Raw genomic sequence first — 112,389 nt, 5'->3', positions numbered from 1 at the left:
TCATGCGAACGTTTGTTCTATTGTGGTCCCAGCGCTACCGAGGAGGCCTGATGCGCTGGGAGAACCTCACAGCCGAGTCCGAGCACGGCCGGGCCGACACCGCACTGTTCGACGCCGACGCCGTGACCACGAGGACCTTCGACACGCCGGAATTCGCCGGGATCACCTTCCACGAGGTGAGGGCCCGCTCGATCCTGAACCGGGTGCCGGGCGCCTCGCGCATGCCCTTCGAGTGGACCGTCAACCCGTACCGCGGCTGCACGCACGCGTGCGTGTACTGCTTCGCCCGCAAGACGCACAGCTACCTGGACCTCGACACCGGCATCGGCTTCGACACGCAGATCGTGGTCAAGGTGAACGCGCCCGAGCTGCTGCGCCGCCAGCTCGCCTCGCCCCGCTGGCAGGGCGAGCACATCGCCATGGGCACCAACGTCGACTGCTACCAGCGCGCCGAGGGCCGCTACCGGCTGATGCCGGGCATCATCTCCGCCCTCACCGAGCGCGCGAACCCCTTCTCGATCCTGACCAAGGGCACGCTGATCATGCGCGACCTCGACCTGCTCACCCGGGCCGCCGAGGTCACGGACGTCGGCATCTCGGTGTCCGTGGGCTTCACCGACCACGACCTGTGGCGGACCGTGGAACCGGGTACACCCGCGCCCGAGCGCCGACTGGACGTCGTACGGACGCTCGGCGAGCACGGCATCGGCTGCGGGGTGCTGATGGCGCCGGTGATCCCGTTCCTCGGCGACCACCCCGACCAGCTGCGGGCCACCGTACGGGCGATCGCGGCCGCCGGGGCCACCTCCGTGACCCCGCTGGTGCTGCATCTGCGGCCCGGGGCCCGCGAGTGGTTCACGGCCTGGCTGACCGACCACCATCCGCATCTGGTGCGCCGTTACGAGCGGCTGTACACGGAGGGCGCCTACGCGCCGAAGTGGTACCAGCGCATGGTGACCCGTCAGGTGCACGAGCTGGCCCGGGAGTTCGGCATCGGCCCCACCCGCGCGGGCACGCACCGCCGGCCGGCTTCGCCGCAGGCGGCAACGGAGACGTCGGAGCCGGAGACGTCGGAGCCGGAGACGTCCGGGCCGGTCCAACTCAGTCTGCTGTGAGAGCGTTCGGGGGATCCCGCGGCCCGATCGGGTCAAGTATCGCGGCGGGACGTTCCCCGGGGCCCGCATCCCGGGACGATGCGGCAAGGACCGTGAGCCTCGCGGTCACCGCCGCCCTCCGTCCCGGGAGGACCCATGAGAACACGCGCAGCCCTGCTGTGCGCTGCCGCCGCAGTCCTGGCCGGGTCGGTCACGGCCGCGCCCGCCGACGCGGGTACGTCCTCGGCCGCGTCCGCCGCCGGACTCACCTGGAAGAAGTGCGGCACCACCGCCTACCCGACACTGCAGTGCGCGACCCTGGGCGTGCCGCTCGACCACGCGAACCCGGCCGGACGGCAGATCACGCTCGCCCTGTCCCGCGTCCCGCACACCGCGGCGACCTACCAGGGCCCGCTGCTGGTCAACCCCGGCGGCCCCGGCGGCAGCGGTCTGGCGCTGGCCGGCTTCGTCGCGTCCGCGTTGCCCGGGTCGGTGGCCGCCCAGTACGACGTGATCGGCTTCGATCCGCGCGGTGTCGGCAGGAGCACGCCCGCGCTGAACTGCGACCCCGGCTACTTCGCCCCCGTGCGCCCCGACACGGTCCCCGCCACCCCCGCGCTGGAGAAGGCGGGCCTGGCCCGTGTGCGGGCCTTCGCCGCGGCCTGCGGCAAGAAGTACGCGAGCGTGCTGCCCTACCTCGACACGGTCAGCGCCGCCCAGGACATGGACACCGTCCGCAGAGCCCTGGGCGCCGAGCGGATCAGCTACCTCGGCTACTCCTACGGCACCTACCTCGGGGCGGTCTACGCCAAGCTCCATCCGCTGCGGGTTCGCCGCCTGGTCCTGGACTCGGTCGTCGACCCGGACGGCGTCTGGTACGAGGCGAACATCGCCCAGGACTACGCCTTCGACGACCGCCACCGCGCCCTGATGGCGTGGATCGCCCGGCACGACTCGAGGTACCGGCTCGGCACCGATCCGCGGCAGGTCGAGGCCAAGTGGTACGCGATGCGCGCGGCACTGGCCCGCAAGCCCGCGGGCGGCAAGGTGGGCGCCTCCGAACTGGAGGACACCTACATCCCCGGCGGCTACTACAACGGTTACTGGCCCCATCTCGCCGAGGCCCTCGCCGCCTACGTCAACCGCGACGACTCCGGCCCACTGCTCGACGCGTACCGGGACATCGGTGCCGTCAGCGCCGCGGACGAGAACGGTTACGGCGTGTACTCCGCGGTGCAGTGCCGGGACGCCTCGTGGCCCCGTGACTGGCGGCAGTGGAGCAAGGACAACTGGGCGGTGTACGCACGGGCGCCGTTCATGGCCTGGAGCAACGCCTGGTACAACGCGCCCTGCGCGTTCTGGCCGACGGCCTCCCTGCGCCGCACGAGCGTCGCCAACGACCGTCTGCCGCCGGCGCTGCTGTTCCAGGCGACGAACGACGCGGCCACCCCGTACCAGGGCGGCCTGACGGTCCATCGCCTGCTCGCCGGCTCCAGCCTGGTGGTCGAGCAGGGCGGCGGCAACCACGGCATCACGCTGAGCGGGAACCGCTGCCTGGACACCTACCTGGCCGCCTACCTGGCGGACGGCACGGTGCCGCGCGGCTCCGGCGCCGCCGACGCGGTGTGCCCGGCCCTGCCGGACCCGGAACCGCGGGCGACCAGGACGGCGCCCTCCTCGTCCCCCGGCTGGAACCTGCACCAGTTGCTGGGATCCCGGCGCTGACCGCGGCCTGACGATCCGTCGGGAGCGGCGCCGGTCCCATGATCCATCATGGCAGCATGACCGGACCGACCAGGATCACCGCCCCCGACGGCGTCGCCCCCGCCGCCCAGTACAGCCATGTCGTCATCGGCACGGGCCGTTTCGTCGCCGTCTCCGGCCAGCTGGCCCTCGACGAGGACGGCAGGCTCGTCGGCGAGGGCGACCCGGAGGCCCAGGCCCGCCAGGTGTTCGAGAACCTCAGTCGCTGCCTGGCCGCCGCCGGAGCGACGTTCGAGGACGTCGTCAAGCTCACCTACTTCGTCACGGACATGGCGTACCTGCCCGCGATCCGGGCGGCGCGCGCCGCGCGCATACCCGACGACCGGCTGCCGGCCGCCTCGGCCGTGCAGGTGGCCGCGCTGGTCTCGCCCGCGTTCCTGATGGAGATCGAGGCGTTCGCGGTGGTGGCCCGGTGAGCGGGACGCTGGTCCGGAAGATGACCCTCGCCGACTGCGACCGTGTCGCCGAGATCCGTATCGGGGGGTGGCAGACCGCCTACCGGGGACTGATGCCGCAGTCGTACCTCGACGCGCTCAGCGTCGCCCGGGACGCTGAGCGGCTGCGCGCCCGGTTCCGGCAGAGGGACGGGAGGCTGGTGAACCTGGTCGCCGAGCGGGACGGCGAGGTCCTCGGGTGGGCCGCCCTCGGCCCGTACCGGGAGGGGGAGACGTACACCGACGACGGTGAACTGTATGCGATCTACGTCGACAGTCGGCACTGCGGCACCGGCATCGGCCGGGCGCTCCTCCAGGAGTCGCTGCGGCGGTGCGCCGCCGCCGGGCGCCCGCGGATGTTCCTCTGGGTCCTGAAGGAGAACGCTCCCGCCCGGCGTTTCTACGAGCGGGCGGGGTTCCGCGCGGACGGCGCCGAGGAGCCCTTCGAGGTGGACGGGGTGGAGGTGCCCGAGGTGCGGTACGTGCGGCAGGCGGCCGGCTGACCCGGGCTCACCGCTGCTGCGGGATCCGCGCCAGCGCGTGCACCGCCGCCTCGGCGAGCGCGGGATGCGCCAGGGACTCGTTCAGCACGCGTCTGGCCCGGGCGTCCTCGAGCACGCCGAGCCCCTCCACACAGGCGAGGGCCACCCGGCGGTAGGGGTCGTGCGGGCGCAGCCGCCGCTCCAGGGTGGTGATCAGCGCGGGTACGGACTCGGGGGCGCGCAGTTCGACCAGGAGCCGCACGGGATGCAGGGCGTAGGCGACGCGCAGTTCGTTGGTGGCCAGCGCGGCGGCGGCGCGTGCGGTGCGCGGGTCGCCCAGGCGGGCCAGGGCGTGGGCGGCGGAGGCGCAGCGCGGCGGGTCGCGGTGGTTGAGGAGCAGCACGAGGGACTCGAAGGCCCGCCGGTCGCCGGCCAACCCCAGCCGGAACGCGGCCAACTCCCTGGCCCACAACGGCTGCCCGGCCGCGGTGAGCACCTCGGCCAGTTCGTCGAGGTCGTCCGTGGCCACCAGGCGCTCGTACGCCGCCGAGCCCCCGGACTCCTGTCGTAGACGCTCCGTGAGCGATCGCAACTCTTCGTCCACGAAGCCCAGGGTAGGGGTGTGAGCGGACGAGAGGGAGCTACATCACAAACTCAGGGGGCTGGCGCGCTCGTTACCCGCCGGTTAAGCTCAGACGAGCGAGTTACCCACTCGCACATCCGCTTGCGACGGTTTGGTGACGCGGCCGTCGTGAGCGCTGGTCGGTTCGGTACATCGTGTACCGCAGTACGACCCGGCTTCGGGACAGAGCCGGTCGGATCCGCCGTTTCCCCGGGCGCTCGCGCCCGCCGCGACGGCACCGGGCGTGTGCGCTCAGCAGCCCGGTCGGCACCCGCACTCACGCAGCTCTGCACGCCCCGGTGTGCGCCCCTCGGCGCACCCGGCGCGCTTTCGTCGTCACCCTCATTCCTGGAGTCCGCGATGGCCACTCCCCTGTCCGACACCCCTCTGTCCCCGCTCAAGACCATTGCCGTCGTCGGTCTCGGCACCATGGGCACCGGCATCGCCGAGGTCCTCGCCAAGGCCGGCCGCGAGGTGATCGGCATCGACATCAGCGAGACCCAGGCCGCCGGGGCCCTCGCCGCGCTGGAGTCCTCCACCGCCCGCGCCGTGCGGCGCGGCAAGCTCACCGAGCAGGAGCGCGCGGACCTCCTCGGCCGGGTGCGCACCGGCACCGACCTCACGGCCGCCGCGGACGCCGACCTGGTCATCGAGGTGGCCCCCGAGTCGTACGAGGTCAAGCACCAGATCTTCCGGGCGCTCGACGGCATAGTGCGGCCGGAGGCGATCCTTGCGACCGGCACCAACGCCCTGTCCGTGACCCGTCTGGCCGCCGACTCCGCCCGCCCCGAGCGCGTGCTGGGCCTGCACTTCTTCAACCCGGCCCCGGCGATGCGGCTGGTCGAGGTCGTCTCCTCCGTGCTGACCGCGCCGGCGGCCGTCACCGCGGTCACCGACCTCGCCCTCGACCTCGGCAAGGAGCCCGTCGCGGTCGGCGACCGCCCCGGTTTCGTCGCGGACGGCCTGCTGTTCGGCTACCTCAACCAGGCCGCCGCGATGTACGAGGCGAAGTACGCCTCCCGTGAGGACATCGACGCGGCGATGCGGCTCGGCTGCGGCCTGCCGATGGGCCCCCTCGCCCTGCTCGACCTGATCGGCATCGACACCGCGCGCACCGTCCTGGACGCCATGTACGCCGAGTCCCGTGACCGGCTGCACGCCCCCGCCCCGATCCTGAAGCAGCTCGCCGAGGCGGGCCTGACCGGCCGGAAGTCGGGGCGCGGTTTCTACACGTACGAGGCGCCGGGCAGCGCGACCGTCGTGCCGGACGCGCTGACGCCCGGCTCCGCCGGCTCCGGGACTCCCGGCCGGCCGGTCCGCTCCGTCGGCGTGGCGGGCTCCGGCACCATGGCGTCCGGTATCGCCGAGGTCTTCGCCAAGGCCGGGTACGACGTCGTGCTGGCCGCCCGCAGCGAGGAGAAGGCCGAGGCCGCGAAGGCCCGTATCGGCAAGTCCCTGGCCCGCTCGGTCGACAAGGGCAGGCTGACCGCCGAGGCGGCCGCCGGGACCCTGGACCGGATCACCGCGGCGGGCTCCTACGACGCCTTCGCGGACGTGGACCTGGCCGTCGAGGCGGTCGCCGAGGACCTGGAGGTCAAGCGCCAGCTGTTCGCGACGCTTGACAAGGTGTGCAAGCCGGGCGCGGTCCTGGCGACCACGACCTCCTCACTGCCGGTCGTCGCCTGCGCCCGGGCCACCTCGCGTCCGCAGGACGTGATCGGCATGCACTTCTTCAACCCGGCGCCGGCGATGAAGCTGGTGGAGGTCGTCCGTACGGTACTGACGGCCGAGGACGTGCACGCCACGGTCCGCGAGGTCTGCGCGAAGATCAGGAAGCACGCGGTGGACTGCGGCGACCGTGCGGGCTTCATCGTGAACGCGCTGCTGTTCCCGTACCTCAACAACGCGGTGAAGATGGTGCAGGAGCACTACGCGTCGCTGGACGACATCGACGCGGCGATGAAGCTGGGCGGCGGCTACCCCATGGGGCCCTTCGAGCTCCTGGACGTGGTCGGGCTCGACGTCTCCCTGGCGATCGAGAAGGTGCTCCACCGGGAGTTCCGCGACCCGGGACTGGCCCCGGCGCCCCTCCTTGAGCACCTGGTGGCCGCGGGCTGCCTCGGCCGCAAGACCGGCCGGGGCTTCCGCGAACATGCCCGCCGCTGACCGTCCCGGCGACTGGGGCGGACTGCTCGACTCGGCCGCGTCTCCCCCGCCCGCCCGGCCTGCGTCTCCCCCGCCCGCCCGGCCCACGTCTCCCCCTCCCCTCCAGGGCGGGGGAAACCCGGGATCCACGCATCGAGCTGCGCACATGCAGTACGTTCGGGGCATGTCCCAGCCCGCCAAGTCCTCCCGTACACCAGCTACGCCCGACGCGCCGGAAAGTGCCGCAGGCGGCCGTGCCGCCGCCCAGCGGCTCAAGATGCGCCGAGAACTGGCGGCAGCCGCGATGGAGTTGTTCGCGACCAAGGGGTACGAGGCGACCACCGTCGACGAGATCGCCGCCGCGGCCGGGGTCGCGCGCCGCACCTTCTTCCGCCACTTCCGCTCCAAGGAAGAGGCGATCTTCCCCGATCACGACGACACGCTGATCCGTGCCGAGGCGGTCCTCAACGCCGCCCCCGCGCACGAGCACCCGCTCGACACCGTGTGCCGCGGCATCAAGGAAGTCATGAAGATGTACGCGGCCCGGCCGGACATCTCGGTCGCCCGCTACAAGCTCACCCGCGAGGTGCCCACCCTGCGCGAGGCGGAGATCGCGTCGGTGGCCCGCTACGAGCGCCTCTTCACCCGCTACCTCCTCGGCCATTTCGACGAGCACGCGCACGACGACGACGCCAACGACGACCCGCTGCTCGCGGAGGTCGCCGCGTCGGCCGTGGTGACCGCCCACAACCATGTGCTGCGCCGCTGGCTCAGGGCCGGCGGCCAGGGCGATGTCGAGGCCCAGCTCGACCACGCCTTCGCGATCGTGCGGAAGACCTTCGGCACCGGCATCGGGGCCGGGCGCGGCGCCGCCCCGCAGCCGGCGGCGGTCCCCGCCACGGTGTCCCCGCACGGCGAGGTGCTGGTGACGGTCGCCCGGACCGACGCCCCGCTGGACGAGGTCATGCGGACCATCGAGGAGGCCCTCAAGGAGCGCTGAGCGCCCTCCGGGCTCTCCCCCGTCCTGTGATGACGGCCACCCCCAAGGGTGGCCGTTTTGGCATGTCAGGGCATGTTTTCGCGTGCATTTCAGGGGCCGTTCGATCGATCATCGCTCATTTGTTACGTAAAGATTTCAGGTGAGAGCAAGTTCTGGCACTCAGTGCCTTGCGACCTGACACGGGGTGTCATACGTTGAAGGAAGTCCGGGCGGCCGGCGCGCAGCGACCTTTCGCGCGTGGGCTGTCCCCGCAAGCCGGACGGCCTGCGCGCCCGGACGCCTGCGTCACAGGCAACCTCCCGCGCCACAAAGCGCTGCCGAAACACCACCGCCGAACCGACGGCACCCCTCACCCACCCCTCAGCAGCACTCATCGCAGCACCGACGAACCCTCAGCGCCCCTCCCTCAGGGCGCTCACCGCCGGAGGCAACACCGTGACCGTGAAGGACATCCTGGACGCGATCCAGTCGAAGGACGCCACGTCCGCCGACTTCGCCGCTCTGCCGCTCCCCGAGTCGTACCGCGCGATCACCGTGCACAAGGACGAGACGGAGATGTTCGCGGGCCTCGCGACCCGTGACAAGGACCCGCGCAAGTCGATCCACCTCGACGAGGTGCCACTGCCCGAGCTCGGCCCGGGCGAGGCCCTGGTGGCCGTCATGGCCTCCTCGGTCAACTACAACTCGGTGTGGACCTCGATCTTCGAGCCGCTGTCGACCTTCGGCTTCCTGGAGCGCTACGGCCGCACCAACGAGCTCGCCAAGCGCCACGACCTGCCGTACCACATCATCGGCTCCGACCTCGCGGGCGTCGTCCTGCGCACCGGCCCCGGCGTCAACGCCTGGAAGCCCGGTGACGAGGTCGTCGCGCACTGCCTGAGCGTGGAGCTGGAGTCGAGCGACGGCCACAACGACACCATGCTCGACCCCGAGCAGCGCATCTGGGGCTTCGAGACCAACTTCGGCGGTCTCGCGGAGATCGCGCTGGTGAAGTCCAACCAGCTGATGCCCAAGCCCGACCACCTCAGCTGGGAGGAGGCCGCCGCCCCGGGCCTGGTGAACTCCACCGCCTACCGCCAGCTGGTCTCCCGCAACGGCGCCGGCATGAAGCAGGGCGACAACGTGCTCATCTGGGGTGCGAGCGGCGGCCTCGGCAGCTACGCCACCCAGTTCGCGCTGGCCGGCGGCGCCAACCCGATCTGTGTCGTCTCCAGTCCGCAGAAGGCGGAGATCTGCCGCTCGATGGGCGCGGAGGCGATCATCGACCGCAACGCCGAGGGCTACAAGTTCTGGAAGGACGAGAACACCCAGGACCCGAAGGAGTGGAAGCGCTTCGGCAAGCGCATCCGCGAACTCACCGGCGGCGAGGACATCGACATCGTCTTCGAGCACCCCGGCCGCGAGACCTTCGGCGCCTCTGTGTACGTCACCCGCAAGGGCGGCACCATCACCACCTGCGCCTCGACCTCGGGCTACATGCACGAGTACGACAACCGCTACCTGTGGATGTCGCTGAAGCGGATCATCGGCTCCCACTTCGCCAACTACCGCGAGGCCTGGGAGGCCAACCGCCTCATCGCCAAGGGCAAGATCCACCCCACGCTGTCGAAGGTCTACTCCCTGGAGGAGACCGGTCAGGCGGCCTACGACGTGCATCGCAACCTCCACCAGGGCAAGGTCGGCGTCCTGTGCATGGCGCCCGAGGAGGGCCTGGGCGTGCGCGACGCGGAGAAGCGCGCGCAGCACGTCGACGCCATCAACCGCTTCCGGAACATCTGAGTACCGCGGAGGCATAGATGACTGAGCGTCAGAAGGACCGGCCGTGGCTCATGCGCACGTACGCCGGTCACTCCACCGCCGAGGCGTCCAACGAGCTGTACCGGCGCAACCTCGCCAAGGGGCAGACCGGCCTGTCGGTCGCGTTCGACCTGCCCACGCAGACCGGCTACGACTCCGACCACATCCTCGCCCGCGGCGAGGTCGGCCGGGTCGGTGTGCCGGTCGCGCACCTCGGTGACATGCGCCGTCTGTTCCAGGACATCCCCCTGGAACAGATGAACACCTCGATGACGATCAACGCCACGGCCATGTGGCTCCTGGCGCTCTACCAGGTCGTCGCCGAGGAGCAGGGCGCGGACATCACCAAGCTCCAGGGCACGACCCAGAACGACATCGTCAAGGAGTACCTGTCCCGGGGCACCCATGTGTTCCCGCCGGGGCCGTCGCTCCGCCTGACGACCGACATGATCGCGTACACGGTCTCCCACATACCGAAGTGGAACCCGATCAACATCTGCAGCTATCACCTGCAGGAGGCGGGCGCCACGCCGGTCCAGGAGATCGCGTACGCGATGTCGACGGCGATCGCGGTGCTGGACGCCGTGCGCGACTCCGGGCAGGTGCCGCAGGAGCGCATGGGCGACGTCGTCGGCCGTATCTCCTTCTTCGTGAACGCGGGCGTCCGCTTCGTCGAGGAGATGTGCAAGATGCGGGCCTTCGGACGCATCTGGGACCGGATCACCCGGGAGCGGTACGGCATCGAGAACCCCAAGCACCGCCGCTTCCGCTACGGCGTCCAGGTGAACTCCCTCGGGCTGACCGAGGCGCAGCCCGAGAACAACGTCCAGCGGATCGTCCTGGAGATGCTGGCCGTGACCCTCTCCAAGGACGCACGCGCGCGTGCCGTCCAGCTGCCCGCCTGGAACGAGGCGCTGGGTCTTCCCCGGCCCTGGGACCAGCAGTGGAGCCTGCGCATCCAGCAGGTGCTCGCCCACGAGAGCGACCTGCTGGAGTACGAGGACATCTTCGAGGGCTCGAAGGTCATCGAGGCGAAGGTGGGCGAGCTCGTCGAGGAGTCCCTCGCGGAGATCGAGCGCATCCAGGAGATGGGCGGTGCGATGGCCGCCGTGGAGTCCGGCTACCTCAAGTCGCAGCTGGTCGCCTCGCACGCCGAGCGCCGGGCCCGGATCGAGTCCGGGCAGGAGAAGATCGTCGGCGTCAACGTCTTCGAGACGACCGAGCCGAACCCGCTGACGGCCGACCTGGACACCGCGATCCAGACCGTCGACCCGGCGGTCGAGGCCCGGGTCATCGCCTCGCTCCAGCAGTGGCGCGACACGCGGTACCAGCCGCCCTTCAACCATCCGCGTCCCTGCAAGGCGCTGGAGAAGCTGAAGGAGGCCGCCAAGGGCACCGACAACCTGATGGAGGCCACCCTGGAGTGCGCCCGCGCCGGGGTCACCACCGGCGAGTGGGCGGGGGCGCTGCGCGAGGTGTTCGGGGAGTTCCGGGCACCGACCGGGGTCTCCTCCGCGCCGGTGGCCGTCACCGCCGAGGCCGGCTCGGCCCTCGCCGACGTCCGCGCCCGGGTGGACGCCACCGCCCGCGACCTGGGTGTGGGCAAGCTGCGCTTCCTGGTCGGCAAGCCCGGCCTGGACGGGCACTCCAACGGCGCCGAGCAGATCGCCGTACGGGCCCGTGACGCCGGCTTCGAGGTGGTCTACCAGGGCATCCGGCTGACGCCTGAGGAGATCGTGGACGCGGCCCTCGCCGAGGACGTGCACGCGGTCGGCCTGTCGATCCTGTCCGGTTCGCACGCCCAGCTGGTGCCGGACGTGCTGGAGCGGCTCCGTGTGGCCGGTGCCACAGATATACCGGTGATCGCAGGTGGCATCATCCCAGGCGGTGACGCCGAACAGCTGAGGGCCGCGGGCGTGGCCGCCGTGTTCACCCCGAAGGACTTCGACATCACCGGAATCATCGGCCGCATCGTCGACGAGATCCGGAAAGCGAACCAGCTCGACCCCCTGGAGGTCCCCGCATGACAGTCAACCGTCTGCGTCCCCGCCGCTCGTGTCTCGCGGTACCGGGAAGCAACCCGCGCTTCCTGGAGAAGGCGCAGGGCCTCCCGGCGGACCAGGTCTTCCTCGACCTGGAGGACGCGTGCGCGCCGCTCGCCAAGCCGGAGGCGCGGCACACCATCGTCAAGTTCCTCAACGAGGGCGACTGGACGGGCAAGACGCGGGTCGTGCGGGTCAACGACTGGACGACCGAGTGGACCTACCGCGACGTCGTCACGGTGGTCGAGGGCGCCGGCCAGAACCTCGACTGCATCATGCTGCCGAAGGTGCAGTCGGCCCAGCAGGTCGTCGCGCTGGACCTGCTGCTGACCCAGATCGAGAAGACGATGGGCTTCGAGGTCGGCCGGATCGGCATCGAGGCGCAGATCGAGAACGCGCAGGGCCTGAACAACGTCAACGAGATCGCGCAGGCCTCCCCGCGCGTGGAGACGATCATCTTCGGCCCGGCCGACTTCATGGCCTCCATCAACATGAAGTCCCTCGTCGTGGGCGAGCAGCCGCCCGGTTACCCGGCGGACGCCTACCACTACATCCTGATGAAGATCCTGATGGCCGCCCGCGCCAACAACCTCCAGGCGATCGACGGCCCCTACCTGCAGATCCGCAACGTCGACGGCTACCGCGAGGTCGCCCAGCGCGCCGCCGCCCTCGGCTTCGACGGCAAGTGGGTGCTGCACCCGGGCCAGGTCGAGGCGTCGAACGAGATCTTCTCTCCGTCGCAGGAGGACTACGACCACGCCGAGCTGATCCTGGACGCGTACGACTACTACACGTCCGAGGCCGGCGGCAAGAAGGGGTCCGCGATGCTCGGCGACGAGATGATCGACGAGGCCAGCCGCAAGATGGCGCTGGTCATCGCGGGCAAGGGCCGGGCGGCGGGTATGCAGCGCACCGGCAAGTTCGAGATCCCGGAGGCGTGACGGCCATGCAGTTCGGACGCACCTACGAGGAGTTCGAGGTCGGGGCGACGTACAAGCACTGGCCGGGCAAGACGGTCACGGAGTACGACGACCACCTGTTCTGTCTCCTCACCATGAACCACCACCCCCTCCACATGGACACGAACTATGCGGAGAAGACGACGGACTTCGGCAAGAACGTCGTCGTCGGGAACTACATCTACTCCCTCCTGCTCGGCATGTCCGTCCCGGACGTCTCCGGCAAGGCGATCGCCAACCTGGAGATCGAGTCGCTCAAGCACGTGGCGCCGACCTTCCACGGCGACACCATCTACGGCGAGACCACCGTGCTCGACAAGTGGCCGTCGAAGTCCAAGAACGACCGCGGCATCGTCCACGTCGAGACCAAGGGCTACAAGCAGGACGGCACCCTCGTGTGCGTCTTCCGCCGCAAGGTGATGGTGCCGACCGAGACGTACATCAAGGAGCGCGGCGGCGAGCAGCCGGGCCGCCCGGAACCCGAGCAGCAGGAGAAGTAGGCATGGCCCGTCTCGCCCAGACCGCCGGTCTGACCGACATCCAGCAGGAGATCCTCTCCACCGTACGGGACTTTGTCGACAAGGAGATCATTCCTGTCGCGACCGAGCTGGAGCACCGCGACGAGTACCCGCAAGCGATCGTCGACGGGCTGAAGGAACTCGGCCTGTTCGGTCTGATGATCCCCGAGGAGTACGGGGGCCTGGGCGAGTCGCTGCTGACCTACGCCCTGTGCGTGGAGGAGATCGCCCGCGGCTGGATGTCGGTCTCCGGCATCATCAACACGCACTTCATCGTGGCGTACATGCTCAAGCAGCACGGCACGCAGGAGCAGAAGGACCACTTCCTCCCCCGGATGGCGGCCGGCGACATCCGGGGCGCGTTCTCGATGTCCGAGCCGGGACTCGGCTCCGATGTGTCGGCGATCACGTCGAAGGCGGTGAAGGACGGCGACGAGTACGTCCTGAACGGCCAGAAGATGTGGCTGACGAACGGCGGTACGTCGTCCCTGGTCGCCGTCCTGGTCCGAAGTGACGAAGGACACCCCGAGGGTACGGCGCCCCACAAGTCGATGACGACCTTCCTGGTGGAGAAGGAGCCCGGCTTCGGCGAGGTCCGGCCCGGCCTCACCATCCCGGGCAAGATCGACAAGATGGGCTACAAGGGCGTCGACACGACCGAGCTCATCATGGACGGTCTGCGGATTCCGGCCGACCGGGTGCTCGGCGGCGTCACCGGCCGAGGTTTTTACCAAATGATGGACGGCGTGGAGGTCGGGCGCGTCAATGTGGCGGCGCGTGGCTGCGGTGTCGCCCAGCGCGCCTTCGAGCTGGGCGTTCGGTACGCCCAGCAGCGGCACACCTTCGGCAAGCCCATCGCGCAGCACCAGGCCATCCAGTTCAAGCTCGCGGAGATGGCTACCAAGGTCGAGGCCGCGCATGCGATGATGGTCAACGCGGCACGCAAAAAGGACTCCGGTGAGCGTAACGACCTCGAGGCTGGGATGGCGAAGTACCTCGCCTCCGAGTACTGCAAGGAGGTCGTGGAGGACGCCTTCCGGATCCACGGCGGCTACGGCTTCTCCAAGGAGTACGAGATCGAGCGCCTCTACCGCGAGGCCCCGATGCTGCTGATCGGTGAAGGTACCGCCGAGATCCAAAAAATGATCATCGGTCGCAGGCTGCTCGAGGAGTATCGGTTCCAAGGCTGATTGTCCGGGTGCGGGGTGTTTTCTTCGAGAAGAAGATCACACCCCGTAAACGCTGTTCTGCCGCCGACTCGGCTTCCTGGCTTGCCCAGTTGTGGCCCGCGACCGGTACGATCCCGGGAAAGCCGCCGTCCCCCGTTCCAGCGCGGCATCATCCGCTACGAAGGTCATCCATGCCCCACAGCCAAACCTCTGCACCTCGCGACAGCCGAGCCGGCGTACGCCTTGCGCGCGGAGCATCGCCGTGGCTTCTCCCGACCGTCGCCACCGCAGCCCTCAGCCTGGCCCGCGCGCGCCGCTCCGGCGCCGCCAAGGCCGTCGCCGTGCCCGCCACCGCGCTCGCGGCGGGCATGCTGTGGTTCTTCCGCGACCCCGAGCGCGAGATCACCCAGGGCCGGGTCATCTCGCCGGCCGACGGTGTGGTGCAGAGCATCATGCCGTGGAAGGACGGGCGCACCCGCGTCGCGATCTTCATGAGCCCGCTCAATGTTCACGTCAACCGCGCGCCCCTTTCGGGCACGGTGACGTCGGTCGAACACATCCCCGGTGGCTTCGTTCCCGCCTTCAACAAGGAGAGCGAGAACAACGAGCGCGTAGTCTGGCATTTCGACACCGAACTCGGCGACATCGAGATGATCCAGATCGCCGGCGCGGTGGCCCGCCGTATCGTGCCGTACATCCCGCAGGGGACGAAGGTCGAGCAGGGCGACCGCATCGGTCTGATCCGCTTCGGCTCGCGTGTCGACCTCTACCTGCCCGAGGGCGTGGAGGTCGCGGTCGAGGTCGGCCAGAAGACCGTGGCTGGGGTGACTCGCATTGACCGTGATTGATCCGGAGACGCAGGCCGGCTGGGTGCCGGGCCCCGACGAGGTGGACGACGAGGAGGAGATGCCCCTCTCTCTCCGCCTCTCGATAGCGGACACCCTCACCCTCGGCAACGCCACATGCGGGTTCATGGCGGTGTACTTCACCACCACCGGCATCCTGATCCCGCACCTCACGGGTGACCAGGAGACGGGCATGGCCCGCCACAGCGCGGCCACGGCGGTCATCCTGATGCTGTGCGCGGCGGTGTTCGACCTGTTCGACGGCCTGGTGGCGCGCAAGCTGCGGTCGTCGCCGATGGGTGCGGAGCTGGACAACCTCTCCGACCTGATCAGCTTCGGGCTGGCGCCGGCGTACTTCGTCCTCGTCTACGGCATGGTCGCGGACGACGCCCACCAGAGAGTCGCGGCGGTCGGGGCGATCGTGGTGCTGCTGGCCGTGGTGCTACGGCTGGCGCGCTTCTCGTGCGTGACGGTACCGAACGGCATGTTCCAGGGCATGCCCTCCCCGTTCGGTGCGCTGACCGTGGTCTCGATCGTGCTCCTCGAGCTGCCCTTCGTGGCGACGCTCCTGGCGATCCTGGGCACGGCCTGGCTGATGGTGAGCCGGGTCGAGTACCCGAAGCCGCGGGGTCGCCTCGCGGTGGCGATGCTGTCCTGGATCGTCGTGTCGATGGGCCTGCTGGCGGCCTGGGCCTTCGACGCCCCCAGCGGCCAGCTCCTCCTCCAGACCGGCTGCGCGCTGCAGCTCGTCACGGGCGCGGTGATCCCGCTGTTCGCCACGGCTCGCCGGGTGAACAACTTCCGCGACAACCGGCGGGAGGCGCGGGCGGCGCAGCTGCCGTAGCGCTCGCGCTGGCGTGGGCCCCGGATCGTTTTCTGGTCCGGGGCCTTTTGCGTGCCGGCGTACACGTGCCCCCTGCTGGGGGCTCCGCCCCCAGACCCCCGGGCCTGTGCCCACCCACCACCCGTCTCGGCCGACTGAGAGGTCACCCGGCCCCTAACCAGCCCCGGCGTACCCCCTTGACCGGAGCCTGCGGGACGCGGGCCTTGCCGGGGTGCAGGGGCGGAGGCCCGCCGGGGTGCAGGGGAGGCCCTACCGGGGGCGCAGGGGACGCAGCCCCCGCCGGGGTGCAGCGGTCAGGTCAAGTGGTCGTGTGCGATCGTCTCCGCCACCCGCTCCAGGATGGGCCCCGCTTCGGCGATGCACTTCGCCACGTCCGGTTCGACCCCGGTCAGCGGGTACGCCCGGCGGATCCCGGCCCGCTGCAGGGCGTCCGGCGTCAGGGCCAGCCGCCCGCACACCGCGACGACGTCCTTGCCCGCGGCACGCGCCGCCGCGGCGACGCCCGCGGGGGCCTTGCCGTGCAGGGTCTGCTCGTCCAGGGAGCCCTCGCCGGTGATCACCAGGTCGGCGCGCGCGAGCGCGGGGCCGAAGCCGAGGACGTCGAGCATCACCTCGATGCCGGGGCGGAACGCGGCCCCGAGGAGCAGGGCGCCGTATCCGATGCCGCCGGCCGCGCCCGCGCCCGGGGCAGCCGCGTACTCCGCCGCCCGCGGCCCCACCGTCGCCTCCAGCACCTGCGCGTAGTGCGCCAGCACCGCGTCCAGGGCCTCCACGTCGTCCGGAGAGGCCCCCTTCTGCGGCCCGTACACCGCGGGCGCCCCCTTCGGCCCGGTCAGCGGATTGTCCACATCACTGGCCAGCACCAGTTCGACCGAGGACAGCCGGGGGTCCAGACCGGTGAGGTCCGCGCTCGCGAGACCGGCCAGCCCGCCCCCGCCCGGCGGCACCGGCTCCCCGTCCGCGTCCAGGAACCGCGCCCCCAGCGCCGTCAGCATGCCCGCCCCGCCGTCCGTGGTGGCACTGCCGCCGACACCGAACACGATGGTCCGCGCCCCGGCGTCCAGCGCGGCCCGCAGCAGTTCCCCGGAGCCGTAGGTGGAGGCCGTGAGCGGGGCGAAGACACCGGCCGGCAGCCGCTGCAGCCCGCTGGCCTCGGCCATCTCCACGACCGCCGTACCGCCGCGCAGCGCGAACGCGGCGGTCACCTCCTGCCCGAGCGGCCCCGCGACCCGGACCTCCCGCCGTTCGAACCCGGCGGCGACCGCCGCGTCCACGGTCCCGTCACCGCCGTCGGCCACGGGCAGCGCCTCCACGCGCAGGCCCGGCACGACCCGGCGCAGGCCGGCCGTCACCCGCGCGGCGACCTGCACGGCCGTCAGCGAGCCCTTGAACTTGTCCGCGGCGACGAGCACCCCTCGGGTCCCGCCCACTGCAGCGTCCGCCACCTTGCATTCCCCTTGCTTTCCGGGCCCGTTGCACGTCGGGCCAGCCGCGCCGCTGCGACCATAACCGCAGGACGGCCCCGCCGTCATGCACCGCCCGAAGCCTGGGGATCCCCTGACGGTCTGCTGTGTCCGCGGCGGAAACCGGGTACATCTGAAGCCATGACCGCTGTGCGCACCGAGCCGGAACTCGCCGACCGCATCCTCGGCGGCTGGGTGGGCCGGATCGCCGGCAACATGCTGGGCAAGCCCGTCGAGCAGGGTGAGGTGTGGACGCGCGAGCGCATCGACCGCTACCTGCGGCGGGCCGCCGCCCTGCCGCTCACCGACTATCTGCCCGAACCCGCCGACGAGAGCGACGGCCTCGCGCTGCGCCCCGAGTGGCGCCAGTGCGTGCGCGGCCGCATCGACGGCAGCTGCCGCGACGACGACGTCGACTACGCGATCCTCGGACTGCACCTGCTGGAGACCCACGGCTTCGACTTCAGCACCGAGCAGGTGGGCGACCTGTGGCTGCTGCGGCTGCCGTACCTGCAGACGTTCACGGCGGAGCGGGCGGCCTACCGCAACCTCGCCGACGGGCTGAAACCCCCGCTGACGGCCACGCACCACAACCCGTACCAGGAGTGGATCGGCGCCCTGATCCGCGCCGACGTCTACGGCTGGACCAGTCCGGGCGCGCCCCGCCGCGCCGCCGCGCTGGCCCGCCGGGACGCGGTGCTGTCCCACACCGGCAACGGCGTGTACGGGGCGATGTTCGCGGCGGCGCTGATCTCGGCCGCGTTCACCGCCCCGACCGTACGGCACGCCCTGGACACCGCGCTCACCGTCGTCCCGGCGAGCTGCCGCCTGGCCCGTACCGTCCGCCGGGTCGCCACCCTGCACGAGACCGGGCTGGCGTGGGAGGACACCCTCGCCACGTTGGGCGAGGAGACCGGCGGGCTGGGCTGGATCCACACCGTCCCGAACGCGGCCGTCCTCACCGCGGGCCTGCTCTACGGCGACGGCGACTTCACCCGCACCATCGCCCTCACCGTCCGCGGCGGCCTGGACACCGACTCCAACGGCGCCACCGCGGGCTCGGTGGCCGGGGTCCTGAACGGTGCGGCGGCCATCCCGGCGCAGTGGAAGGACCCGCTGCGGGACACGGTCCGCAGTGCGGTGTTCGGCTTCGACGGTGTGCGGATCAGTGCGCTGGCGGAACGCACCCTGCGCCTGGCGACGGCGGGGTTCGAGGCACCGGCAGCCGGTTACCCTGCCTGAATGACCAGCACCGAAGACTTCGCCGCGTACATCGCCGGACTGCCGCGTGTCCTCTCCGGCGCCGCCGCCCTCTTCCGGGACGCCGAGGGCCGGGTACTGCTCGTCGAGCCGAACTACCGCGAGGGCTGGGCCCTGCCGGGCGGGACCGTCGAGTCGGACGACGGGGAGACACCGCGCCAGGGCGCACGCCGCGAGACGCTGGAGGAGATCGGGCTCGACGTGGAACCGGGCCGGTTGCTGGCGGTGGACTGGGTGCACGGGACGGCGGAACGCCCGCCGCTGGTGGCGTACCTCTACGACGGCGGTGTCCTCGCCGAGGAGGACTTCAAGGCGATCCGCCTGCAGGAGGAGGAGCTCCTGTCCTGGCGTCTCGTCCCCCGCGAGGAACTCACCGCCCACCTGCCCGGCGCCCTGGGGCGCCGCGTCCTCGCCGCCCTGGACGTCCTGGTGTCGGGGTCCGGCACGGCGGAGCTGGAGAACGGCCGTCGCGTCGGCTGACCGGCCAGGTGATATATCCCATTTGTCGACCCAACCCGGTTTGAAGGGCATGCTGGGCAGGGACTCGGGCCGCCAGGCGCGCACACCCGCGAGCGCCATGAAGTGGAGGAGGCCGATCCCATGAGCACACCGCACCCCGACGACCACGCACCGGTCGACGCGACCGCCGCGGCCGAGGACACCCAGGCCGCGCTGATCGATCTCGCGAACAGTATCGCCCTCGTGCCGCAGGCGGTGCCGCCCGAGGGCGAGCAGCCGCCCGAGGGCGCGCTCGCCCTGCCCGTGATCGAGCAGGACGGCAATCGGTACGTCCCCGTCTTCACGTCGGACGACGCGCTGGCCGCGGCCGGGGCCGACCCGGACACGGCGATCCGGGTCCCGGTCGTCGAGCTGGCCGTGAGCTGGCCCCAGGACGATCTGTGGCTGGCGGTCGACCCGTCCACCGAGGACGGCATCGCCCTCCCCTCGGACCTGGTACGGGCGCTGCCCCAGTACGCCGGGATCGGCACGTTGGGGCGGCCGAAGGGACCGGAGGAGGCGTGACCGTCCACCGCGGCCGGGCGATATGCGCTCGCCTCCCGGCGGGCGGGCGTCCTACCCTCGGCCCATGAACGGCCCTCTCGTAGCCATACTCAGCGGCGCAGGCATCTCCACCGATTCCGGAATCCCCGACTACCGCGGTCCGAACGGGCTGTGGCGGCGGGATCCCGAGGCCGAGAAGCTGGTGACGTACGAGTACTACATGGGCGATCCGGAGATCCGGCGGCGCTCCTGGCAGATGCGGCGGCAGAACCGGACCCTGAAGGCCGAACCGAACGCCGCGCACCGGGCCGTCGCCGAGCTGGAGAAGTCCGGCGTCCCGGTCCGCGTGATCACCCAGAACGTGGACGGGCTGCACCAGCTCGCCGGAATGCCCGCCCGCAAGGTCCTCGAACTGCACGGAACCGCCCGGAGCGTGGTCTGCACGCGGTGCCACGCCCGCGGCCCCATGGAGGAGGCCCTGGCCCGGGTCGAGGCGGGCGAGGACGATCCCCCGTGCCTCGAATGCGGCGGCATCCTCAAGTCCGCCACCGTGATGTTCGGTGAACGCCTCGATCCGGTGGTGCTCGGCGAGGCCGTGTCCATCACCAAGGCCTGCCAGGTGTTCATCGCCGTCGGCACCAGCCTCCAGGTCCAGCCCGCCGCCGGCCTCGCGGGCCTAGCCGCCGACCACGGCGCACGGCTGATCATCGTCAACGCCGAACCCACCCCCTACGACAGCCGGGCGGACGAGGTCGTACGCCGGCCGATCGGTGTCGCGCTGCCCGGGCTGCTGCAGGAACTCGGCACGCCGCGCGGCCACTCGGCACCGAGCTGAAACCGGCCCTCAGGAACCGCTCGCGCGGACGCCGTTCGTGACCCGCAGGAACTCCAGTTTCTCGGCGTCGAGGGAACCCGCGGCCACCGTGTAGACGACGAGGCGGATGTCGCTGCCCGGGACGGTGAGCACGTCGCAGTCGCACGTCACCTCGCCGACCTGGGGGTGCACGACGGTCTTGCGGGCCGAAACGTGCGGGCCGACCGCGCCCTCGTCCCACAGCCGGGCGAACTCCGCGCTGGTGGAACGCATTTCCGCGACGAGGTCGATCAGTCCCTGGTCGCGGGGGTGGTCGACGAGGGCGGTGCGCAGATCGGCGACGAGGGCGGGGCTCAGGGTGTCGCCGTCCTTGAGCACGGGCCAGGCCGCGAGTCCTGAGGGCCCCGTGGCGAAGACCGCCCGCACCAGGTTCCGCTCGACGGGCGTCCGGGCGCTGGGGTCGCCCAGCAGCGCCGCCCACGCGGGGGTCCAGGACAGCAGGGTCCAGTCGGCGCTGAACACGCCCACGGGGAACTCCCCGAGGCGGGCGAGCATCCGCTGGACCCCCGTCGGCACGTGCGTGGAGATCGTCCCCGCCTGTGGCGGGAGGAGGCCGGCCAGCCGGTAGGCGTGATCGCGCTCCACGGGCTCCAGCTGCAGCGCCCTGGCCAGGCTCGCGACGACCTGCGCGGAAGGGCTCGTGGCCCGCCCCTGCTCAAGGCGCACCACATAGTCGACCGACAGCCCCGCGAGCTCGGCGAGTTCCTCGCGCCGCAACCCCACCGCACGTCGTCCCGGCCGCGGGGTCCGCCCGACGTCCACAGGAGAAAGCCGGTCGCGCCAGCGGCGCAACGCCGTGCCCAGGGTCTCGTCCACCCGACCATTGTGTCCGCCGGACGGCGCCCGTGCCTGGTACTGGCCGTCCTACCGTCGCGGAGGGCACTGGTTCCGCTCTCGCCACCGGCCGAAGGTGGACCCATGACGACAACATTCATCACAGGAGCCAACAAGTCCCTCGGGTACGAGACCGCCCGCCGGTTGATCGAGGCCGGTCACACCGTCCTCGTCGGCGCTCGCGATCCGGAGCGTGGCCAGGCGGCCGCCGACGCCCTCGGTGCCCGGTTCGTCCAGATCGATGTGACCGACGACGTGTCGGTGGCCGCGGCCGCCGCCGACGTCGCCGCGCGCGAGGGTGCCGTCGACGTCCTGGTCAACAACGCGGGCGTGCTCGGGACGCACAGCCCCGCCGACCAGATCACGGCCGCCGACGCCCAGGCGGTGTTCGAGGTCAATGTCGTGGGGATCGTCCGGGTGACCCACGCGTTCCTGCCTCTGCTGCGGGGGTCCGCGAACCCGGTCATCGTCAACGTGTCGAGCGGCATGGGGTCGTTCGCGGCGACCCACGATCCCGAGCGCGTCGAGTCCCGGCCCGTCGCGCCGCTCTACACGGCGTCGAAGGCCGCCGTGACCATGCTGACCACGCAGTACGCGAAGGCCTGGCCGGACATGAAGGTGAACGCGGCCGACCCGGGCTACACGGCGACCGACTTCAACGGGCACAGCGGCCCGCAGACGGTGACCGAGGGGACCGACGCGATCGTCGAACTCGCCACCGTCGGGGCCGACGGACCGACCGGGACCTTCCGCGACCGTCACGGTGAGGTGGCCTGGTGAACCCGCCGCGAGAGCGGGCCAGGCCCCCGGGGTGTAGGACCCCCTAGAACAACGCCGTGCCGCGCTCGAAGTCCAGCAGGCGCTGTTTGCGGTCAAGGCCGCCGCCGTAGCCGGTGAGGGCGCCGCCGGAACCGATCACCCGGTGGCAGGGGACGATGATGCCGACCGGGTTCCGGCCGTTGGCCAGTCCGACGGCCCGGGAGGCGGCGGGGTTGCCGAGGGCGGCGGCGAGTTCGCCGTAGGAGCGGGTCTCGCCGTAGGGGATGCGGCGCAGCTGGTCCCAGACGCTGCGCTGGAACGCGGTGCCGTGCAGGCGCAGTTCGAGGGTGAACTCCTTCAGTTCCCCGGCGAAGTAGGCCGCGAGCTGGTCCTGCGCCTCGGCGAAGGGGGTGGCGTCGCGGTCGCCGAAGGTCTCCTCGGGTGGACGGTGGCGCTGGTCGGTCATGTAGAGGCCGCACAGGACGCCGTCCTCGTCGGCGACGAGGGTGAGGGGGCCGTAGGGGCTGTCGATGACGGTGTGCTGCTTCAACTGCTTCAACTGCTTCAACTGCTTCACGGGATCGTCCTCGGCTGTTCTCATACGGTCTACGATCTACGGTCTACGTCATACGGGCAGGAAGTTGATCGGGTGGCTGTCGGTCGCCCACAGGTACTGGACGGCGTACGCCCGCCAGGGGCGCCAGGCCGCCGCGCGGGCGGTGAGCGCCGCCGGGGTGGAGGGCAGGCCCAGCTCCTGGGCCGCGCGCCGGATGCCGAGGTCGGTGGGCAGGAACGCGTCGGGGTCGCCGAGGGCGCGCATCGCGATGACGTCGACCGTCCACGGGCCGAAGCCGGGAAGGTCGAGGAGCCGGGCGCGGGTCTCGGCCCAGTCGCTCTCCACGCCCAGGTGGAGTGAGCCGTCGGCCAGTTGACGCACCAGGGTGGTGAACGTGGTGCGCCGGGTGCGGGGCATCGCCAGTGTCTCCGGGTCGAGGGCGGCGAGCTCCTCGGGTGAGGGGAACAGGTGGGTGAGGCCGCCCTCGGGGTCGTCGACGGGCCTGCCGTGCGCGGTGACCAGACGGGCGGCGTGGGTGCGGGCGGCGGCCGTGGAGACCTGCTGGCCGAGGACGGCGCGGACGGCGAACTCCGCCTCGTCGACGGTGCGAGGCACACGTCGGCCGGGGGCCTTGTCCACCAGGGGCGCGAGGAGCGGATCCGCGCGCAACTGGTCGTCGACGGCGACCGGGTCGGCATCCAGGTCGAGCAGACGGCGGCAGCGGCTGATGGCGACGGTCAGGTCGCGCAGGTCGCTGAGGGTGAGCCGGCAGGCGATGTGGTCCGGCCGGGGAGCCAGTGCCACGATGCCGTGCCCGTACGGCAGCCGGAGCGTGCGCCGGTAGGCGCCGTCCCGCCACTCCTCCACTCCGGGCACGGCGGTCGCCGCGAGGTGGCCGAAGAGATTGTCGGGGTTGAGCGGGGCGCGGAACGGCAGGCGCAGCGACAGGGCGCCCGGAGTGGCGGCGGCGCTGTTCTTCTTCGGCACCCGGGCCCGCAGTTCGCTCGGCGGGAGGGCGAAGACCTCGCGGACGGTGTCGTTGAAGGTGCGGATCGAGGAGAACCCGGCCGCGAAGGCGATCTCCGCCATGGGCAGCGGGGTGGTCTCGATGAGCAGGCGGGCCGTCTGGGCGCGCTGGGCGCGGGCGAGCGCGAGCGGGCCGGCGCCCAGCTCGGCGAGGAGCTGGCGTTCGACCTGGCGGGTGCTGTAGCCGAGGCGGGCGGCGAGGCCGGGTACGCCGTCGCGGTCCACGACCCCGTCGGCGATCAGCCGCATGGCGCGGGCCACCAGATCGGCGCGCTGGTTCCACTCCGGGGAACCGGGGCTGGTGTCGGGGCGGCAGCGCTTGCAGGCCCGGAAGCCGGCCTGCTGGCAGGCGGCCGCGCTCGGGTAGAAGGTCATGTTCCCGGGCTTGGGCGGCACCACCGGGCAGCTGGGCCGGCAGTAGATACGGGTGGTGGTCACGGCGGTGAAGAACCAGCCGTCGAAACGGGCGTCCTTCGACTGCACGGCGCGTACACAGCGCTCCCGGTCGGCGTGCATCCCTGTCTGCATGGATCCAGGATCCCCTACCCACACGGGCCGGGCTGGCGGAAATCCGACATGGACCTCGTCTGCCCTGCGCCTGCCCGGATCGCCTGTTCGGGTGGGGCGGTCGGTACGCTGCTCGCCATGGACCGAGGTCGGGTGTGGCCACTGTACGCCGCCGGTTTCACCACCGCGTTCGGCGCGCACGGTGTCGCAGCGAGTCTGGGTGCGCGCTCCGCCGACGCGGTCACCTCCCTGTGGGTCCTGGGCGGCCTGCTGGCCCTGTACGACGGCGCCGAGGTGCTGCTGAAGCCGGTGTTCGGCACCCTGGCCGACCGGGTCGGGGCGCGCCCCGTGCTGGTGGGCGGGCTCGCCGCCTTCGCCGCCGCGTCCGCGTTGTACGCCGTCGCGGGCTCTGCCGGCTGGCTGTGGGCGGCTCGGCTGGGCCAGGGCGCTGCGGCCTCCGCCTTCTCCCCGGCGGCCTCGGCGCTGGTGGCCCGGCTGCACAGGGACGCCGGCCGGGGGCGGGCGTTCGGGAGCTATGGCTTCTTCAAGTCCGTGGGATACACGCTGGGGCCGCTGCTCGGCGGCGTGCTGGTGTGGGCGGGCGGGCTGCGGCTGCTGTTCGGGGTGCTGGCGGTGCTCGCCGCGGTGGTGGCGGTGTGGGCGCTGGCCGCCGTGCCCCACGTGCCGCCGCTCCCCCGGGCCCGGCAGACGCTGCTCGATCTCGGGCGGCGGCTGTCCGATCCGGTGTTCTGGGTGCCGACGGCGGCCCTCGCCGGGGCGACGGCGGCGTTGTCGGCCGGGGTGGGTTTCCTGCCCGTTTCGGGCAGGGTGGCGGGGTTCGGCACGGTGGCGACCGGCGCGGCGGTGTCGCTGCTGGCGGCCTGCGCGGCCCTCGTGCAGCCCCGCGCCGGACGGGCGCTGGACGCGGGACGGTTGCGGGCCGGCACCGGTCTCACGTGCGGGCTGCTGCTCGCGGCGGCGGGGCTGGCCGCGGCGATGCTGCCCGGGCCGGCCGGTGTCCTCCTCGCCGCCGCCCTCATCGGCGTCGGCACGGGTCTGATCACCCCGCTGGGCTTCGCCGCTCTCGCCTCGGCCACGCCCCCGGAACGCCTGGGCCAGACCATGGGGGCGGCGGAGCTGGGCCGCGAACTCGGCGACGCGGGCGGCCCGTTGCTGGTGGCGGCGGTGGCGTCGGCGGCGACGCTGACGTACGGCTACGGGGCGCTGGCGGCGGTACTGGCGCTGGGGCCGGTGATGGCCCTCGTCCGGCGGCGCCGGGAGTCCGTGACGGCCGGGGAGCAGGGCGGCGACCAGACCGGCTCGCCGCGGTGAAGCGGCAGGCCGGCGTTCAGTCGAGCTGTGCGGCGAAGGCCTCGTACGCCCGCTCGTCGAACAGGACGAACCTGACCTCTTCCACCTCGGTCTCCGCCTCCCTGACCGCCGCCACGGCGATGCGGGCGGCGTCCGTCATCGGCCACCCGTAGACGCCGGTCGAGATGGCGGGGAACGCGACGGTCCGCGCCCCCAGCTCGTCCGCGACCCTGAGCGACTCCCGGTAACAGGAGGTCAGGAGCGACGGCTCGCTGCCGGAAGCCCGGTACACCGGGCCGACGGTGTGGATCACCCAGCGGGCGTCCAGCTGGCCTGCCGTGGTGGCGACCGCGCGGCCGGTGGGCAGCCCCTTGCCGAGGTGGGAGGCGCGGAGCCTGCGGCACTCCGCGAGGATCGCGGGGCCGCCGCGGCGGTGGATCGCGCCGTCCACGCCCCCGCCGCCGAGGAGGGAGGAGTTGGCCGCGTTGACGATCGCGTCGACGCTCTGCCGGGTGATGTCACCGCGCACGAGGATGATGGCGGTCATCGCTGCCGCAGCCTCCGCCACACGGCCTTGGCCGCGTTGTGCCCCGACATGCCGTGCACGCCGGGCCCCGGCGGGGTGGCGGAGGAGCAGATGAACACGGCCGGGTGGGGGGTGCGGTACGGGAACAGGGACAGCTTGGGGCGCATCAGGAGCTGCAGTCCGGAGGCCGCGCCGGTGGCGATGTCGCCGCCGACGTAGTTGGCGTTGCGGGCGGCCAGTTCGGGCGGGCCGGCGGTGGCGCGGGCCAGGATCCGGTCGCGGAAGCCGGGGGCGAAGCGCTCCAGCTGGCGCTCTATGGCGTCCGTGAGGTCGCCGGTCCAGCCGTTCGGCACATGGCCGTACGCCCAGAAGACCTGTTTGCCCTCGGGGGCCCGGGTGGGGTCGGCGACGCCGGGCTGCACGGTGATGAGGAAGGGCGGGTCGGGCGCGCGGCCCTGCCGGTACACCGTGTTCAGGGCGGCACCGATCTCGGCGCTGTCCGCGCCGATCTGGACGGTGCCGGCGCGGCGGGCCTCGGGCGCGGTCCACGGCACCGGGCCGTCCAGCGCGTAGTCGATCTTGAACACGCCGGGGCCGTAGCGGTAGCCGTCGTACGTGCGGCCGAAGCCGGCGATGCGGGCCAGCGCGGTGGGCGAGGTGTCGAAGACGTACGCGCGCGCGGGCGGCAGGTCGTCGAGGCGCTTGACCTCGTAGTCGGTGTGCACGATGCCGCCGAGGTCCTCCAGGTAGGCGGCGAGGGCGTCGGAGACGGACTGGGAGCCACCGCGGGCCACGGGCCAGCCCCGGGCGTGCGCGGACAGGGCGAAGACCAGGCCGATGGCACCGGTGGCGAAGCCGTCGAGGGGCGCGATGACGTGGGCGACGAGACCGGAGAAGAGTGCCTTGGCGCGCTCGTCGTGGAAGCGGCGCATCAGCCAGGTGGAGGGCGGCAGCCCGGCCAGGCCGAACCGGGCCAGGGTCAGGGGGTCGCGCGGGAGCGCGGTGAGCGGCAGGGACATGAAGTCCCGGACCAGGGTGTCCCACCGGGTGAGGAACGGGGCGACCAGTCTGCGGTAGGCCCCCGCGTCGCGCGGCCCGAAGGAGGCCGCCGTCTCGGCGACGGACCGGGCCAGCACGGCGGCCGTGCCGTCCGGGAAGGGGTGGGCCATGGGCAGGTCGGCGTGCAGCCACTGCAGGCCGTACCGTTCCAGGGGCATCGCGCGGAAGGCCGGCGAGTTGATGCCGAGGGGATGAGCCGCGGAACAGGGGTCGTGGCGGAAGCCGGGCAGGGTGAGCTCTTCGGTGCGGGCTCCCCCGCCGACGGTGTCGCGGGCCTCGAAGAGGGCGACGGAGAAGCCGCGGCGGGCCAGCTCCACGGCGGCCGTCAGGCCGTTCGGTCCCGCACCCACCACGACCGCATCGAGCATCGACGGCACCTTCGGACCCCTTCGTCAGCCGATGGCCACTCGGCTTCAGCATATGCCGGGAAACCGGCCGTCCCCGGCGCGGGTGGGTTCCCCCGGGTGGCGCGGACGGCCGGTCAGGCCGCGGGCCGCAGCAGTTCCACCACGCGGCGGGCCGTGGCCGCGTCCCGGGCCGCCGTGAAGGGCAGGGCGTTGCCGCCGGTGATCCGGAACGGCTCGCCCGCGAGCGTGAGGTGGGCGCCGCCCGCCTCCTCGACCAGCAGCAGCCCGGCCGTGTGGTCCCAGGCCGCCTCCCAGGAGAAGGCGGTCGCGTCCAACTCGCCGCGGGCGACGGCCAGGTACTCGAGCCCCGCGGACCCGCAGGGGCGGGGCTCGACACCCTGCGTCCACAAGCCGAGCAGGGCCTGCTTCTGCTCGTCGGTGGTGAAGTCCGGGTGGGAGGTGGCGACGCGCAGGTCCCGGCCGGGGTCGGGGGTACCGGCGTGCAGCGGTGCGCCGTCCAGGAAGGCGCCCTTGTCCCGTACGGCGGTGGCCAGTTGGTCGTGGGCGGGCGCGTAGGTCCAGGAGGCGAGCGTGACACCGCGGTGGGCGAGGGCCACCAGCGTGCAGAAGCCCTCGTCGCCGCGGACGAACTGCCGTGTGCCGTCCACGGGGTCGATGATCCACACGAGCGCGTCGCGCTGGATCGCCTCGTACGTCGCCGGGTTGGCGTGCACCGCCTCCTCGCCGACGACCAGGGAGCCGGGCAGCAGGGCGGCCAGCTTGTCGGTGAGGTACAGCTCCGCCAGGCGGTCGGCGTCGGTGACCAGGTCGTGCGGTCCGCTCTTCTGCTCGACGTCGTGCGCGGCGAGCCGGCGGAAGCGGGGCAGGATCTCGGTGGCGGCCGCCTTGCGGATCGCTTCCTCCACGTCGGCCGCGTGGCGGGTGAGGAACGTGTCGAGAAACTCGTCGATGGTTTCCTTGTGTCCGATCATGCCTCCATGAGAGCACGTGGCACTGGCAATCCCCGCCGGGCCGGTGGACACCGGATGGAATCGGGTTGAAGAAGCGGGGTCACCGTCCCACCGCATACCCCTGCATACCGCGCGGATTGGCCGCCGCCGACAGTATTCCGGTCTCCGGATCCCGGGCCACCGCGCACAGGCGCCCCTCCGACCAGGCGGGACCGACCGTGACGTCGTGGCCGCGGCGCCGCAGTCCGTCGACGGTCCGGGGGGCGAGGCGGGACTCGACGGTCAGGCTGCCGGGGCGGCTGCCGCGCGGGTAGAAGGAGCTCGGAAAACTGTCGCTGTGCCAGTTCGGCGCGTCGATGGCGCCTTGGAGGTCGAGGCCGCCGCGAACGGGGGCGTGCAGGGCGACGGCCAGGAAGAAATGCAGCTGCCACTGGTCCTGCTGGTCGCCGCCGGGGGTGCCGAAGGCCATGACGGGCACGCCGTCGCGCAGCGCCAGGGACGGGGTGAGGGTGGTGCGGGGACGGCGGCCGGGGGTCAGGGTGTTGGGCAGGCCCTCCTCCAGCCACGCCATCTGCAGCCGGGTACCGAGGGGGAAGCCGAGTTCGGGGACGACCGGGTTGGACTGGAGCCAGCCGCCGCTGGGCGTGGTGGCGATCATGTTGCCCCAGCGGTCGACGACGTCGAGGTGACAGGTGTCGCCGCGGGTGCCGCCGCGGGCGGAGACCTCGGGCTCGCCCGGGATCTTCATCACGGTGGGCTCGCCGACGCCCACCGGGGCGGAGCCGGGTTCCTCGTAGGTCCCCACGCGCGCGTGGACGGGCAGCCGGGGCTCCCGCCCGCCGGGGCTGCCGGGCCGCAGCTCGTACGAGGCCTCCGCGCCGACGAGCCGCCGCCGCCCGGCGTTGTAGCGTTCCGACAGCAGCTCATCGAGCGGCACCTCGGCCGCGTCCCCGTACCAGGCCTCCCGGTCGGCCATGGCGAGCTTGCAGCCCTCGACGAGCAGGTGGACGTAGTCGGCCGAGCCGTAGGCGGGCAGCTCTCGTGGGAGCAGGGCGAGCTGCTGGAGCAGGGCGGGACCCTGGCTCCAGGGACCGGCCTTGCACACGGTCCAGCCGTTCCAGTCGTACGTCACCGGTGCCTCGTAGGTCGCGGACCACCCGGCGAGGTCGTCGGCGGTGAGTGTCCCGCTGTGCCGCTCGCCGCTGGTGTCGAGGGTGGGCCGGGCGGCCTGCCGGACGAGCGCCTCGGCGATGAAGCCCGTGCGCCAGACCTCGCGGGCGGCCTCGATGCGTGCCTCGCGGTCCCCCGCCCCGGCGGTCTCGGCGAGCAGCCGCTTCCAGGTGGCGGCGAGGGCGGGGTTGCGCAGCAGCTCGCCGGTGCGGGGCGCACGGCCGCCGGGGAGGTACACCGCCGCCGAGGAGGTCCACTCCGTCTCGAACAGCTCCCGTACCGTCTCCACGGTGGCGCCGACGTTCTCCACGGGCGCGTGCCCGTGCTCGGCGTATCCGACGGCGTACTTCAGGACGTCGTCGAGGGACTTGGTGCCGTGGTCGCGCAGCAGCAGCATCCAGGCGTCGAAGGCTCCGGGCACGGCCGCCGCGAGCGGTCCGGTGCCGGGTACGAGATCCAGCCCGAGCCCCCTGTGGTGCGCGGCCGTCGCCCCCGTCGGCGCCACGCCCTGCCCGCAGAGCACGCGCACCTCGCCGCCGGCCGGGGCCAGCAGCATCGGCACCTCACCGGCGGGCCCGTTGAGGTGCGGCTCGACGACATGCAGTACGAACGCGCCCGCGACGGCCGCGTCATAGGCGTTGCCACCGTCCTCCAGCACGGCCATCGCCGACTGGGAGGCCAGCCAGTGGGTCGACGACACCATGCCGAAGGTGCCCTGCAGGGTGGGCCGGGTGGTGAACATAGAGCCTCTCACCTCGCTGTTTACCTGTGCCGTTCCGGACGATGGGCACTGAGGACGGGCGCTGGGAGAACTGGGGAGTCTGCGCCGGGGACCTCCTCCTCCCGCTCCCCGGAAGGTTATCGATCGTCCTGCGCCGGCAACGCCCCGGCGCCGGGTCGGGCGGCGTTGACGAGTGTCGTCGGCGTGTGTGTATGCCGCCGAGGTGAACGTCCGGACGGCTGATGTGCCGTCGACGACGGTCGTGTACAACGGACTTCGCCGGGCCCCACCGACCGGCGGCCTTGTGACCCGCCAGGAACATGCTGCAGTCGTCGCCTTCGCGGCCGAGGACGACGCTGGCGGGCAGTTGGGCCGCCATGACGAAGCCCGCGCTGTGCGGGGCGAGGGCCTGGTGAGTGGACTGCACGACGAGCGCGGGTGGTGCGCCGTGAACGGGGTCCCGGCCGCCACGGGGTGGGCGGGGCGGGCCGGCCGAGGCAGCCGGTGAGAGCGGTCCCAAAGCGCACGGCGCCGCTCAGGTGCGGGGAGATGCGGGCCAGGCCGTCGCGCAGGCGGGTGAGCTGGGCGAAGGTGGTCACCAGGCTGGGAGTGTGCGCGCCGCGACAGGCGCAGAGGCGATGCGGGGGCGGCCCGTCGGGTGGCAGAAGACGACCGTCGGGAATGCGTGGGGCGGGCTTCCGCGTGCTGTGTCAGGGGTGCAGGACGACCTTTCCGGCGACGGTGCCGGACTCCGCCAGTCGCATCGCCTCGGCGGCCTCGGTGAGGGGCAGTCGGGCGGCGATCCGGGCGGTGATCTCACCTCGACGCAGAGCTTCGAAGACCTCGGCGAGGTCGGCGCGCAGCCGGTCCTGGAAGCGACCGCGGTTCAGGGCGCGACCGGCCCAGACGTTGAAGAAGTGGGCACGGCGGCGGTTGGGCAGGGTGTTCCACAGCCACACCCGGCCGAGCAGCTTGAGTACGGGCCACTGCTTGGAGCCCTCGTCGTCCCGGGTGGAGGCGCTGCCGTAGGCGACGAGCGTGCCGCCGGGCGCGAGCAGGCTCCAGGAGTCGACGACGCTGCGGCCGCCGACGTGGTCGAAGACGGCGTCCACGCCGCCCGGGGCGATTTCGCGGACACGGGCGGGGATGTCCTCGGTGCGGTAGTCGATCGGGGTCACTTCCTGTTCCCGCAGGGCTGCGTGATGGCGTGCGGAAGCGGTGCCGATCACGTTCGCTCCGGCGGCTCGGGCGAGCTGGACCAGGACCGAGCCGACTCCCCCGTTGGCGCCGTGCACCAGCACGGTCTGCCCGGCGCGGACGCGGGCCTTGCGGTGCAGCATCTGCCAGGCCGTGATGCCGTTGATCACCACGGTCTCCGCCTCCGCCGCGCCGATCCCGTCCGGGACAGGCACCAGGTCGGCGGCGTCGACGACCACATGGCTGGCCCAGCCGCCGACCTTCAACAGCACTGCCACCCGGGTACCGGCCAGCCCCGCATCGACGCCCTCGCCGGTCGCCGCCACGGTGCCGACCAGGTCGTAGCCGGGGACGAAGGGGAAGGGCGGCTGGTCGTAGTAGCGGCCGCGGCGCATCTGCTGCTCCGCGAAGGAGACACCGGTGGCTTCCATGCGGACGACGACCTGCCCCGGCCCGGCGCTCGGGACGGCACCGTGCCGCACCTGAAGCCCCTCCGGCTCGACCTTGCCCGGCAGCACGACCTCGACCATGCCTGTGGCGTTCATGACGACCTCCCTCGACTCCAGCAGCTCCGTTAGCAGCTGACGCTTTCGTTAGAAGTTATAACTGGAGCTCGGAGTGACAGTCAAGTATGTTCGTAATAGGGTCTAACACGCGGCGGTCCACCAGCCGCTTCGCCGGTTTCCGAAGCCGAGGGACATGACAGGGAAGGGATGAGCCCATGGCCATCGCGGGCAAGGAGACCCCACGCGAGCGCTACCGCGCCCAACTGCGCGCCGAGATCAAGGAGCGCGCCTGGGAGCAGATCGCCGTGGCCGGGGCGCCGGGACTGTCCCTCAACGCCATCGCCAAAGAGATGGGGATGAGCGGTCCCGCGCTCTACCGGTACTTCGCCGGCCGGGACGAACTGATCACCGAGCTGATCCGCGACGCCTACCGCGGTCTCGCCGACACCATCCGCACCGCCGCCGCATCAGGCGCGGATCTCGCCGGACTCGGGCGCACGCTGCGCACCTGGGCACTGGACGACCCCCAGCGCTACTTCCTCGTCTACGGCACACCGGTCCCCGGCTACCACGCCCCCGACAACATCACCCTGATCGCCTCAGAGATCATGGACGCCCTCCTGGACGCCGCCCAGTCAGCCGTCGGCCCTGCCGCGACCGCGGCGCAGGACACTCCGCTCGAATCCCACCTTGCCGAAAACCGGCAGTGGGCAGGCGCCCACCCCGCCTCCCCGACGGCCCTGCGCCTCGCCCTCCACTTCTGGACCCGCCTGCACGGCGCCCTCTCCCTGGAACTGGCGGGTCACTTCACCGGCATGGGTTTCGACCCGGCGGAGCTGTACGAGAACGAACTGCGGCACCTGACACAGTGAGGGGACGGCCACGGCGGTCAGCCAGGGCGACACACGGCGTGTGGCGACCAAGGCGGCTGCGCGACCGAGCCACCCCACCCCGTCGCCGCTCACGCCCCCCTGGGCGACCTGCGAACACACCCGGGCAGCCTGCCGGCCGTCCCGTCGACTGCCCCGAAGTGATCACACAGGCACGGAGCGAGTTCGCACTTCCAACCCACAGGGAGTCGTGTGACACTGTCGTCCCCCCGACGGTGCGGACCCCTCCGCCCCGCACACCGCTCCCCCACGAGAAGTGCGCCGTGCCCTCACTTCCCCTGCCGCTCGCCCTGACCGCGCGTCTGTCGCCGGTGGCCGTCCTGGCCACGGCCGGCTGGGCGCTGACGTCCGGTCCGTTCGCCCCGGCGCCGGCCGCCGGGCACCAGCCGTCCGTGGCCGAGACGGCCACCGGGTCGCCCTCGGCGCCCTCCGCGACGGCGGCGTCCAGGACGTACACCGCCGCGCCCGCGCCCTGCGGCAGCATCACGCGCAAGACCGTCACAGCGCTGGTGCCCGGGGCGAAGACGACCGGCAAGGAGATCCCCTCCACCGACACCAAGCTGCGCCGCACCTGCTCCTGGAACGCCCTCAAGGGGTTCGACTACCGCTGGCTCGACGTGTCCTTCGAGCTCATGGAGTCGAACCAGGCGGCCGAGAAGGAGTACCAGCAGCGCGTCACCGAGAAGAGCGGCGGAGGGGACGTCCCGGGCGTCGGTGACTCCGGGTACTCGGTGGTGAACCTGACCACCGAGGACAAGCAGCAGACCCGCGAGGGCGTGGTGCTGGTGCGGGTGTCCAACGCGCTGGTGGTGGTGACGTACAACGGCAGCGACTTCGAGACGAAGAAGGCGCCGAGCACGGATGTGATCAACAAGGGCGCCATCAAGGCGGCCAAGGACGCGGTGACGGCCCTGGAGGGCAGCAGGAGCGGCTGACGCCCTCCGGGGCCGGCGGAACGTCAGATCGCGGTGTCCTTCCGTCCGGTCAGCAGCGTCAGCGCCAGGTACAGCACCAGGGACGTGCCGAGGCCCACCGCCCAGCCGTAGTCGGCGAGCGAGGACAGCGCCGGGATGGGCCGGCCGTCGATCAGGGGTTTGAAACTGGCGCCGCCGACGGCCAGCACACCGCCGGCCAGGAAGGCGACGACCGCCCGCCAGTTCCAGCCGCCCTCGTACCAGTACCGGCCGCCCGTGCGGTAGAGGTCGGTGAGGTCGAGGCGGGTGCGGCGCAGGATCCAGTAGTCGGCGATGAGGATGCCGGCGACCGTGCCGAGCAGGCCGCCGACCAGGCCGAGCCAGGTGAAGATGTAGCCCTGCGGGTCGGAGTACAGCTTCCAGGGGAGGATCAGTACGCCGAGCACGCAGGTGGCGAGGGCGCCGGTACGGAAACTGATCCGGCGGGGCGCGATGTTGGAGAAGTCGAACGCCGGTGAGACCAGGTTGGCCGCGATGTTGACGGACAGGGTCGCCACCAGGACCGTCACCAGCGCGTACAGCAGACCCACCACGCTGTCGGTCTGCGCGGCCAGTTGGACCGGGTCCCAGATCGGCTTGCCGTACACCGCCTGCGAACCGGAGGTCACCAGCACGGAGAGGAAGGCGAAGAGGGTCATCGTGGTCGGCAGGCCGAGCGCCTGGCCGCGGGTCTGCGCCTTCTGGCTCCTGCCGTACCGGGTGAAGTCCGGGATGTTCAGCGACAGCGTGGACCAGAAGCCGATCATGCCCATGAGGGAGGGCCAGAACAGCTTCCAGAAGTCACCGCCCCAGCCCAGCCTCGAGGGCTGGTCGAACAGCGGGCCGAGGCCGCCGGCCTTGCTGCTCATCCACCACAGCATCACGAAGGCGCCGACGAGGACGAAGGGCGCCGCCCAGTTCTCGAAGCGGCGGATGGTCTCCATGCCCCGGTAGATGATCGCGACCTGGATCGCCCAGAAGAGCGCGAACGACAGCCACATGGTCCAGGCGTACCCGCCGATGTGCGAGGCGTTCGACCAGCTGTCGCCGATCAGCTTCCCGGCGAGGAAGTAGATGGCCTCGCCGCCGATCCAGGTCTGGATGCCGAACCAGCCGCAGGCCACCAACGCCCGGACCACGGCGGGGAGGTTGGCGCCGCGCACCCCGAAGGAGGCGCGGGCGAAGACCGGGAAGGGGATGCCGTACTTCGGTCCCGCGTGCCCGGTGAGCAGCATCGGCACGAGCACGATCAGGTTGGCCAGGGCGATGGTGAACACCGCCTGTTTCCAGTCCATCCCCACGGCGATGAGCCCGGAGGCGAGGGTCCAGGAGGCCGTGTTGTGGGCCATGCCGACCCACAGCGCGGAGAAGTTGTAGGTGGTCCAGGTGCGTCCGGCCACCGGGACGGGGAGCAGGTCCTCGTTGGCGTAGGGGCCGCTGGGCTGCGGCGCCCCGGGGGCGATCTCCACTCGGCCGTCGGCGAGGGTGACCTGGGCGGTCGGCGGTATGGCGGTGGGAGCGGTGTCGGTCATGGGCAGGCCAATCGAACGAGGTGGGACGGGAGAGGCCGTGCGGGCACTCGCCCCTCCCCGGGGAGGTGGGGAGGGGTGACCTGGAGTGGGGGGTGGGGCGGGGCGGCGGTGGCGCGGGTCAGGAGTTGACGGCGGGGATCACCTGCGATCCGTAGACGTCGATGACCTTTTCCTGCGCGTCGTGCATGTCGTACACCGCGAACTGGTCGACGCCCAGCTCGCGCAGCGCGTTCAGTTTCTCGATGTGCTTGCCGACCGGGCCGATCAGGCAGAACCGGTCGACGATCTCGTCCGGCACGAACTGGGTGTCGGGGTTGCCGCTGCGCCCGTGGTGGGCGTAGTCGTAGCTCTGGCGGGCCTTGATGTAGTCGGTGAGTTCGTCGGGTACGGCCGCGGAGTGCTCGCCGTACTTGGCGACCAGGTCGGCGACGTGGTTGCCGACCATCCCGCCGAACCAGCGGCACTGTTCGCGGGCGTGGGCGAGTGCCTCGGGCGAGTCGTCGTCGGTGACGTACGCGGGGGCGGCCACGCAGATCCGCACCTCGGACGGGTCGCGGCCGGCGGCGCGAGCCGCGTCCTTCACGGCCTTGACCATGTACTCGGTCAGATACAGGTCGGCGAGCTGGAGGATGAACCCGTCGGCCTCCTCGCCGGTCATCTTCAGCGCCTTGGGGCCGTACGCCGCCATCCACACGGGCACTTCGGCGCCCGGCTTGATCCACGGGAACCTGACCACCGTGCCGCCGAGATCGGCCTCCTCGCCCCGGCCGAGGGCCCGGATGACCTTCATGGCCTCGCTGATGCGGGCGAGGGTGTTGGGCTTGCGGCCCGCGACCCTCATGGCGGAGTCGCCGCGGCCGATGCCGCAGACGGTGCGGTTGCCGAACATGTCGTTGAGGGTGGCGAAGGTGGAGGCGGTGACCTCCCAGGTGCGGGTGCCCGGGTTGGTGACCATGGGGCCGACCTTCAGACGCTCCGTGCTCGACAGGATCTGACTGTAGATCACAAAGGGTTCCTGCCAGAGCACGGCGGAGTCGAACGTCCAGCCGTGGGTGAAGCCGTTGCGTTCGGCGCGCTGCATCAGGCTGACGACGCGGGAGGCCGGCGGGTCGGTCTGCAGGACGAGTCCGAAGTCCATGAGCGCCACTCCTAGGTGAGGTACTGACAGGTGGAGCGCGGGGTGTAGACACCGTGGCCGGCGCGTCCGGTGTACTCCCGCTCGATGATGACGGGTTCGCCGCGCGAGAGCACGGTCTCGACCCGGCCGGTGGTGCGCCTGCCCTCGTACGCCGAGTAGTCGACGTTCATGTGGTGGTTCTCGGCGGACATGACCTGCTCGGCGTGCGGGTCGTAGATGACGACGTCGGCGTCGGCGCCCGGGGCGATGGTGCCCTTCTTCGGGTACATGCCGAACATCCGGGCCGGGGTGGCACAGGCGATCTCGATCCAGCGGCGGCGGCCGATGTGCCCGTCGACGACGGCCTGGTGGAGCAGGTCCATACGGTTCTCCACGCCCGGCAGACCGTTGGGGATCTTGGAGAAGTCGCCGCGGCCGAGCTCCTTCTGGCCCGTGAAGCAGAAGGGGCAGTGGTCGGTGGAGACGACCTGGAGGTCGTTGGTCCTGAGTCCCCGCCACAGCTTGGCCTGGTGCTCCTTCGGGCGAAGCGGCGTGCTGCACACGTACTTCGCGCCCTCGAAGCCGGGCTCGGCGAGGTTGTCGGTGGACAGGAACAGGTACTGCGGGCAGGTCTCGCCGAACACGTGGAGACCCTCGTCGCGGGCCCGGGCCAGCTCGGCGACCGCCTCCATCGCCGAGACGTGGACGACGTACAGCGGGGCGCCCGCGACCTGGGCGAGCCTGATGGCGCGGTGGGTGGCCTCGGCCTCCAGCAGGGCCTTGCGGACCTCGCCGTGGTACCTGGGGTCCGTCTCGCCGCGAGCCAGTGCCTGCTCCACCAGCACGTCGATGGCGATGCCGTTCTCGGCGTGCATCATGATCAGGCCGCCGTTCTCGGCGGAGCGCTGCATGGCGCGCAGGATCTGGCCGTCGTCGCTGTAGAAGACGCCCGGATAGGCCATGAACTGCTTGAAGGAGGTCACGCCCTCCTCCACCAGCAGGTCCATCTCCTTCAGCGTCTCCTGGTTGACGTCGGAGACGATCATGTGGAAGCCGTAGTCGACGGCGCAGTTGCCCTCGGCCTTGGCGTGCCAGGCGTCCAGGCCCTCGCGCAGGGAGCGGCCGACGCTCTGCACCGCGAAGTCGACGATCGTGGTGGTGCCGCCCCAGGCGGCGGCCCGGGTGCCGGTCTCGAAGGTGTCGGAGGCGAAGGTGCCGCCGAAGGGCAGCTCCATGTGGGTGTGGACGTCGACGCCGCCCGGGATGACGTACTTCCCGGTGGCGTCGATGACCGTTTCGGCCGTGAAGGCCTCGGCTGCCGGGGTGCCGGAGGCGGCGAGGGCGGCGATGCGGCCGTCCTCGATCAGGACGTCGGCGTGGATCTCGTCGGATGCGGTGATGACGAGGCCGCCACGGATGACGGTACGGCTGCTCATGATCCCTCTCCTGCCGGAGTCGACGGTTCGGTCAGGGCGCGGTCAGCGGGGGGTAGGCGTCGGGGCGGCGGTCCCGGTAGAACTGCCAGCGGTCGCGGACCTCGCGCAGTTTGGCCATGTCCAGGTCGCGGACGACGAGTTCGGTCTGCTTGTCGGATGCCACCTCTCCCACGAACTGGGCCTCCGGGTCGACGAAGTACGTCGTCCCGTAGAAGTCGTTGTCGCCCAGCTCCTCGACCCCGACCCGGTTGATCGCGCCGACGAAGTACTCGTTGGCGACGGCCGCGGCCGGCTGCTCCAGCTGCCACAGGTAGGCGGACAGGCCGCGCGAGGTGGCCGACGGGTTGAAGACGATCTCGGCACCGGCCAGGCCGAGGGCCCGCCAGCCCTCCGGGAAGTGCCGGTCGTAGCAGATGTAGACCCCGATCCGCCCGACCTTGGTGTCGAAGACCGGCCAGCCGAGGTTGCCGGGACGGAAGTAGAACTTCTCCCAGAAGCCGGGCACCTGGGGAATGTGGTGCTTGCGGTACTTGCCGAGGTACGAGCCGTCCGCGTCGATCACGGCCGCCGTGTTGTACAGGACGCCGGGCTGCTCCTCCTCGTACATCGGCAGGACCAGGACGATGCCCAGCTCCTTGGCGAGTGCCTGGAAGCGCTTGACGATCGGACCGTCCGGGATGGCCTCCGCGTACTCGTAGAACGCCTTGTCCTGGACCTGGCAGAAGTAGGGGCCGTAGAACAGTTCCTGGAAGCACAGCACCTGGGCACCCTGCGCGGCCGCGTCGCGGGCCGCCTGCTCGTGCACCCGGATCATCGACTCCTTGTCGCCGGTCCACGCGGTCTGGAAGAGGGCGGCGCGGATCACTCTGCTCATCGGGACCTCCGGTCGCTCGGTGTGCGAGAAGAGCTCGGTGTGCGAGAACAGTAGGAAGTCCGAAAACCGGCTTTGAGTGGCACGGTGTCACGTCTGCGGGCGTGCGGCGTGCCACGGTGTCACTCTTGCGCGAGCCCATGTTTCACCGCCGTTTTCGCAGGTCGTCGTAGGTTTCAGCCCTGTTGCGCGTCGTGCGCGAGGAGTGCGATGTGCACGGATGCGGCCTGCTCGAAGTCGTCGAGGTCGACACCGAGCCGGCCCTGTATCGCTTCCAGCCGGCGGTAGAGCGCGGGCCGGGAGACGTGGTGGAGCTGGGCGGTGCGGGACTTGTTGCGCCCGGTGGCCAGATAGGTGCGCAGTACGGACAGCAGGTCGTCGTCGGACGGGCACAGCAGCCCGTCCAGCTCCCGCTCCGCGAACGACTGCACATGCGGGTCGTCCCGGAGCAGCCGGACCAGGCCGCGCAGATGGACGTCCCTGAGGCGGACCACGGCCGGGAGGTCGAGGGCGGCCGAGGAGTCGGCCACGGCGTCGGCGACGTGCCGGGCCTCGCGCAGCCCCGCGGGCACGTCGTCCCAGGCGGTGCGCGGATCGGCGGCGGCGACCACCGTGCGGGCCCGACCGGACTCGGTGCGCAGCCGGGCCGCGAAGTGCGCCGCGAGGGCCTCGGCGTCCTGGTCCCGGGGGAGGCTGAGGAGCACGGCGGTGGCGTCGTCGGCGAGCTCGGCGACGATCCCCGGCAGACCCAGCAGCCGCAGCATGCGGTCGAGTCCCGCGGGTTCCGCGGCCCGCACGACGAGCGGCACGAACGTGCGCCGGTTGACCGGCAGCCCGGCGGCGCGTGCCCGGGGCAGCAGCTGGCGGGCCGGTACGACGCCGGAGACCAGGTCGGTGAGCAGGCTCTGCGCGGACTGCTCCTCCCAGGTGTGGGCCGAGCCGCCGCCGAGCATGCGGTGCAGGACGAGCGCCTCCGCGGCGCGGTCGGCGAGCAGCCGTCCGGTGGCGGTGTCGCCGCGGTGGCCGCACAGCACGATCCACCCCCACCGCTCGCCCCGCCCGCCGAGGTCGGCGCGGATCCAGCCGTCGCCCGCGGCGCCGCCGGCCTGCCGGGCGATGCGTTCCCAGTCGCGCAGTACGTCGTCCACGGCGGACCGCTCCCCCGCCGTGGCCAGGACGCGGTGGGCGAGGTTGGTGACGACGACGGGGCAGCCGCTGTGCTGGGCCACCTCGTCCAGGAGCCGTTGCAGCGGGGCGCCCGCGGTGATGAGCCCGGTGAGGGCCGTGCGTACCGCCTCCGACAGGCTCACGGCGGCGAACTTCCGGCGCACCAGCCGGGACTGCACCTCCTCGGTCAGTTCGGCGAACGGGAACGGGCGGTGCAGCACGACCAGGGGCAGCCCGCACCGTTCGGCGGCCCGGCGCATCACCTCCGGAGGGGCGGGGAAGGCCCGGCCGAGCCCGAGGACGACGGCCGCGGCCTCCGCGCGGTGCAGCGACTGGATGTACTCGGCCTGCTTGCCCTCGTCGCCGGCGAGCAGCACTCCGGTGGTGAGCACCATCTCGCCGCCGCTGAGCATCACGCCGACGTCGGGCGCCTCGGCGACGTGCACCCAGCGCACGGGCCGGTCGAGCCGGTCGGCGCCGGCCACCACCTCCGGTTCCCCGGCGAGCACCCGTTCCAGGCCGAGGACCTGCCGTACCGACAGGGCGGGTTCCAGGCTCTGCAGGGTCTCGAAGGTGGTGGTGGCCATGGCCGTCTTTCCCTTGCTCGAGTGCCGCCGGGCGCGGCCCAGCCGGTGCTACCAGATGCTCCGCAGAGCGTTTTCGAGGATCGCGGCGCCCTCCTCGGCCTCCGCGACGGTCAGGGACAGCGGGGGTGCGATGCGCAGGGCGCTGGTGTTGTGGCCGCCGCCCTTGCCGATGAGCAGCCCGTCGGCGCGGGCCGCCTCCAGCACCGCGGCGGCCGCCTGCGGGTCGGCCCGGTCGGTCCCGGGTTTCACCAGTTCGACGCCGATCATCAGTCCGCGTCCGCGTACCTCCCGTACGCCGGGAAGCTGGGCGGCGACGGCCCGCAGCCGCTCGATCAGCAGGCCGCCGACCCGCCGGGCGTTGCCCTGCAGGTCGTGTTCCAGCAGGTACGTCAGGTTGGCCAGGCCCGCCGCCATGGTGATCTGGGTGCCGCCGAAGGTGGCGATGCTGTTGGCGTCCAGGCAGTTCATGATCTCGGCACGGGCGACGACCCCGCCGATGGACATGCCGTTGCCGATGCCCTTGGCGAAGGTGAGGAGGTCCGGCGGTCCGCTGCGGCCGTGCGCCTGCCAGCCCCAGAAGTGGTCGCCGGTGCGGCCCCAGCCGGTCTGCACCTCGTCGGCGATCCACAGGATGCCCTGCTCGCGCAGGACCTCGCGGAAGGCGGCGTACAGGCCGTCGGGCGGGGAGGTGAAGCCGCCGACACCCTGGACGGGCTCGGCGATCAGGGCGGCGGGCGGGCGGGTGTGCCCGAGGAGGTCCCGCAGGTCCTCGACGCAGGCTGCGGTGAACTCCTCGTCGCTCAGCGCGGCGTACGGGCCTCGGGTGCGGACGCCGCCGTGGACGTACAGGGTCTGCAGCGGGGACAGGGAGGTCGGGGACCAGCCGCGGTTGCCGGTGATGCCGACCGCGCTGAAGGAGCGGCCGTGGTAGCTGTTGCGCATCGCCAGGATGGTGTTGCTGCGCCGGTAGGTGGTGGCGAGCAGCAGGGCCGTGTCGTTGGCCTCGGTGCCGGAGGTGGTGAAGAACACCCGGGCGTCCGGGATGCCGGACAACTGGGCGATGCGCTCGGCGAGTTCGACCATCGGCCGGTTGAGGTAGAGGGTCGAGGAGTGGATGATCCGTCCGGCCTGCTCGCTGACCGCCTTCGTCACCTCGGGCAGCGCGTGCGCGGTCATGGTGGTCAGGATGCCGCCGAAGAAGTCGAGGTAGCGCTTGCCGGAGGTGTCCCAGACGTACCGGCCCTCGCCGTGGGTGAGCTCGATCGGCTCCTCGTAGTAGAGGGCGAGCCAGTCGGGCAGGACGGCCCGGTGGCGGCCCAGCAGGTCCTTGGTCACGGCTGCACCAGCCCTTCGTAGGCGTCGGGGCGGCGGTCGCGGTAGAACGCCCACGTCTGCCGCACCTCTTCGATGAGGTCGAAGTCGAGGTCCCGGACGACGAGTTCCTCCTTGCTGTCGCTCGCGGGTTCCCCCACGAACTGTCCGCGGGGGTCGACGAAGTAGCTGGTGCCGTAGAAGTCGTTGTCGCCGTATTCCTCCATGCCGACCCGGTTGATCGCGGCGACGAAGTACTCGTTGGCGACGGCCGCGGCCGGCTGCTCCAGCCGCCACAGGTGGGAGGACAGCCCGCGGTGGGTGGCGGACGGGTTGTACACGAGCTGGGCGCCGTTCAGACCGAGCTGCCGCCAGCCCTCCGGGAAGTGCCGGTCGTAGCAGATGTACACGCCGACCTTGCCGACGGCGGTGTCGAAGACGGGCCAGCCGAGGTTGCCCGGCTTGAAGTAGTACTTCTCCCAGAAGCCCTTGACCTGCGGGATGTGGTGTTTGCGGTACTTGCCGAGGTAGCTGCCGTCGGCGTCGATCACCGCCGCGGTGTTGTAGTAGAAGCCCGACTGCTCGATCTCGAACACCGGGACGACGATCACCATGCCGGTCTCGCGGGCCAGCTCCCGCATCCGGCCGACCGTCGGCCCGTCGGGCACCGGCTCGGCCCAGCGGTAGTGCTCCGGCTCCTGGACCTGGCAGAAGTAGGGTGCGTTGAACACTTCCTGGAACCCGATGACCTTGGTGCCCTGCCGGGCGGCCTCGCGGGCGTGCTCCTCGTGTTTGGCCACCATGGACGCGGTGTCACCGGTCCAGGTGGCCTGGACCAGTGCGGCGCGGACGACGTTCGTCATGAGCTGCTCCTTGGACGGGACGTTCATCCCTCTACGCCCGTAGAGGCGGGGCCGTAGAGGGACGAACGTAAGCCTCCCCGACGGCCTTGCCAAGACCATCGTCGTCAACCCGCTGGGTCGATCGTGTTTCACACTCCAGTGGACGATCTGCGGGCGGCGGGCGCCATGGCACTCAGGCGGCGAATCCGGCGACCCGGACGGCGTGCAGCACGTCCCAGTGCCGCTCCTGCGAGACGTCCCGCGCGGCCTGGAGCAGCAGCGGCACCAGACGCCGCGGGTCGACCGCGACGCCGCGGGCGGCCTCCTCGGGGGTGCGGACCCGGACGTAGGCGTCCAGCAGGACGCGCACCTCGCGCTCGCGGCCCTCGGCGTCCAGCGCCAGCAGCGCCTCGCCGATCTCGGCGGCGGGCCGGGCGACACCCTGCCGCAGGATGTGCTGCCCGTCGGCGGAGCGGCCCGCCGCCGCCAGCGCGTCGGCCGCGGCCACCAGCCGGTCGGCGGGCAGCGAGGCGGCCTCCCACAGCAGGGTCGCCCAGTCCGCGCCGAGCCCGGCGCGCTCGAGTTCCGCCGCGAGCAGCGGGAAGCGGGCGGCGGGCCAGTACGCGGCCTCGGCCAGCAGGGCGTGCGCCTCGCCGCTGCGGCCCTCGGCCCGGAGCCGTACGAGGCTCTCCACGGCCCCGCCGACGGCCTGCTCGGCCTGCGGGTCGGGGCCGGCCCCGCTCCGCGGCTGCGGCCGCCGCACCTCCTCCGCGGCCGCTCCGGCGAACCGGGCGCCGCGCGGGGTACGCCGGGGCGCGGGAACCGGGTCGGCGGCGAGTGGCGGCACCGGCGCCTGCGGTACGACGACCGGCGCGACCTCGGCCTCGGCCATCCCGGCGAACCGCGCACCGCCTCGGCGGCGCTTGCGCTGTCGGGCAGGGGCGGGCTCGGGGGCGGGGGCCGGTTCCGGTTCGGGTGCGCGGGCGGGCCCGGACGGAGCGGGGTGATCCTGGTCGGGTACCGGCGCGCGGGCGGGGCGGCGGAAGGCGTGGAAGGCGGTGTCGGGGGCGTTGGCCTGCTGGAGGTCGCCTGCCGGGTCGTGCGAAGGGCGGGGGGCACCCGCTCCCGCTCCCGCAGCGCCCCTGGCCGGGTCCGGGTCCGGGTCCGGGGCGTGGTGGGCGTGGGACGGGTCGGCCTGGGAGCGGGGCGTCCGGTGGCGGATGCGGTACTCGCGGAGGAAGCCCTCCGTCGTGGTGTGCTGCGGAAGGCCGTCCGAGGGGCGGCGGCCCGGAGCGCGGTCGTCGAGGCCGCCGACCGTGCCGTGTGCCGGATACCGGTCCGTCGGGGCGCCCGTCGAAGGATCGCCGGAGCCGCCCGGCGGGAGGCCGCCCGATGCCGCCCACGCCGGCGGCACTCGATGGCCTGCCGGCCCGGCCGGGGCCACCCGTACCGCCCGCCGGTCCAGGTCCGCCATCCGGTCCAGGTCCGCCATCCGGGCGCGCAGTTCCGCGCACCGCGCGGTGGCGCGTTCATGGTCGTCGCGGGCCCAGGCGAGGTCGAGGCGGAGCGCGTCGGCCTCCTCCGGGACGGCGGCCGCGGCCAGCAGTCGGCCCAGTTCGGCCTGCCGTTCGGCGGCGTACCGCTGCTCGCGCAGCATCACGTCGAGCCGGTCGCCCAGTTCGTCCCGGGCTCCCGGCCGGGCGTCGTGGGCGGCGAGGGCGGCCACGTGCAGAACCCGGGCCCGTTCGCGCTCCGCGTCCGCCGCCGCGGTGCCGTACGCCCCCGCGAGATCGTGCAGAAGTGCCTCCACGACGTCCCACGGCGGCACCTCACGCCCGGCGAGACAGGCCCGCATACCGTCGGGGTCACGCTGCCAGAACACCCCGCACCAGCCGCCGCCCTGGTCCAGGCGTGCCAGCAGATCGTCCAGGTAGTTCATGAACTCCCGCACCCGCTCGGGGAGTTGATCCACAGCCATCGCCCAACTCCCACCAGACCGGAGCACTCGGGTCGGTAGGCAACACCAGGCGTGTTACGGGCAGGCTACGGGCGGTTTTCCACGGGTGTTCCGAAGGCGCACTTAACGGGATCTTGACCCGTCGGCGGTGTCCCGGGCGCCGCGCGTCACACCACGACCGGCGTGCACCGGTCCGCCACCTCGTCCATCGACAGCCCGAGCACCCGGGCCAGCGCGGCCACCGTGAAGAACGCCGGGGTCGGAGCGCGGCCCGTCTCGATCTTGCGGAGGGTCTCGGCCGAGATGCCCGCCTCGGCCGCGACGTCCGTCATGCTCCGGGCGCCGCGCGCGTCACGGAGCAACCGGCCGAGCCGCTCGCCGCGTTCACGCTCTTCGGGGGTGAGGGGGTTACGCACCATGCGACCATTCTAATACCGGTATAACAATTGGCGCCGGTGGAAATGAAAGCGGAAGTGAGGAGGTACGAGACCCCGTCGGCCAGAACATGCCGCCCCAAACAGAACATGCCATCGTGGCATGAGCGCCCCCCTATCCGGTTACCCGGCGGGAGCCAGACGTCAGCGAAGGAACGGAAAGCGATGACCAGCGGTTTCATCGGCCCGGAGGGCGATCCCTTCGGTGAATTCCTCGCCCGCTTCTTCGGCGGAGCCGGCCCGAACCCGGGCCCACGCCAGATCGACATCGGCCGTCTGCTGAGCCAGCCGGCGCGGGAACTGGTGCGAGGCGCGGCCCAGTACGCCGCCGAGCACGGCAGCCGGGATCTGGACACGCAGCACCTGCTGCGCGCGGCGCTCACCGCGGAGCCCACCCGCAGCCTGCTCAGCCGGGCCGGCGCGGACCCGGACTCGCTCGCGACGGAGATCGACGCACGGTCGGGTCCGGCCCAGCACCCGCCGGGCGAGACGCCTCCCCCGACGACGATGTCCCTGACCCCGGCCGCCAAGCGCGCCCTGCTGGACGCGCACGACCTGGCCCGGTCCCGCGGCGCGGGATACATCGGCCCCGAGCACGTGCTGAGCGCGCTGGCCGCCAACCCCGACTCGGCCGCGGGGCACATCCTGCACGCGGCCCGGTTCGGATCCTCGGCGATGCCCCCGGAGACGCCCGAGAGCGACCGGACGCGGACCGCCGAACGGCAGCGGCCCACCTCGACGCCGACGCTGGACAAGTACAGCCGCGATCTGACCGACCTGGCCCGGCAGGGGGGCATCGACCCCGTGATCGGGCGGGAGGACGAGATCGAGCAGACCATCGAGGTGCTCTCCCGCCGCGGCAAGAACAACCCGGTGCTGATCGGTGACGCGGGTGTCGGCAAGACCGCCATCGTGGAGGGGCTGGCCCAGCGCATCGCCGACGGGGAGGTCCCCGACGTGCTGAGCGGGCGTCGGCTGGTCGCCCTGGACCTGACCGGGGTGGTCGCGGGCACCCGTTACCGAGGCGACTTCGAGGAGCGGCTGAACAACATCGTCGGCGAGATCCGCGCCCACTCCGACCAGCTGATCGTCTTCATCGACGAGCTGCACACCGTCGTCGGCGCCGGCGGCGGCGGTGAGGGCGGGCAGATGGACGCGGCCAACATCCTCAAGCCCGCGCTGGCCCGCGGCGAGCTGCACATCGTCGGCGCGACCACGCTGGAGGAGTTCCGGCGGATCGAGAAGGACGCGGCGCTCGCCCGCCGGTTCCAGCCGATCCTGGTGCCCGAGCCGACGGTCGCCGACGCGATCGAGATCCTGCGCGGACTGCGCGACCGGTACGAGGCCCACCACCAGGTCCGTTACACCGACGAGGCGCTGGTGGCCGCCGTGGAGCTGTCCGACCGCTACCTCGCCGACCGCCGTCTGCCGGACAAGGCGATCGACCTGATCGACCAGGCGGGCGCCCGGGTGCGGCTGGGCGCCCGGACCAAGGGCACGGACGTACGCGCCCTGGAGCGTGAGCTGGAGCAGCTCACCCGGGACAAGGACCAGGCGGTCGCGGACGAGCGATATGAGCAGGCCACGCAGTTGCGTGACCGGATCGCCGAGCTGAAGCAGCGGATCGCGGAGACCTCCGGCGAGGACCGGGCCGACGAGGGCCAGGACCTCCAGGTGACGGCCGAGGCCATCGCCGAGGTGGTGTCCCGGCAGACCGGCGTCCCGGTCAGCCGCCTCACCCAGGAGGAGAAGGAACGGCTGCTCGGCCTGGAGGAGCACCTGCACCAGCGGGTGGTCGGCCAGGACGAGGCGGTCGGCGTGGTCGCGGAGGCGGTGCTGCGCTCGCGCGCCGGGCTGGCGAGCCCCGACCGGCCGATCGGCAGCTTCATGTTCCTGGGCCCGACCGGCGTCGGCAAGACCGAGCTGGCCCGGGCGCTGGCGGAGGCGCTGTTCGGCAGCGAGGACCGGATGGTCCGCCTCGACATGAGCGAGTACCAGGAGCGGCACACCGTCTCCCGGCTGGTCGGCGCCCCGCCCGGGTACGTCGGCCACGAGGAGGCCGGCCAGCTCACCGAGGTGGTGCGCAGGCACCCGTACTCGCTGCTGCTGCTGGACGAGGTGGAGAAGGCGCACCCGGACGTCTTCAACATCCTGCTGCAGGTGTTGGACGACGGTCGACTGACCGACTCGCAGGGCCGCACGGTGGACTTCAGCAACACCGTCATCGTGATGACCAGCAACCTCGGTTCGGAGGCGATCACCCGGCGCGGTGCCGGGATCGGGTTCGGGCCGTCGGGTGCGGAGGCGGACGAGGAGGCGCGGCGGGAGCAGATCCTCAGGCCGCTGCGCGAGCACTTCAGGCCGGAGTTCCTCAACCGCGTCGACGAGATCGTCGTCTTCCGCCAGCTGACCGCCGAGCAGCTGCGCCAGATCACCGACCTGCTGCTGGGGCGGACCCGCCGGCTGCTGACCGCGCAGGGCGTGGCGGTGGACTTCACCGACGCGGCCGTGGGCTGGCTCGCCGAGCGCGGCTACCAGCCGGAGTACGGCGCCCGGCCACTGCGCCGCACCATCCAGCGGGAGGTCGACAACCAGCTCTCACGGCTGCTGCTCGACGGCCGAGTCGAGGAGGGCAGCCGGGTGACGGTGGACGTCGAGGACGGGCGGCTGGTGTTCCGCGTCGCGGACCTCGCCGAACAGCCACCCGTTCCCGAGCTGTAGGGATCCCGTGGCCCCGGTTACGGCGCCGGGTCCACCACCATGGCCGAGCCGCCGCCACGCCGTACCTTCTCGGCGGCGGCCAGCCACTTCCCTTCGCCCAGCCGCTGTACGCCGGTCGCCGCGCCGATCTCCGGGTTGAGTTTGAAACTGTGGCCGATGGCCTCCAGCTTCGCCCTGAGGTCACTGTCGTAGAGCCCGGGTTCGAGTTCCGTCTGGGCCGCGTTGCGCTGGCTGGCGCGCGGTGCGGCGATGGCGTCCACCAGGGGCAGATGCCGGTCGAGGAACCCGGTCAGGGTCTGCAGCACGGTGGTGATGATGGTCGCGCCGCCGGGCGAACCCACCGCCACCACGGGCTTGTTGTGCCCGTCCAGCACGATGGTCGGCGAGATCGACGACCGCGGCCGCTTGCCGGGCCCGGGCAGGTTCGGGTCGTGCACGGCCGGGTTGGCCGGGGCGAAGGAGAAGTCGGTCAGCTCGTTGTTCAGCAGGAACCCGCGGCCGGGCACCGTGATGGCGCTGCCGCCGGTCTGCTCGATGGTGAGCGTGTAGGAGACGACGTCGCCCCACTTGTCGGCGACGGTCAGATGGGTGGTGTTCTCGCCCTCGTACGTCGTCGGGGCCGCCTTGCCACCGGTGCCGCAGGCCGCGGGGTGGCGCGGGTCGCCGGGGGCGACCGGGCTGGTGAGGACGGCGTGGTCCTTGATCAGGCAGGCGCGTGAGTCGGCGAAGCGCTGCGAGAGCAGTTCCTTCGTGGGCACGTCCTCGAAGGCGGGGTCGCCCACCCAGCGTCCCCGGTCGGCGAAGGCGATGCGGCTCGCCTCGATGAAGTGGTGCAGGTACTGCACCTCGCTCGCCTTGGAGAGGTCGGTGTGCTCCAGGATGTTGAGGGCCTCGCCGACCGTGGTGCCGCCCGAGGAGGAGGGGGCGATGGAGTACACCTGCAGGCCGCGGTACGAGGTCCTGGTCGGCGCCTGGAGCTTGGCCCGGTAGACGGCGAGGTCCTTGGCGGACAGCTTGCCGGGGCGGGCGTTCCAGCCCGAGTTCTTGTCGACCGGCGGATTGTCGACCGTGGACACGATGTCCTTGCCGAGGTCGCCGTGGTAGATCGCGCCGACGCCCTTCTTCGCCAGTTCCTCGTAGGTACGGGCGAGTTCCGGGTTCTTGAAGGTGGAGCCGACGACGGGGAGCTGTCCGTGCGGCAGGAACAGCTTGGCCGTGTCCGGGAAGTAGCGGAAGCGGGTCTCGTTGGACGCCGTCTGCGAGCGGAAGGTGTCGTCCACGGTGAAGCCGTCGCGGGCGATCCTCTCGGCGGGCTTCAGGACCGTGCCGAGCTTTCTGCTGCCCCAGTTGTCCAGTGCCGTCTGCCAGGTGGCGGGCGTGCCGGGCGTGCCGACGCTGAGGCCGCTGCTGACGGCGTCGGCGAAGGCCAGCGGTTTGCCGTTCTCCAGGAAGAGGTCGGAGCCGGCGGTCAGCGGGGCGGTCTCACGGCCGTCGATCGTATGCACTGTGCGGGATTTGGCGTTGTAGTAGACGAAGTAGCCGCCTCCGCCGATGCCGGAGGAGTAGGGCTCGGTGACCCCGAGGGCGGCGGCCGTGGCGACGGCGGCGTCGACGGCGTTGCCGCCCTTCCTGAGGACCTCGATGCCGGCCGCGGAGGCGTCCGCGTCGACGCTGGCGACCGCGCCGCCGTAGCCGACGGCCACCGGGACCTTCTGCGGGGCCTCGCTCACGGTGGACGGTGGGGCTGCCGCACCCACCGACACCACGGCGGCCGAGACCGCCAGGACCGACAGTTTCCGCGCGACAGGGCGACGCATCCGCACCTCCAGCCAGAGACGGTCCGCGCAGCCTAATGCATCGTCATGAAGCCGTCATCGGTGTCTCGAACGCGGGTACGGCCGAGCCGCTAGCATGCGCGGCCATGAACGACGACGTGCGCAACATCGTCCTGGGTGTGGTGGCCGCGGGCATCAGTGCCGCGCTGGGCTGGATCGCCCGAACGTACCTGTGGAGGCGCAAGCTCCGCCGCAAGCAGGAGTTCTTCGGCCTGCCGGACAACTCCGAGTCGCTCCTGGTGGTCAACCGGGGTGCGGGCGGCCCGGAGTTGTCGGTCATGCGCTACGACGTGTTCGCACTCCTGGAACTCGCCGCCCTGATCAAGGACTGCAACGCCCACGCCCAGATCCTCCCGCACGACACGGCGCGCCAGGGGTTCGGCGAGCGCACCGAGTTCTGCGTGGGCGGCCCGGCCTCCAACCGCCGCATGACGGCCCACCTCGCCTCGCTGCTCCCCGGTGTACGGGTGAACGTCGACGCCGAACCGGGCCCGGACCGCGGGGCGTTCCAGATCGGTTCCGAGCGGTACCGGCTGGACGTCGGCAGGGAGGAGTACGTGCTCCTCGCCCGGCTCACCGCGGGCCGGAACCAGAACACCCGTCCCGTCTTCCTCCTCTGCGGTCAGACCGCGATCACCAACCAGGCCGCCGCCCGCTACCTCGCGCGCAACCACGAGCGGCTGTCGCGCCGGAACGGCGCCGGCTCCTTCGTGCTCCTGCTGAAGGTCCTCAACTCCGAGGCCTACGGGCCGGACGTCGTCGAGCTCGTCGCGGACGTGACGCGGACCGCGCAGGCGCCCCTGCCCGAGGCCGCGGCGCCACGCAACTCCCACCGGGCACCCTGAATATCTTCACACCGCAACAATCTTTACCCGTACGTAACTTACCGGCGGGTTACCTTCGGTAAGGAACCCCGGTTACCGTCTGGTCACTTTGCACTGACACGAGTGAGGAGTGGCCCGTGGGAAACCGTCGTCAGGCCCTGCGTACGACCGCCGTGGGCGCCGTCTCCGCCACGCTGATCGCCGGTGGCGCCCTCGGGCTCGCCCCGGCCGCGCAGGCGGCGCACAGCGGTGTGCGCTTCGTCGACATCGCCGGTGAGGGCGGCACGCCGCTCAAGGCGAACGTCGTGACGCCCGCGGACGCCGACGGCTCCCGCAGCTACCCGCTGATCGTGCTGCCCACGAGCTGGGGCCTGCCGCAGGCCGAGTACCTCGCCCAGGCCCAGAAGCTCGCCGACTCCGGGTACGTCGTCCTCACGTACAACGTGCGCGGGTTCTGGCAGTCCGGCGGCGAGATAGAAGTGGCGGGGCCGCCCGACACGGCCGACGCCTCCAAGGTGATCGACTGGGCGCTCGCCAACACCCCCGCCGACCCGGAGCACGTGGGGATGGCGGGGGTCTCCTACGGCGCCGGCATCAGCCTCCTGGCCGCCGCGCACGACAGGCGGATCAAGGCCGTCGCCGCGCTGAGCGGCTGGGCGGACCTGATCGGCTCCATCTACTCCGGCCGCACCCAGCACGTGCAGGCCGCCGCCCTGCTGGACGGCGCGGCCACCGTCACCGGCCGGGAGGGCCCCGAAGTCCGTCAGGTCTTCGACGACTTCTACGCCTCGAACCTGGCGCAGGAGCCCGAGCTCGTGGCCTGGGGAAAGAAACGTTCCGCCGACACCTACATCGACGATCTGAACAAGAACGGCGCGGCCGTGATGCTGGCGGGCGCCTGGGGCGACAGCATCTTCCCGGCGAACCAGTACGCCGACTTCTACCAGGGGCTGACCGGCCCCAAGCGGCTGGAACTGCGCCCCGGCGACCATGCCACCGCCGAACTGACGGGCCTGTTCGGGCTGCCCAACGACGTGTGGACCGACACCGGGCGCTGGTTCGACCACTACCTCAAGGGCGCGGACAACGGCATCGACCGCGAGCAGCCGGTCCAGCTGAAGTCCCGTACGGCGGGCGGCTATGAGGGCTACCCGGACTGGAAGTCGGTCACCGCCACCCGCCGGAAGATCGCCCTCGCGGGCTCCACCACCATCCACGCGAACGTCGACTCGGGCGCGGACGGCGGGGTCGTCTTCCTCACCGGCATCCTCGACCAGGTGGCCAAGCTGCCGCCCGTCGCGTCCCTGCCGCTGCTGCCCCGCCGCTGGGCCGCGGTCTGGCAGTCCGAGAAGTACGCCGACGCGCAGCAGGTGCGCGGAACCGCGCAGCTGCACACCACGCTCACCCCGACCAAGGAGAGCGGCACCCTCGTCGCCTACTTGTACGACGTGGGGCCGCTCGGCCTCGGCAAGCTGGTCACCCACGCGCCGTACACCTGGCACGGACGGACGCCCGGCCAGTCGTTCGACGTCGACCTGGACCTGTTCTCCACGGCCTACGACGTTCCGGCCGGGCACCGCCTCGCCCTGGTCGTCGACACGGTGGACCCGCTCTACATCGAGCACAACCCGTCCGGCGCGCAGCTGACCTTCTCCTCACCCGCGGAAGACCCGTCCTACGTGTCCGTACCGCTGCGCGAGCAGTGATCGCCGGCTGCCGCCGGCCGGGTCTGGCTCGGTGAACTGCCACCCCATGAAGGGAACATCCTATGCGACGACCGCCGGGCGGGCGCCCGGCCGGTGGTCGTCGTCGCGTGACAAGCCCGGTTCGGCGGTGCGACAGGACTCCCAGCAGGGCGCCGGCGACGAAGGCGTGCGGGTCAGGCGGTGGTCTTCCAGTACTTCGCCACGCACGCGGCGGGAGTGCGGGGCGCGTACCGGCCGGGAATGCCGTTGAACCCCACGAGTACCGCGTTCATGCGTTCTTCGGGCGTGCCATGGTGGTCGGGAGAGTTGTAGTCGTAATCGCCGATCGACCTCAGCGCGATGACCGACTCGTTCACGTCATGGGGCGTGATGTGGGTATGAGCCGCCCAGACGCCCGCCATACAGTCCGCGAGCAACTCGTTCCACTTCCCTGTGGGATTCGGGTAAGTGACCCAGCGCTGCTGGAACTGCCAACGCAGTTCGTCCGTCACATAGTGCGCGTACTCGTGCGCGACGATGATGGCCGCGGAATGGTCGCCCGCCTCTCGGGAAGGGATCCGCTTCCCGAAGATGTCGCCCTCCCACACCTTTTGCAGCGTGGTGACGGGCAAATAGATGGTGCCCGCGCCGGCGGGGGACCGTTGGTCGGCGCCGCAGAAGACGGCGTTGGGGGTGTCGTACCGGATGACGATCACTCGCGCCGGCTCCTGGCACTGCGACACGGCACGCCCCTGCTGCGGTGTGACCAGCACAGAGGTCAGCTTCCGGTGGGGCAGACCGAGCCGCTTGAAGAAGTCTCCCCACGTCGCGTCCAGGTCGCTGATCACGTTGCGCAGATAGGCGGCGACCTCCTCAGTGGTCGGCCGGTCCCGGTCCTCGGCAGCGGTGGTGCCGTCTTTTCCCCGCGGCAACTGCAGGTGATTCAGCTCTGTCGTCAGTTCCTTGGCGGAAAGCACGGCAGGTGTCGCGATGCCTCCCGCGGAACCGGATATGGCGGGGGCGCACCCGAATGTGCCTGCCAGGAGCCCGAGGCTCACGGCGAGGCGTATGTGCGGTGAGGGCTTCATGCTTCTGGTCTAAGCCGTGCGGCTGGATACGGCACGGTACGGCTGCCATTCGGGTGAGCAGAACGTGAACCCGATCCGCAGGAAAGCAGGGGGAAATCACGGCACCGACAAGTGCGGCATCTCTAGGCCTCGGCCACCTCGGCGTAGAGCTGTGACAGCTCGGGAACTCCGCTGGCGGCCCATTCGTGGCCGGAGTCGACGACGTCGAACTCGCGGCCGGACGGCAATCGCACGACGGGGCCGCCCGGCCGGATGTCCCAGACGGCGCCGGGCACGGTGCGGACGATCACTGTGCCCAGGTAGAAACCCGCGTCGTTGCCCAGCCAGGGCAGGATCTCCTCGTCGTCGCGCCAGCGCGGCAGCACCTGGTCGAGCGCCTCCAACGAGGCGGGGGTGTCGTCCAGTCGGACTCCGACCGCCCTCGCCTGGGAGCGCAGCAGCTCACACTCGGAGAGGAGGTCGGCGACGCCCTCGGGGTCGGCGGGGAGCACCGCCTCCCCGGTCTTGGAGTGCCGGTGGCCCAGGAAAGGGATGTTCATACGTCCAGCCTGGCACTCGCACCGCCGTACGCACCACAGGGTGGACGTGGGTGGCGTGTCCCCACGCCCGGCTACACGTCCAGGTCGACCACGACCGGGGCATGATCGGAGGCGCCCTTGCCCTTGCGTTCCTCACGGTCCACGTAGGCGTCCTTCACGGCCCCGGCGAACGGCGCGTTGCCGTACACCAGGTCGATGCGCATGCCGCGGTTCTTGGGGAAGCAGAGCTGGCGGTAGTCCCAGTACGTGAAGGGGTGGTCGTACTTCAGCGGCCGCGGGACGACGTCGGACAGGCCCGCCTCCCGCAGCGAGGCCAGCGCGGCGCGCTCCGCGGCGGTGACGTGGGTGCTGCCCTCGAAGGCGGACACGTCGAAGACGTCGTCGTCGGTCGGCGCCACGTTGTAGTCGCCCAGCACCGCGAACGGGCGGCTGCCGCCCGCGTCGTCGGCGACGGCGGCCTTCAGGGCCTCGAACCACCGGAGCTTGTAGGCGTAGTGCGGGTGGTCCACCTCGCGGCCGTTGGGCACGTACACCGACCAGACCCGGACCGGCCCGCAGGTGGCGGAGATCGCCCGGGGCTCCACCGCGCCGTCGTAGCCGGGGTCGCCGGGCAGGCCCTTGACGACGTCCTCCAGGCCGACGCGGGAGAGCACCGCCACGCCGTTCCACCGGCCCGTGGCGTGCACCGCCGCCTCGTAGCCCAGCTCGCGCAGCTGGTCGAACGGGAACTGTTCCTCGGCGATCTTGGCCTCCTGCAGGCAGAGCACGTCGGTGCCGCTGCTCTCCAGCCAGGCCAGCAGCCTCGGGAGGCGGGCGGTGATCGAGTTCACGTTCCAGGTCGCGATGCGCATGTCTCACAACCTACCGGGCGGGTCCGACAACGCGTCCCGCCCGGTGCGAGGCTCAGAGCTCCGCCGACTCCCCCGGGGCCAGCCGCAGGTGGTCGGAGCCGCCGAGGGTGCCGATCTGGCGGTCGTAGATCGGGCGGGCGAGATCGGTGAGCAGGCTGTCGTGGATGTCGTACGCCCGCCGCGGGCGCACCTCGCGGACGTAGTCGATGACCTCGGAGATCTTGTTCCACGGGGCCATGACCGGCAGCATCAGCGTCTCGATCGGCAGGCCGGGGACGGTGAGGGCGTCGCCGGGGTGGAAGACCTTGCCGCCGTCGACGGCATAGCCGACGTTGGTGATGCGCGGGATGTCCGGGTGGATCACCGCGTGCAGTTCGCCGTGGACCTGCACGTCGAAGCCGGCGGCGGTGAACGTGTCGCCGTGGCCGACGGTGTGCACCCGGCCCGGGAAGGCCGCGGAGAGCTGGTCGGCGACCGACTTCAGGGTCCAGATCTCGACGGCCGGGTCGGCCTCCAGCGCGGTCCGCAGCCGGCCCTCGTCGAAGTGGTCCGGGTGCTCGTGCGTGACCAGGACGGCGTCGGCGCCGGCGGCGGCATCCTGCTCGCTGAAGCCGCCCGGATCGATGACGAGCGTCCGCCCGTCCTTCTCGAGCCGGACGCAGGCGTGGGACATCTTCGTGAGCTTCATGACTTCCATCCTGCCTGCCGCGGTGCCGCGCGGGCGCGTCACCCCTCGGGTGTGGTCTCCTCCCGGATGGCCTGCTGAGCCACCCGGAAGGCGCCGGCCGCCGCCGGTACGCCGCAGTAGACGGCCGCCTGCAGCAGCACCTCCTTGATCTCGCCCGGGGTCAGACCGTTGCGCAGGGCGGCCCTGGTGTGGGAGGCGAGCTCCTCCAGGTGGCCGCCGGCGACCAGCGCGGTGAGCGTGACGCAGCTCCGGGTGCGGCGGTCGAGACCGGGACGGTCCCAGACCTCCCCCCACGCGTACCGGGTGACGAGCTCCTGGAAGTCCCCGGAGAACTCGTCGGCCTGGGCGAGCGCGCGGTCCACGTGCGCGTCGCCGAGCACCTCCCGGCGGACCTTCAGACCCGCGTCGTAGGGATCGGCACGTCCGGGGAGCTGCTCGGGTACGGCGGCCGGGACGGCCTCGGCGACGGGCGCGGGCTGCACCGGCATGGCCGGGACCGGCTGGAGGGGGGCCGCCGGGACGGCCGTCTGACCGGTGGCGGGCTCGTGGACGGGCTGCCAGGCGGTCGAGAAGTGTCTGACCAGCAGGTCGGTGACGGCCGCGGGCTGCTCCACGGGGACCAGGTGGGAGGCGCCCGGGACGACCGCGAGCCGGGCGTCGGGGATGCCGGCGACCAGGGTGCGGGCCTCGGCCGGTCCGGTGACCTGGTCGTCGGAACCGACCAGGACCAGGGTCGGCACCCCGACGCGGCCCAGTTCCGGCCGCACGTCGAACCCGGCGAGCGCCTCGCAGGCGGCGACGTAGCAACCGGGGTCGGTGGTGCGCACCATCTGCACGGCCCACTCGGTGATCGCGGGCTGGGCGGCGGCGAACCCGCCGGTGAACCAGCGGTCGGGCGAGGTACGGGCGATGGGGTCGAGCCCGTTGGTCCGTACGATCACTCCACGCTGGCGGAACTCGTCGGCCGTGCCGAACCGCGGCGAGGCGGCGACCAGCGCCAGCGAGGCCAGCCGCTCCGGGTGGCGCAGCGCCAGCTCGATACCGACCGCGCCGCCGAGCGCACAGCCCGCGTAGCCGAAGCGGTGCACGCCGAGCCCGTCCAGCGTGGCCAGCAGCCGCGCGGTCAGCTCGGAGACCGAACCGGCCGGCTGCGCCGGCGCGCCCCCGTGTCCGGGCAGGTCGTACCGGAAGACCCGCCACTGCCGGGTCAGCTCGGGGACCTGGCGGTCCCACATGTGCCATGTGGTACCCAGTGAGGGACCCAAGATCAGGACCGGAGCGTCTTCTGGCCCGTCAAAGCGGTATTGCAGGGTGTTCGGGGGTGTCTCACTCACGCCCCAGACCCTCTCACGTCTCACGGACGCCCCTATAACGAGGGGACGCCGGATACCGGTCTGACCAGGTTGAAGACCTCTCGGGCGGCATATCGCTTGAGGCATCGGATGATCTCGCGTCGGGTCTTGCCCTCCTGGGTGCGGCGTTCGTAGTACGCCCGGGTGCGTGGGTCGTGGCGCAGGCGGGTGAAGACGATACGGTGCAGGGCCGCGTTGGCCTGGCGGTCGCCGCCGTGGTTGAGCCGGCGCGTGCGCCGCCGACCAGAGGAGTACTCGATGGGACTGACTCCGCAAAGGGCAGCAAAGGACGCCTCGGTGTTCAGCCGCTCGGGGTTGTCTCCCATAGTGATCAGGAGAGTGACGGCGCTGTCCGGGCCGATGCCCACCGGTACGAGCAGTTGCGGCGCGTGGCGTTCGACGAGTCGGGTCAGGCGTTGGTTCAGCTCGTTGATCTGCCCGGTGAGCTGTTCGATGCGTTCGGCGAGCATGCGTAATGTCATGTGGGTGGCCTGGACCACCGCGTCCTCGTCTCCCCCACCATCGGGTGGGCTGAGGGTCGCGCAGGTGCGGAACAGCTCGGCATTGCCCAAGCTCGACAACCGTTCCCGCAGGGCGGGGTCGGCGATCACCAGGACGGCCTTGAGCTGGTTGATCGCCTGTGTGCGGGCCTTGACCGCGGAGTCCTTGGCGAGTTTGTAGATCCGGGCGCCTTGCACGGGTCCGTCGCCGGACTTGGCCTGGGCCCGGGTGCGACCGCTGAGCACGGCTCGCGCTGCGGCCTGCGCATCGAGCGGGTCCGACTTGCCGAGCAGACGGCGGGCTGTGCGGTCAGGCCGATTCACTTCGAACACCTTGACATGCTGGGCCAGCAGGTAGCGGGACAGGCCCGCGCCGAAGGTACCGGTGCCCTCCACACCGGCCCGGCGCACCGTCCCCCGCCTGCGGGCCCACACGAGCAGCCGACGGTAGCCGGCCACCGTCGCCGGAAAGGACTCGGTGCCAAGGACCTTCCCCAGCGGGGACACCACGGCGGCGACATGCACCTCACCGTGCGTGTCCACGCCGAGCACGATTTCTCTCCGCACGGGAGGATCCGTACTGGAGGAGGTGCTGCGCTGTCTGGTCGTCATGGTGGTTCGCCTCCCGCAGGGTGACACGCTGAGTGGATGGCACCGGCCCGCTCGGGCGGTCTGAACCGTGATGGCGCCTGGAACTCGGCAAGGCCCCTATTGGGACACGCCCTGTGGCTCGGTGACAGCAGAAGCCAGCCCGCAACGACGGTCGACAAGCCTGTGACTGGACACTTCGGTCAAAGATCTCAAGAGTCAGACCCTCGTCCGGGACGGCATCGCGCAACCGTCGCATCGATCCCGGCGTATCGGCATCTACCGACCACAGCCGGATGGCTTCGCCCGAACCAATGCCCAACCTGGCCGGAGCAGGCTGAGAATGAGCTGACTCCCCGCCCACTCGCGACCGGCAATGACAGACAGCCGTCTGGGCCGCCTTACGGTCGCCCTCCATCGGCCATCGCACGAACGGCTTCGAGCCCTCATTCTGGTGCACGGTTGTCCGCAAGTCATGGCGCGGGCTGCCAAAGAGGCTGCCTAGCAACTCGGCAAAGGCACCGGCGAGTGCTTGGGAACTCGGTCTACTCGAGTAACGGGGAACAGCAGCACCGCACGAAGGGGCGCCCGCGTGGAAGGCATGGCGCATGTGGGCGCTGCCGGACCCGATGCTCGCGGCCCCCGCCACCGACCCGGCGCCGCCCGATGGGTGGGCCGCCGAGGAGAAGTGGGACGGTTCTCCAGACACCTCGTGATGTCTCATTCGCGTTGGCACCGTTCACCCAGGTCACGACTGGTCCTTCGTGCGTGCGGCTGAGGCTTGCCGGGTGTCTGCGCCGCTGCTGACGTGCCGCTGGGTCTCCTGGGGGCCGTGCCAGTCCAGGCAGACGGCGGTGGCATCGTCTTCGAGCCGGCCGTCGGCGGCGTCCCGGACCGCGGACGTCAGCGCCAGCGCGGTCTCCCTCGGGTGCAGATTCCGGGTGCACCCCAGCAGGGCGGGCAGATCGACCTTCTCTCCGTGACGTTCGAGCATGCCGTCGGTGAACATGAGCAGACGGTCACCGGGCCGCAGGTCGAGGTCCTGCACACGGTACGGGTGGGGAGTCAGCTCAGACAGCCCGAAGGGATGGTCCACCTCGCAGGTGATCGCCTCCACAGCCCCGTCGCGCATGCGCAGCGGCCAGGGATGACCGGCGTTGACGAACCGGGCCCGCCCGGTATGGAGATTGATGCGCAGGAGCTGCCCGGTGGCATGACCGTGGCCGTGTTCGATCAGTGCCTGGTCTGCCCGGTGGGCCTGTTCGCCCAGGCCGGTGCCCGCCCGGCGGGCACCGCGCAGGGCGCCCACCAGGACCGTGGCGGCCAGGGCGGAATCCATGTCGTGGCCCATGGGATCGGTCACCGACACGTGCAAGGTGTCGCGGTCCACGGTGTAGTCGAAGGTGTCGCCGCTGAGGTCCTCGGAGGGCTCCAGGTTCCCGCACAGGGTGAACTGTGCGGCCTCGCACGACAGCGACAGGGGCAGCAGCTGGTACTGGATTTCAGCTGCCAGGGTGGCCGGCTTGGAGCGTTTGCCCCAGGTGTAGAGATCGGTGAAGCGGCCGTTGGCGATCACGATGTAGGCCAGGATGTGGGCGGCTTCCCCGACTGCGTCGAGCACGTCCTCGCCAGGGCCGGTCGGCAGGAGCAGTTCCAGCAGCCCGATCGCATCCCCGCGGTTGGTGACGGGCACGATCACCCGCTGCCCCTCGCCGGTCGCGTCCTGATACAGGCGCTGGGTACGGATCACCTCCTCGTAGACACTGCCGAACAGGGGAACCCGCTCGGCCTGCCGCCCACCTTGAGTGGGAGCGGTGGACAGCCGAGCCACCGCCTTCCCTGTCAGGTCCACGATGAGGAAAGAGACCTTAGTGGCCTCGAAACGCCGCCGCAGGTCCTCCGCGATCACGTCGACGGCGTCCGCCGGCGCCGCTGTCTCCGCTGCTGTCAGCAATCGGGTGAGCCCACTTTGTCCACCGCTCACGACCGCAATCCCTTCCGCAACCCCCCACCAGCTTGGTAATAACCGCAGTGAGCGTCAATCCGTGAACAGTCACGCTCCGGCGTTCGCCCGCGGACGGGGCCGCCACGGCTGTTCTGTACAAAAGCGGCTCGACGGGCCCATGTCTTAGGAGACACGCCAGAGTCTGGAGAACGATCGCTGGAGAGCGCTGCTCTCTCTGGATGCCGGGCGTTTGGTGTTGCGCTATCGCAGGGGCAGGAACCTCGCACCGTCCTTCCCCGAGGTTCGTTCCGGGCACGGTCCAGCTGCCGACGCGACGGCCCTGGACGGCGAGCTGGTCGTACGGGAAGTCCAGCAGGCTCGCCTTCGAGCGGCTCCGGGGTCGCCTCCAGCGGCGCGGTGCCGGCACTGCCCGGCTCGCCGAGCAGTGGCCCGCCCACTTCGTCGCCTTCGACTTGTTGCGCCTGGCGGGCACCGACACGACCAGGTGGCCGTACGCGGGCGCCAGGGCGGCTGCTCCGGAACGCCTTTTTGCCGAACAGAACCTCACCACGCCGTGGGCGCTGTGCCCGTCGTTCCCCCGCTGACCTGGGGATTCACGAAACTGCGGACAGGGCCCTGAAAGCGGCCAGGGCAACTTGTCGCCCCAGCCGGACGGGTGCCGACCCGCAGGTCCACCGCGGCCCGGTCGGTGAGGCGGGGAGCAAGGCTGCGGCTGAACCGGGCGAGGGCCTCGTCCACCTCCAGAGTCTGACCGAGCACGTCACGTCGGGACCAGCCGTCCGTCACCACGCAGGCACCTGTCGTCGTCCCCGCGTGCCGCACGCCTCTCGGCCAGCGCCCACAACAGCGGGCAGCGCTCCCGCGGGACGAGGGCACCTCCCGGGTCACGATGGCACAGATCGTGCGTGGAACTCCCCGTCGCCACCCGCCACACCAACGGCGGGGCCATGGGCGCCATCGCGGGGCGCCGTCACTGCGGTCACGTCAGCGGCTCCCCCGGCTCGTTGGCTGAACCGGAGGAGCCTGAGTCGAGCCGGCCCCATGGATGCGCTGCTGAACGCGGCCCACCTCCGGGTCCCCCTCCCGAGTCCCCCGCACCCGAATGCCTGCCGCGATGTCCGACAGGCGCTCAATCGGAGCCGCGACCGGTCGTGCGCAGAACCCCGGGAGGAGGGGATGCTCTGGGACGCCACGATCAGGACGTCTTTTTCCGGCTGCGGTTGATGCACTCCGAACGCACGGCCGTCCGCGTCGGCACCGGGGAGCCTCGAACCGACTCTGAAGACGGTCAGCCGAGCCAGGACGACACCACCCGGCCTCGTGATCCTGCCCCGGCGTCTGGTGGTCGAGCAGTCCTTCGCCCGATCAGGCGCGCCCGCAGGCACCGCGACCATGGACGGAACATCCCTCGATCCGAGCGGTACTGATCGTCGCAGGGCGGGCCCACCGTCATGGCCGAGTTGAAACCTGAGTGAGCTCCGCTCCAACGGCCGCTGCGCGCCGTGGAACGGGATGCACGAAAACGGCAACCTGGGGTAATAGTCGAACTGTCGTCCTCGCAATTCCGTACGGCACCGGCGACCCGGACGGGAAACCCGAGGTCTGGGATGTGACCATGATGGAAGACTCTTCGAACGGCACCCCGATGCGGACTCTTCGAACGGCACCCCGATGCGGCTCGAGGGGCACTTGGTTCCGGCACGGACACCGCTCCTGAACAAGATCAGCGAGTTGCAGACGGAAATCGGTCAGCTGCAGGAGGCCGTCGTCTCCCACACCGTGGTGGACCAAGCGATCGGTGTGGTCATCACCCTCGGTGGCCTGCGTCCCGAGCAGGGCTTCCAACTGCTACGAGAGGTCTCACAGCACACCAATAGAAAACTGCGGCAGGTCTCCGAACTGATCGTGGAGTGGGTACACAGCGAACAGCTGCCCGATGAGATCCGCACCTCCCTGGACAAGGCACTGGCCACCGCACGGTCCATCTGAACGCAGCACAGCTCTGCCGCCCGCGTTCCGAGCCGGACGGCAGGGCGGGCGGACGGTTGAATGCCAGCTCACTTCCGAACCCGCACGCGACGCGACCTCCGCTCAACGCGTCCCCGAACCCATCTGACCAAAACGTCGCACGCCAGACTTACCGGCGGTCGCTGATGACGCACGCTCCGGAGCACTCGCCGGCGTGCCCGCAAGGGCCCCACGATCACGGAGTCTCCCCCGAGTCGCGCGAACGGTTGCGTGGTTGCCGTGTGCAGCGGATCGGACGCCTCCTGCGCGGTCGGCAGCCGCCCGGCCGACAACAGGAGCGGGCCGGCGCCGTGAAGCACCCGGGACAGCGGGCCCGTCGCCGTCTCCGGCACCGGCGGCAACGGTCCCGTCAGGCCGGTCAGGGCCGCGTCGGGGTCAAACAGACCCGCTCGGCGGCGCCGTCCTCGTCCACCAGACCGGCCGCGGACCAGTCGGCCAGTCCCGGCACCAGCACGCGGCACACCCGTCTGAGCCCCTCGACCGCGTCCAGCGTGCTCGACAGCGCCGCCGCGCTCCGGGTGGCGAACGCCAGCTGGTCGAGCGCCGCTCGCAGCGCCGCGTCCGCGTCATCCTCGTCCATGGCGACCACCTGCCCGCCTGGTGGCCCCGCGGCCGCTTCCGCCCTGGGAAACCAGCTTGCCGAACGACGGTTCGTGGGGCCTGTGCCCGCGCCGCCGCTCATGCCGCGTCGCGCCAGGCGGCGATACCGGTCACCGTGACCGCGACGGTGACCGGCTCCGCGGCACCGTGGGTGGCGAGGTGGGTGACGAGGGCGGCTGTCACCCGGTCGTGGACGATTCGGGCGATGTCCAGCGCCCGCCGACCCTCCGTCAGGACGCAGCGCACCTCGATGTGCCATCCCGAACCGTCCGGCGCCCGGTCGGCGCGTACGCCGGCCTCAGGTGGCGTGGTGTCCGCCCGGGCGGGCGCGGCGGCTGCCGCGAGGCGCCGGGCGAGGCGGGGCTGCAGGGCGGCCACGCCAGGAACCGCGAGGGCTGCCTCGGCCGCGACGCCGGGGAGCGCGGTGGTGCCGGTGGCGGTCATCATGCGCCACCGCCCGTCGGGAGGCGGGGACCGAGGGTCGATCCCGGTTCCAGTACGTCGGCCACGGTGATGTCGACGGCTGTCACCGTGAGCCCCAGGTCCTGTCCGGCCGAGTGGAGGACCGATCGGCGTACCTGGTGGACCCGGTCGGGCAGCGGGCGGTCGAGGGCGGCGGCCAGGGTCATGGTCACCCGCACGTCGGTGCCGTTGCCCTCGGGTACGAGCCGGCAGGTCGCGGCCCTGGCACCGGGGACCGTGTCCGCGGCCCGCCTCAGCACCTTGGCCGCGGCGCTCTCGGCGATCCGCAGGTCCCGGTCGGGGTCGGCCAGGGGCAGCAGCCGCCCGAACCGGACCTCTGCCCTGACGACGCCCATGACCCGGTCGGCGAGTGCGTGCAGGCCCGGAGGGTCCTCGTCGCGCAGCGTCCGGGCGGCCGCATTCACCGTGGCCAGTCCCTCGACCGCCTCTCGGCAGTATGGACAGGACACCGGGTGCGGGTCCGCGGCCGGTGGTGCGTCCCGCGCCTGTTCCCAGACCCGGCTGAGCAGGCGGCCGCAGGGCAGTACCTCATCGCCTGCGATCGGGGGCACGTCGGCGGCGGCCCAGCCGTTGCGGGGCCCGCCGGCTCCGGGCGGTTCGGGAGGCCGCGTGTGCGGGTCGTCTAGCGCCATGAGCCCATCGCCTCCTGCAGGGATCGGCGTGCCCTGAACAGTCTGCCGCGTACCGTCTGCTCGTCGGTACGCGTCACGTGCGCTATCTCCTTGTAGGGCAGGCCCTGCACCTCCCTCAGGATCCAGCAGACCCGCTGTCCGGCGTCCAGCTCGGCGAGCGCGCGGAACAGGGCGGCCATGGCCGCGTCCTCCTCGGCGGTCCGGGCGGGCTGGCTCCACGCGTCGCCCGCCGCGGGTTCGGCGACGGTGTCCAGGGAAAGAGGCGGCGGCCGTCGGTGGCACATGGTCTGGCAGCGGTTGACGGTGATCCGGTACATCCAGGTGTGGAACTCCGCCCTGTGGCGGTATTCCGGCAGGTGGCGCCAGGCGCTGACGAAGGCGTCCTGAACGGCCTCCTCGGCGTCCTGGGGGTTGCCCAGCATGCAACGGGCCAGGGTCAGCAGGGACCGGCTGTGCCGCTGGACGAGAACGGCGAAGGAGTCCTCGTCTCCCTCGGCCGCCCGTACCGCCAGCAGGCGGTCGGGCAGGTCGCACCCCAGTCGTGGGGAAGCAGTGCGTTCGATCATGACGCTCCCACGCAGGCTCGGAACGATCGTGTACCCCTGATACGAGTTGTGACGCACATCACATGTCAGACGCGTGAGGATTGTGCCGCCCGGTATGTCCAACGTTCGACGGGCACCATTCCGGTGTCCGGCCGACCGATCGAGGCGACCGCCATGACGGACAACATCACCAGCGTCGGCGGGGGCAGCCGGCCCGAAGCGGGCGTGAGCGCGCTCAAGGGCCGCACCGGGGCCGGGGCTCCGGCCGAGACACGGGGCAGGACCACCATCGCGGACGGTGTGGTGGCGAAGATCGCGGGCATGGCCGCCCGCGAGGTACCGGGCATCCACAGCCTGGGCGCGGGGATGGCCCGCGCCTTCGGCGCCATGCGCGAACGCGTCCCCGGCGCAGGCGGAGGCGGAGCGGTCACCCGCGGCGTCAAGGTCGAGGTCGGGGAACGGCAGGCCGCGGTGGACCTGGACGTCGTCGTCGAGTACGGCGTCTCCATCGTCGACGTCGCGGGCGGCGTACGCACCAATGTCATCAGCGCCGTGGAGCGGATGACGGGCCTGGAGGTCGTCGAGGTGAACATCGCCGTCGACGACGTCCACCTGCCCGACGACGAGGAGGAACAGACCGGACCGGACGAGGGCCGCGTGAGGTGACCGCTGCCGGGAGCACCGCCGTGTCCTCGGGCACGAGCGGATGATCACGGCGGGAGGGACACTCGCGAGACGGGTGAGTGCGAGATGAACACAGCAACGACGGGACTCGCGGCCGGTATGGCCCTCGGCTTCGCCGGCTACTTCGGCGGCTTCTGGGCGTTTCTGCTGGTGCTGGTCCTGGGCGCGGCGGGGCTGATCGTCGGCCTCGTCGTACAGGGCGACCTGGACCTCCGGACACGGAGGCAGCGGTGAAGACCCGGCCCGGTTCCCCCGGTGAGGGGTCGGGCCCGCCGGCGCCGGCCGCCGGGCTGCCGCCCCCGGCCGAGCGGGGCGCCACCGTCATCCCCGACAGGGTGGTCGCCCGTATCGCCGCGCAGGCCGCGCGCGCGGCGCAGTCGCGGCGCGCCGCCGTACCGCCCGATCGGGGCGGACCTGCGGCACCCCGCGCCTCCGCCGCCGTCCGTACCGGATCGGTGCGCCTGCATCTGACCATGGACCTGCCCTACCCCACCGACATCCCCCGTGTCTGCGAGCGGATCCAGCGGGACGTCGCCGAACGGGTCGCCCAGCTGACCGGGCTGCGGGTGGGAGAGGTCCTCCTCACCGTCCGGCGGCTGGTGACCGCCGCCGACTCGAGCCGGGGGCGGGTCCGGTGAGCGGCCGGGCGGCCCGGGTCACCGGGCACGCCGTGCAGGAAGGGCGATCGCGATGACATCCGGTCCACGTCCCCCGGGCCGCGGCTCCGAGTCGACCACGCACCCTGCCGCGGTGCCCCTGGCGAAGGAGCCCGACCCTCCCGAACGCGACGTGTCCACCTCCGACCTCACAGCCGGTGAGCGCGAAGGAGGACACCGAACACATCGCAAGTGGTCCGCGCGCCGCATCACGGCGGCGCTGGTCGCCGCGGTGATCCTCGTGGCCGCGGTCGCGACGCTCGTCGACGTCATCGCCGTACGGGCGGGACGTCCGGCGGCGGCCTGGCGACGACACCTGGCCGACGAACTGGCCACCCGCCCGGTGGACGACGTGTGGATGCTGACGGGAGCCGCCGTGGCCGCCGCCGTCGGCGTCTGGCTGATCGTCCTGGCCCTCACCCCCGGTCAACGCCGTTGGCTGCCCCTGCGCTCACCCGCCGGCTGCCCGCGCTTGCGGGCCTTCGTGGACCGCGACGGAGCCGCCGTCCTGCTGCGCGACGCCGCCATGCGGGTCCCCGGAGTCGGCGCGGCGCACGTCCTGGTGGGCCGCCACCGCATCAAAGCCCGCGCGGACGTCCGCTTCCGCGAGCCCCGACAGGTGAAGGACGACCTCACCGCCGTCCTCGACGAGGAGCGCGACCGGCTCGCCCTCGCCCGTCCTCTCCGCATCGCCGTACGGACGCGGCGACGCACCCGCTGACACAAGACCCGCAGCACCGGAGCCCGCCATGACGCCGCGATCCGCTCTCAACCGCACCCTGCTGGCCCTCGCCGGGCTGGTCCTCCTCGGCGGCGGACTGCTCATCCTCTTCGCCGGGCTCGACCTCTACAGGCGGCACGATCTGGCCCCGCCCGCCGGCTGGCCCCTGACCACCCCGGCCGACGTCCTGCTCGGCTCCGCCGACCGGGCCCGCTGGAGCAGCCAGGGCTGGTGGTGGTGGCCCGCGGTCATCGCCGCCCTCGTCCTCACCGCCCTCCTCGCCCTGTGGTGGCTGCTCGCCCAGCTGAGCCGACACCGCCCCGGCTCACTGCCCGTCGGCGGCACACCCCCGCAGGAAGGCGTCGAACTGCGCGACCGCGCACTCAGCGAAGCGATCGCGAACGAAGCCGGTGCCCTGCCAGGGGTAGGCCATGCGGCCGTAGTCATCACCGGCCGACCGGCCCGCCACCGCACCCGCACCCGCACCCGCACCGACCTCACCCTCACCCCCGAGGGCACGCCCGGCGCCACTCTCGGTGCCCTGTGCGAAGGCCCGATCGGCACCGCGCGTCGGTCCACCGGCCTCATCGACATGCCCGCCGAGGTCCGCCTACAGGTCAGCCGCCACGGACCACACCGTGTGGAGTAAGGAGGAGATCGGCCGTTCCCGCCGACGCCCTTGCGGCCCATAGCAGTTCGCGGGCGCGCCGGCACCACCCCCCGAAGGAGACATCATGATCATCCTGGGCGTCATTCTGCTCGTCGTCGGCTTCCTCACCGGCCTGTCCATCCTGTGGACCATCGGGATCATCCTGCTGGTCGTCGGAGCCATCCTGTGGATCCTCGGCGCGATGGGACACGCCGTCGCCGGTCGACGCCACTACTGGTAGGCGGGATCATTGCCCTGCAGGGCAGTGATCCATGCTGCGGGCAGGCCGGCAGACGGCGCGGACCCCACCAAGATGTTCGCGGCGGCGGACGACGACGGCGAAGAGGTCGATCCGCCTGAGGCCGCCGCCGGTGCCGGCCAGCCGCCGCGGCTCGGACGCGGGGCGCCCGGTGGCCGTTGTGCCGGTCCTCGCCGCACGAGCGCACGGCCGACTCGTTGGGGAGTCGGTGGATCGGCCCCCACGGTCCGGGCGGAAGTTCCCCACCGCGTCGGCCGGTGAGTCTCCGTCGGGAGTTCGTATGCACAGCACCTTCGTGAGGATCCGCCCGAACGTCCCCCGGGGCCACGGCGATGACGGGCGGTGAGCGGCAAGGACCCGCGGAAGGCTCCACCCGGTCGGAGCACTTCGGGGAGGAGTTTCTGGGAGTCCTGCTGGACCAGGGGCACGAGTTGCCGCCGCACCAGCTCGGTCCGCTCGTCGCACGGCAGATCGGCAGGCTCGACGGCCGCGAGACCTCTATCTTCCTGCAGGACTACGGCCAGGTGTGGCTCGTCCCCCTGCCGGGCGACGGGCTGGCGGCCGGGGAACCGCAGCCGATCGACGGCTCCGACGCCGGACGCGCCTTCCGGGAAGCGCGTCCCGTCGAGGTTTCGCAGGCCGACGGTGTGCGGGTCTACCTTCCCCTGCTGGACGGTGGAGACCAGGTGGGAGTGATGGCCGTCACCCTGGACCACCTCCAGGACGACGAGCGACGGCTGCTGCGCAGGCTCGCCTCACTCGTGGCCGACATGCTGGTGACCAAGCACGGTTACACCGATCGGTTCTTCCGGCTGCGGCGCAGAGAACCGATGAGTGTGGCGGCGGAGATCCAGTGGTCGCTGCTGCCACCGCTGGCGATGTCCACGCCCCGGGTCGAGCTGGCCGGGATGCTGGAACCCGCCTACGACGTGGCCGGCGACAGCTTCGACTACGCCCTCAACGGCGATGTCCTGCATGTGGCCATGGTCGACGCGATGGGCCACGGACTGGACGCCGCCACGATGGCCACGGTGGTCATCGGAGCCTACCGGCATGCCCGGCGCATCAGCGTCGGCCTGTCGGAGATCTATACGTTCATGGACCGGGCCGTCGCCGATCAGTTCGGCCCCGACCACTTCGTGACCGCTCAGATGATGCGGCTCAACACGGCAACGGGCAGGCTTCAGTGGGTCAACGCCGGACATCCCGCTCCTCTGTTGATCCGTGGACACCGTGTCGTACGACGGCTGCAGGGCCCGACGACGCTGCCCGTCGGCTTCGGCGGTCACGAGCCCCGGATCAGTGAAGTGGCTCTCATCCCCGGCGACCGGATCCTGTGCTTCACCGACGGACTGATAGAGGAGCGCGATGTCGGCGGTGAGGAATTCAGTGAGGAGCAGCTCATCGGGTGGGTGAACCGCCTTGAGCCCACGGCGCAGCAGATCCGGACGGTGGCGCGCTCCCTCTCCCACACGCTGCAACGGGCGCGGGGCGGGATCACGACGGACGATGCGACGCTCCTGCTGATCGAATGGCGCGGGAGCGCCACCGACGACCTCGCCCTCCCGGAGTGAGCCGGCCTCCCGCCCCCAGGGAAAGGCCGACGGCACGCAGCCTTTCCCCCACCGCCGATCTCTCACACTCCTGCTGCCGCGGTGGGCACGTGACGGGTGACCGGTCCGTCAGGAGTGCGTGAGGCGGGGGTGGGGGGCGTCGTGTCCGCCTTCGGAGTCCCAGACCGCCTCCCGGAGCGAGTCCGAGTAGGCCGCTGCCTCTGCCGCGGCCCGGAAACGTTCGGCCTCATGGATCAGGCCGCTCGCCGTGAGGCTCCGCGACGGGTCGGTGGCCGTGGCCATGAGCCGGGCTGCGGTGGCCGGGGCTGTCTCCGGTGGGATCACCAGCAGGTCCCAGCGGCCGAAGGTGTGGGACAGCAGCAACAGCTTGTGCGGGTCCTGCCCGGCGTTGGACCAGCCGACGCGCACCATGTGGCCGTGCGCGGGCACTTCACCCGGGATGACCGGCCACAACGTGCGGCTCACCGCTATCCGGGTGATCCGCCCCCACAGCGGGTCGAGACATTCGACGAGCGCCGGGAGCTCCTCCGTCAGGTTGCGCGAACGGGGCCACCAGGCACCGTCGATCAGGGCCGGAGGGGCGCCGGCCCGCGCCAGCGTGAGTCGGAGCGGTGACGAAGAAGGGGCCCGGTCTCCGACTGCGGGTGTGAACGGAATGGTCGCGGTCATGACGCGGACCCAACCCCGGGCCGGTCACGGCCGGCCCGGTTGCCATGAATCGCCGAGAACGACCCGGCGTGGAAGCCGGTGTACGAGATGCTCTCGGTAATCACCAGGATACTCCTCGCCGAGGCCCGGCGGACTGGCGGGGAGTGACGGGCTGAACGGAACAACACACGTCACAGAGCCAGGGGAGTGCTGGGCCGGGGCATGCGGGCCGTCGGGCGTGAGACCGGTCCGGGAGCCGGCATACGAAGGGCCCCGGCGCCCTCGGCCCACTGCCGCCGGTATCGACAGCCGCTTCACCGAATGCGGCGGCGTCTCCACAACCGCCCCGGCGTGTGCGGAGTACCGTGGACAGCACCGAGGGCATTTCGCACACCGGCTTCCACGCCGGGTCGTTCTCGGCGAGAGACGAAACCCGGGGCGCCGCCAAGGCGGCCCGGAGACGGGTCCGCATCATGTCGGCGACCTTGCACCAACTCCTGCCACACCACGAGCCCGTCGCAGCCCCGGCCGTGCGTCTCGCGCTGAAGACCGACGGCCCGTCGCGCGGCCTCCTGGACGGTGCCTGGTGGCCCCGCTCCCGAGACCTGCTGAGCGAGCTGCCCGCACTGACCGATGTGCTGGACCCTCTGTGGGGCCGCATCACCCGCATCGCCGTCAACCCGAAGTACTGGCCGGTCATCCCGCACGAGATCCCCGTGGGCGGTCATGTCGTCAAGGTCGGATGGTTCACCCCGGAGATCGACCCGCACAAGCTGCTGCTGCTCTCCTACGGCACCGGCCGCTGGGACCTGCTGGTCATCCCGCCCGAGACCGAGACGGAGTCGGCGGCCCGCCTGATGGCGGCCGCGTCCGACTACGACGGCCCACCGCTGACCGCAAGCGCTCTCATCGCCGCGGACGAGACCCGGCACGCCGTCTCCGCCGCCGACCGGCCACTCGAACCGGACGAGGCAGGGAAGCACGAGGAGGACGGCCCCGCCTCAGCGGCCGTTCCGGCACGGACGGATCGCGCCAGTCGCCTGGTCATCGGCATGTGAGACGGCCGCCACGACCGGTGCCTTCACGGGTTTCGGACCTGCCTCACGAGCCGGCGCAGGCACATGCAGGGGTCTCGACCGGCGAGTCTCCGCCCCACGTGGTCCTCGTCCCGAGGAGCAGTACATGCAAGCCCTGATCGTTCTCATCGTCGTGATCGGTCTTCTGGCCGTCCTGGCCCTCGCCCTGTCCGTGAAGGTCGTCAAGCAGTACGAGAAGGGAGTGCTGTTCCGCTTCGGCCGACTCGCCGGAACACGCTCCCCGGGACTGCGGTTCATCATCCCGTTCGTCGACGCCCTGCACCGGGTGTCGCTGCGGGTCGTCACCATGCCGATCCAGTCCCAGGGCATCATCACCCGGGACAACGTGAGCGTGGACGTGTCGGCGGTCGCCTACTTCCGGGTCGTCGACGCCGTGAAGTCGGTCGTCGCCGTGGAGAACGTCAACGCGGCGATCAACCAGATCGCCCAGACCACCCTGCGGAAGGTCGTCGGCCGGCACACGCTCGACGAGACGCTGTCGGAGACGGACCGTATCAACCTGGACATCCGCCAGATCCTGGACGTCACCACCGTCGACTGGGGTGTGCAGGTCACCCTGGTCGAGCTCAAGGACATCCAGCTGCCCGACACCATGAAGCGCGCCATGGCCCGCCAGGCCGAGGCCGAGCGGGAGAAGCGAGCGAAGATCATCAACGCGGAGGGCGAGTCCCTGGCCGCAGCCGCGCTCGGCGACGCCTCGGACACCATGATGGCCCACCCCCTGGCGCTTCAACTGCGCAATCTCCAGAGCCTGGTGGAGATCGGTGTCGACCAGAACACCACCGTCGTCTTCCCGGCCCCCCTCATGAGCACGATCGGCGAGCTCGGCTCCTTCCTCGCCCGGGAAACCGCTGCCGCCGCACCCGCCGCGGCAGCGCCACCGGCCGGCACCGGCCGCACCCACACGTCCCTCAGCCCGGCAGGCAGCGCGCCCGGCACCGCGGCGTGAAGCCGACTACGGCCCGAGCGATCCGTGGCGCCAGGGAGGATTCGTGACCGTCGCCTGTCGCGCGCATCCTCCGGGCACCGGCTGATGATGGGGGTACGGCCGAACACGCGGAGCTGATCATGACGGGTTGGCGGGTCAGGGACTACACCCAGGACGATCTCGAAGCGGTGATCCGTGTCGACATGCAGAGCGGCACGACCGAGGAGCCGCCGCTCTTCCCGCTCTCGGACGCCGTGACGGCCCTCCAGACCCGCCACCCGGCCGTGGTGGCCACGGCCGACGACGTGCTGATCGGCGCCGCGGTGAGCAGGGTGGAGGGCGAACGGGCATGGATCCTGCGCATCTGCATGGCGCCCGGCTGGCGGCAGCGCGGGCTGGGCAGTGCCCTGATCACCGCCCTTGAGCAACGGCTCTTCGCCGCCGGCGTCCGCGCGGTGCACGCCGCCCTGCCCGAGGGCGAGACCGGTGCCACCGCCCTGCGCAACTGCGACTTCGGCGCCCGCCCCGGGCTGGTCTTCTTCGAGAAACGCGGACCGGTGACCCCGCAGTCGGCCGGCACGCTGTCCTCGCTCGGAGCGGAGCTGCCGCCAGGGGGGCTGTGGCAGAAGGTCGCGGGCATGCAACGGGAGAAGCAGCTCATCGAGCGGCGCCTGGTCCTGCCGCTGGCCCATCCCGAACTGGCCGCCCAGCACGGAGTGGAACTGCCACGGGCGGTGATGCTGTTCGGCCCGCCCGGGACCGGCAAGAGCACGTTCGCGCACGCGATCGCCAGCCGCCTGGGATGGCCCTTCCTCGAACTGTTCCCCGCCCGTCTGGCCGCCGAGTACGGCCTGGCGACCGGGCTGAACCGGCGCTTCGACGAGATCGCCCGGCTCGACCACGTCCTCGTCTTCATCGACGAGGTCGAGGAGGTCGCCGGCGAACGCGGCGGCGCGGACGCGACCGCTGTCGGCGTCGTCAACGAACTACTCAAAGCGATCGTCCGGTTCCGAAGCCAGGACGGACGGCTGCTCGTCTGCGCCACGAACAACGTGACCACGCTCGACTCCGCGTTCCTGCGGCACGGCCGCTTCGACTACGTGCTGCCGATCGGCCCTCCCGACCACACCGCCAGGACCGCGCTGTGGGAGAGCTACCTGGCCCGAGCAGGCGCACGGGCCGACAGCGCGGTACTCGCGTCCGCCAGCGAGGGGTTCACCCCCGCCGACATCGCCCACGCGGCGCGCACCGTCTCCCAGGCCCAGTTCGAGCGCACCTTCGACACCGGAACCCGGACCACCCCCACCACCGACGACTACCTGGACACGATCCGCGACACCAAGCCCACGGTCAGCGCCGCCATGGCCCAGGAATTCGCACGGCACACGGAGGAGTTCGCCCGCATCTAGCGTCCAGGCCGATGGAGAGTCGATCTGCGACGGACGGCTCAGGCCGGCGTAGGTGGCGTGTCGCTGCCCGTTTCGATGAGGATCTGCCTGGCCTCGGTGACGTTGTCGGCCCGTGCGGCCCTGGCCATCGCGGCGCGTGCCGCATCGGGCGACGTGTCCGGAGGGACCAGCAACAGAGAGAAAAGGTCCCCTTCGCCTCGGGTGATGAGAACGGTGTCGTCACCGACCGGGAAGGAGTCGATGTGCACGACCCGGTCGTCGACCATCACCCGGGTCGGCAGTCCGTCCCAGGCACTGCCGTCCAGACCGACCCGGGTGACAGGTCCGAGGTGCTCGGTCAACGCGGAGATCAGCGAGGGCAGCTCCGCACCGATGTTCCGGGACCGCGGCCACCATGCGCCGTCCAGGATTCCCTCGCGTGCGTGTGTCGTCTCCAGCCGCAGCAGGGCCGTCCCGGGATACACCGACCGGTGGACGGCGTCCGGCAGGAGCCTGGGGAGGTCGGGGGTGTCTGAGTCGGCCATGGTGTCCGCCCGTCCGCAGTGAGCAGTGCGACCGCAGGGCGTGCTACCACGATACGACCCTGCTACCTCACGGTACTCCGCACGAACGGTCCCGCGAGCGCTTCGCCGCGGGGCGCGGTTGCGGAAACAGGCAACGGCTCCGGCGTATACCCGCCGGAGCCGCCCTTCCGGGTCATCGCACGTGAGCGTGCGCCGACCCGCTTTCCAGGGTACGTCAAAGGGATTAATCCGCCATAAGCAATCCTTGCGAGGGTTCACCTCGGTCCGAGAAGCCGACGCGGCCGCTCAGCCACGCCCTTCCTCTTCCGTCTCCATCTGCCTGATCCCCTGGTGCGTCAGCGTGATCATCGCGGGCGTGTTGCCCCTCCCCCAGTCCACGACGACCCAGCCTTCGCCCGCCAGGTACATGCAGGCAGCGGCCATGTCCTGCTCAGGGATACCGAGGTCCGTGCGGAGCTTCGCCCCATCGACGCCCAGGAGGCGATTGCCCTCGGCAGCTCGGTAGAGAGCCTGCATGATCCTCTCGCGATACGTCTTCCGGTCTCGCAATATCGCCATCACGCGCCTTCCTCTACTGCCCACCGTCGGGCCGAAGTCGATGTCATCCGCGGTCGCCGTCGCGGTGGGGCGCGTCGGAACGGGCGCGTCCACCGCCGGCCGACGGTGCCTCCGGGGCCGACGCCCGATCCCCGGCAGAACATCGCTGTAGTGGAAGGCAGCGATCCGTTCGGCGTGCTGGCCGTTGAGCTGATGGATCAGAACGACTCCGACAGCGATCAGGACGAGCAGCACGGCCACGGCGATGACGAGCATGGGATCTCACCTCCGCCGACCGGCGGGCGAAGGCCCTGCCGAGCCGATGGGCCGGGGCCGGGGCCGGGACGACGGGTCACCTGCTCCGCCGTCGGCCTCCCAGGCTTCTTCCCTGTTTCGTGCATCGATCCTGTCTGCTGCTTGCTCCCGGGCCGAGGCATCGACGCCGTCGCCGGCCATCAGCTGCGCGGCAACATCCGCACCGGTTTCCGGCGGAATCACCAGCACGTCCCGGCGGCCGTCAGCGGAGAAAAGAGTGAGTCTGTGGGGGTCCTGCTCCTCGGTGGACCAGCCCACCTGCACGGTGCGCCCGGCGTAGGACACCCAATGCGGCAGGACGGGCCAGTAGGCCGGGTGCACGGTGACACCCGTGATACGACCCCAGAGATCACCCAATGCGGCCGTCAACGACGGCAGCTCACGGGTGAAGGCACGGGAGTGAGGCCACCACATACCGTCCAGCCCGCCCGGCGCGGGCGTCAGGGACAGCCGGGCGGGCTGCGGCGACGCACCTCTGCTCGATGTCGTACGGTCAATGGTCACGGCCATGGCGCGAACCTGTCCCCGGGCTCGTGGGTGCGGCCCGGCGCTGTCGATCATCGGGAACGGCACCCGCAGCTGAGCCGGTGCGCGAAGAACTCCCGGTGTCTTCACACTACTCCGCTCACCGGTCCGAAAAGCCCGGGATGACCAGGCAGTTTTCTGCCGTCGGGGCCTGGTCGCCGGTGCCGGTGCCGGTCAGAGCCAGTCCTTGCGCTTGAACGTCAGATACAGCAATGCGGACAGGAGCACGATGACGGCGGCGGAGGTGACGAATCCCGACTCGCGGCCGAAACCGGGATAGGGGAGGTTCTGGCCGTAGTAGCCGGTGATCGCGGTGGGTACGGCGATGATCGCGGCCCAGCTCGTCACCTTCTTCATGATCAGGTTCATGCGGTTGGCCTGGACCGAGAGGTTCGTCTCCATGACCGAGGCCACCAGGTCCCGCAGTGATTCCGTCCACTCGGTCGCACGCAGCACGTGGTCGTAGACGTCCTGGTAGTACGGGACGAGAGGGTCGGTGATCAGGTGCAGGCCGGGGCGCATGAGCCCGTTGACCACCTCGCGCATCGGAAGCACGACGCGGCGCAGCCGGACGAGCGACTTACGCAGCGCGAAGACCCGGCGCTGCACGGCTTCGATCTCACGGCGCCCAGCCGCGAAGAGCAGGCCCTCCAGCTCCTCGATGCCGTCGTCCAGTTGCTGGACGGCGGCGAAGTGTCCGTCCACAAGATGGTCGAGCAGGCCGTGCAGCAGGAATCCGACGCCGTGGCCGGCCAGGTCCGGGCTCTCGTCCCAGCGGGCGACGACGTCCTCGATGTCGAGGCCGTCGTCCTTGCGGACGGTGATCATGGCCTGGCCGGTGAGGAATACGGCGATCTCGCTGTACGTCAGCTGCGCACCGTCCGGGCTGACGGTCACGGCATAGGCGCTGAGGAACTCGTGGGTGCGATAGCGGTCGAGTTTCGGCCGCTGTCCACGCTGGGCGGCATCCTCCAGAGCCAGTTCGTGGATGCCGAACTCCTGACCGAGCATGGTGAGTTCAGCGGCTCCGGGCCGGTGCAGGTCCAGCCACAGGACCGACGCCGGATCAGCGAGATGCGCAGGGACGTCACCGACGGGAAAGTCCTCCAGGACGAGAGTGCCGTCGTGATACAGCCGGGTACGCGTCACCATGACCCGAGGCTAGTGTCTTATATCCCTTCCATGCCGCTTCGCCCCGATTGCCAGCGCGGCAGGTTCATCGACAGCAGTCACCCTCCGGGGAGGATCTCACGACGTCAAAGCCCGGCGACATCCGCAGGCTCCGGCCAACAAGCACCGGGGTGCCGGTCCGAAGGCAGGGATGTGGGTACCCGGCTGCCGCATCGCATCCGGCGTACACCGCACGACCGGATGCGGCCCGTCAGCCGGGAAGGACACACCGACAGCATGACCACGCACACCCCGCCCCGTCGCCCGCCACCTCCCGCAGGCGGCAGTGATTTCGCCCGCCTGTCCAAGAAGATCGCCGAGGCCGGCCTGATGAACCGGCGCCCGGCCTACTACACCGTCCGCTCCGTCGCCGTGGCCGTCGCCTACGCCGGGGGCTGGTGCGCGTTCGTCGTCATCGGCGCCGGCTGGTGGACTCTAGCGGTCGCCGCGTTCCTCGCCGTGATGTTCGGGCAGGTCGCTCTGCTCGCCCACGACGTCGCCCACCGCCAGGTCTTCCGCCGGCGCCGGCCCAGCGAGACGGCCGGCCGCATCGCCGGGGCCGCGATCGGGATGGGCTATGGATGGTGGCAGGACAAACACACCCGCCACCACGCCAACCCCAACCACGAGGGCCTCGACCCCGACATCACCCCCGACCTGCTGGTGTGGTCCCAGGACCAGGCCCGCGCCGCGACCGGACTGCCGAGGCTCCTCAGCCGCCGGCAGGCGTTCCTCTTCTTTCCCCTGCTCCTGCTCGAAGGGGTCAACCTGCACGTCTCCAGCGCGCGAGCACTGAACAACCGCGCCCTGAAGAACCGCGCCCTGGACGGCACGCTGCTCTACGGGCACACCGCCGCCTACCTGACGGCAGTGTTCCTCGTCCTCCCGCCCGGCATGGCGATCGCGTTCCTGGCCGTCCATCAGTGCCTGTTCGGCCTCTACCTCGGTTGTCTGTTCGCCCCCAACCACAAGGGCATGCCGATCCTGACCGGCAAGGACCGCCCCGACTTCCTGCGCCGTCAGGTCCTCACCGCACGCAACGTACGCGGCAGCTGGTTCACCGACCTCGCCCTGGGCGGCCTGAACCACCAGATCGAACACCACCTGTTCCCCAGCATGCCCAGCCCCCACCTGCGCAGGGCCCGGCCCATCGTCCGCCGCTACTGCCAGGACCTGGGAGTCGACTACCTGGAAACCGGACTGATCGCCTCCTACCGGCAAGCACTCGCCAGCCTCCACCGAGCAGGAGCGCCACTGCGGCGAGCCCGTATCGGCAGCGCCCCAGCATGACGCACCGGCGCCGGCGGCGTACTCCAGAGCCCTGTCCCGGTGCCCGGCTGCAGTGATCCGGTGAAACGCAACTGCCGGAACAGCCCCGTCGGCTTCCCGGCGGGGCTGCGCCGCCTCACGGCTCCCCTTGAGGTGGCTGCTAACGCGGTCGCGCGAGCGCGGCCACCAGGCGGTGCAGCAGGGCCGGTGCGGAACCGGTGGGAGCGAGCGTGAGGCGAAGGACGGGGCGAACCCGCCTTCGGGTGAAGCCGGGCGGGAGATGGTCGCAGTCATGACGCGAACCCTGCCTCGGGCCGACCGGAACCGGCCCGGCGTATTGGATCACCGAGAACTACACAGACATGAAGGCCGATGTTCGAAGGGTCCTCGGTAACTCCAGCGTACTTCTGGGCAGTACGACTCAGTGGTCTGCGTCGTAAGTCTTTCGGGGGTTGACTTCGCGGCTGGGCGTCGGCGGGCTTGTGGCCAGGTGACGGGGCGGATCTGGCATGCGATGCCGAGGGCATTCTCGGGTGCCGATGGGAATGCCGGCGTACAGGAGGTGTCTGATCGGGGGAGGCTGGCTCGCCCGGGCCCGCCTTGTCCCGGGCGCGCCTGGGGCCGAGGCGGCGGAGGGATGTGGCGTCAGGAGTCAGGCGACGGGCTGTGCTTCGAGGAATGCGAGGGCTCTGGCCACGAACTCGTTGTGGAACTGGAAGATCCCGCCGTGTCCGGCGTCCGGGTAGAGGGGGACGAGTTCGCTCCGGGGCAGGCGTGCGGCGAGGTCGAGGGTGTTCTCGCTCGGCACCATCCGGTCGCTCTCGCCGTTGGCCACCAGGACTGGCTGGTGGATGCGCGACAGGTCCGCGGGCGCCTGCAGGCCCCATCGGTGGATGGCCTTGAGCTGGGCGCGGAACGACGTCAGCGAGATGGCCCTGTCGCGGTCGCTGGTGCGTTCCTTCAGCCGTTTGAGGAAGGCGCGTGCTTCGCGTCGGCCGTGTTCGGTGTCGGTGAAGAAGAGGAACTGCTTGGGGTCCTTGCGGGTCAGGAAGCCCTTCAGGATGTCCCGGAGGGTCAGTGCGGTGACCTTGTCGATGCCCGGGCCTCCGGCGGGGCCGGTGCCCGCGAGGACGACCCTGCGCACCAGCTGCGGTTCCTCGGCTGCGATGACCTGGGCGATGAAGCCGCCCATCGACAGGCCGAGCAGGTCGACCTGCTGGAAGCCCAGGGCTCGGATGAACAGCACTGCGTCGCGGGCCATCGCTTCGATGGTGTCGGGGGTGGAGCCGCCCGACGCGCCGACTCCGCGGTTGTCGAAGGCGATCACCTGGCGCCGGGCGGCGAGTCCGTCGACGACGCGGGGGTCCCAGTTGTCCAGGACAGCGGTCAGGTGGTGGAGCAGGATCAGTGGTACGCCGTCTCCTTCCGAGCCGAGCTGGCGGTAGACGAAGTCGACGCCGCGCACGGACACCGAACGGGTCGGTGCATCTTTGTACGTCGACGGGGCGGGCCTGGGGGTGGGGGACCTGCGCGGTGCGCTCATGATCGGTTCCTGGGGTGTGGAGGGTAGGGGTGGTGGGGTGTGGGATCCTCTCGCCGCCCGGGACCTGGCGGTGGAGCGGCGGGGGCTGGTGCTCACACCGTCGCGATGACGACCTTGCCGGCCTTGGCGCGTCCCTTCTCGGCGTACTCCATGGCTTCGCGGCCCTGCTCGAAGGGGAAGACACAGTCGACGACGGGGCGGATCTTCCCGGCGTCGACGAGCCGGGTGATCTCGCGCAGCTGCTCGCCGTCGGCCTTCATGAACAGGAAGGAGTACGTCACGCCCTGGCGCTTGGCGTGGCGCCGGGTCGTGAAGCTCAGCGCGTTCATCGCCTGGCGCAGGACCGGGTTCGCGCCCAGCTCGCGGGCGAAGTCAGCGTCGGGGGGCCCGGCGATGCTGATGACCTTCCCACCGGGCTTGAGGATGCGCAGGGACTTCTCCAGGGTCTTGCCGCCGAGGGTGTCCAGGACGACGTCGTAGCCGTCCAGGACGTCCTCGAAGTCCTGGGTGCGGTAGTCGATGACGACGTCCGCGCCGAGCTCCTTGGACAGGGCGGTATTGGCCGCGCTCGCGGTAGTGGCCACGTGTGCGCCCAGGTGCCTGGCCAGTTGGAGGGCGATGGTGCCCACCCCGCCGGAGCCCGCGTGGATGAGGACCTTCTGGCCCGGCCGGACCCGTGCCTTCTCGACCAGCGCCTGCCATGAGGTGAGGGCGACCAGGGGAAGGGAGGCGGCCTCCGCCATGGTGAGGGTGGCCGGCTTGTGGGCCAGGTCGTCCTGGTGGACGGCGATGAGTTCGGCGAAGGTGCCGATGCGGTCCTTGTCGGGCCGCGCGTAGACCTCGTCGCCCACCGCGAAGCGGGTGACGGCCGAGCCGACCTTGACCACCACTCCAGCGAGATCGTTGCCCAGGATGAGAGGCAGGCGGTACGGGAGGATCCGCTTGAAGGCACCGTCGCGGATCTTGAAGTCCAGCGGGTTGACGCTCGCCGCGTGGATCTTGACCAGCACGTCGTCGGCGCCCGGCTTCGGATCGGGCAGCTCGGCGGCGCGCACCGCGGACTGGTCACCGTACTTCTCGATCAGGTACGCCTTCATCATCATCTCCGTTTTCCGCCCGCAGGGGGACGGGGTCTCCGCTCGCTCCAGGCTTGCCCCGGTACGAGGTACTTTCTTGTCTGCACTGCTGGTTCAGAGGGCTCCGCGCCGATGCGGCGGGGGCGCCTCACCCCGCATTCGGCGCGGCGGCCAGGCCCTGCTTCACGTGCCGGGTGACGTCGTCGGCGAGGACCTCGGGCAGGCCCGTCTCGATGCCTGACAGAGCCTGGGCGGCGACCTCGGCCGGGTCGGCCTTCTGCTCGGCGGGAACGCTGGCGGCCATGTCGGTGTCCATGTATCCGACGTGCAGCGCCGTCACGGCGATGCCGCGGGGCACCAGCTCCTCCCGGACCGCACCGGTCAGCGCCCAGGCGGCGGCCTTCGCCGCGGCGTAGGAGCCGAGGCCGGCCGGGTGCAGCCAGGACAGGACGGACAGCACGTTGAGCACGGCGCCGCCACCGTTGGACTCGATGACCGGGGCGAAGGCCCGGGTCACGGCGAGCGGGCCGAAGAAGTTCACCTCCATCTCCAGGCGCACCGCTTCCAAGCCGCCCGCGATCAGCGGCGTGCCGGTGGAGATGCCGGCGTTGTTCACCAGCAGCGTCGCGTCAGAGGCGGTGCGGGCCGCCTCCCGGATCGACTCCGCGTCCGTCAGGTCGAGCCGCAGCGGGACGGCCCCGGGCAGGTCCACCGTCTCGGGGCGGCGGGCCGCCGCGTACACCTTGGCCCCGCGCGCCATGAGCTGGGCGGCCAGATGCCGCCCGAGCCCCCGGTTGGCGCCGGTGACCACCGCGACCGCGTCCTTCAGTTCCATGAGCACTCCCAGCGTTGAGCACGGCGACGACCGCACGATAGATTGCATCCGTCATCTAAATCTCAGCCTAGAATAGATTTCGCTCGACATCCAACTGGGAGGGGTGACCGATGGGCCGCGTATCGCAGGCACAGGCACAGGAGAACCGCCGACGGGTCGTGGAGACCGCCTCTCGGCTGCTTCGGGAAGAGGGCACCCGCCTGAGCGTCGCCGACCTCATGAAGTCGGCCGGCCTGACCCACGGCGGCTTCTACAAGCAGTTCGCCTCCAAGGAGGCCCTCATCGACGAAGCCACCGCCCACGCGTTCGCCGAACTCGCCCAGCACCACAAGGACGGGCTCGATCAGTACGCCGGGCAGCGCGACGCCGCCCAGCGGGCGCTGATCGACGCCTACCTCTCCGTCGAACACCGCGACAGCCCGGCTGACGGCTGCCCCGCCGCCGCACTCGCCACCGACATGGCCCGCGACGGCGGAGAGACCGAGGCCCACCGCGTCTACAGCCAGGGGGTGGGCGACTTCGCCGACTTCCTCGCCACCGAGGACCAGGACGGCATCACCCGGCTGTGCACCATGCTCGGCGCACTCGTCCTGTCCCGAGCCACCAACGGCACCCCGCTCTCCGACGAGATCCTCACCGCCGCACGCACGGCACTGATCGGCACCAACTGACCACAGAGACGGTGCAGGGCGGCACGCCGCAGGAAGGGCGCGCTTCTTTGCACCCCGTCGCCATCCACTTCTCGTGCACGGCTCTCCCGCGTTGCATCGCACCGCCGCATGCCCGATCGTCCTGACGGCCTCCGAGCGTGAGCGGCTGAAGAAGATGGCCTACGGCCACAAGACAGAGCACCGGCTGCGCCAGCGCGCCCAGGTCGTCTTGTACGCGGCTCGGGGCCGCTCCAACGCGCGCATCGCCCGCGAGACCGGGCTGCAGGTGGAGACCGTCCGCACCTGGCGCGACCGTTTCGCCGGGAACCGGCTGCCCGCCCTGTCCGACCGCAAGCGTTCCGGGCGTCCCGCTTCCTTCGCCCCGTTACAGAGGGCCAAGGTCAAGGCGCTGGCCTGTCAACTGCCCGCGGAGAGCGGCACGCCACTGTCCCGCCGGTCGGCCTCGGAGCTGGCCCGCGAGGTCATCGCCCGCGCCATCGTCGACACAATCTCCGCTTCCACAGTGCGACGCTGGCTCGTCCAGGACGCGATCAAACCCTGGCAACACCGGTCCTGGATCTTCATCAGCGACCCCGGCTTCCGGCTCAAGGCAGCCCGTGTCCTTGCCCTGTACACCCGCGCCTGGGACGGCGAGCCGCTCGGCGCAGACGAGTATGTGATCAGCACGGACGAGAAGACCTCCATCCAGGCCCGCTGCCGCTGTCACCCCACCCCTCGCCCCCGGGCAGGCCAGGGCGGTGCGGGTCAACCACACCTACGGGCGCGGCAAAGCACTGGCCTACCTGGCCGCCTACGAAGTCCACCAGGCCAAGGTGTTCGGCCGCTGCGAGCCGACCACCGGCATCGGCCCGTTCATGAACCTGGTCACCCAGGTCATGAGCCAAGAACCCTACGCCAGCGCGAAACGCGTGTTCTGGATCGTCGACAACGGCTCCTCCCACCGCGGCAAGGCCGCAACAGCCCGGCTGACCACTGGGTTCTCGAACGCGGTACTGGTCCACACCCCCGTGCGCGCCTCTTGGCTGAACCAAGTCGAGGTCTATTTCTCCGCCGTACAGCGCAAGGCCCTCTCGCCCAACGACTTCACCGACCTTTGCCAAGTCGGGAACCGGCTCCGAGCCTTCGAAGACCGCTAGTACGCCACGGCGCAGCCGTTCCAGTGGAAGTTCACCACCTCCGACCTGGACGATCTGCTGGCCAGGCTCGACCGACACGCCGCCGATCGCCCAGAAGAATGCTTGCCCCGACGCGCCGCATGATCAACCCCCGAAGGACTAACGACGAAGACTACTTGGACCGGTCGAGACGAGCCCGTTCCCTGCCGCTCGGGCATAGCGTTGATGCAGGTCGTACCGATCGTTGTCAACTCCGCAGTCGTCGATCCGCTGGTGTGTCGGCCTGCCAACGCGTCCGCGGTTTCCGGCGAGGGTTTGCATGGCTGGAAAGGCGGCATGGTGGAGGACATGGGAGATGAGGGGCGGTGCCGGTCGGTGGCCGAGCCGGATTTCTGGCGGCAGGTCGTCCGACGGCTGGGCACAGCTCTCATCGTGGTGGACCCCACTGGACGGATTCTCGCGGCCAACCCGGCTGCCGAGCGCCTGCTGGGCCGTGCCGCCGCCGCCATGCGGGGCGAGGACGCACACGACCTGCTGCACCGGGACGCGGCCGGCGGCCCGGTGCCCCGGGAGCAGTGCCCACTACTGCGGTCCCTGGCCGAGAGAGCCGAGGCACGGGGGGAGGGTGAGATCTGTCTGCGCGGTGACGGCCGTCTGACCGCGATCTCCTGGTCCGCTTCCCCTCTGAGGGACGACAGCGCCTTCCAGGGCGTGGCCGTGCTGTTGACCGACGCCGCCGGCAACCGCAGCACGCGCCGGGAGCGTGCGGCCTACACGCGGGCTCTGGAGGACCGCACCGAGCGGCTGACGCTGGTGGCGGAGATCACCGACGTGCTGGGTCAGACACTCGAGATCGACGAGGCCCTCGCCCGGCTGGGCCGCCTGCTGGTTCCCCGCCTGGCCGACTGGGCGGCGGTAGACCTGCGGGTCGGTACCGGACAGGTCCACCGTGTGGCGGTGACGGGCCCGGGGGGCCGCCACGCCGCGCAGGAGGACTGGCGCGAGCGCCTGCCCCAGACGGAGGTGGGAAGAGCCCACTCTCCGCTCGTCCAGGTATTGAACGGCGGTGATCCCGTTCTGCAGCGCGAAGCAGACGTCACCGAGTCGGCCGGCTCTGCCCTGGCCGCCGTCCACAGCGGCTTCCTGCGGGCGGTGGGCGCGACATCCGCCCTCACCGTGCCGCTGGGCTCCGCCCGTCAGGTCACCGGCGCCCTGACGCTGGTGCGCACCGCCCCGGAGACCCCCTTCGACACCGACGATCTGAAAGTGGTGGGCGACATCGGCCGCCGGGTCGGCCTGGTCATCGACAACGCCCGCCGGTTCGGCCGCCAGCGTGCCGTCGCCGAGGCCATGCAGCGCAACCTGCTCGCCCCGCTGCCCCGGCTCGGCCGCCTGCAACTGGCCGCCCGCTACCAGCCCGCCCCGGCCGGCTCCCAGGTCGGTGGCGACTGGTACGACGCCTTCGAGCTGAAGGACGGCACGCTCGCGCTGGTCATCGGCGACGTCCTGGGTCACGATCTCACCGCCGCGGCCGGCATGGCACAACTGCACGGCATCCTGCGGTCACTGGCCTGGGACCGCGCCGGCCCACCCGGCGCTGTCGTGGACCGCCTCGACGACGCCCTGCCCGCCATCACCACCGTCCCCATGGCCACCCTCGTCCTCGCCCTGCTCGAAGGCAGCCCGCACACCGGCCCATGGACGCTGCGGTGGACCAGCGCCGGGCATCCGCCGCCCCTCCTGCTGGCCCAGGGCGGACAGGCGCAGTACCTCGAAGCCGGGCAGGGGCTCCTCCTTGGCGCCGGTTCGAGCACCGTCGGCAGCCGACCGAACGCCGCGCAGTCGCTGCCGCCGGGTTCCACCCTGCTGCTCTACACCGACGGCCTGATCGAAATCCCCGGCAGCGACCTCGACACCGGCCTCACCCGTCTGCGCCACCACGCCCTCGCTCTCGCCCACGAACCGCTCGACACCCTGTGCGATCAGCTACTCGGCCGCATGCCACCCGGCAACACCGATGACGTGGCCCTGCTCGCCCTGCGGATGCCGTCCTGAACCATGACGTGGGCAACTACAGGCGTGGACCTCATCTTGCGGAGCGGTCGCGGAGCGTTACCTCCCCCTGGTCGATGACGAGGAGACGGGTTCGCGTGAGACCCGCACGCCTGCCCTTCTTGGTGGAAGGGATCTGGTGTGACGTGGACGCGACCGCTTCCAGTACGTCGGCCGCACGACCACGCACCGAGTTCACCGACGCTCGGTTGGTCGCGTGGGCGCGGTTCGCGATCCGCCCGGCCTCGGAGAGACATGCCGTGCCGTAGACACTCCTCAAAGGCCGATGAGTTTGCAGAAGCGAAGAGTGCCTCCCGCTTGGGCGCGGAGAGTCCCTGGGTGACAGGCTGTGCCTCGGCCGTCAGAGCGGCGGCGTCGCCCCCTCCTTGCTTCGGGTGCTCAGGAGGGGAGAAGCCGGGCACAACGGTGCCCTCGGCGGACGTTGCACGCACCTGTTTGAGAAGCCCCGTCGGACCGCACCGGCGAGGCTTCTCGTCGAACAGACGCCCCTATAGCGTGGGGGTGCGGGGAACCGGTCTGACCAGGTTGAAGACCTCCCGGGCGGCATACCGTTTGAGGCATCGGATGATCTCACGGCGGGTCTTGCCCTCCTGGGTGCGGCGTTCGTAGTACGCCTGGGTGCGCGGGTCGTGGCGCAGGCGGGTGAACACGATGCGGTGCAGGGCGGCGTTCGCCTGGCGGTCGCCGCCGTGGTTGAGCCGGCGCGTGCTCCGCCGGCCCGACGAATACTCGACGGGGCTGACTCCGCAAAGCGCAGCAAAGGACGCCTCGGTGTTCAGCCGCTCGGGATTGTCCCCCATGGTGATCAGGAGAGTGACGGCGCTGTCCGGACCGATGCCCACCGGTACGAGCAACTGTGGGGCATGGTGTTCGACGAACTGGGTCAGGCGTTGGTTCAGCTCATCGATCTGCCCGGTGAGCTGTTCGATGCGCTCGGCGAGCATTCTCAGGGTCATGTGGGTGGCTTGGGCTACCGCGCTCTCGCCGTCCTCGCCATCGTCTGGGCCGAGGCGTCTACAGGTGCGGAACAGCTCGCGGTTGCCCAGTCTGGACAGTCGTTCCCGCAGTGCGGGATCGGCGATGACCAGGACGGCTTTGAGCTGGTTGATCGCCTGGGTACGGGCTTTGACTGCGGAGTCCTTGGCGAGTTTCAGTATCCGGGCGCTGTGCACCGGACCGTCGCCGGACTTGGCCCGGGCTCGGGCGCGACCGCAGAGCACGGCCCGCGCTGCGGCCTGGGCATCGAGCGGGTCGGACTTCCCCAGCAGCCGGCGGGCCGAGCGATCCGGCCGGTTCACCTCGTATACCTCGACCTGCTGCGCCTGCAGGTAGCGGGACAGGCCCGCACCGAAGGTGCCGGTGCCTTCCACACCGGCCCGGCGCACCGTCCCCGCTCTGCGGGCCCATACAAGAAGCTGCCGATAGCCGGCCGCCGTGGCCGGAAACGACTCGGTACCCAGGACCTTCCCCAACGGGGAGATCAGGGCGGCGACATGCACCTCGCCGTGCGTGTCCACGCCCAGGACAACCTCTCTCCGCACGGGAGGGTCCGTGCTCGAGGAGGTGCTGCGCTGTCTGATCGTCATGGTGGTTCGCCTCCCGCGTGGTGACGTGCTGGGTGGATGGCACCGGCCTGCTCGGGCGGTCTGAACCGTGATGGCGCCTGAACTCGGCAAGGCCCCTATCGGGACACGCCCTGTGGCTCGGTGGCAGGCAGCATCCCGCAACGGCAGCCGACAGGTCCGTGACTGGACACTTCGGTCAGACGCCCCTATAACGCAGGGGTGCGGGAAACCGGTCTGACCAGGTTGAAGACCTCGCGGGCTGCGTATCGCTTGAGGCATCGGATGATCTCGCGTCGGGTCTTGCCTTCCTGGGTGCGGCGTTCGTAGTACGCCTGGGTGCGGGCATCGTGGCGCAGCCGGGTGAACACGATGCGGTGCAGGGCGGCGTTGGCCTGCCGGTCGCCGCCGTAGTTGAGCCGGCGCGTGCTCCGTCGGCCGGAGGAGTACTCGATGGGGCTGACTCCGCAAAGGGCAGCAAAGGACGCCTCCGTGTTCAGCCGGTCGGGATTGTCCCCCATGGTGATCAGGAGAGTGACGGCGCTGTCCGGACCGATGCCCACCGGTACGAGCAGCTGTGGGGCGTGACGTTCGACGAGCCGGGTCAGTCGCTGGTTCAGCTCATTGATCTGCCCGGTGAGCTGTTCGATGCGCTCGGCGAGCATGCGCAACGTCAGGTGGGTGGCCTGGGCCGCCGCGTCCTCGTCTCCCCCGCCATCGGGTGGGCTGAGGGTCGCGCAGGTGCGGAACAGCTCGGCGTTGCCCAGGCTCGACAACCGTTCCCGCAGGACGGGGTCGGCGATGACCAGGACGGCTTTGAGTTGGTTGATCGCCTGGGTACGGGCCTTGACCGCGGAGTCCTTGGCGAGCTTGAAGATCCGGGCGCTGTGCGCCGGTCCGTCGCCGGACTTGGCCCGGGCCCGGGCGCGACCGCTGAGCACGGCCCGCGCGGCGGCTTGCGCGTCGAGCGGGTCTGACTTCCCCAGCAGCCAGCGGGCCGAGCGATCCGGCCGGTTCACCTCGTATACCTCGACCTGCTGCGCCAGCAGGAAGCGGGACAGGCCCGCGCCGAAAGTACCGGTGCCCTCCACGCCGGCCCGGCGCACCGTACCCCGCTTGCGGGCCCACACAAGCAGCTGTCGATAGCCGGCCGTCGTTGCCGGAAAGGACTCGGTTCCCAAGACCTTCCCGAGCGGGGAGATCACGGCGGCGACATGCATCTCGCCGTGCGTGTCCACGCCCAGCACGACTTCTCTCCGCACGAGAGGATCTGTACTGGAGAAGGTGCTGCGCTGTCTGGTCGTCATGGTGGTTCGCCTCCCGCGTGGTGGCATGCTGAGTGGACGGCACCGGCCCGCTCGGGCGGTCTGAACCGTGATGGCGCCTGGAACTCGGCAAGGCCCCTATGGGGACACGCCCTGTGGCTCGGTGGCAGGCAGCATCCCGTAGCGGCAGTCGACAGGTCCGTGACTGGACACTTCGGTCATAGATCTCACGAGTCAGACCCCCGTCCGGAACGGCACTGGGCAACCGTCCCATCGATCCCGGTACAACGGCATGACCCGACCACAGCCGAAAGGCTTCTACCGAACCGGTGCTCAACATGGCCCGGACGAGCTGCCCCTGTGTTGACTCTTCGTCTACTCACGACCGGCATTGACGGACAGGCTTGCCGCCCTCCTTACGAGCTGTGGTTCGTCGACCATGGCACGAACGGCCCGAGGCACCGTCCAAGGGGCGGGCCTCGCGCAGCCCGGCGAAGGACTCCTCACTGCCGAGGCGTCTCGGGTTGTCCCCCGTCGAGCAGCTGCGGGCGTGATGTTTCCCGAGTCGGACCGGTCGGCCTTCACTTCCTGCCTGAGTTGCCTGCTTCACATGACCAGCCGGCACGAGGTGATTCGGGTGTCCTGCGACTCCGCCTCTTCACTGTCTTGGTCGTTCTTGCCGTCCTCGGTGAGCCGTGCGCATGAAGGAAATGCTTGTATGGTTCAGCCCGGCCAGTCCTTCCCGCGGGCTCGCGTCGGCACTGACGAGGACAGCCGTCGAAGGCATGGTCGCGGGCCGCCGGCACGGCCAGAACGAAGAGTTGACTGGCCCTCGCCTGTTCGCGCGGTAGGGCCTGCACTCATTCGGCCCACGCCATCCGGTCAGCGACCGCCCCACGCGAGGCTGCGGCCGCGCGTCGGTGTCCGAGGCTCCCCGGCGTATGCCGAGGAATGGCGGTTCTCTGCTCTGCCTCGGCACTCTGAGCCTGCCCGGCCGGGTGGGCCGGCCGGGCGCTGTCCGGCCTGTCAGCCCATGTCCGTCAACAGGGTGTTCAGTTCCTTCTCCTGCTGCGCAGGCGACATCGGCGGGTTCGAGTGGTCGATGCCGAACGTCTTGAGCATCTTGTCCATCTGGGCGTCGATGGAGGTCCAGCCGGTGTTGTCCAGCGGCTGGAGCGATGCCTGATCGGCGTCCCACAGGTCACGCAGCTTCTGGGCGGCCGCGTGGGCCCCGGTCTCGTTCCCCGAGCGTGCGTCCTTGAGCGAGGTGGAGGCGAGGGTCTTCAGCGCGGCGACCTTGGCGGGCGGGAACTTCTTCACCGCCTGGCCGGGAGCCAGCTGGACGGCGGAGGTGTTGTCCTCCTCCGGCGCCGGGCCGACGTGCGGCCGGCCATGGGCCCAGACGAGCAGGCCCGCAGTGGCGACGGCGAGCAGTCCGAAGCCGGCCAGCGCGACGCGCTCCTTGCGCGGGTCGCCGGTGGTGTGTGCGGCGTGGGTCGCCTCGTGGGTCTCGGTCACGTCCGAGCGCGTCACCGTCAGGTAGACCACCGTCGCCAGAATGAGGCCGAGGAAGATCAGGCTGGTGGTGAACGTGCCCAGGTCGAGACCGGTCGGTTCGCCCGGCTGGGCGACCTTGGGGGAGGCGAGCCAGTCGCCGATGTTCGCGCCCAGCGGGCGGGTCAGGATGTAGGCGAGCCAGAAGGACAGCACCGGGTTGGCGCCGAACTTCCACAGCGCGGTGATCGCCGCGATGAGGCCGAGCGGCAGCAGGACCGAGACTCCCGGGCTCCAGCCGGTCAGTTCCAAGGTCCAGTCGCCGGTCGCGGTGCCGAGCGCGAAGGTGACGAGAACGGCGAGCCAGTAGAACGACTCCCGCGGAAGCGTGGTGACCGAGTGGATCGACAGCGTGCGCTCCCGCGCCCACCACACGCCGAAGACCGCCGCGAGCAGCACCGAGAAGACCGCGGAACTGATCCACAGCGGCACGTTCAACTGGTCGGTCAGGATGTCGGTGTACAGGGTGCCCGTGACGCTGACAACGACCACCGTCAGCCAGTAGGGGAACGGGACGTACCGCTTCAGCCGCAGCTGGACGACCAGGACCACCACGAACACCGCGGTGAAGATCCAGGCCGTGTTCACCAGGCCGACGCCGAGCTTCATGTTGATCCAGTCGGCGAAGCTCTCACCGACGGTCGTGCACAGGACCTTGATCACCCAGAACCAGACGGTGACCTCGGGAACCTTGTTGAGCATGAGACGCCCGCTGCGCGCGCGTGCTTCCGTTGCCGTTGTCATGCGAGAAGGTTGACGCGGGGAATCTGCACTTAACCTGACTACGCGGCTGCACGGGCGGCCGGGAGTGTCACCTCGACATGCCCGCGGCCGTCCGCGATCGCGCGGACCTCCACACCGGCCGAGGCGGCGATGCGCCTCACCACCGGCAGCCCCAGCCCGTACCCGCCGCCACCGGTCACCCCCGCTTCGAAGACCCGGTCGACGTCCGCGGGATCGATCCCGGGGCCGTCGTCCAGGACATCGACCACGATGGCCTCGCCCTGGTTGCGCGCGGTGATCCACACCCGGGACTTCGCATGCCGCAGGCCGTTGTCCAGCAGGGGTGACAGCAGCGCCACGGCGACGTCGGCCGCCACGGCGACCTCGACCTTCGGGGGGAAGGCGACCTCGACCGCGCGGCCGGCGATCGCCTGCCGTGCGGCGGAGCGCAGGTCGCACGGGGTCCCCTCGTCCGTCCGTGCGCGGGCGGCGCGCAGCAGCGTCGTGATCGCCGTATCGAGGCGGTCGACCTCGCTCAGCACCGCCTCCGTGGGCACCGGTTCGCCGGACAGCTGCGCCAGCTGTGCCTCGGCCCGCAGGACCGTGAGCGGTGTCCGCAGCTCGTGGGCGATCTCGTCGGTGAGCCGGCGCTCGTCCGCCAGCGCGTTGTCGACGCGCTCCAGGAGGTGGTCCAGGGTCCGCCCCAGTTCCCCGAACTCGTCGCGGGGGACGCCGAGGTTGAAGCGGCGCCCGGGTTCGTGCTGGCCCCAGTCGTCGGCGAGGGCGGCCATCTCGTGGACGACCCGCAGCGCGCGGCGCACCACGAGGTGTGCGACCCCGCCGGCGAGGAGGATCGTGAGGCCGCCCAGTATCAGGGACAAGGTCAGGCTGCGCTGCTCGGATGTCTCGTAGGGCGTGAGGTCCACCCGGGCGATCACCATGACGTGGTGGCCGTCCATCGGGCCCTCCCGCGCGTACAGGAGGTAGTCGCCGGCCGACGCGGTCTGCGAGCGCCCCGAGTCCGCGAGCTCCTCGACGCGACCGACCAGGCTCGGCGGGACGTTTCCGTCGATCAGGCGGCCGTCGGCATACACCCAGGCGACCTCGTCCAGCGCCTCACTGCCGTTCTCCGTAAGTACGACACGGCTGCCTTTGGTGGTGACGTTCGCCGCCACCGCCTCGGCGCGCGCATGCGCCAGATCGTGCGCGTCGGCGTCCGTCACCCGGCTCAGCAGTACGTGCGAGACCACGACCAGGATCGCGACCACGGCGGTGGCGATCAGCACGGTGAGTGCGACGACCCGCTTACGGAATCCCGTCACTGCCATCGGTAGCCCACGCCACGGACGGTCGCCAGCCGCTCGGCCACACCCAGCGAACCGAGCTTCGCCCGCAGCCGGCGCACATAGGAGTCGAGGGTGTTGTCGCTGACCTGCGCCCCGTGCGGCCAGCCGGCAGCGACGAGGGCGTGGCGGCGTACCGCGTCGCCCTGCGAGGCGATCAGGCGGCCCAGCAGCCGGAACTCCGTCGGGGTCAGGCTCATGCTCACCGCATCGTGGGTCACCACGTGCTTCGCCGGATCGAGGACGACCTCGCGCGGTGCGGGCGCCACGGTGGCCCGGCGCAGCAGCGCCCGGACACGGACCAGCAGCTCCGGGATGTCGAAGGGCTTGGTCATGTAGTCGTCGGCGCCGGCCTCGAAGCCGCCCACCTTGTGATGCAGGCCGTCCAAGGCGGTGAGCATCAACACCGGCACGTCGACGCCGCGAGCCCGCAGGGCCAGGCACACGTCTCGGCCGTCGGCGTCCGGGAGACCGAGATCCAGGACGACCAGATGGGGCGCCGGTGAGAGCTGCCGCAGCAGGCTGTCGGCCGTGGCGGCGACGGAGACGGTGTGCCCGTCGTGCTCCAGGGCGCGCTTGAGGACGCCGCGGACCGCCGCGTCGTCTTCACACACCATGATGAAAGCCACGCGCCGACCCTAGATACTCCCGTCCCAGTTCTCCATCTTCCCTGGTCAGCCGCTGAGTGTGGGGCAGGCCACTGTTGACGGCCCCACGTGCGGGCTGACCCGCACAGAACCGTACCGTCGGGCCCGGCGAAGGCGACGTCGTCCCGCAGACCGCAGTGGAAGAGCTCCCGGGTTTTACTCCTGTATTACCGCCCCATGACCATCTGACTACAGGTCTGTAGTCAAGATGGTCCAGCCGTGGTTAGGGTTGCCTACGCTAATGGGCGCTGCTCGCACGGAGGCCGCCCGGGGAGGGTCGCATGTGGGATGACGCGTTTCCGAGTTTCCTGATCGGGCTGCGGGAGGGGCTCGAAGCGGGACTCATCGTCTCCATCCTCGTCGCGACCCTTGTGCGGGCGGATGCCCGCTCCCGGCTGCCGCAGGTGTGGACGGGCGTACTCGCGGCGATCACGCTCGCCATGAGTTTCGGCGCGGTCCTCACCTTCACCGCGGCCTCCCTGTCGGCCACCGCGCAGGAAGCCTTCGGCGGCACCCTCAGCGTGATCGCGGTCGCGTTCGTCACCGCCATGGTGTTCTGGATGCGCCGCTCGGCCCGCAGCCTGTCCGGTGAGATAAAGGAGAAGATCACCGGAGCCCTGGCCATGGGCTCGGGTGTGCTGATCCTCACCTCCTTCCTCGCCGTGGGCCGGGAAGGTCTGGAGACCGCGCTGTTCCTGTGGACCACGGCCCAGGCGGCCGGCGAGTCCTCCGGCCCTCTGACCGGCGCCGCGATCGGGCTGATCCTTTCGGCCGCCCTGTGCTGGGGCTTGTACCGGCGGGTCCTGAAGATCAACCTGACGAAGTTCTTCACCGCCACCGGAGCGGTCCTGATCGTGATCGCGGCCGGCGTTCTCGGCTATGGGCTGCGCGACCTGCAAGAGGGCGGAGTGCTGCCCGGCAAGGCGGCCTACGCGGTCGACCTGAGCGGCAGTATCGATGCCGGCTCCTGGTACAGCACGCTGGTGCAGGGCGTGTTCAACCTGACGCCGGCCATGACCTGGCTGCAGGTCTTCGGTTACGCCGGCTATCTCGCCGTGGTCATGACGCTGTTCGTGCGCGGCCTGCGCGCCACGGCGCCGAAGCCTGCCTCCGGCAAGGCGGCACCGGCCCCGGACGCCCCGACGCCCGCGCGGCGCCGCCCTGCCTGGGTGGTTCCCGTCGCCGTCGTCACCGTCCCCGCGCTCCTCGCGGGCCTCGCCGTCGCCTTCGGCCGTCCCAAGCCTGCCGCCGCCCAGACCGTCGCCGTCTCGGAGAAGGACTGCGGCGAGGGTTTCACCGCGCCGAAACCCGGCCGGCAGACCTTCCAGATGCACAACACCGGCGACAAGACTGCCGAGGTGTACCTCATCGACCCGGCCACGAACGCCGTCTACGGCGAGACCGAGGGCCTGGCACCCGGCACCACCCGCGCCCTGGTCGCCACTGTCGCCGGCGGCGCATACGCCTGGCGGTGCGTACCCAGCGGCAGCACCGCGGTCACCTCCGAGGCCGTCCGCGTCACCGGTGGCGGAGCTGCGAAGGCGGTCGTCCCGGTCTCGGAACACGACCTCTCCGGCCCGCTCGCGCAGTACCGGACGTACGTCGACGAGGGCCTGGCCGCTCTCGTGCCCCAGACCCGCACCCTGGCCGACGACATCAGGCACAACCACCTCGGCAAGGCCCGCACCGACTGGCTCACCGCGCACCGCACCTATGCCTCCCTCGGCGCCGCCTACGGCACCTTCGAGGACTTCGACCAGAAGATCGACGGAAGGGCCGACGGACTACCGGACGGCGTGCACGACAAGGATTTCACCGGCTTCCACCGCATCGAGTACGGTCTGTGGCACGGCGAGCCCGCCACCTCGCTCACCGCGCCGGCCCAGCGACTGGCCGCCGACGCCGCGGGCCTGCGGGAAGCCTTCCCGCACCAGGACTTCCACCCGTCCGACCTGCCGCTGCGCGCCCACGAGGTCCTCGAGAACACACTGCAGTTCGAGTTGACCGGCGGCACGGACGAGGGCAGCGGCACCAACCTCGCCACCGCCGACGCCAACCTCGCCGGCACCCGCGAGTTGCTCACCGTCCTCAGGCCGCTGCTCACCAGCCGCTCTCCGCACCTGCTGCCGACCGTCGACGCGGACGTCGCACGGCTACAGAAGCTCCTCGGCTCCGCCCACCATGGCAGCCACTGGACCCCCGTCGGACAGCTCGGCGCCACCGACCGCGCCCGCGTCAATGGGGTCACCGGCCAGCTGCTGGAGGACCTCTCCCCCGTCCCGGCCCTGCTGGAGATCCGGAAGGCCGCCTGATGACCACCGCACACCGCCGCATCGACGACCTCGCACGCACCGAAGGGAACGCCCCCATGCCGTCCGCCGAAACCTCCGCCCCGCAGGGTGGCTGCCCGGCCGGCGCCGACCGCCGCTCCTTCGTGAAGACGGCCCTCGGCGCCGGAGCAGCCGGTGCGGTTCTGGCCGGCGGCGGGCTCGCGCTCGCCGAGAGCGGCGGTGGCACCGCACAGGCGGCCGCGCAGACGGCGAACGCCGCCGAAGTGCCCTTCCACGGCCTCCACCAGGCCGGCATCATCACCCCGGCGCCGGCCGCCGCCACCTTCGTCTCCTTCACCGTCATCGCCGAAGACCGCGCGCAGTTGATGGAGTTGCTGAAGACGCTCACCAACCGGGCCCGCTTCCTGACCTCCGGCGGCATCCCCGCCGATCTCGGCGTCGGCGCCCCGCCCTCCGACAACGGCATCCTCGGCCCGACCGTCCCCGCCGACGGACTCACCATCACCGTCGGCGTCGGCGCGTCCCTCTTCGACGACCGCTACGGCCTCGCCACGGCCAAGCCCCGCCGCCTGACTCCCATGCGGACCTTCCCCAACGACAACCTCAAGCCCGCCGAGTGCCACGGCGACCTGTCCCTGCAGATCTGCGCCAACCGTCAGGACACCGTCCTGCACGCCTTGCGCGACATCGCCCGGCACACCCGTGGGGCCATGCAGATCAAGTGGCGCATCGACGGCTTCCAGAACACGCCCCGCCCCAGCGGCGCCCAGCGCAACCTCCTCGGCTTCAAGGACGGCATCGCCAACCCGGACGTCACCTCGTCCCGACAAAGCAACCGCCTCATATGGGTCGGGAGCGGCGCCGGCGAGCCCGCATGGGCCAGGGGCGGCAGCTACCAGGTCATACGGATCATCCGCATGCTCGTCGAGTTCTGGGACCGGGTCTCCCTCACCGAGCAGGAGAAGATGTTCGGCCGCCGCAAGGACACCGGCGCCCCGCTCGACGGCGTCAAGGAGACCGATGTCCCCAACTACGCCAAGGATCCGCACGGCAACGCGATCCCCCTCGACGCCCACATCCGCCTCGCCAACCCACGCACCGCCGCCACGGACGACTCCCGCATCCTGCGCCGCGGCTACAACTACGACCGCGGAATCGACGATGTCGGCAACCTCGACATGGGTCTGGTCTTCTGCTGCTACCAGCAGGACCTCAAGCGCCAGTTCGAGGCCACCCAGACCCGGCTGATCGACGAGCCCCTCGTCGACTACATCTCACCCACCGGCGGCGGCTACTTCTTCGCCCTGCCCGGAGTCCGCGACACCAAGGACTGGTTCGGCCGCGGGATGCTCACGAGCTGACACAGATTCCTCAAGGCCGTCCCCGTGCCGTGTCACCCCGGCTTTCGAACGTGTCCGTCGCTCCATGCTCGGCCGCGCAGCGGCGTGGTGACCGGAACGCCCGGTGCCTGCTCGCACGTGCACCACTCAGCGGCGGGCGTGAACCACACGGCCCGGGTGCACCACAGCACAACCAGCGCGGCGGCCTGGATGGCGGCGACGATCAGCACCTCGGTGATCCGAATGTAGCCGGTGACTCGGGGACCTTGTTTCAGCGCGGACGGTGGAAAGGCGAGCGGAGGCACTTGTGCCGGGTCCGGGAGTCTCGGAGAGTTCCCAGGTGGGCGGGACGCTGCCGGCGGTGACCTGAACGCATCCTGACTGCCGCGCGGCTTTCCCGGCCCGCCAGGTCAGGCCCGATCACGATGGGGCCATGCACACAAGCGCCGCGTCCTGGCTGCGGCACCGGCTCGGCCGCGCCATCGTCCTGTCCTACGCCCTCGCCCTGGTCCTGCCCGCCCCCGGCCTGTGGCTGCGCCGCCCCCACCACTTGCCGCCGTCGCACCTGACAGTGCACACCGCACCGCTCCTGCTGTCCCTGGTGCTGTTCTCGGCCGGGCTCCAGGTCCCCGTCCGCGCGCTGGGCGCCCTGCTGCGGCGTCCGAAGGCCCTGCTCTCCGGCCTCGTGCTGCACCTGGCGATCCCACTGGCGGTCGTGCCGCTCGTCGCCCTCCTGCTGCGGCGCACCCCGGACGCCGACGGCGGCAGCGGACTGCTCACCGCGATGATCCTCGTCGTGGCGATGCCCGTCGCCGCCGGGGCGACCGTGTGGACCGACAAGGGCGACGGAGATCAGCCGACCATGGTGGGTCTCGTCCTGGCCTCCACCCTCCTCAGCCCGCTGACCACCCCCGTGTTGCTGGCGACGCTGTCGCCGCTGCTCAGCGGCGGCTACGCGCACACCCTCGCCGCGACCGGCCGGCTGACCCAGGGTGACTTCGCCCTCACCGCCGTGGTCCTTCCCTGCGCGGCGGGCTTGTTGGGTGCACTCGTCCTGCCCGCGCGATGGCTGGGCCGCCTGGTCACGACGGTGACGCCGTCGGCCATGGCCGGTTCGCTGGTCCTGACCTACGTCAACGCCAGCGGCGCCCTCGGATCCGTCCTCACACGGCCACGACCGCTCCTGCTCGCCGCTGCCCTGGCCGTGGCCGCCCTGGTCTGCCTGCTCTCCTTCGTCCTCGGCCGGGTCGCCGCCCACTTCCTGCGGCTGGAGGCGGGGACCGCCTCGTCGCTGACGCTCGCCTGCGGCATGAACAACAGCAGCGCCAGCGCGGTGCTGATCACCACGTCCCTGCCCGACAAACCGCACCTGCTGCTGCCGGTCCTCGCCTACGGGCTGCTGCAGAAGATTGCCGCGAACCGGATCGTCACCCGGCTGCGACCGGCTCCCACCGCAGCAGGCGCCTGAACCCTCCTCAGCCGTCGCCCTCGGAGCCGGGCTCCTCGCGGCGTACGGGGACGAGCAGGGTGAAGGCGGCTGGACGGCGGCTGGACAGGGAGAGTCTGCCGCCCAGGGACACGGCCAGATCGCGGGCGAGGGACAGGCCGATGCCGGAGCCCTCCCCCGCGCCGGTGCGGCCGCGGTCGAACAGCCGGGACGCCTCGCCGTCCACCGCGCCCTCGTCGGTCACATCGAAAGCGACGGCCTCCCCGAGATCGCGGGCCGTGAGGCGCACGGTGCCGCGCCCGTGGACGCGCGCGTTCTCCAGCAGGACGCCGAGGATCTCGGTGACGGGGGCGCCGAGGACGCGAACGTCGTCCCCCGTCTCGAGGACCGCGGCCTCCAGGCGTCTGCCGTCGCGGGCGAACAGTCCGTGCCAGCGCTCCTCGGTCTCGCGCAGCAGCTGCGACACGGGCGTGTCGGGGGCGGGCCGACGCGGCAGGCCGTGGGAGCGGGACAGGCGCAGCACCTCCTCCACCGTCCGGTGCAGGCGGCGTGTGGTGGCCAGGGCCTCCTCCAGGGCGGGCCGCAGCCGGGCGTCGTCGTCCTGGGCGATCCCCGCCTCCAGGGTGAGCTGCAGCCCGGCGAGCGGGGTGCGCAGCTGGTGGGAGGCGTTGGCGGTGAAGTCGCGCTCGTGGCGCAGGAGTTCGGTCAGGCTGTGCAGCATCTCGTTGTGGGTCCGCGCGACCTGGTCGATCTCGGCGACGCTGCTGGGCGCGGCCCGGGCGCTCAGGTCGCCTGCGGTGACGGCCCGGCAGTGCCGGGAGAGGTCCTCCAGCGGCGCGGCCAGCAACCGCGCCTGCCTGCGGGCGACGAGGACGGCCACAGTCAGCGCGAGGGCGCAGACCCCGGCGAGGACCGCCCAGGCGATCAGGACCCGGTGGCGTACGGCGGCTGCGGGCGAGGAGGCCCGTACGACGCCGATCACCCGCTCGGCGTGCGAGACGGGTACCGCGACGACCAGGTCGCCGCCCGGCCGGCCGCGCACCACCTCCGCGGCCAGCGCCCGCCGCACAGCCGCATCGCCGGTGCGAGGGCCGGTGCCGGCCCGCAGCCGCAGCGAGGGGTCGTACAGACCGAGACGGCCGTCGGCCGGTGGCGCGGGCAGTTCTACGGGGTCGCCGGTCGCGTAGTCCGGGCTGACGCGTACCGCGCCCGACAGAGCCGCCCGTTCCAGGGTGTCGCGCTGGTCGGCGTACAGGGACGACCTGATCGCCAGGGCCAGCGGGACGGCGAGGAGGACGACGGCGACCAGGGCGGCGGTGAGGGCGACTCGCACCACGCGCTGTCTCATGCCCCCATCCTGCGGGCCCCCGACCGGTCCGTGGGCGGTCCGCCACGCGCTTTTGCCGTCGTCTAACCGTCGGCGCGCGGGGCGTTAACCGACGGCTGTCTAGCGTCGGTGACATGGCAGCAGAGCAGAACCCGGCAGTAGCTCGGGAGGGCAGTGGCATGTCGTACAAACGTATCTCCGCCGGCCTCGTCGCAGTGACGGTGGTCGCGGCCGTGATCGCGGGGTGTTCCGGATCGTCGTCCGGGGCGCATTCCGGCCCGGGTTCGACGGCCCCGGTGCGGGCGGCGAACCCGGCCCCCACCGAGTCGAACCCGCCCGGCGACATCCCCGACAACCAGGTGTTCGTGGCCTACCGTCCCACCGGCGGCTTCACCGGATTCACGGTGAAGGTACCGGAGGGCTGGGCCCGCACCGACAAGGGCGCTACGACCGTCTTCACGGACAAGCTGAACAGCGTCACCATCGCCACGGCCAACGCCTCCACCGCCCCGACCGTCACCTCCGTCAAGGACACGGTCGTACCTCACCTGCGCGGGGCGGTGCCGAAGTTCGCATCGCCGAAGGTGTCGCAGGTGACCCGTAAAGCGGGCCCCGTCGTCCTTCTCACCTACCAGGGCGACTCGGCCAGGGACCCGGTCACCGGCAAGGTGGTGCGCGACGCATTCGAGCGGTACGCCTTCTACCGGCAGGGCCACGAGGTGGACCTGACGCTGTCCGGCCCGGTCAACGCCGACAACGTCGACCCGTGGCGGATCGTCAGCGACTCGTTCGCGTGGCGGTGAGTGCGATGCCCGCCGGACCGTCCGACGACGACGTGGTGCTGGCCGCCCGGGAGCTCTACCGCTTCTACCGGGCCGGCGAGGAGGAGACGCTCGCGCTGCGCGGAGTGTCACTGCGGGTGCGGCGGGGAGAGACGGTCGCCGTCGTCGGCCCGTCAGGGGCGGGCAAGTCGACCCTGCTGGCGTGCCTGGCCGGGCTCGACGAGCCGTCGGGCGGCGAGGTCCGGGTGGCGGGCGTGCGCATCAGCCATCGGCCCGAGACCGAACGCGCCCGGCTGCGCGCGCGTCATGTGGGAGTGCTTCTGCAGTCCCGCAACCTGCTGCAGCATCTGACCGTGCGCGACAACATCCGACTCGCCCAGCATGCGGTGCGCGGCCGTCCCACGGTGCGGGCCGCGGCGCTGCTGGAACAGGTGGGGCTCGGGCGGCGGGCGGGCGCGCTGCCCCGGCAGCTGTCCGGCGGTGAACTGGCCCGGGCCGGGCTCGCCGTCGCGCTGGCCAACTCCCCGGCCGTGCTGCTGGCCGACGAGCCGACCGGCGAACTCGACGGCGTGACCGAGGAGTTGGTGCTGCGGATGCTGCGGGACCGGGCGGCGGACGGTTGCGCGGTGCTGATCGTGACGCACAGCGCGGAAGCGGTGCGGGGCGCCGACCGAGTGATCACACTGGACGATGGGCGGGCCCGCGAGGGACACGAGGGACACGAGGGAACCGCTCAGGCGAAGGAGAGCAGCCATGTCCTCCGCTGACCTGCTCGTCTCCTGCCGGGGCGTCGCCCTCACCTTCGGCCGGGGCCCCACCGCCGTGGTGGCTGTGCACGGCGCCGACCTTGACGTTCGCTCCGGCGACCGGCTGGCGATCGTGGGACCGTCCGGGTCGGGGAAGTCGTCCCTGCTCCATCTGCTGGCCGGGCTCGAACGCCCCACCAGCGGCACGATCACCCGGCCCGGACTCCACGCCCCCCGGGACATCGGCCTCGTCTTCCAGGCCGACAGCCTCATCCCCGCCCTCGACGTCACGGAGAACACCGCGCTGCCGCTCGTCCTGGCGGGACGTCCGCAGGAGGACACCCGCCGTCCGGTCGCCGAGGCGCTCGACGTGGTCGGCGCGGCCGGGCTGGCCGACCGGCTGCCCGACGAGATCTCCGGCGGCCAGGCCCAGCGAGTGGCTGTGGCCCGGGTGCTGGCGCAGGCGCCGCGGCTGATCCTCGCGGACGAGCCCACCGGCCGCCTCGACCACGCCACCGGCGCCCGCGTCCTGGACGCCCTGCTCGCGGCGGCCGACCGGACGGGCGCGGCCCTCGTCGTCACCACCCACGACCCCGCCGTCGCCGCCCGGCTCACCGTCCGGCGGTTCATGCGCGACGGCCGGCTGCTCGCACCCGAAGCAGCGCGAGCGCCGGACCCACGAGGGAGCCTGTCATGATCACCGCCTGGGCGGGCGGACTGGCCCGCCAACGCATCGGACGGCTCCTGGCCGCCGTAGCCGGGATCGCCCTCGCCGTCGCCCTGGTCGCCGCGCTCGGCTCCTTCCTCACCGCGTCCAAGGCGACCATGACCCAGCGGGCAGTCCGCTCGGTCGCCGTGGACTGGCAGGTCGAGGTACAGCCGGGCGCCGACCCGAACGCCGTCCGGTCGCTGGTGCAGGCCGCCGGCGGCACCCGGGCCGCACTGCCCGTCGGCTTCGCCCGCACCACCGGCTTCACCGCCACCGTGGGAGGCAGCACCCAGACGACCGGCCCCGGCGTCGCGCTCGGCCTGCCGGCCGACTACCGCAGCCACTTCCCCGACGAACTGCGCACGCTCTCCGGCTCCGGCACCGGCGTCCTGCTCGCCCAGCAGACCGCCTCCAACCTGCACGCCGCCCCCGGCGACACCATCGGCGTACGGCTGCCCGGCGCCGGACTGCGGCAGGTGCGGGTGGACGGCGTGGTCGACCTGCCCCAGGCCGACTCGCTGTTCCAGAAGGTCGGCGCGCCCACGCAGTCCCAGCCGACCGCTCCCCCGGACAACGTCGTCCTCCTGCCCGCCGCCCGGTTCGCCTCCCTCACCAGGGGAGCCACGGACGTCACCACCCAGATCCACGTGGCCCGCGACGCGAAACTGCCGGCCGACCCGGCCGCCGCCTTCACCTCGGTCACCGGCGCCGCACACCACCTGGAGGCCAAGTCGGCCGGCTCCGCGCTCGTCGGCAACAACCTGGGCGCGGCCCTTGACTCCGCCCGCCAGGACGCCCTCTACGCCCAGATCCTCTTCCTCTTCCTCGGCGTCCCCGGCGCCGTCCTGGCCGCCGCCCTGACGGTGGCGGTCGCCGCGGCCGGCGGCGAACGGCGCCGCCGGGAACAGGGCCTGCTACGGCTGCGCGGGCTACGTCCCCGCCAGATCACCGCGCTCGCGGGACTGGAAGCCGCGCTGGTCGGGGCCGTCGGCGGCCTCGCGGGTCTCGGGCTCGCCGCGCTGACCGGCCGCCTCGCCTTCGGCGCCGCCTCCTTCGGGGCGGGCGCGGGCACCTGGGCCCTCTGGTACGCCATCGCGTTCGTCCTCGGCGTGGCCGTGGCCGCCGCCGCCGTGCTCGTGCCCGCCCTGCGGGATCTGCGCACGGTGACCGTCGCCGACACCAGGCGGGAGCCGCGCGGGTCGCGTTCGCCCTGGTGGCTCCGGTACGGCCTGGACTTCGCGCTGCTGACCGGCTCCTGGCTGGTCTTCCGCGCCTCCTCCGGCAATCAGTACGCCCTCGTCCTCGCCCCGGAGGGCGTGCCCAGCGTCTCCGTCTCCTACTGGGCGTTCCTCGGCCCGGCCCTGCTGTGGCTGGGCGCGGCCCTGCTGCTGTGGCGGCTGACCCTGCTGGTCCTCGCCCACGGCCGGCCTGCCCTGGCCCGTCTCGCCCGGCCGCTGACCGCGACCCTCGCCACGACCACGGCGGCCGTGCTGTCCCGCCGCCGGCGGCCGCTGGCCCGCTCCGTGGTACTGCTCGCCCTCGCCGTGTCGTTCGCCATCTCGACGGCCGTCTTCAACTCCACCTACCGTCAGCAGTCCGAGGTCGACGCCCGCCTCACCAACGGCGCGGACGTCACCGTCGCCGAACCGCCCGGCGCACAGGTCCGGGCGAGCGCGGCCGACACGCTGAAGGTCTCCGGCGTCCGGAACGTCGAGCCCCTCCAGCACCGCTATGCCTACGTCGGCTCCGACCTCCAGGACCTCTACGGCGTCCGGCCCGCCACCGTCGCGAAGGCGACCTCGCTCCAGGACGCCTACTTCTCGGGCGGCACGGCAGGCCAGCTGATGCGCCGGCTCGCCCAGCGCCCCGACAACCTGCTGGTCAGCGCTGAGACCGTGCACGACTTCCAGCTCTCCCCCGGCGACACCGTCAACCTCCGGATCCAGGACGCCCGTACGAAAGCGCTGCGCACCGTGCCCTTCCACTACGCCGGGATCGTCAAGGAGTTCCCGACCGCGCCGAAGGACAGCTTCTTCGTCGCCAACGCCGCCTACGTGGCGAGGGCGACCGGCAGCGACGCGGTCGGCGCCTTCCTTCTCGACACGGGCGGAAGCCACCAGCAGCAGATCGCCGCACATCTGCGCCGGCAGCTGGGCACCGGCGCCACGGTCACCGACCTCACGCAGACGCGCGGCACGGTCGGCACCAGTCTGACCTCCGTCGACCTGGCCGGACTCACCCGGATCGAGCTGGCCTTCGCGGTGCTGCTGGCCGCCGGGGCGGGAGGGCTCGTCCTCGCCCTGGGCCTCGCCGAACGCCGCCGTACCTTCGCCGTGGCCACCGTCCTCGGCGCGAAGGGCGGTCAGCTGCGCGGCATGGTCCTCACCGAGGCCCTGCTGCTGGCCGCCGGCGGCCTGGCGGGCGGCGCCCTCATCGGCTGGGCCCTGTCCGAGATGCTCGTGAAGGTCCTGACGGGCGTCTTCGATCCGCCGCCCGCGAGCCTGTCGGTGCCGGGCGGTTACCTGGCCCTGACCGCGGGCGCGGCCGTCGTCGCCGTCCTGGCGGCCGCGCTGAACGGCATCCGCAGCGCCGGCCGGCCCGCCGTGGAGGAGCTGCGTGACCTGTGAGCGGACGGGAGCGGGCGGGCTGCGGGCGTCGCCCGCTCCTACGCTGTCCAGCATGCGCACGCACGCGACCGCCGACCCGAGGTGTCACCGCGTCCTCGTCGTCGAGGACGACGAGACCATCGGCCGCCACCTGGAGACCGGCCTGCGCGGCAACGGCTACGCACCGACCTGGAGCCGGACGGGCTCCGCAGCGCTGGCCGAGGCCGCGCGGACCCCGTACGACGTGCTGCTGCTCGACCTGGGACTGCCCGACATGGACGGTCTGGACGTCGCGCGCGCCGTGCGCGCCCGGCACCCTGACCTGCTGATCGTCATCCTGACGGCCCGCACGGACGACATCGACGTCATCGCCGGGCTGGACGCGGGGGCGGACGACTACCTCGTCAAGCCCTTCAGTCTGACCGTGCTGCTCGCCCGGCTCCGCGCCCATCTGCGCCGCCGGGTCGTCGCCACGCCTCCGCAGGAACCCGTCCGGCTGGCCGACCTCGTCGTCGACGTCGTGGCCCGCCGCTGCACGCTGCACGAGGCGGAAGTCGACCTGCGTCCCAAGGAGTTCGACCTGCTCGCCGTCCTGGCCCGGCACGCCGGGGAGGCCGTCTCCCGGGAGACCCTGATGGCCGAGGTCTGGGACGAGAACTGGTTCGGCTCCACCAAGACCCTCGACGTCACCATGGCCGGGCTGCGCCGACGCCTCGCGCAGGCCGCCGACGCCTCGGTCCGCCCCACCGTCCTGCCCCGCATCAGCACCTTGCGCGGGCACGGCTACCGCCTGGAACTCTGACGGGCCCCGCGGCGCGGCAGCAGCGAGCAGGCCGCCGGTCTTCCCGGCCGCCGCTCATCGGGTTCAGTCGGCGTTGGGCCGGGCGAGGCCGTGGTCGTAGGCGAAGATCACTGCCTGGATCCGGTCGCGGGCTCCGATCTTGGCCAGGACGCGGCCCACGTGGGTCTTGACGGTGGACTCGGAGAGCACGAACCGGGCGGCGATCTCGCCGTTGGTCCAGCCCTTGCCGACGGCGACTAGGATCTCCCGTTCGCGGTCGGTGAGGGATCCGAGCCTCGGGTCCTCGGCGGCGTCCCCCCGGCGGGCGGGGACGTACTGGGCGAACTCGTCCAGGAGGCGGCGGGTGAGGGCGGGTGCGATCACGGCGTCACCGGAGGCGACGGCGCGGATGCCTGCGAGAAGTTCCTCGGGGCGCGCGTCCTTGAGGAGGAAACCGCTGGCGCCGGCCCGGATCGCGGCGTGGACGTACTCGTCGAGGTCGAACGTCGTGAGCACGAGGACGCGTGAGCGGCCGCCGGCGGCGACGATGCGGCGGGTGGCCTCGATGCCGTCCATGCCGGGCATGCGGACGTCCATCAGGACGACGTCCGGGCGCAGTTCGGCGGCCTTGCGGACGGCCTCCGCGCCGTGGGCGGCCTCCCCGACGACGTCGGTCTCGGGGACGGAGTCCAGGAGCAGGTGGAAGCCGTAGCGCTGCAGCGGCTGGTCGTCCACGATGAGGACGGTGGTCACCGGTCACCGCCCCGGGGCGTGAGGTCGAGGACCGCCTCGACACTCCACCCTCCGCCGTCCGTCGGCCCCGCGCTGACGGTTCCGCCGTACAGAGCGGCTCTTTCTCGCATGCCCACCAGGCCGTGCCCTTCCTCGTTCGGCGGTCCCGGCTGTGCGGCCGGGCCGGTGTCCTGGACCCGGATGCTCAGCCGGGTGTCCGTCACGGCGACCACCAGGTGCACCCGGGCGTCGTCGGCGGCGTGCTTCATGGTGTTGGTGAGGGCTTCCTGGACGATGCGGTACACCGTCAGCTGGACCCCGCCGTCCAGGGCCTCGACGTCGCCGGAGGTCCGGTAGACGACCTCCAGTCCGGCGGCGCGCACCGTGGCGCACAGCGCGCCGATGTCCGCGATGCCGGGCTGCGGGCTGAGCTCGGGCCCGCCGATTGGGCCGTCCCCGGCCTCGCGCAGTACGCCGAGCACGCGCCGCAGCTCGCCGAGGGCCTGCCGGCCGGTGTCGCCGATGAGCCGCAGGGCCTCCTTGCCCCGTTCGGGTGCGATGTCGGTGGCGTAGGCGCCGGCGTCGGCGAGGGTGATGATCACGGACAGGTTGTGGCCGACGATGTCGTGCATCTCGCGGGCGACCCGGGTGCGTTCAGTGGCCGTGGCCAGCCTGCTGCGCTGGTCGCGCTCAATTTCCAGCCGGGCGGCCCGCTCCCGTAGTCCGGCGAGCTGGGCCCGGCGGATTCGTACCATGAGGCCGAGCGCGAGGGCCGCCGTGGCCGTGCTCAGCAGGAAGAACAGCGCGTCCCAGACGGACACGGCCGAGGACGCGCGGAACGCGACCAGCAGCATGGCCCCGGCCATCACCGCACCGGCCCACGGCAGCTGCCGCAGCCGACCGTGCAGGGCCAGGCTGTACAGGGCGACGAAGAGGGCGACGTCCGCGCGCAGCGCCGCGCCCAGGGACCACTGGAGGACGAACACCGAGGCGATGACGCCGAAGGCCACCATGGGCTTGCGTCGCCGCCACAGCAGGGGCAGTACCAGTCCTGCCTGCAGTGCCAGCATTCCCGCGACGGGCAGCTCGGTGAAGGCGAGCCGGAAACGGCGTGGGCCGTCGCCGTCGTCCACACCGCCGCGCAGCAGGTCGGGCAGGCAGAACATCAGGAAGACCACGATCACGACCGCGGTGTCCAGCACCCACGGATGAGTCCGGTCGGCCTGCCGCAACCGCTGGCCGCCCCGGGACAGCCGGGCGACCAGCGGTCCCATCCCGCTGATGTCATCGGTCGTCACGGACGTCACCTGTCCATGGTGCGGGCGTCAGACGTCGGTGCGCGCGAGCCGGTACGCCGCGCCGCCCAGCGCAAGCGCCGTCCAGCCCAGGAAGACCAGCAGCCCGGCGCCCGGCGACAGGGACGTCGAGTCGTGGGTCAGCGCGAACATCGACTCACCCGCGTTGGACGGCAGGTAGGGACTGATGTCGCCCCGCCAGGAACTCGGCAGCAGGGAGATCAGCCCCGGGATCAGCATCAGGGCGGCGACCAGCACCGAGATCCCCCCGGCCACCGACCGCAGCAGCGCGCCCAGCGCGGCCCCTGTCACCCCGACGAGGCCGAGGTAGAGCCCGGCGCCCAGCAGGCTCCGCAGCACACCGGCGTGCGAGAGGCTCATGGCCGCGGGCGTGCCCGCGACGATTCCACTGCCGAACAGGAAGGCGACGAACCCTCCCACCGTCCCCACGACCAGTGCGACCAGTCCGAAGACAGCAGCCTTGGACCACAGCACGGGCAGCCGGCGGGGCACCGCCGCGAGCGTGGAACGGATCATGCCGGTCGAGTACTCGCCCGCCGTGACCAGCACGCCGAGCACGCCCAGGGCGAGTTGGGCGAAGTTCGTGCCGAAGAGGGACAGGCTGACGGCCGTCGAATCGGCGAAGTCCCGGTCCATGTGGCCGGAGTCGATCCCCGACTTGTAGCGACTCGCGGAGATCAGGCCGAAGGCCACCAGGAACAGCAGGCCGAGGCCCAGGGTGATCCAGGTCGAGCGCAGGGACCACAGCTTGGCCCACTCGGAGGTGAGCACGCGCCGTCCCGTCACCCGGTACGCGGGGCGGGCGGGAGTGGTCCTGGGTTCCTCCGCGGTCGCGGTGAGGGTGCTCATGCGGGCCTCCCGAGGGTGTCGATGCCGGTCGTGGTGCCGTGGTACTCCACGGCGTCCCTGGTCAGGTCCATGAACGCCTCCTCCAGTGACACGCTTCGCCCGCTCAGCTCGAACAGCGCGATGCCGTGCTCGGCGGCCCTCAGCCCGATCTCGCGGGCGGTCAGCCCGGTCACCTGCAGCTCCTCGGAACCGATCCGGCCGATGACATCGACGTCCGGCCCGGCGAGCGCGTCTCGCAGCCGGGCCGGGTCCTGGGTGACGACCTTCACCGTGTCCCCGCCGGCCTCGCGGATCAGGTCTGCCACGGTCGTGTCGGCCAGCAGCCGTCCGCGTCCCACGATGATCAGGTGGTCCGCCACCAAGGCCATCTCGCTCATCAGGTGGGAGGACACGAACACCGTCCGACCCTCGTCGGCGAGCCCTTTCAGAAGGTTGCGGATCCAGAGCACCCCTTCCGGGTCCAGCCCGTTGACCGGCTCATCGAGCATCACCGTCTGCGGATCGCCCAGCAGCGCCGCCGCGATGCCCAGCCGCTGGCCCATCCCGAGGGAGAAGGCGCCGGCCCGCTTCTTCGCCACGCTGTCGAGTCCGGCAAGGCCGATGACCTCGTCGACCCGGGTGCCGGGAATGCCGTGGGTGAGCGCAAGCGCCTTGAGGTGGTTGTACGCCGAGCGGCCCGGGTGGATCGACTTCGCCTCCAGGAGGGCGCCGACCTCCTGGAGCGGCGCCCGGTGGTGGGCGTAGCGGTGGCCGTTCACGGTCACGGAGCCGCTGGTCGGGGCGTCGAGGCCGACGATCATGCGCATGGTCGTGGATTTGCCCGCGCCGTTGGGCCCCAGGAAGCCGGTCACCGTGCCGGGCTTCACCACGAAGTCCAGCCCGTCGACGGCCGTCTTCTCGCCGTACCTCTTGGTCAACCGCCGTGCGTCGATCATTCGCGTTCTCCCTGTCGGGCTCCGGCGTCCGTCACTTCGGACGCCTCACCGGCAACGCTAGGTGCCGGATCACCCGGATCCGGTGGTACCGGGAGGCTGAACCGCGGCGGGCGCGTAGTACCGCGGTACTACGCGCCTACCTGCGGCGTCGTGTTCGTCGGCTCCGCAGTGGTGGCAGCAGGCGTCCGGCCTCTCGGAGGGCGCCCCGCCCCCGCGGTACGGCGGCGCCGCTGGCAAGGAGGTACGCCGGGCGGCTGCGGCGGTCGGGGACCGCGTCGGCCGCCCGTGCCCTCGCTCGGGCGGCGCTCGCGGCCGGCCGGAAGCCGCCGCTCGGACTCGGCTTCACCGACCGCGCGGCCTTCCGCCGTGTCGCCGCCTCCAGTCCGCCCCACCCCGCGCCTGTGCCGCCGGCGGTGACCGTTCTGGCGCTTGGTGCCCTCACCGCGCTGGTCGCCGCCGACGCAATCGGCGACCTGCTCCGGCTGCTGGAGCCGGTCCTCGCCTGGGGATGATCACGCGGCGGAACGGTCGCGCATCCGGCGGTGGGCCGCCGGGTCGAACCTGTCAGGGAGCCTGCTCGCCCTGGGCGACCTCGACCTCGTGGTGGAAGTCGACGACGCCTGCCGCTCCTGCGACGACGGACAGGACCGTGCAGGCTACGAGGAGGAACGTGGTCCGGCGGATGGTGCGCGGGTGCGTCCGGGTGGGTGCGAGAAGCGCGGCGACGCGTTGCGGCACCGGTCCGGTGGTCGCCGCGGGTGCGAAGTCCGGTCGGGCGGAGGGGATGGCGTTTCCGGCGAGGGCGGCGCGGGCGATGGCCGTGGCGATCAGGCGCCGGTCTCCGGTGACCTCGGCGGCGGCCTCGTCGGCGGCCCGCTCGGCGGCGAACCGGATGGTGCCACGGGTGGTGCGCAGGGCGGGGTGGCAGTGGGCGGCGAGTTCGGCGGCGGCCAGGAAGTAGTGGTGGCCGGCCCGGTTGTGGGCGCGCTCATGGGCGAAGAGGGCCTCACGCTCGGCAGGTCCCAGGCTGCGCAGCATGGCGGTGGTGACGACGATGCGGTGGGGCCGGCCGGGCAGGGCGTACGCGTCCGGATCGGGCGAGTCGATCACGCACAGGTCACCGGCGGCGGGGCGGCGGTCGGCCTGCGTGCGGGCGGTCCGGAAGGCGCGGGTCTGCCGGAAGGCCGAGCGTGCGAGAGTCCAGACGCTGAGGGTGAGCACCCCGGTGGCGGCCACGGCGGCGGGGAGGACGACGTAGTCCGAGGGAGTCCGCAGGGGGTGGACGAGTTCACCGAGGACGGCGAGGGCGGGGAGTTTGAGCAGTCCGGTCAGGACGAGGGCGCCGAGGGCGGCGACGCAGGTTCCCGCCAGCGCCAGGGTCGAGGCGGTGAGGACCCACAACGCGGTGGCGGGGGCCAGTCGGTCGAGGGTTCGGCGGGCCAGTTTCGGCGCGAGGAAGGGCAGGATCAGGGGGAGGAGCAGCAGAGCGGTCATCGCTCGTCACCGTCGAGGAGCCGGCGCAGGTGCTGCTCGTCGCCGGGACTGAGCTGGGCCACGAAGCGGGCCAGGACCGTCTCCCGGTCGGTGTCCCGGTCGAGTTCGGTGTGCATGCGCCGGGCGGTCAGGCCGGGCGCGTCCTGGACGGGGAAGTAGGCGTAGCCGCGGCCCTGCCGCTCCCGGTCGACGATGCCCTTCTCGTGCAGACGGGTCAGTATCGTCGCCACCGTCGTCCGGGCCAGGCCGGAGCCGAGCTCGATCTGCACCCGCCCTGGCGTGAGTGGGGCGCCGGCGGCCCACAGCGCGGCCATGACGGCGGCCTCGAGCTCGCCTGCCGGCCGCCTCTCGTCCCTCGCGTCGGTCATGGGAACGTTCCTCACTCCCCCATCGTCTACAGTTCAGTAGACCGTCTACAAGATTGTAGTCAGTCGCCGGATGCCCTCGCTTCAGCGTTTCGCCGCATCCGACAGTCCGGAAGAACGATGAAGGGGCCTCCGACGATGACCACAGCCGTACACCTATCGTCGCAGCTCGCCGTCAATGTGCTCGACGCGCGGTCGCTGCTGTCCGCGTTCGGCGTGCTGGGCGTGGGCGTGGTGCTGTTCGCCGAGACCGGGCTCCTGATCGGCTTCTTCCTCCCGGGCGATTCCCTGCTGTTCACGGCCGGTCTGCTGTGCACCGGCACCGCCGGGAGCGGCCTGAAGCTGTCGCTCGCCCCGCTCCTGGTCGCCGCGGCGGTGGGAGCGCTGGCCGGCTCACAGTGCGGGTACCTCCTGGGCCGTCGAGCGGGCGGCGCCCTGCTCGCCCGAAGCCGGTCGGCCCGCCTGCACGAGGGGGCGAGACGTGCGGAGGAGCTGCTGGAGCGCTACGGGTACGCGAAAGCGATCGTCCTGGCCCGCTTCGTTCCGGTGGTGCGCACGGTCCTGAACCCGATGGCGGGCGCCCTGCGGGTGCCGGTCCGGACGTTCACGCTCTGGCAGGTGACCGGCGGGCTGGTGTGGAGCCTGGGGCTCACCCTGGCGGGCTACGCGCTGGGCTCCTCCGTTCCGAACGTGGACCGCTATCTGCTGCCGATGGTCGCGGTGATCGTGGGACTGTCGCTGATTCCGGTCGCCTCCGAGGTGTACCGCTCGCGCCGGGACGCGAAGGCGAAGGAGGCACGCGGATGATCATCGCCCTTGACGGCTCGTCGGTCGACGGCCCGGCCTACACCGCCGTGGTGAACCTCGCCCGGCGCTCCCCCGTCTGGCTGGACGACACGGTGTCGGCCTGGTCGGCGTACGGGCTCGTCCTGTTCGCGGTGCTCATGGCCGTCGGCTGGTGGCACGCCCGGCGGGTGGGCGCCACCGCGTCCGTGACGGCGCTCGCCGTGCCGTTCGTCGTGGTCGCGGCCTTCGGCGTGGACGCGGTGCTGAAGCTGCTGGTGCGTGAGGACCGGCCCTGCCAGAGCCTGCGGGTGACCACGCTGGAGGCGTGTCCGGCGCCCGGCGACTGGTCCTTCCCCAGCAACCACGCGGCCATCGCCGCAGCGGCGGCCGTCGCCCTGCTGTTCGTCTCCCGCCGACTCGGCGCGGTCGCCGTGGTGGCCGCCTGCGCGATGGCCGTCTCGCGGGTCTGGGTGGGCGCGCACTACCCCCACGACGTGCTGGCCGGGATTGTGGTAGGCGCCGTCTCCGCCCTGCTCGCCATGTCGGCACTGCTCAGGCGTGCGGAGGCCGCGGCCATGCGGCTCGCGGCCACCCGGCTGCGTCCGCTGCTGGTGGTGTCGTGAAGCGCGGCGAGGCCGCCGAACTGGCCGGCAGCTGCGGGCTCGGAGCGTGGACGGCCTTTGGCGTGCTGACCATGGTCGTGGTGGGCCACGACGGCATACCGCTGTTCGCGGACGCCGACTTCCTCTCGTCGTCCGTCGGCCACCGGCCCGACGTGGCGGTGGTGCTCGCCCGCGGGCTGACCGACACCGGGACCGGTGTCATCCCGTACGCGCTGGCGGTGCTGGCCGCGCTCATCGCGGGGCGCACCCCACGGCAGCGCGGGCTCGCCGTGGCGCTCTGTCTGGGATGCCTCGGTGCGGGCCAGGCGCTGCGGTACGCGGTGATGGCACTTGTCACCCGGCCGCGGCCACCCCTGACGGACTGGGCGACACATGCCTCGGGATGGGCATTCCCGTCCGGTCACACCACCACGGCGGCCCTCACCGCAGGATTGCTGATCATCGCCATCCGCATACGCGGCCCGCGCGGCACGACCCCGCTCACCCTGGTCATTGGCAGCTGGGGCGCGCTGGTCGGGCTGACCCGTGTCTACCTCGGCGTGCACTGGTTCACCGACGTCGTCGGCGGCTGGCTGTTCGCCCTCGGGTGGCTCGGCCTGTATGTGAGCGCTGTGGCCCGCTGGCTTCCCGGCCGATGGGCCCTCGGCACGACGGACACGGACACGGCGCGCGGGACGGCAGAACCGACGGGCAGCACAGCAGGGGGCCGAACTCACGCGACACCGGAACCGACGGACGTGGCACGAGAGCAGAGGGAGGACCATGCGCCGGACGATCCTGGTCGTCGAGGACGATCACGCCCTGCGTGACGTGCTGATGCGCGGACTGCGCGCCGAGGACTTCGACCCCGTGCCCGCACCGGACGGCGCCACCGCCCTGCGACTTGCCACCGCCGACATCTCCGCCACCGTGCTCGACATCGGGCTGCCCGACGCCGACGGACGGGACGTGTGCACGGCCATGCGCGCGAACGGGTTCCTATCCCCCGTCATCTTCCTGACCGCCCACCACCGGCTGAGCGACCGACTGTCAGGGTTCTCGGCCGGAGGCGACGACTACCTGCCCAAGCCCTTCCACCTCGCCGAACTCGCGGCCCGCCTGCGGGCAGCCCTCAAACGGGCCACACCACCGCATGCCGTCACTGCGGGAGACCTGACGCTGGACGCAGTCCAGCACGCGGTCAGTGTCCGAGGCATCGGGGTCGGCCTGACACCGATCGAGTTCCATCTCCTGGCGGCGCTCATGGCTGCAGCCGGCGGCATCGTGCGCCGCCGCGAGCTGGTCGGGGCAGCTTGGCCAGAGGGCGCCCAGGTCCACGAGAACACCCTCGACCAGTATCTGACCCGCCTGCGCCGAAAGCTCCGCGCAGCAGGCAGCGAGCGGACCATCGGCACGGCACGCGGGATCGGCCACCGGCTGTCATGAGCGGCACCCGGCCGAATTAGCGCGCCTCGGTACCTCGCTGGACGCCATACTGGACCGCATCCACACCCTCCTGCGCCACGAGCGGCAGCTCACCGGGGAACTCTCGCATGAGCTGCACACACCCCTCAGCCGGATCATCGCCGAACTCGACTGGTGGCAGACCCATCCCCTCACCGCCGAGACCCACGCCACCCACAAGGTAATCGCGGAAGCCGCCCAGACCATGCGCACCATCTGCGACACCCTCCTCGACGACGCCCGCGGCGGCACACTCACCGCTCCCGGCACCGCCGAGGTCCTTTCTACGTTGCGACGCCTCACCGAAGTCCTCGGCATGCCATCCCACTTGACGGTTACCGCCGACGGCCGCCCCTGAAGGCCGGATTCCCACCCGCCCTCCTCGAATGCATCGTCAGCCCGCTCCTGTCCAACGCCTGCCGTTACGCCCGCTCACACATCGCCGTCCGCGCCTACCGCACATCCGACGGCGTACGCATCGATGTCATCGACGACGGCCCCGGCGTACCGCCCCCGTTCGCCGGACAGCTCTTCGAGCCCGGCCGGCGCGCGGATCCCGGTGACGGACACGGCGGTGCGGGCCTGGGTCTGCCGTTGGCGCGACGCTTGGCCCGCTCCG

102 protein-coding genes and 2 pseudogenes (1 of these 104 running past the window's edge) are annotated in these 112,389 nt (G+C 71.4%); 53 read left to right on the top strand and 51 right to left on the bottom strand.

The window, feature by feature from the left end:
* Positions 1-50 precede the first annotated feature (50 nt).
* The 4 genes from ACFY0F_RS20915 (at position 51) to ACFY0F_RS20900 (ending at position 3,795) form a co-directional block, all read left to right on the top strand.
* Positions 51-1,115 (top strand): Rv2578c family radical SAM protein, encoded by a 1,065-nt coding sequence (locus tag ACFY0F_RS20915; protein ID WP_388796065.1) that lies wholly within the window; start codon positions 51-53, stop codon positions 1,113-1,115.
* A 135-nt stretch (positions 1,116-1,250) separates the two neighbouring features.
* The gene (locus ACFY0F_RS20910) at positions 1,251-2,819 is read left to right on the top strand and encodes an alpha/beta hydrolase (RefSeq protein WP_388796062.1); all 1,569 of its coding nucleotides are present in this window, start codon (positions 1,251-1,253) and stop codon (positions 2,817-2,819) included.
* A gap of 56 nt (positions 2,820-2,875) precedes the next feature.
* Positions 2,876-3,274: a RidA family protein gene (locus ACFY0F_RS20905; RefSeq protein ID WP_388796059.1), complete on the top strand. Its 399-nt coding sequence runs from the start codon at positions 2,876-2,878 to the stop codon at positions 3,272-3,274.
* Between the two features lie 20 nt (positions 3,275-3,294).
* Positions 3,295-3,795 carry a GNAT family N-acetyltransferase gene (locus ACFY0F_RS20900; protein ID WP_388796261.1) on the top strand — a complete coding sequence of 167 codons (501 nt, stop codon included), beginning with the start codon at positions 3,295-3,297 and terminating at the stop codon, positions 3,793-3,795.
* A gap of 7 nt (positions 3,796-3,802) precedes the next feature.
* Here the strand turns inward: ACFY0F_RS20900 and ACFY0F_RS20895 are convergent, their stop codons facing one another.
* Entirely contained in the window at positions 3,803-4,378 is a 576-nt protein-coding gene (locus tag ACFY0F_RS20895) for an adenylosuccinate lyase (protein ID WP_388796056.1), read from the bottom strand.
* A 378-nt stretch (positions 4,379-4,756) separates the two neighbouring features.
* On the opposite strand from ACFY0F_RS20895, the gene ACFY0F_RS20890 reads away from it, so the two are divergent.
* From ACFY0F_RS20890 to pssA, 9 genes are all read left to right on the top strand, one after another.
* A complete protein-coding gene (locus ACFY0F_RS20890; RefSeq protein ID WP_388796053.1) occupies positions 4,757-6,562 on the top strand; it encodes a 3-hydroxyacyl-CoA dehydrogenase family protein in 1,806 nt (601 codons plus the stop codon).
* Between the two features lie 163 nt (positions 6,563-6,725).
* Entirely contained in the window at positions 6,726-7,541 is an 816-nt protein-coding gene (locus tag ACFY0F_RS20885) for a TetR family transcriptional regulator (protein ID WP_388796049.1), read from the top strand.
* A 435-nt stretch (positions 7,542-7,976) separates the two neighbouring features.
* Positions 7,977-9,320, top strand: a complete 1,344-nt coding sequence (gene ccrA, locus ACFY0F_RS20880; RefSeq protein ID WP_388796046.1) for a crotonyl-CoA carboxylase/reductase — start codon at positions 7,977-7,979, stop codon at positions 9,318-9,320.
* A gap of 17 nt (positions 9,321-9,337) precedes the next feature.
* Positions 9,338-11,365, top strand: a complete 2,028-nt coding sequence (locus tag ACFY0F_RS20875; RefSeq protein ID WP_388796043.1) for a protein meaA — start codon at positions 9,338-9,340, stop codon at positions 11,363-11,365.
* Complete coding sequence (locus ACFY0F_RS20870; protein WP_388796040.1) at positions 11,362-12,321, top strand: HpcH/HpaI aldolase/citrate lyase family protein; 960 nt, start codon at positions 11,362-11,364, stop codon at positions 12,319-12,321. The genes ACFY0F_RS20875 and ACFY0F_RS20870 overlap by 4 nt, the downstream gene beginning before the upstream one ends.
* A gap of 5 nt (positions 12,322-12,326) precedes the next feature.
* Positions 12,327-12,839 carry a MaoC family dehydratase gene (locus tag ACFY0F_RS20865; protein ID WP_388796038.1) on the top strand — a complete coding sequence of 171 codons (513 nt, stop codon included), beginning with the start codon at positions 12,327-12,329 and terminating at the stop codon, positions 12,837-12,839.
* A gap of 2 nt (positions 12,840-12,841) precedes the next feature.
* Positions 12,842-14,047 carry an acyl-CoA dehydrogenase family protein gene (locus ACFY0F_RS20860; RefSeq protein WP_388796035.1) on the top strand — a complete coding sequence of 402 codons (1,206 nt, stop codon included), beginning with the start codon at positions 12,842-12,844 and terminating at the stop codon, positions 14,045-14,047.
* 170 nt (positions 14,048-14,217) lie between these two features.
* On the top strand, positions 14,218-14,874 hold the full coding sequence (locus ACFY0F_RS20855) for a phosphatidylserine decarboxylase (RefSeq protein WP_388796032.1): 657 nt from the start codon (positions 14,218-14,220) through the stop codon (positions 14,872-14,874).
* Positions 14,875-14,896: 22 nt separating this feature from the next.
* On the top strand, positions 14,897-15,715 hold the full coding sequence (pssA, locus tag ACFY0F_RS20850) for a CDP-diacylglycerol--serine O-phosphatidyltransferase (protein ID WP_388796259.1): 819 nt from the start codon (positions 14,897-14,899) through the stop codon (positions 15,713-15,715).
* Between the two features lie 293 nt (positions 15,716-16,008).
* Here pssA and ACFY0F_RS20845 read toward each other — a convergent pair whose 3' ends face one another.
* A complete protein-coding gene (locus ACFY0F_RS20845) occupies positions 16,009-17,160 on the bottom strand; it encodes a glycerate kinase (protein ID WP_388796029.1) in 1,152 nt (383 codons plus the stop codon).
* Positions 17,161-17,319: 159 nt separating this feature from the next.
* Between ACFY0F_RS20845 and ACFY0F_RS20840 the strand changes: the two genes are divergently transcribed.
* The 4 genes from ACFY0F_RS20840 to ACFY0F_RS20825 all read left to right on the top strand — a co-directional run bounded on the left by ACFY0F_RS20840 (position 17,320) and on the right by ACFY0F_RS20825 (position 20,275).
* Positions 17,320-18,420 carry an ADP-ribosylglycohydrolase family protein gene (locus tag ACFY0F_RS20840; protein WP_388796026.1) on the top strand — a complete coding sequence of 367 codons (1,101 nt, stop codon included), beginning with the start codon at positions 17,320-17,322 and terminating at the stop codon, positions 18,418-18,420.
* Positions 18,421-18,918 carry an NUDIX domain-containing protein gene (locus tag ACFY0F_RS20835; RefSeq protein ID WP_388796024.1) on the top strand — a complete coding sequence of 166 codons (498 nt, stop codon included), beginning with the start codon at positions 18,421-18,423 and terminating at the stop codon, positions 18,916-18,918.
* 120 nt (positions 18,919-19,038) lie between these two features.
* A complete protein-coding gene (locus tag ACFY0F_RS20830; protein ID WP_388796021.1) occupies positions 19,039-19,461 on the top strand; it encodes an SseB family protein in 423 nt (140 codons plus the stop codon).
* 64 nt (positions 19,462-19,525) lie between these two features.
* Positions 19,526-20,275, top strand: coding sequence for an NAD-dependent deacetylase (locus ACFY0F_RS20825; protein WP_388796019.1), 750 nt, complete (start codon positions 19,526-19,528; stop codon positions 20,273-20,275).
* 9 nt (positions 20,276-20,284) lie between these two features.
* On the opposite strand, the gene ACFY0F_RS20820 is transcribed toward ACFY0F_RS20825, so the two are convergent.
* On the bottom strand, positions 20,285-21,130 hold the full coding sequence (locus ACFY0F_RS20820; protein WP_388796016.1) for a helix-turn-helix transcriptional regulator: 846 nt from the start codon (positions 21,128-21,130) through the stop codon (positions 20,285-20,287).
* Between the two features lie 102 nt (positions 21,131-21,232).
* Between ACFY0F_RS20820 and ACFY0F_RS20815 the strand changes: the two genes are divergently transcribed.
* Positions 21,233-21,928 carry an SDR family NAD(P)-dependent oxidoreductase gene (locus ACFY0F_RS20815; protein ID WP_388796013.1) on the top strand — a complete coding sequence of 232 codons (696 nt, stop codon included), beginning with the start codon at positions 21,233-21,235 and terminating at the stop codon, positions 21,926-21,928.
* A gap of 43 nt (positions 21,929-21,971) precedes the next feature.
* Here ACFY0F_RS20815 and ACFY0F_RS20810 read toward each other — a convergent pair whose 3' ends face one another.
* Positions 21,972-22,457 (bottom strand): methylated-DNA--[protein]-cysteine S-methyltransferase, encoded by a 486-nt coding sequence (locus ACFY0F_RS20810; protein WP_388796256.1) that lies wholly within the window; start codon positions 22,455-22,457, stop codon positions 21,972-21,974.
* Positions 22,458-22,532: 75 nt separating this feature from the next.
* A complete protein-coding gene (locus ACFY0F_RS20805) occupies positions 22,533-24,017 on the bottom strand; it encodes an AlkA N-terminal domain-containing protein (RefSeq protein ID WP_388796010.1) in 1,485 nt (494 codons plus the stop codon).
* 117 nt (positions 24,018-24,134) lie between these two features.
* On the opposite strand from ACFY0F_RS20805, the gene ACFY0F_RS20800 reads away from it, so the two are divergent.
* On the top strand, positions 24,135-25,328 hold the full coding sequence (locus ACFY0F_RS20800; protein WP_388796007.1) for an MFS transporter: 1,194 nt from the start codon (positions 24,135-24,137) through the stop codon (positions 25,326-25,328).
* Positions 25,329-25,344: 16 nt separating this feature from the next.
* On the opposite strand, the gene ACFY0F_RS20795 is transcribed toward ACFY0F_RS20800, so the two are convergent.
* From ACFY0F_RS20795 to ACFY0F_RS20775, 5 genes are all read right to left on the bottom strand, one after another.
* Positions 25,345-25,854 (bottom strand): O-acetyl-ADP-ribose deacetylase, encoded by a 510-nt coding sequence (locus ACFY0F_RS20795; RefSeq protein ID WP_388796004.1) that lies wholly within the window; start codon positions 25,852-25,854, stop codon positions 25,345-25,347.
* Positions 25,851-27,269: a phytoene desaturase family protein gene (locus ACFY0F_RS20790; RefSeq protein WP_388796000.1), complete on the bottom strand. Its 1,419-nt coding sequence runs from the start codon at positions 27,267-27,269 to the stop codon at positions 25,851-25,853. The genes ACFY0F_RS20795 and ACFY0F_RS20790 overlap by 4 nt, the downstream gene beginning before the upstream one ends.
* 104 nt (positions 27,270-27,373) lie before the next feature.
* Entirely contained in the window at positions 27,374-28,231 is an 858-nt protein-coding gene (locus tag ACFY0F_RS20785; protein WP_388795997.1) for an inositol monophosphatase family protein, read from the bottom strand.
* Positions 28,232-28,310: 79 nt separating this feature from the next.
* Complete coding sequence (locus ACFY0F_RS20780; protein WP_388795994.1) at positions 28,311-30,122, bottom strand: gamma-glutamyltransferase family protein; 1,812 nt, start codon at positions 30,120-30,122, stop codon at positions 28,311-28,313.
* A gap of 689 nt (positions 30,123-30,811) precedes the next feature.
* On the bottom strand, positions 30,812-31,843 hold the full coding sequence (locus ACFY0F_RS20775; RefSeq protein WP_388795992.1) for a medium chain dehydrogenase/reductase family protein: 1,032 nt from the start codon (positions 31,841-31,843) through the stop codon (positions 30,812-30,814).
* Between the two features lie 176 nt (positions 31,844-32,019).
* Between ACFY0F_RS20775 and ACFY0F_RS20770 the strand changes: the two genes are divergently transcribed.
* Entirely contained in the window at positions 32,020-32,676 is a 657-nt protein-coding gene (locus tag ACFY0F_RS20770) for a TetR/AcrR family transcriptional regulator (RefSeq protein WP_388795989.1), read from the top strand.
* A gap of 281 nt (positions 32,677-32,957) precedes the next feature.
* Positions 32,958-33,629, top strand: a complete 672-nt coding sequence (locus tag ACFY0F_RS20765) for a hypothetical protein (protein ID WP_388795986.1) — start codon at positions 32,958-32,960, stop codon at positions 33,627-33,629.
* A gap of 23 nt (positions 33,630-33,652) precedes the next feature.
* Here ACFY0F_RS20765 and ACFY0F_RS20760 read toward each other — a convergent pair whose 3' ends face one another.
* The 9 genes from ACFY0F_RS20760 to ACFY0F_RS20720 all read right to left on the bottom strand — a co-directional run bounded on the left by ACFY0F_RS20760 (position 33,653) and on the right by ACFY0F_RS20720 (position 44,886).
* Complete coding sequence (locus ACFY0F_RS20760; protein WP_388795983.1) at positions 33,653-35,179, bottom strand: NCS1 family nucleobase:cation symporter-1; 1,527 nt, start codon at positions 35,177-35,179, stop codon at positions 33,653-33,655.
* Between the two features lie 118 nt (positions 35,180-35,297).
* The gene (locus ACFY0F_RS20755) at positions 35,298-36,317 is read right to left on the bottom strand and encodes a TIGR03842 family LLM class F420-dependent oxidoreductase (protein WP_388795980.1); all 1,020 of its coding nucleotides are present in this window, start codon (positions 36,315-36,317) and stop codon (positions 35,298-35,300) included.
* An 11-nt stretch (positions 36,318-36,328) separates the two neighbouring features.
* The gene (gene hydA, locus ACFY0F_RS20750; protein WP_388795977.1) at positions 36,329-37,732 is read right to left on the bottom strand and encodes a dihydropyrimidinase; all 1,404 of its coding nucleotides are present in this window, start codon (positions 37,730-37,732) and stop codon (positions 36,329-36,331) included.
* Positions 37,733-37,763: 31 nt separating this feature from the next.
* The gene (locus tag ACFY0F_RS20745) at positions 37,764-38,606 is read right to left on the bottom strand and encodes a nitrilase-related carbon-nitrogen hydrolase (protein ID WP_388795974.1); all 843 of its coding nucleotides are present in this window, start codon (positions 38,604-38,606) and stop codon (positions 37,764-37,766) included.
* 173 nt (positions 38,607-38,779) lie between these two features.
* A complete protein-coding gene (locus ACFY0F_RS20740; RefSeq protein WP_388795971.1) occupies positions 38,780-40,357 on the bottom strand; it encodes a PucR family transcriptional regulator in 1,578 nt (525 codons plus the stop codon).
* 48 nt (positions 40,358-40,405) lie between these two features.
* Positions 40,406-41,692, bottom strand: a complete 1,287-nt coding sequence (locus tag ACFY0F_RS20735) for an aspartate aminotransferase family protein (RefSeq protein WP_388795968.1) — start codon at positions 41,690-41,692, stop codon at positions 40,406-40,408.
* A complete protein-coding gene (locus tag ACFY0F_RS20730; protein ID WP_388795965.1) occupies positions 41,689-42,531 on the bottom strand; it encodes a nitrilase-related carbon-nitrogen hydrolase in 843 nt (280 codons plus the stop codon). Before ACFY0F_RS20730 ends, ACFY0F_RS20735 begins: the two co-directional genes overlap by 4 nt.
* 172 nt (positions 42,532-42,703) lie before the next feature.
* Positions 42,704-44,488 (bottom strand): hypothetical protein, encoded by a 1,785-nt coding sequence (locus tag ACFY0F_RS20725; protein ID WP_388795962.1) that lies wholly within the window; start codon positions 44,486-44,488, stop codon positions 42,704-42,706.
* A gap of 146 nt (positions 44,489-44,634) precedes the next feature.
* On the bottom strand, positions 44,635-44,886 hold the full coding sequence (locus ACFY0F_RS20720) for a helix-turn-helix domain-containing protein (RefSeq protein ID WP_388795959.1): 252 nt from the start codon (positions 44,884-44,886) through the stop codon (positions 44,635-44,637).
* A 180-nt stretch (positions 44,887-45,066) separates the two neighbouring features.
* On the opposite strand from ACFY0F_RS20720, the gene ACFY0F_RS20715 reads away from it, so the two are divergent.
* Positions 45,067-47,622, top strand: coding sequence for an ATP-dependent Clp protease ATP-binding subunit (locus ACFY0F_RS20715; RefSeq protein WP_388795956.1), 2,556 nt, complete (start codon positions 45,067-45,069; stop codon positions 47,620-47,622).
* Positions 47,623-47,639: 17 nt separating this feature from the next.
* On the opposite strand, the gene ggt is transcribed toward ACFY0F_RS20715, so the two are convergent.
* On the bottom strand, positions 47,640-49,439 hold the full coding sequence (ggt, locus tag ACFY0F_RS20710; protein ID WP_388795953.1) for a gamma-glutamyltransferase: 1,800 nt from the start codon (positions 49,437-49,439) through the stop codon (positions 47,640-47,642).
* A gap of 104 nt (positions 49,440-49,543) precedes the next feature.
* On the opposite strand from ggt, the gene ACFY0F_RS20705 reads away from it, so the two are divergent.
* Both ACFY0F_RS20705 and ACFY0F_RS20700 read left to right on the top strand, forming a co-directional pair.
* Positions 49,544-50,302 (top strand): hypothetical protein, encoded by a 759-nt coding sequence (locus ACFY0F_RS20705; RefSeq protein WP_388795950.1) that lies wholly within the window; start codon positions 49,544-49,546, stop codon positions 50,300-50,302.
* 116 nt (positions 50,303-50,418) lie between these two features.
* On the top strand, positions 50,419-51,987 hold the full coding sequence (locus tag ACFY0F_RS20700) for an alpha/beta fold hydrolase (RefSeq protein ID WP_388795947.1): 1,569 nt from the start codon (positions 50,419-50,421) through the stop codon (positions 51,985-51,987).
* A 173-nt stretch (positions 51,988-52,160) separates the two neighbouring features.
* On the opposite strand, the gene ACFY0F_RS20695 is transcribed toward ACFY0F_RS20700, so the two are convergent.
* The 7 genes from ACFY0F_RS20695 to ACFY0F_RS20665 all read right to left on the bottom strand — a co-directional run bounded on the left by ACFY0F_RS20695 (position 52,161) and on the right by ACFY0F_RS20665 (position 59,526).
* Positions 52,161-53,054, bottom strand: coding sequence for a neutral zinc metallopeptidase (locus tag ACFY0F_RS20695; protein WP_388795944.1), 894 nt, complete (start codon positions 53,052-53,054; stop codon positions 52,161-52,163).
* 122 nt (positions 53,055-53,176) lie between these two features.
* Positions 53,177-53,593: a DUF6278 family protein gene (locus tag ACFY0F_RS20690; protein ID WP_388795941.1), complete on the bottom strand. Its 417-nt coding sequence runs from the start codon at positions 53,591-53,593 to the stop codon at positions 53,177-53,179.
* 71 nt (positions 53,594-53,664) lie between these two features.
* Positions 53,665-54,444 (bottom strand): exodeoxyribonuclease III, encoded by a 780-nt coding sequence (locus ACFY0F_RS20685; protein WP_388795938.1) that lies wholly within the window; start codon positions 54,442-54,444, stop codon positions 53,665-53,667.
* 52 nt (positions 54,445-54,496) lie between these two features.
* Complete coding sequence (locus ACFY0F_RS20680) at positions 54,497-55,132, bottom strand: MBL fold metallo-hydrolase (RefSeq protein WP_388795935.1); 636 nt, start codon at positions 55,130-55,132, stop codon at positions 54,497-54,499.
* A 38-nt stretch (positions 55,133-55,170) separates the two neighbouring features.
* Complete coding sequence (pcaC, locus tag ACFY0F_RS20675; RefSeq protein ID WP_388795932.1) at positions 55,171-56,466, bottom strand: 4-carboxymuconolactone decarboxylase; 1,296 nt, start codon at positions 56,464-56,466, stop codon at positions 55,171-55,173.
* A gap of 32 nt (positions 56,467-56,498) precedes the next feature.
* Positions 56,499-57,596, bottom strand: coding sequence for an IS110 family transposase (locus tag ACFY0F_RS20670; protein ID WP_388795929.1), 1,098 nt, complete (start codon positions 57,594-57,596; stop codon positions 56,499-56,501).
* A gap of 724 nt (positions 57,597-58,320) precedes the next feature.
* Positions 58,321-59,526, bottom strand: coding sequence for a PP2C family protein-serine/threonine phosphatase (locus ACFY0F_RS20665; RefSeq protein ID WP_388795926.1), 1,206 nt, complete (start codon positions 59,524-59,526; stop codon positions 58,321-58,323).
* A 1,743-nt stretch (positions 59,527-61,269) separates the two neighbouring features.
* Between ACFY0F_RS20665 and ACFY0F_RS20660 the strand changes: the two genes are divergently transcribed.
* The gene (locus ACFY0F_RS20660; RefSeq protein ID WP_388795923.1) at positions 61,270-61,527 is read left to right on the top strand and encodes an ANTAR domain-containing protein; all 258 of its coding nucleotides are present in this window, start codon (positions 61,270-61,272) and stop codon (positions 61,525-61,527) included.
* Positions 61,528-61,924: 397 nt separating this feature from the next.
* Here ACFY0F_RS20660 and ACFY0F_RS20655 read toward each other — a convergent pair whose 3' ends face one another.
* The 4 genes from ACFY0F_RS20655 to ACFY0F_RS20640 all read right to left on the bottom strand — a co-directional run bounded on the left by ACFY0F_RS20655 (position 61,925) and on the right by ACFY0F_RS20640 (position 63,847).
* A complete protein-coding gene (locus ACFY0F_RS20655) occupies positions 61,925-62,146 on the bottom strand; it encodes a hypothetical protein (protein ID WP_158926425.1) in 222 nt (73 codons plus the stop codon).
* A gap of 98 nt (positions 62,147-62,244) precedes the next feature.
* Positions 62,245-62,613, bottom strand: a complete 369-nt coding sequence (locus ACFY0F_RS20650; protein WP_366838078.1) for a hypothetical protein — start codon at positions 62,611-62,613, stop codon at positions 62,245-62,247.
* A complete protein-coding gene (locus ACFY0F_RS20645; protein ID WP_388795919.1) occupies positions 62,610-63,281 on the bottom strand; it encodes a hypothetical protein in 672 nt (223 codons plus the stop codon). Before ACFY0F_RS20645 ends, ACFY0F_RS20650 begins: the two co-directional genes overlap by 4 nt.
* The gene (locus ACFY0F_RS20640; RefSeq protein WP_171151366.1) at positions 63,272-63,847 is read right to left on the bottom strand and encodes an RNA polymerase sigma factor; all 576 of its coding nucleotides are present in this window, start codon (positions 63,845-63,847) and stop codon (positions 63,272-63,274) included. Before ACFY0F_RS20640 ends, ACFY0F_RS20645 begins: the two co-directional genes overlap by 10 nt.
* Positions 63,848-64,000: 153 nt before the next feature.
* Between ACFY0F_RS20640 and ACFY0F_RS20635 the strand changes: the two genes are divergently transcribed.
* From ACFY0F_RS20635 to ACFY0F_RS20605, 7 genes are all read left to right on the top strand, one after another.
* Complete coding sequence (locus tag ACFY0F_RS20635; RefSeq protein ID WP_388795916.1) at positions 64,001-64,492, top strand: Asp23/Gls24 family envelope stress response protein; 492 nt, start codon at positions 64,001-64,003, stop codon at positions 64,490-64,492.
* An 84-nt stretch (positions 64,493-64,576) separates the two neighbouring features.
* The gene (locus ACFY0F_RS20630; protein WP_030645371.1) at positions 64,577-64,744 is read left to right on the top strand and encodes a hypothetical protein; all 168 of its coding nucleotides are present in this window, start codon (positions 64,577-64,579) and stop codon (positions 64,742-64,744) included.
* Entirely contained in the window at positions 64,741-65,148 is a 408-nt protein-coding gene (locus tag ACFY0F_RS20625; protein WP_388795914.1) for an Asp23/Gls24 family envelope stress response protein, read from the top strand. Before ACFY0F_RS20630 ends, ACFY0F_RS20625 begins: the two co-directional genes overlap by 4 nt.
* A 112-nt stretch (positions 65,149-65,260) precedes the next feature.
* Positions 65,261-65,887: a DUF6286 domain-containing protein gene (locus tag ACFY0F_RS20620; RefSeq protein WP_388795911.1), complete on the top strand. Its 627-nt coding sequence runs from the start codon at positions 65,261-65,263 to the stop codon at positions 65,885-65,887.
* 28 nt (positions 65,888-65,915) lie between these two features.
* On the top strand, positions 65,916-66,536 hold the full coding sequence (locus tag ACFY0F_RS20615; protein ID WP_388795908.1) for an alkaline shock response membrane anchor protein AmaP: 621 nt from the start codon (positions 65,916-65,918) through the stop codon (positions 66,534-66,536).
* Between the two features lie 85 nt (positions 66,537-66,621).
* The gene (locus ACFY0F_RS20610; protein WP_099054839.1) at positions 66,622-66,777 is read left to right on the top strand and encodes a DUF6131 family protein; all 156 of its coding nucleotides are present in this window, start codon (positions 66,622-66,624) and stop codon (positions 66,775-66,777) included.
* 350 nt (positions 66,778-67,127) lie between these two features.
* Positions 67,128-68,369 carry a PP2C family protein-serine/threonine phosphatase gene (locus ACFY0F_RS20605; RefSeq protein WP_388795905.1) on the top strand — a complete coding sequence of 414 codons (1,242 nt, stop codon included), beginning with the start codon at positions 67,128-67,130 and terminating at the stop codon, positions 68,367-68,369.
* 108 nt (positions 68,370-68,477) lie between these two features.
* Here the strand turns inward: ACFY0F_RS20605 and ACFY0F_RS20600 are convergent, their stop codons facing one another.
* Entirely contained in the window at positions 68,478-69,038 is a 561-nt protein-coding gene (locus ACFY0F_RS20600; protein ID WP_107461328.1) for a DUF5994 family protein, read from the bottom strand.
* A 344-nt stretch (positions 69,039-69,382) separates the two neighbouring features.
* Between ACFY0F_RS20600 and ACFY0F_RS20595 the strand changes: the two genes are divergently transcribed.
* The 3 genes from ACFY0F_RS20595 to ACFY0F_RS20585 all read left to right on the top strand — a co-directional run bounded on the left by ACFY0F_RS20595 (position 69,383) and on the right by ACFY0F_RS20585 (position 72,451).
* Complete coding sequence (locus ACFY0F_RS20595; protein ID WP_107461326.1) at positions 69,383-70,075, top strand: DUF5994 family protein; 693 nt, start codon at positions 69,383-69,385, stop codon at positions 70,073-70,075.
* A 124-nt stretch (positions 70,076-70,199) separates the two neighbouring features.
* Positions 70,200-71,063: a slipin family protein gene (locus ACFY0F_RS20590; RefSeq protein ID WP_350834317.1), complete on the top strand. Its 864-nt coding sequence runs from the start codon at positions 70,200-70,202 to the stop codon at positions 71,061-71,063.
* 119 nt (positions 71,064-71,182) lie between these two features.
* Positions 71,183-72,451 (top strand): ATP-binding protein, encoded by a 1,269-nt coding sequence (locus ACFY0F_RS20585; RefSeq protein WP_388795901.1) that lies wholly within the window; start codon positions 71,183-71,185, stop codon positions 72,449-72,451.
* 38 nt (positions 72,452-72,489) lie between these two features.
* On the opposite strand, the gene ACFY0F_RS20580 is transcribed toward ACFY0F_RS20585, so the two are convergent.
* From ACFY0F_RS20580 to ACFY0F_RS20565, 4 genes are all read right to left on the bottom strand, one after another.
* Positions 72,490-72,975 carry a DUF5994 family protein gene (locus tag ACFY0F_RS20580; RefSeq protein WP_353757244.1) on the bottom strand — a complete coding sequence of 162 codons (486 nt, stop codon included), beginning with the start codon at positions 72,973-72,975 and terminating at the stop codon, positions 72,490-72,492.
* A gap of 285 nt (positions 72,976-73,260) precedes the next feature.
* On the bottom strand, positions 73,261-73,533 hold the full coding sequence (locus tag ACFY0F_RS20575) for a hypothetical protein (RefSeq protein ID WP_053707538.1): 273 nt from the start codon (positions 73,531-73,533) through the stop codon (positions 73,261-73,263).
* 261 nt (positions 73,534-73,794) lie between these two features.
* Positions 73,795-74,337, bottom strand: coding sequence for a DUF5994 family protein (locus ACFY0F_RS20570; RefSeq protein WP_353757245.1), 543 nt, complete (start codon positions 74,335-74,337; stop codon positions 73,795-73,797).
* Positions 74,338-74,526: 189 nt separating this feature from the next.
* Positions 74,527-75,504 (bottom strand): magnesium transporter CorA family protein, encoded by a 978-nt coding sequence (locus ACFY0F_RS20565; protein ID WP_388795896.1) that lies wholly within the window; start codon positions 75,502-75,504, stop codon positions 74,527-74,529.
* 255 nt (positions 75,505-75,759) lie between these two features.
* On the opposite strand from ACFY0F_RS20565, the gene ACFY0F_RS20560 reads away from it, so the two are divergent.
* A complete protein-coding gene (locus tag ACFY0F_RS20560; protein ID WP_388795893.1) occupies positions 75,760-76,812 on the top strand; it encodes a fatty acid desaturase family protein in 1,053 nt (350 codons plus the stop codon).
* 631 nt (positions 76,813-77,443) lie between these two features.
* Here the strand turns inward: ACFY0F_RS20560 and ACFY0F_RS20555 are convergent.
* From ACFY0F_RS20555 to ACFY0F_RS20545, 3 genes are all read right to left on the bottom strand, one after another.
* Positions 77,444-78,334 (bottom strand): alpha/beta fold hydrolase, encoded by an 891-nt coding sequence (locus ACFY0F_RS20555; protein ID WP_388795890.1) that lies wholly within the window; start codon positions 78,332-78,334, stop codon positions 77,444-77,446.
* A 92-nt stretch (positions 78,335-78,426) separates the two neighbouring features.
* Positions 78,427-79,431 (bottom strand): NADP-dependent oxidoreductase, encoded by a 1,005-nt coding sequence (locus tag ACFY0F_RS20550; protein WP_030645400.1) that lies wholly within the window; start codon positions 79,429-79,431, stop codon positions 78,427-78,429.
* Positions 79,432-79,558: 127 nt separating this feature from the next.
* Positions 79,559-80,245 carry an SDR family oxidoreductase gene (locus tag ACFY0F_RS20545; RefSeq protein ID WP_030645402.1) on the bottom strand — a complete coding sequence of 229 codons (687 nt, stop codon included), beginning with the start codon at positions 80,243-80,245 and terminating at the stop codon, positions 79,559-79,561.
* A 110-nt stretch (positions 80,246-80,355) separates the two neighbouring features.
* On the opposite strand from ACFY0F_RS20545, the gene ACFY0F_RS20540 reads away from it, so the two are divergent.
* From ACFY0F_RS20540 to ACFY0F_RS20525, 4 genes and pseudogenes are all read left to right on the top strand, one after another.
* Positions 80,356-80,916, top strand: a complete 561-nt coding sequence (locus ACFY0F_RS20540) for a TetR/AcrR family transcriptional regulator (RefSeq protein WP_030645405.1) — start codon at positions 80,356-80,358, stop codon at positions 80,914-80,916.
* Between the two features lie 154 nt (positions 80,917-81,070).
* Positions 81,071-81,373: pseudogene (locus tag ACFY0F_RS20535) on the top strand (helix-turn-helix domain-containing protein); the annotation flags it as partial.
* Positions 81,374-81,653: 280 nt separating this feature from the next.
* A complete protein-coding gene (locus tag ACFY0F_RS20530; RefSeq protein ID WP_388795885.1) occupies positions 81,654-82,052 on the top strand; it encodes a transposase in 399 nt (132 codons plus the stop codon).
* A 327-nt stretch (positions 82,053-82,379) separates the two neighbouring features.
* Positions 82,380-84,086, top strand: a complete 1,707-nt coding sequence (locus ACFY0F_RS20525) for a SpoIIE family protein phosphatase (protein WP_388795882.1) — start codon at positions 82,380-82,382, stop codon at positions 84,084-84,086.
* Positions 84,087-84,592: 506 nt separating this feature from the next.
* Here the strand turns inward: ACFY0F_RS20525 and ACFY0F_RS20520 are convergent.
* The 5 genes from ACFY0F_RS20520 to ACFY0F_RS20500 form a co-directional block, all read right to left on the bottom strand.
* The gene (locus ACFY0F_RS20520) at positions 84,593-85,621 is read right to left on the bottom strand and encodes an IS110 family transposase (protein ID WP_388795879.1); all 1,029 of its coding nucleotides are present in this window, start codon (positions 85,619-85,621) and stop codon (positions 84,593-84,595) included.
* Positions 85,622-85,875: 254 nt separating this feature from the next.
* Positions 85,876-86,973: an IS110 family transposase gene (locus ACFY0F_RS20515; protein ID WP_388795876.1), complete on the bottom strand. Its 1,098-nt coding sequence runs from the start codon at positions 86,971-86,973 to the stop codon at positions 85,876-85,878.
* Between the two features lie 984 nt (positions 86,974-87,957).
* Positions 87,958-89,229: a hypothetical protein gene (locus tag ACFY0F_RS20510; protein ID WP_388795873.1), complete on the bottom strand. Its 1,272-nt coding sequence runs from the start codon at positions 89,227-89,229 to the stop codon at positions 87,958-87,960.
* 38 nt (positions 89,230-89,267) lie between these two features.
* Complete coding sequence (locus ACFY0F_RS20505; protein WP_388795870.1) at positions 89,268-90,536, bottom strand: sensor histidine kinase; 1,269 nt, start codon at positions 90,534-90,536, stop codon at positions 89,268-89,270.
* Complete coding sequence (locus tag ACFY0F_RS20500; RefSeq protein WP_388795867.1) at positions 90,527-91,180, bottom strand: response regulator transcription factor; 654 nt, start codon at positions 91,178-91,180, stop codon at positions 90,527-90,529. The genes ACFY0F_RS20505 and ACFY0F_RS20500 overlap by 10 nt, the downstream gene beginning before the upstream one ends.
* Before the next feature lie 299 nt (positions 91,181-91,479).
* Between ACFY0F_RS20500 and efeU the strand changes: the two genes are divergently transcribed.
* The 3 genes from efeU (at position 91,480) to ACFY0F_RS20485 (ending at position 96,297) form a co-directional block, all read left to right on the top strand.
* Positions 91,480-93,510 (top strand): iron uptake transporter permease EfeU, encoded by a 2,031-nt coding sequence (gene efeU / locus ACFY0F_RS20495; protein ID WP_388795864.1) that lies wholly within the window; start codon positions 91,480-91,482, stop codon positions 93,508-93,510.
* 56 nt (positions 93,511-93,566) lie between these two features.
* Positions 93,567-94,850 carry an iron uptake transporter deferrochelatase/peroxidase subunit gene (gene efeB, locus ACFY0F_RS20490; protein ID WP_388796251.1) on the top strand — a complete coding sequence of 428 codons (1,284 nt, stop codon included), beginning with the start codon at positions 93,567-93,569 and terminating at the stop codon, positions 94,848-94,850.
* A gap of 412 nt (positions 94,851-95,262) precedes the next feature.
* Positions 95,263-96,297 (top strand): sodium-dependent transporter, encoded by a 1,035-nt coding sequence (locus ACFY0F_RS20485; protein ID WP_388795862.1) that lies wholly within the window; start codon positions 95,263-95,265, stop codon positions 96,295-96,297.
* 7 nt (positions 96,298-96,304) lie between these two features.
* Here the strand turns inward: ACFY0F_RS20485 and ACFY0F_RS20480 are convergent, their stop codons facing one another.
* Positions 96,305-97,624: a histidine kinase dimerization/phospho-acceptor domain-containing protein gene (locus tag ACFY0F_RS20480; RefSeq protein WP_388795859.1), complete on the bottom strand. Its 1,320-nt coding sequence runs from the start codon at positions 97,622-97,624 to the stop codon at positions 96,305-96,307.
* Positions 97,625-97,737: 113 nt separating this feature from the next.
* Here ACFY0F_RS20480 and ACFY0F_RS20475 point away from each other — a divergent pair, with 113 nt between their 5' ends.
* Genes ACFY0F_RS20475 through ACFY0F_RS20455 form a run of 5 tightly spaced genes read left to right on the top strand, consistent with a single transcriptional unit; the run spans position 97,738 to position 103,248 of the window.
* Positions 97,738-98,406, top strand: coding sequence for a hypothetical protein (locus tag ACFY0F_RS20475; protein ID WP_388795857.1), 669 nt, complete (start codon positions 97,738-97,740; stop codon positions 98,404-98,406).
* 5 nt (positions 98,407-98,411) lie between these two features.
* A complete protein-coding gene (locus ACFY0F_RS20470) occupies positions 98,412-99,152 on the top strand; it encodes an ABC transporter ATP-binding protein (protein WP_388795854.1) in 741 nt (246 codons plus the stop codon).
* Positions 99,139-99,828 carry an ABC transporter ATP-binding protein gene (locus ACFY0F_RS20465; RefSeq protein ID WP_388795851.1) on the top strand — a complete coding sequence of 230 codons (690 nt, stop codon included), beginning with the start codon at positions 99,139-99,141 and terminating at the stop codon, positions 99,826-99,828. The genes ACFY0F_RS20470 and ACFY0F_RS20465 overlap by 14 nt, the downstream gene beginning before the upstream one ends.
* Entirely contained in the window at positions 99,825-102,467 is a 2,643-nt protein-coding gene (locus tag ACFY0F_RS20460; RefSeq protein WP_388795848.1) for an FtsX-like permease family protein, read from the top strand. Before ACFY0F_RS20465 ends, ACFY0F_RS20460 begins: the two co-directional genes overlap by 4 nt.
* Before the next feature lie 52 nt (positions 102,468-102,519).
* Positions 102,520-103,248 carry a response regulator transcription factor gene (locus ACFY0F_RS20455; RefSeq protein ID WP_388795845.1) on the top strand — a complete coding sequence of 243 codons (729 nt, stop codon included), beginning with the start codon at positions 102,520-102,522 and terminating at the stop codon, positions 103,246-103,248.
* Positions 103,249-103,311: 63 nt separating this feature from the next.
* Here ACFY0F_RS20455 and ACFY0F_RS20450 read toward each other — a convergent pair whose 3' ends face one another.
* The 6 genes from ACFY0F_RS20450 to ACFY0F_RS20425 all read right to left on the bottom strand — a co-directional run bounded on the left by ACFY0F_RS20450 (position 103,312) and on the right by ACFY0F_RS20425 (position 108,921).
* Positions 103,312-103,980, bottom strand: coding sequence for a response regulator transcription factor (locus ACFY0F_RS20450; RefSeq protein WP_358507435.1), 669 nt, complete (start codon positions 103,978-103,980; stop codon positions 103,312-103,314).
* Positions 103,977-105,257 carry a sensor histidine kinase gene (locus ACFY0F_RS20445; RefSeq protein WP_388795841.1) on the bottom strand — a complete coding sequence of 427 codons (1,281 nt, stop codon included), beginning with the start codon at positions 105,255-105,257 and terminating at the stop codon, positions 103,977-103,979. The genes ACFY0F_RS20450 and ACFY0F_RS20445 overlap by 4 nt, the downstream gene beginning before the upstream one ends.
* A 27-nt stretch (positions 105,258-105,284) precedes the next feature.
* Positions 105,285-106,124: an ABC transporter permease gene (locus ACFY0F_RS20440; protein WP_388795838.1), complete on the bottom strand. Its 840-nt coding sequence runs from the start codon at positions 106,122-106,124 to the stop codon at positions 105,285-105,287.
* Entirely contained in the window at positions 106,121-107,059 is a 939-nt protein-coding gene (locus ACFY0F_RS20435; protein ID WP_358507429.1) for an ATP-binding cassette domain-containing protein, read from the bottom strand. The genes ACFY0F_RS20440 and ACFY0F_RS20435 overlap by 4 nt, the downstream gene beginning before the upstream one ends.
* A 564-nt stretch (positions 107,060-107,623) precedes the next feature.
* A complete protein-coding gene (locus ACFY0F_RS20430; protein ID WP_388795834.1) occupies positions 107,624-108,553 on the bottom strand; it encodes a M48 family metalloprotease in 930 nt (309 codons plus the stop codon).
* Positions 108,550-108,921, bottom strand: coding sequence for a BlaI/MecI/CopY family transcriptional regulator (locus ACFY0F_RS20425; RefSeq protein ID WP_388795831.1), 372 nt, complete (start codon positions 108,919-108,921; stop codon positions 108,550-108,552). Before ACFY0F_RS20425 ends, ACFY0F_RS20430 begins: the two co-directional genes overlap by 4 nt.
* Before the next feature lie 135 nt (positions 108,922-109,056).
* Between ACFY0F_RS20425 and ACFY0F_RS20420 the strand changes: the two genes are divergently transcribed.
* The 5 genes and pseudogenes from ACFY0F_RS20420 to ACFY0F_RS20400 all read left to right on the top strand — a co-directional run.
* The gene (locus ACFY0F_RS20420) at positions 109,057-109,725 is read left to right on the top strand and encodes a DedA family protein (protein WP_388795828.1); all 669 of its coding nucleotides are present in this window, start codon (positions 109,057-109,059) and stop codon (positions 109,723-109,725) included.
* On the top strand, positions 109,722-110,327 hold the full coding sequence (locus ACFY0F_RS20415; protein WP_388795825.1) for a phosphatase PAP2 family protein: 606 nt from the start codon (positions 109,722-109,724) through the stop codon (positions 110,325-110,327). Before ACFY0F_RS20420 ends, ACFY0F_RS20415 begins: the two co-directional genes overlap by 4 nt.
* On the top strand, positions 110,324-111,136 hold the full coding sequence (locus tag ACFY0F_RS20410) for a phosphatase PAP2 family protein (protein ID WP_388795822.1): 813 nt from the start codon (positions 110,324-110,326) through the stop codon (positions 111,134-111,136). Before ACFY0F_RS20415 ends, ACFY0F_RS20410 begins: the two co-directional genes overlap by 4 nt.
* Positions 111,090-111,752 carry a response regulator transcription factor gene (locus ACFY0F_RS20405; RefSeq protein ID WP_358507415.1) on the top strand — a complete coding sequence of 221 codons (663 nt, stop codon included), beginning with the start codon at positions 111,090-111,092 and terminating at the stop codon, positions 111,750-111,752. Before ACFY0F_RS20410 ends, ACFY0F_RS20405 begins: the two co-directional genes overlap by 47 nt.
* A gap of 1 nt (position 111,753) precedes the next feature.
* A pseudogene (locus ACFY0F_RS20400) lies at positions 111,754-112,389 on the top strand (sensor histidine kinase); its annotated part runs 120 nt beyond the window's last position; the annotation flags it as partial.

It is taken from the genome of Streptomyces sp. NPDC001544 (assembly GCF_042894285.1).
Lineage (GTDB): Bacteria > Actinomycetota > Actinomycetes > Streptomycetales > Streptomycetaceae > Streptomyces.
The sequence above is the reverse complement of the archived record's forward strand: the minus strand, read 5'-3'. Positions and strand labels throughout refer to the sequence as shown.

Excerpts from the sequence above, each read along its gene's own strand:
- ACFY0F_RS20915 (WP_388796065.1), top strand. The coding sequence starts at position 51 with ATGCGCTGGGAGAACCTCACAGCCGAGTCCGAGCACGGCCGGGCCGAC.
- ACFY0F_RS20910 (WP_388796062.1), top strand. The coding sequence starts at position 1,251 with ATGAGAACACGCGCAGCCCTGCTGTGCGCTGCCGCCGCAGTCCTGGCC.
- ACFY0F_RS20905 (WP_388796059.1), top strand. The coding sequence starts at position 2,876 with ATGACCGGACCGACCAGGATCACCGCCCCCGACGGCGTCGCCCCCGCC.
- ACFY0F_RS20900 (WP_388796261.1), top strand. The coding sequence starts at position 3,295 with ATGACCCTCGCCGACTGCGACCGTGTCGCCGAGATCCGTATCGGGGGG.
- ACFY0F_RS20890 (WP_388796053.1), top strand. The coding sequence starts at position 4,757 with ATGGCCACTCCCCTGTCCGACACCCCTCTGTCCCCGCTCAAGACCATT.
- ACFY0F_RS20885 (WP_388796049.1), top strand. The coding sequence starts at position 6,726 with ATGTCCCAGCCCGCCAAGTCCTCCCGTACACCAGCTACGCCCGACGCG.
- ACFY0F_RS20875 (WP_388796043.1), top strand. The coding sequence starts at position 9,338 with ATGACTGAGCGTCAGAAGGACCGGCCGTGGCTCATGCGCACGTACGCC.
- ACFY0F_RS20870 (WP_388796040.1), top strand. The coding sequence starts at position 11,362 with ATGACAGTCAACCGTCTGCGTCCCCGCCGCTCGTGTCTCGCGGTACCG.
- ACFY0F_RS20865 (WP_388796038.1), top strand. The coding sequence starts at position 12,327 with ATGCAGTTCGGACGCACCTACGAGGAGTTCGAGGTCGGGGCGACGTAC.
- ACFY0F_RS20860 (WP_388796035.1), top strand. The coding sequence starts at position 12,842 with ATGGCCCGTCTCGCCCAGACCGCCGGTCTGACCGACATCCAGCAGGAG.
- ACFY0F_RS20855 (WP_388796032.1), top strand. The coding sequence starts at position 14,218 with ATGCCCCACAGCCAAACCTCTGCACCTCGCGACAGCCGAGCCGGCGTA.
- ACFY0F_RS20840 (WP_388796026.1), top strand. The coding sequence starts at position 17,320 with ATGACCGCTGTGCGCACCGAGCCGGAACTCGCCGACCGCATCCTCGGC.
- ACFY0F_RS20835 (WP_388796024.1), top strand. The coding sequence starts at position 18,421 with ATGACCAGCACCGAAGACTTCGCCGCGTACATCGCCGGACTGCCGCGT.
- ACFY0F_RS20830 (WP_388796021.1), top strand. The coding sequence starts at position 19,039 with ATGAGCACACCGCACCCCGACGACCACGCACCGGTCGACGCGACCGCC.
- ACFY0F_RS20825 (WP_388796019.1), top strand. The coding sequence starts at position 19,526 with ATGAACGGCCCTCTCGTAGCCATACTCAGCGGCGCAGGCATCTCCACC.
- ACFY0F_RS20815 (WP_388796013.1), top strand. The coding sequence starts at position 21,233 with ATGACGACAACATTCATCACAGGAGCCAACAAGTCCCTCGGGTACGAG.
- ACFY0F_RS20805 (WP_388796010.1), bottom strand. The coding sequence starts at position 24,017 with ATGCAGACAGGGATGCACGCCGACCGGGAGCGCTGTGTACGCGCCGTG.
- ACFY0F_RS20800 (WP_388796007.1), top strand. The coding sequence starts at position 24,135 with ATGGACCGAGGTCGGGTGTGGCCACTGTACGCCGCCGGTTTCACCACC.
- ACFY0F_RS20795 (WP_388796004.1), bottom strand. The coding sequence starts at position 25,854 with ATGACCGCCATCATCCTCGTGCGCGGTGACATCACCCGGCAGAGCGTC.
- ACFY0F_RS20785 (WP_388795997.1), bottom strand. The coding sequence starts at position 28,231 with ATGATCGGACACAAGGAAACCATCGACGAGTTTCTCGACACGTTCCTC.
- ACFY0F_RS20780 (WP_388795994.1), bottom strand. The coding sequence starts at position 30,122 with ATGTTCACCACCCGGCCCACCCTGCAGGGCACCTTCGGCATGGTGTCG.
- ACFY0F_RS20775 (WP_388795992.1), bottom strand. The coding sequence starts at position 31,843 with ATGAACGCCACAGGCATGGTCGAGGTCGTGCTGCCGGGCAAGGTCGAG.
- ACFY0F_RS20770 (WP_388795989.1), top strand. The coding sequence starts at position 32,020 with ATGGCCATCGCGGGCAAGGAGACCCCACGCGAGCGCTACCGCGCCCAA.
- ACFY0F_RS20760 (WP_388795983.1), bottom strand. The coding sequence starts at position 35,179 with ATGACCGACACCGCTCCCACCGCCATACCGCCGACCGCCCAGGTCACC.
- ACFY0F_RS20755 (WP_388795980.1), bottom strand. The coding sequence starts at position 36,317 with ATGGACTTCGGACTCGTCCTGCAGACCGACCCGCCGGCCTCCCGCGTC.
- hydA (WP_388795977.1), bottom strand. The coding sequence starts at position 37,732 with ATGAGCAGCCGTACCGTCATCCGTGGCGGCCTCGTCATCACCGCATCC.
- ACFY0F_RS20745 (WP_388795974.1), bottom strand. The coding sequence starts at position 38,606 with ATGAGCAGAGTGATCCGCGCCGCCCTCTTCCAGACCGCGTGGACCGGC.
- ACFY0F_RS20740 (WP_388795971.1), bottom strand. The coding sequence starts at position 40,357 with ATGGCCACCACCACCTTCGAGACCCTGCAGAGCCTGGAACCCGCCCTG.
- ACFY0F_RS20730 (WP_388795965.1), bottom strand. The coding sequence starts at position 42,531 with ATGACGAACGTCGTCCGCGCCGCACTGGTCCAGGCCACCTGGACCGGT.
- ACFY0F_RS20725 (WP_388795962.1), bottom strand. The coding sequence starts at position 44,488 with ATGGCTGTGGATCAACTCCCCGAGCGGGTGCGGGAGTTCATGAACTAC.
- ACFY0F_RS20720 (WP_388795959.1), bottom strand. The coding sequence starts at position 44,886 with ATGGTGCGTAACCCCCTCACCCCCGAAGAGCGTGAACGCGGCGAGCGG.
- ACFY0F_RS20715 (WP_388795956.1), top strand. The coding sequence starts at position 45,067 with ATGACCAGCGGTTTCATCGGCCCGGAGGGCGATCCCTTCGGTGAATTC.
- ggt (WP_388795953.1), bottom strand. The coding sequence starts at position 49,439 with ATGCGTCGCCCTGTCGCGCGGAAACTGTCGGTCCTGGCGGTCTCGGCC.
- ACFY0F_RS20705 (WP_388795950.1), top strand. The coding sequence starts at position 49,544 with ATGAACGACGACGTGCGCAACATCGTCCTGGGTGTGGTGGCCGCGGGC.
- ACFY0F_RS20695 (WP_388795944.1), bottom strand. The coding sequence starts at position 53,054 with ATGAAGCCCTCACCGCACATACGCCTCGCCGTGAGCCTCGGGCTCCTG.
- ACFY0F_RS20690 (WP_388795941.1), bottom strand. The coding sequence starts at position 53,593 with ATGAACATCCCTTTCCTGGGCCACCGGCACTCCAAGACCGGGGAGGCG.
- ACFY0F_RS20685 (WP_388795938.1), bottom strand. The coding sequence starts at position 54,444 with ATGCGCATCGCGACCTGGAACGTGAACTCGATCACCGCCCGCCTCCCG.
- ACFY0F_RS20680 (WP_388795935.1), bottom strand. The coding sequence starts at position 55,132 with ATGAAGCTCACGAAGATGTCCCACGCCTGCGTCCGGCTCGAGAAGGAC.
- ACFY0F_RS20670 (WP_388795929.1), bottom strand. The coding sequence starts at position 57,596 with ATGACGACCAGACAGCGCAGCACCTCCTCCAGTACGGATCCTCCCGTG.
- ACFY0F_RS20655 (WP_158926425.1), bottom strand. The coding sequence starts at position 62,146 with ATGGACGAGGATGACGCGGACGCGGCGCTGCGAGCGGCGCTCGACCAG.
- ACFY0F_RS20650 (WP_366838078.1), bottom strand. The coding sequence starts at position 62,613 with ATGATGACCGCCACCGGCACCACCGCGCTCCCCGGCGTCGCGGCCGAG.
- ACFY0F_RS20645 (WP_388795919.1), bottom strand. The coding sequence starts at position 63,281 with ATGGCGCTAGACGACCCGCACACGCGGCCTCCCGAACCGCCCGGAGCC.
- ACFY0F_RS20640 (WP_171151366.1), bottom strand. The coding sequence starts at position 63,847 with ATGATCGAACGCACTGCTTCCCCACGACTGGGGTGCGACCTGCCCGAC.
- ACFY0F_RS20635 (WP_388795916.1), top strand. The coding sequence starts at position 64,001 with ATGACGGACAACATCACCAGCGTCGGCGGGGGCAGCCGGCCCGAAGCG.
- ACFY0F_RS20630 (WP_030645371.1), top strand. The coding sequence starts at position 64,577 with ATGAACACAGCAACGACGGGACTCGCGGCCGGTATGGCCCTCGGCTTC.
- ACFY0F_RS20615 (WP_388795908.1), top strand. The coding sequence starts at position 65,916 with ATGACGCCGCGATCCGCTCTCAACCGCACCCTGCTGGCCCTCGCCGGG.
- ACFY0F_RS20610 (WP_099054839.1), top strand. The coding sequence starts at position 66,622 with ATGATCATCCTGGGCGTCATTCTGCTCGTCGTCGGCTTCCTCACCGGC.
- ACFY0F_RS20605 (WP_388795905.1), top strand. The coding sequence starts at position 67,128 with ATGACGGGCGGTGAGCGGCAAGGACCCGCGGAAGGCTCCACCCGGTCG.
- ACFY0F_RS20600 (WP_107461328.1), bottom strand. The coding sequence starts at position 69,038 with ATGACCGCGACCATTCCGTTCACACCCGCAGTCGGAGACCGGGCCCCT.
- ACFY0F_RS20590 (WP_350834317.1), top strand. The coding sequence starts at position 70,200 with ATGCAAGCCCTGATCGTTCTCATCGTCGTGATCGGTCTTCTGGCCGTC.
- ACFY0F_RS20585 (WP_388795901.1), top strand. The coding sequence starts at position 71,183 with ATGACGGGTTGGCGGGTCAGGGACTACACCCAGGACGATCTCGAAGCG.
- ACFY0F_RS20580 (WP_353757244.1), bottom strand. The coding sequence starts at position 72,975 with ATGGCCGACTCAGACACCCCCGACCTCCCCAGGCTCCTGCCGGACGCC.
- ACFY0F_RS20575 (WP_053707538.1), bottom strand. The coding sequence starts at position 73,533 with ATGGCGATATTGCGAGACCGGAAGACGTATCGCGAGAGGATCATGCAG.
- ACFY0F_RS20570 (WP_353757245.1), bottom strand. The coding sequence starts at position 74,337 with ATGGCCGTGACCATTGACCGTACGACATCGAGCAGAGGTGCGTCGCCG.
- ACFY0F_RS20565 (WP_388795896.1), bottom strand. The coding sequence starts at position 75,504 with ATGGTGACGCGTACCCGGCTGTATCACGACGGCACTCTCGTCCTGGAG.
- ACFY0F_RS20560 (WP_388795893.1), top strand. The coding sequence starts at position 75,760 with ATGACCACGCACACCCCGCCCCGTCGCCCGCCACCTCCCGCAGGCGGC.
- ACFY0F_RS20555 (WP_388795890.1), bottom strand. The coding sequence starts at position 78,334 with ATGAGCGCACCGCGCAGGTCCCCCACCCCCAGGCCCGCCCCGTCGACG.
- ACFY0F_RS20550 (WP_030645400.1), bottom strand. The coding sequence starts at position 79,431 with ATGAAGGCGTACCTGATCGAGAAGTACGGTGACCAGTCCGCGGTGCGC.
- ACFY0F_RS20545 (WP_030645402.1), bottom strand. The coding sequence starts at position 80,245 with ATGGAACTGAAGGACGCGGTCGCGGTGGTCACCGGCGCCAACCGGGGG.
- ACFY0F_RS20540 (WP_030645405.1), top strand. The coding sequence starts at position 80,356 with ATGGGCCGCGTATCGCAGGCACAGGCACAGGAGAACCGCCGACGGGTC.
- ACFY0F_RS20525 (WP_388795882.1), top strand. The coding sequence starts at position 82,380 with ATGGGAGATGAGGGGCGGTGCCGGTCGGTGGCCGAGCCGGATTTCTGG.
- ACFY0F_RS20515 (WP_388795876.1), bottom strand. The coding sequence starts at position 86,973 with ATGACGACCAGACAGCGCAGCACCTTCTCCAGTACAGATCCTCTCGTG.
- ACFY0F_RS20510 (WP_388795873.1), bottom strand. The coding sequence starts at position 89,229 with ATGACAACGGCAACGGAAGCACGCGCGCGCAGCGGGCGTCTCATGCTC.
- ACFY0F_RS20505 (WP_388795870.1), bottom strand. The coding sequence starts at position 90,536 with ATGGCAGTGACGGGATTCCGTAAGCGGGTCGTCGCACTCACCGTGCTG.
- efeU (WP_388795864.1), top strand. The coding sequence starts at position 91,480 with ATGTGGGATGACGCGTTTCCGAGTTTCCTGATCGGGCTGCGGGAGGGG.
- efeB (WP_388796251.1), top strand. The coding sequence starts at position 93,567 with ATGCCGTCCGCCGAAACCTCCGCCCCGCAGGGTGGCTGCCCGGCCGGC.
- ACFY0F_RS20485 (WP_388795862.1), top strand. The coding sequence starts at position 95,263 with ATGCACACAAGCGCCGCGTCCTGGCTGCGGCACCGGCTCGGCCGCGCC.
- ACFY0F_RS20480 (WP_388795859.1), bottom strand. The coding sequence starts at position 97,624 with ATGAGACAGCGCGTGGTGCGAGTCGCCCTCACCGCCGCCCTGGTCGCC.
- ACFY0F_RS20475 (WP_388795857.1), top strand. The coding sequence starts at position 97,738 with ATGGCAGCAGAGCAGAACCCGGCAGTAGCTCGGGAGGGCAGTGGCATG.
- ACFY0F_RS20470 (WP_388795854.1), top strand. The coding sequence starts at position 98,412 with ATGCCCGCCGGACCGTCCGACGACGACGTGGTGCTGGCCGCCCGGGAG.
- ACFY0F_RS20465 (WP_388795851.1), top strand. The coding sequence starts at position 99,139 with ATGTCCTCCGCTGACCTGCTCGTCTCCTGCCGGGGCGTCGCCCTCACC.
- ACFY0F_RS20460 (WP_388795848.1), top strand. The coding sequence starts at position 99,825 with ATGATCACCGCCTGGGCGGGCGGACTGGCCCGCCAACGCATCGGACGG.
- ACFY0F_RS20455 (WP_388795845.1), top strand. The coding sequence starts at position 102,520 with ATGCGCACGCACGCGACCGCCGACCCGAGGTGTCACCGCGTCCTCGTC.
- ACFY0F_RS20440 (WP_388795838.1), bottom strand. The coding sequence starts at position 106,124 with ATGAGCACCCTCACCGCGACCGCGGAGGAACCCAGGACCACTCCCGCC.
- ACFY0F_RS20435 (WP_358507429.1), bottom strand. The coding sequence starts at position 107,059 with ATGATCGACGCACGGCGGTTGACCAAGAGGTACGGCGAGAAGACGGCC.
- ACFY0F_RS20430 (WP_388795834.1), bottom strand. The coding sequence starts at position 108,553 with ATGACCGCTCTGCTGCTCCTCCCCCTGATCCTGCCCTTCCTCGCGCCG.
- ACFY0F_RS20425 (WP_388795831.1), bottom strand. The coding sequence starts at position 108,921 with ATGACCGACGCGAGGGACGAGAGGCGGCCGGCAGGCGAGCTCGAGGCC.
- ACFY0F_RS20420 (WP_388795828.1), top strand. The coding sequence starts at position 109,057 with ATGACCACAGCCGTACACCTATCGTCGCAGCTCGCCGTCAATGTGCTC.
- ACFY0F_RS20415 (WP_388795825.1), top strand. The coding sequence starts at position 109,722 with ATGATCATCGCCCTTGACGGCTCGTCGGTCGACGGCCCGGCCTACACC.
- ACFY0F_RS20405 (WP_358507415.1), top strand. The coding sequence starts at position 111,090 with ATGCGCCGGACGATCCTGGTCGTCGAGGACGATCACGCCCTGCGTGAC.